Below are 115,343 nucleotides of genomic sequence, written 5' to 3'. Positions count from 1 at the left end.
TTTGATTGTAATGGGAGTCTATTATTTCATGACTGATAAAGTAAGTGAAAATCTACCGCTAGAGTCACCAGTACAACATGGATCGCCGATTGCAGTGCCTGAAAAAGGTCCATCGATCGGTGGGGAAGGTATGCCGAGACCTGAAGAAGGCATGTCAGTACTAGTCGGACAGAAAGTCGATAAGATTGAAGAGCAATTTGGCAAACCTTCTAGGATTGAACCATCGAGTTTTCAGTATGAATGGTGGGTATATACGGAAGAACCACGTTTTATGGCGGGGGTTTTGAATGGGAAAGTGAATCAAATATATACTGCTGATGGCGCATCAGATGTAGCGCCGTTTAAAATTGGACAAAATGTACAGGAGATTCATCGCTTTACACCGATTGAATCAGAGATTGATGTAACGATTCAAGAAAATATTTATACCTTTTCATTAAATAGCGACGATATTAAAAACCGTATCCTGATACCATATGAGAATTTATTTGTGCAATTATATATAGATCAAGTAGATGGCGGAATTGAAGGTGTGCGGTTCATTAACCCGAGTACTTTAGTGAAACACCAACCTTATGATATGACCTATCTTGGAGAAATGATCGAAGCGCCAAAACCAACCTCAACTGTTCAGACTGAAGTAGATCGTGCGATGGAGCGACAGACGTTTGAATTGACTAACCAAGTGCGTGAAGAACATCAATTACCTCTTTTATCATATAGTGATAAGCTGGCCACACTTTCAAGAAAGCATAGCCAGGAAATGATATTCCGTAAATATAGTTCTCATGAGGAAGGACCTGTAAAAGTGTTTGCCGAGCGTTTAAAAGATGTTGGACTAACTCCAGGCAAGGCAGGCGAAAACATTGCATTTAATTATATCGATGCAATTGAAACTGTGCATGGCTGGTTAAATTCTCCAAAACACCGGGATGTCTTACTGAATCCGAACTTCACGCATACCGGCATTGGTGTTTATAATAAATACTACACCCAGTCTTTTATAGCGCAGACTGAATCAGAAAATTCCATACATGACGACTAAGGAAGGATCCATGTACCTTCCTCGTTTGATGCGATGCCTCGTATATGAAGGGGCATCGCTTTTTGCTTTGCATAAACCGCTGCTTTTTCCTGAATAACGGGTCGATTACATTTTAGTAATGGGAGGAATTCATCAAATGAGAGCCGATCGAATCGCTTATAGTTAGATGTAGTATGAGGATCTGCAGACATAACACCGGGTACATCTTTGAAAAACTCTACATGGCGGGCGTGCAATGCAGAAGCTAATGCGATTGCTGTCAAATCACTGCCACCTCTACCAAGAGTCATAAACTTTCCTTGTATATTCATCCCTTGAAATCCAGGGACGATGATACATGAGTGAGTTTGAAGTGTACTGACGATATGTGTACTATTAATTTTATCAATCGTTGCATTGCAGAATTCTCCCGATGTTCGAATGCCTGTATTTTGTCCATAGATAATCGTGTTGTCTATCCCTTCCGTAGATAATTCTGCAGATATTACGGCTGCAGCGATTAATTCACCGCATGAAGCAGCCAAATCTCTCGCTTCGCTGGATTTCGAGAAGGAGTCCGTAAGGGTAAGCAAATCGTCTGTGGAATAGGCGTCGCCTTCTCTACCCATTGCAGAGACTACAACGATAACAGCGCGGTGTTTCGACAAGGCCTGTCGAATATGCTGAATACACTTTGCTCGTTGTTGTTGATTCTGCATGGCAATTCCTCCAAACTTCTGGATAATCATAGAATCCCAACTTTCTTCGTGACATTCTTCTTATGCCTTTCATAGAATACTTTATGCTTCGTTTCATTATATTCTCTGAAGAATAAAATGTTCGGGAAGGGGCGAGAAACCTTGCTATTATCTGAATTACTTAAGGATTGGCCATGCACTATATTACAAGGCTCAATTCGACGAACAATTGATGGAATTACGGAATCTTCTAAGAGGGTCAAGAAAGATTATGTATTTGTAGCAAAGAAAGGGGTTGTGTCTGATGGAATGACATTTATTGAAGAGGCAATATCAAATGGAGCCAAAACACTAGTGATCGATCGAGATAACATAGACTTAACACGCATACCGGTGGAAGTTACGGTAGTTTTAATTCCCGATAGTTCACTATTTATTTCATATGGAAGCGCAAAGTTTTCAGATAATCCAGCTGAGGAATTACTCATCATCGGCGTTACGGGAACAAACGGTAAAACAACAGTTAGTCACTTTATCGGACAGTTATTAAAAGAGCTCGGGCATAAAACAGCCGTTATAGGAACGACAGGTCTTTATATTGACGGGAAGCTGACGGAGACGATTCAAAATTCCATGACAACGATACCAGCTGAACAATTTCATCCTATTTTACGCAGATGCATGGAGCTACAGGTGACCCATATTGTTCTCGAAGCATCTTCGATTGGGTTATCCACTAATCGTTTAGCGCACTGTCCGTTAACTGTAGGTGTTTTTTTAAATATTGGAATGGATCACTACGCTGAACATGGAGGTAGACAGCGATACATCGATGCAAAAAAGCTACTAATTCCATTGGCTGATCAGCTAGTGATCAATGAAGATGACGAAACTTGTCGCGTTATAGGAGAGGGGTTGTCTGAACCACCCATTTATTTCAGCAGACGACATATTAATGGCAAGCAGCAACCAAAGGTACTACTCCCTAATCTAGGTCACCATAATGAAATGAATGCTAGAGCGGCTATAGGGGCTCTAATGGCGCTCGGTTATTCATTACGAGCGATAAAACCTCATTTGCATGCTCTGCGACTTCCGACTGGACGCCTAGAGAAGTACGAAGAGGCAGGGGTTGAAGTATATGTAGATTATGCGCACACGCCCGATGCCTTGCAAGCGGTGTTGGAGGCATTGTCAGAGTCCACAAAACGGCTGATTACTGTATTTGGATGTGGAGGGGAAAGAGACCGTGAAAAACGGCCGCAAATGGGTGCAGTAGCTGCTCACTACAGTTCACACGTAATTTTGACTTCAGATAATCCGAGAACAGAAGAGCCGTCTCAAATTATTGTGGATATTTTGTCGGGCATGGTAGGATTTGCAACACCTGTCGAAGTCTTCATCGATCGTCACCAAGCAATCCGCTACGCTGTCACACAAGCACAACCAGGTGAGATTGTACTCATTGCAGGTAAAGGACATGAACAAATACAGCAAATAGAGAATCAGAAGATGCATTTTTGCGATATGGAAGAAGTGAAAAAATCGTTTAGTTATAGAAATGCCAAAAAGTAAAAATCTTAATGAATAGTCGAGACGCCAGTTTTTTGTTATGATAGTTGTGATAGGAGGTGCGGCAAATGGTGATGATGACAGATGAGTGGATGCGAGTCATCGATATGGCGGAAGAACTTTCCGAGATGCTGCTGTGTTCTGAAGTGGTGAAAACCTATCAAGACGCACGTGACCGTGTATATTCAAACACTGAGCTACGAAAAAAGATCATAGATTTCACTAAAATGAAAGAACAATACGAGGACGTGCAGCGCTTTGGTCGCTATCATCCAGATTATAGAGTAATCATGAAGGAAATTCGTCTTCAAAAGCGTGAACTGGATTTACAAGATGAAGTGGCTGCCTTGCGCCTGGCGGAAAACGACGTGCAGGATTTGTTGGACGAAATAGGTATCCTAATTGGCCAGTCCGTATCAGAGGCTGTGAAAGTACCAGCTGGCGATGGGACTTTCTCTAACAGTTCTTGCGGCGGAGGTTGCGGCTCAGGTGGCAGCTGTTCTTGTTCAGCATAGAGTATTTCATAATTACAAGTACCCCCCCCTGCAGATATAATTCTGCAGGGGGGTACTTTTTAAATAAAGGTAGTGGCAAAGGGGATGATCACCTGAAGCGAAGTACCAGTTGTACGCGTGTTTAGTGGACACTCGATAAACCAACTAGACTCTTTGTATCTTTAGTTTTCATTGAAGAACGTCAATAATTGTTTTGGGTGATTTGTTATAAAACCGTCAACGTCCAATTTAGCATGTTTTGGAAGCTCGTCCGTCTCATCCAACTCATAAAATACAGTTATATTGAGATCGTGTAAGAAGCGAACGAAGCCTTCTGAAGCAAGCGGAAACACACCTAGTTTTTCGGACAGGCAGAATAGATCTGCGTTGGGGCGGTATAGGTGACCGAATTTACTCGTGTAAGCGACGTATGCTTTTTTAATTTCCTCACTACCGGCACCTAAAGCAACAGAATTCTGCGCATATAGATTAAAACGATCAATTTGTTCATCATATTGGCTCGTTACTACAACGCGTTCTATAGAATCCGTCTCTTTTAGTAATCGCCACAATTTGGAAGGGATTAAACTTCCTTCATATGTTGTAGGGCAATCACTCATAGAGATTACAAGTAAGAGTTGCGGGAACTTATGCAACAGTTCACGTAACGACACGACAGATAGATCTCCGTTCAGTGTATCAAGATCATGATCGTATCTAGATTCGATATGGATTTCATCTAATGTATAGTCGGCAATTTCATCGGGAAGCACAAGTTCTTGGGTTGGCACTAAAAGAATTTCTTCATCTTTCGTAAGTCGTACATCGACCGTGAAGCCGTGAACACCTAAATCAGCTATTTCCGTATAAGCGGTAAGTGAATTCACTGCTGTATCTTGGCATCGTTGTGCGTCAGTTAAAACAGCTATTTCCGAAAAACGAAGCGCTTTCTTTTCGGTGCGAGGTTCTTGTTTTGCTATCACTTTTGAAGCCGCCCATGCAGCCACACTTGCAGCGCCTACAGTTAATGCAACATTTGTTTTCCTTCCCAATCTAAAACCTCCTCAATAATTATAGTAAGTCCTCACTTTTTTGTTTAGCCAATGTTTATACTTCAACTGAACAGAAAATACTTGTATCCAGTCGTCTTATAAAAGAATAGACCGATTGAATTCAGATAAATGTCTTCTTAAGTGTAACCTATTCCAGAGAAGGTGTACAAACAAAGATGAAAGATCAGCTTAATTTCACTTATGTCCATGCAAACAATTTCTGTGCAAGGTTGCAGGACTTTTCTCACCTATGGTATTGTATGGAGTAAGAAAGAGGGGGAGAATCATGATTGATCGACAAGGCATAATTGTCTATCTCCATCATTTAAAACAAGCAAAATCACTGCGCAAATTTGGGCATGTTCATTATATTTCAAAGCGAATGAAATACGTTGTGCTTTACTGTGATATGGAAGACGTGGAAACAACGATCACTAAGTTGGAGCGTTTGTCGGCTGTACGGAAAGTATTGCCTTCACAGCGGCCCTTCGTCAGCACGATATATGAAAATGCAAAGCCCGATAAAGCAAAAGAATATGATTATAAAACAGGCTTGTAATTTGCTGCCGCTTATTAATTTAGCGGCGGCAACAAGTGATTTAAGCGTAAGATCCCAGTAATATATTGGTAAAATAGCTCATTCTCAGCAAATTCGGATGAATGTTTTATTTCCACTCTGACAGGCTTTTTATTCAGCGACTCTGCATGCTTAACAAACAAGTCATAACGTTTGGATGGTTTGTCTGCAGAATAGCGAATTCCTTCTCTGCAAATATAGATCGGCATGAAATGATTATTTTCAGTTGCAGGAGAAAAAGAAACTGCCAATGACAATTGTTCTTTAGATTCATGTTTAGATGAAAAAATATAGGCTCTGTAAATTCGATGGGAGTTCGTAGACATTAACTCGAGTAATTCGTAGATGTCGCTATAGCCTTCCCCTAGTTCGATAAAACGTTGTTGGATCATAATCAAGCGCTTCCTTTCAGGCAATTAGTAATGGTTCGTGTCCATCATACCATGCAATGAGGTGTTGTACGTTGAAAGTTATTATAAGGCTTGTATTTCTTTTGGCGGCAGTAAACGGTGGACTCGTTTATTTGCATTACAGCCAATCGGTCAATGCAAATGGAGAAGGCGCGGATTCAGGTACGTTTCGTCAGGAAATTGAAGTCATCAATCGTGCAGATGGATTGTACATTCGTCACCACTTTTATAACTTGTCGGAAGGTAGACACGAGATTATTTGGCCAGAAGAAAGCGTAGAGCGTGGATGCGAAGCAGAGGATTCCTCTTCATGTGCTCGACTAAATGATTCTAATGTGGCATTCGAAGAAGGAGAACGTGATCAACAATCCGTTGTCTATAAATTGCCGAAGAAAACACCCCTTACCGGACGTAAACTATTTAAGAAGCCGTTTGTGGTTCTTCAGGGTGCAAAACCATTGACGACTGTCCTTCATGTGACTGATGAGCAAAGTGTTGGCGGCATGTGGATAACGGGATTAGAACGTGTAGGAAAGGAAAACAAGGAGCGTATTACCTACCGTTTATACCGTGGCGTAGGATTTGTTAATGAACTGTATTGGCAACCAGAGGATGTGCCGCTTGCATACTCTTCAAACAAGCTGACAATTTTCGGTGAAGGTATCGATAAAAAGTATAATGACCGGCTAGTTAAAATGTTGGAAGCCATCGGTGGAAATCATGTGAGCGTAGTGCTAGCTTCAGGTAATCGGCCGCTGTATGCAGAGCGCTTTATTGTGGAGAAAACGGGCAATATATCGCAAGTAATAAAACAAGTAGCCAGGATGAGTGTCCATTCACGTTTCATTTTACAAGCGGACGAACCATCTATGAGCAGTATGATTGCATCTATACTTGGAGATGCTCCAGTAGGAACGGAAGCGGAACAAGCAGCGTTTACTCGTTTGAAAGAATCGATCTCGGCAGAGCAATATCAAACATTTCGCCAAAACATCCAAGAGAAAATAGGTAAAAAACTTTCGTCATCCGATTTGGATCAATCGTTGTCAAAAATACTTGCATTCGACACGCAGTATTTTCATATGACAATGAAGGAACAGCGATATAACTATCCATTTCTGCTACTTGATCCACGGACAGTATTACTTGATGGAGAAGAAGTTCCAGAAGTGAAGGTAATAGTACAGGAAGGTACAAGTTTTTATCCAGCAGAAGAGTTATTGTCGAAGATGGGCTATTCAATACGTTCAAACGAGCAGTCAATTTATTTCGACGGTCCAAATCGCACCTATCGTTTTTCTAAATTAGAGCCTTTCTACGTCATGAATGGTAGCAAATTTGATTATACAGAAAAGCCTTATACCTCAATTAATAAAAAGTTGTATTTTGATGAAAATTGGTTGCGACGAATCTTCTTTGTATTAATAGATAAGTCGGATGAAACCATTTCTATCGAACAAATTGAAAAGATGATAAAGGAGATGGGAAAAGAGTGAGAGTCATTTCCGGTTCGAGAAAAGGTACGTCTTTGAAATCCTTGCCAGGCACGTCTACGCGTCCGACATCAGACAAAGTAAAAGAGTCTGTTTTCAACAAAATCGGTCCTTATTTCGATGGAGGAACTGTGGTCGAGTTATTTGGCGGCAGTGGCTCCATTGCGATTGAGGCGTTATCAAGAGGGATGGAACAGGCGATTGTATTTGAAAAGAATCCTAAAGCGTGCGCTATTATTAAAGCGAATGCAGAAAAGTGCCGCATGGAAGAATGTCTGCAGATTGAAAAGAGAGATGCACGCCAGGCTGCTACAGTTCTTAAGTCTAAAGAAGTTTCTATTGATCTGCTATTTGTAGATCCTCCCTATGCAACGGTCGAATACTATGATGTAATTAAAGACGTAATAGCACAAGGGTTAGTAGCAGAAAATGCAACCATCATTTGTGAACATGATAAACATATAGACTTGCCCGAACATTACGATACATATAGTCAAATCAGTTCTGCTATTTATGGAAGTACTGCTATTACGATTTACAAGAAAAGAGGCTAACAGGATGACACAAATCGCAATCGTGCCGGGAAGTTTCGATCCGGTGACGAATGGACATTTAGACATTATAGGAAGAGCAGCAAAAACATTCCAGGAAGTGCATGTTGCCGTAATGAATAATTCTTCCAAAAAACCATTGTTTACAGTGGAGGAACGTGTTGCACTTATTCATGAAGCTACATCAAAGTATGACAATGTCAAGATTGACACGTCTTCAGGACTGTTGATTGATTACGCACAAGAAATTAACGCATCCGTTATCGTTCGTGGCTTACGCGCTATTTCAGATTTTGAGTATGAAATGCAAATTACATCGATGAACCGGGTACTGGACGAAAGTATTGAAACGTTCTTCGTGATGACAAAGAGTCAATATTCATTCCTCAGCTCAAGTATCGTTAAAGAAGTGGCACGTTATGGCGGAGATGTCTCCACGCTCGTACCACCACATGTCAATGTAGCACTGAAGAGAAAGTTTGAATAGCAAGGATGGTAATGTAAATATGAAAAAGGATGTCCTTGAAGGGCATCCTTTTTTAATACTTGCTCAATAAATCCAAATGAACAATATAGGGACGAGTAACGTGTTCCAGACCCTTGCAATTACATAGGGGAGTATTCGTATGCCAGCGCTCTTGGCGATCGTCATGACTTGCATGTGGATGCTCATACCGTTAATTGATAGAATGGCCGCGATGAGCATTGGATACATCGCATCTCCGGCAAAATGCTCGGTAGCAGACTGGACGCCTGAAGTCATCTCGAAGACAGCAAGCAATAAAGTTTTTGTCACTCCCATATCCACAGTGATGACGGAAGATATGGAATGCGAAAGCACATTACCGAGAGACGAGAAGAAGATGACCGTGGTGGCCACTAACAATATAACGGATGAACTATCCTTGATCGAGCGCAGCAAAGGAGATGTTTTATGATCTTGTTGAGGGATGATGGGTATAGCTGCCTGTTGATATCGGCTACCCAGAAGCGACATGGCCAATACGAAAAATACGATATTAGCTAGATGAATGGCAATTAACAATTTCCAACCACTTGTAGTACTACCGAATAATTCGTTACCAACAAAGCCAATGATGAACATAGGTCCTGGTGCATGACAAGAAGCAACAAGCAAACTACTTTCAGCTGCAGAAATCTCTCCATTCTTTTTCATTTCACTAACGGTCACGGCACCTACCGGAAAGCCTCCAAACGAACCGAGCACATAAGCTTTTATGTATCGACTCCATTGACTAGTGCCTTGCTTGCTAGGCATTTTCAATAACCACTGCGTTAATATAATATATGGTAGCAAATAGGGAAGTAACGCATGAGTGAATAATTGGGCACCCGAAACGGCTCCTTCATGTGCGACATCTGGCTGCAAAATAAATAAAAAAATTAGCGCCCAGATGAAGAGTACGTTACTCATTGTTCGATACGGCAGGATTATAAATAAAAGGCATCTGTCGCACTCCTTCCTAATTTTTGAAATACATGAACATCTACCGTAATATATATGTAGTATTCGTACAGGCTATTAATGGAGGTGAGCTTTTATGAAAATGCGTAAATGGGCGATAGCCGCGGTAATCCTGCTAGTGGTAGTTGTTTTAGCACTTTATCCGTTAGATATGTATATTTCTCGACCAGGCGGAGCATATGATTTGGCACCACTCGTAGAAGTAGTTGGCGGGGATACGGACGACGTAGGAACATTTAGTTTGATGACCATTGCAATTGGCAAGGCAACACCTGTAACGTATGCTTGGTCAAAGTTCTCAGATAAAATGAAGCTAATGCCGGCTACCCAAGTGAGAAGGCATGGTGAAAGTGATGAAGAGTATGGAGTGCGTCAGATAAAACTAATGGCTGATTCTAAAACACATGCCATATCAGTAGCGTTTGATAAGGCAGGGTTGCCAATCAATAGAAAGTTCACGGGCGTCTTTGTGGCGGGTGTATTACCGGCAGGAGCGTCAGCAGGCAAGCTTAAGGTGGGGGATGTCATTCAATCGATTGATCAACAAAAGCTCGCTTCAACAGATGCATTTATACAAGAGATTAGTGGTATGTCAAAAGGTCAGAATGTACATTTACAAGTGGAACGTGGAGAACGGAAGGTGGATGTTCCAGTAGAATTAAAAGAACTTCCGGAGACGGATGGTCGAGTAGGTCTTGGAATAGAGTTTGAAGAGCAGGTCAAATTGGAAACAGAACCAAAGGTAGATATCCGTACAGAAGAAATCGGTGGGCCTTCAGCAGGCTTGATGTTCACGCTGGAATTGATGAACCGCCTGGTGGATGTCGATTTAACAAAAGGCTATAATATTGCAGGAACTGGCGAGATGCTTGAAGATGGCTCAGTGGGACGGATCGGTGGAATTGATTTCAAAATCATAGCAGCTGATCGTGAAGGTATCGAAATCTTCTTCGCGCCGGACGATGAATTACCGGAAGAAGTGAAAAAGAAGAATCCGCAGCTTCTCTCAAATTATGATGAAGCGAAAGCAACTGCGGATAAAATTGGTGCAAAAATGAAAGTTGTCCCGGTGAAAACGATTGATGATGCATTAAGTTACTTGGAAAAGCTAGAAGAAAAGTAAAGTGTCACAACAAAATGGGGGGATTTTTAAAATCTAGACCTGGCTCTCTTTGCATACCACACATATAAATGTCTGTACTTTTAATATCCATCAGTAGTGAAGGGTCCTTGTGTGAACCTGCACGACTTACAACTGGCAAAGTCACTTCTTTTTTCACTGTGCGTAAATAACTTCTTCCATTTTTAGACATGCCAAGTAATCGTAAATAAGACGGACTGGTAATTTGTGCACGGGTTGATTTTCGATAACCGGTCAATACATGTACTAACATTCGTTGTATTCGTGTCCATGTGTAACGTTTGGATTTCACAGCTTTCATGAATTCTTGGAAAGTGGCGTGTTCTTTTGCAGCGCGCCATAAAGAAAATTCAATTCCTTCCGTGATATCTGCAATGGACGCCAATTGTTCAGGTCCTTCACGAAGAATCATGTACCGAAGAAATGGGTAGAGATGATCCCAGCTTTGATGAGGCTGTTGATGAAGTAGCTCAAAAGAAGCTGAAGGCATGAAAGATTGAACGTGCGCGACATCAGTCGCAAACAGTTCTTTACGTATTCCTGTAGCGCTAGCAATAGAATCTTCAGGTAGTTCATCATCATGATAATGTGTGCCTTTCCGCTCAATCGTGATAGGCATCATAGTCGACCGGATTTCTTTTATAGCCTGCATATAATGAAAACCAAGAATGTTATTCGGTTCTGATAAATCAGCGAGTGGTTCATCAGTAGTGCGTGAAATTTCTTCGTAAGCAATCCGCAATGCATTCGGGTAACTTAGACCTTCTTGCATCGAACACTTAATTTTTTCTTCGTAAAGTTTCTTATGTGTGTTCATAGTGTCCAAACTATGCACAAATGGTGCGATGTGTCCTTCTTCGCTGCCGAAGCAAATATACTCGCATTGAAGGGCGTCTAAGATTTGAACAGCTCCTCTCGCGAATTGAGGTGCATGGGCTGTGGAAAAAGCATAAGGTAACTCGATGACGAGGTCTGCGCCACTCGCGAGGGCCATGCGCGTTCGTGTCCATTTATCAACAATCGCAGGTTCACCGCGCTGAAGAAAATGTCCACTCATTACCGCGATGATTACATCTGCGTCTGTGAGTCTTTTAGCTTCATTGAGATGGAATAAATGGCCATTATGGAAAGGATTATATTCGACGACAATACCAGTAGCTATCAATGGAATCCTCCTCTATACTTGCGTATAATGAATTATAACGTTAAACTTATTAGGGTGACAAGAAAATATCTTGACATCCCTTATTTTAAATACTATAATCAACATTGTTGTCTTGAGGTGATAGACATGAAATGGTCCATTCATCAATTACGGAAACATAGGCAAGGCCCGCTACTGTTTGACGAAGCAGTGAATTTGGATTCCGTGAAAAATCGGAATGAAGAAATTAGGGCAATTCAGCCTGTTCGAGTAAGTGGAACATGTACAATTGGTGAGAAAAAGTTAACATGCCAACTTCGGCTAGAAGGTTCAATGACTTTGCCTTGTGCACGTACGTGGGAAGACGTCGATTATCCATTCTCCATTGAAACAGTTGAGCAATTCAGCTGGGACGAGGGGACACTTCAGACGGATGATGAAATTCATCCGGTTGATGGGGAAATAATTGATTTTACTCCTGTATTGGAAGAACTGATTTTGCTTGAAATCCCGATGCAAGTACTCTGCGAAAATGCAGATGAGATGCAGCAGGTGGAAGGCAAAGGTTGGTCCTATACAACCGATGAGGAATTGGAAGCGCAACGACAAGAAGCAGGAGAAAAAGTGGATCCTCGCTTAGCGGGATTGGCTAATTTTTTTGAAACCGATAAAGAGTAAACCCTTATAAGGAGGTGCCCCCCAATGGCAGTACCAAAGAGAAGAACTTCTAAAACGAAGAAAAATATGCGTCGAACTCATTTCAAAATTGAAGCGCCAGGTATGACTACTTGCGACAACTGTGGCGAAATGAAATTGGCACACCACGTTTGCAAATCATGCGGACACTACAAAGGAAAAGACGTTGTAGGCGAATAATTTAGATTCTACACAACGAAATAAAGACTACCTTGAGACCATGGCTCAAGGTAGTCTTTTTTGTTTTGTGCAAAAATGGTATGCTAAATGGAAAAGGGGGAATTTCTTTGTCTTATTCTATAAAGATCGATCAATCCATAGCTTATTTCACAATTAATCGTCCTGCAATGCGAAACGCGGTAAATTATGATGTCATGGAAGGGCTTGAATCCTTTCTAGATCAAATTGAGGATGATCCTGAAATTTCTTTTGCTGTTATTACAGGAGAAGGTGACCTGGCATTTTGTTCAGGCGGAGATCTTAGTGATTTTCACGGCTTTCACACAGCAGAGGATGCGTTTCCAATGCTTAGCAGGGGGGCTAGTATTTTATATCGGATCGCTACACTACCGATGCCTACAATAGCGCTAGTAAATGGAGCAGCAGTTGGTGGGGGCTGTGAATTGGCAACAGCTTGTGATTACCGTTTGGTTGCATCACATGCAAGAGCCGGATTCATTCAAGGTACACTGGCCATAACGGCTGGGTGGGGAGGAGCTACATTATTATTTGAGAAAAATGGTCCACATGACCGTTTGCTGCAGTTTACGAGTAGAGCGAGCATTCATTCACCTGAACAATTACTAGAGCTTGGCTGGGCAACTGAAGTGTATGAGGGGGATACCGAAGTAGCGCTTGATCAGTTTCTAGCTCCAAAGCTAAACGTACATAGAAATGTACATCGTGCGTATAAATCCATCGCCACTAGGAAATGGAAAACAAACGGGCTTGAGCACGCTATGCAAGAAGAAGCTCGCGTCTGTTCCGTTCTTTGGGAAAGTGATGCACATCATGAAGCAGTTCAAAGGTTTTTAACAAAAAGTAAGTAAAGTTCCAGTCCCGACAAGCATACATTGTCGGGACTGTTTAGAATTCACTTGTAAACGGTTTCATGATTAAGATACACTATCTATAAAGAAGTTATTTTCAATAATTGTTAGTACTTAGAAAATGAGGAGTGATGATATGCAAGAAGTAAAAGCAACTATGGCAGGTACAATCTTCCAGATTGAAGTGAAAGAAGGAGACGCAGTGACGAAGGGACAAGTTGTCGTCATTTTGGAATCCATGAAGATGGAGATTCCGCTAGAAGCTGAAGTGGATGGAACGGTGAATAAGATCCACGGTGCTGAAGGCGATTTTGTAGATGAAGACGAAGTGTTAGTTACCATTCAATCGTAACGAAAGGTGGGGGAGTTCCTTGACAAACGAATCGACCAAGACTGCGTATAATGAAAAACTTCAAGAAATCACCGCTCGTGTTATGGCGGGTGGTGCAGAAAAATATCATAAGAAATTAGAACAACAAGCTAAGTTATTCGTTAGAGAGCGGTTACGCCTTTTATTTGATGAAGGTAACTATGCAGAAGATGGAAAATTTGCAAACTGTGAAACGAAAGATCTGCCTGCAGATGGCGTCGTTACAGCTACTGGGAAAATCGATGGTCAAACAGTTTGTGTCATGGCTAACGATTCTACAGTTAAGGCGGGTTCCTGGGGTGCAAGAACAGTAGAGAAGATTATCCGTATTCAAGAAACTGCTGAAAAGCTTCGTGTACCATTACTTTATTTAGTGGATTCCGCTGGAGCGCGTATTACAGATCAGCTAGACATGTTCCCGAATCGTCGTGGGGCCGGTCGTATATTCCATAATCAAGTGCGTTTATCGGGTGTCATCCCACAACTGTGCCTTCTATTTGGGCCCTCTGCAGCAGGCGGTGCCTATATTCCAGCCTTCTGTGACATTGTCATCATGGTGGAAGGCAATGCCTCGATGTACTTAGGTTCACCACGGATGGCTGAAAAAGTCATAGGTGAGAAGGTAACGCTAGAAGAAATGGGTGGCGCCCGCATGCATTGTACTGTAAGTGGTTGTGGTGATGTGCTAGTAGCTACTGAGGAGCAAGCAATTGTAGAAGCTCGCAAATATCTCTCTTACTTCCCTGGAAATTTTGAAGGGCCTGCGAAATTTGCAGAACCTCGTGCGGTGAAGGAAGGACGTTCATTGGAGGAAATTATTCCCGAGAACCAAAATGCGCCATTCGATATGTATGAGGCTATCGATCAATTAGTAGATGACAATAGTTTATTTGAAATTAAGAAGTTATTTGCACCGGAGGTTATTACTGCTCTTGCACGCATTGACGGACGGCCTGTAGGGGTTATAGCGAATCAGCCCAAAGTAAAAGGTGGCGTGCTGTTTGTGGATTCAGCGGACAAGGTAACGAAGTTCATTACATTATGTGATGCTTTCTCCATTCCGTTGCTGTTCCTGGCAGATGTGCCAGGGTTCATGATTGGGACGAAAGTGGAGCGGCAAGGAATTATTCGGCATGGTGCTAAGTTAATTATGGCGATGAGCTCCGCCACCGTACCGAAAATTTCGGTCGTTGTGCGTAAAGCTTACGGGGCTGGTTTGTACGCGATGGCAGGTCCTGCTTTTGAGCCAGATGTCTGTATTGCGTTGCCGACTGCACAAATCGCTGTAATGGGTCCTGAAGCAGCTGTCAATGCGGTATACTCGAATAAAATTGAAGCCATAGCGGATCCAAAAGAGAGAATTGCATTTATTAAAGAGAAGCAGCAAGAATATAAAGAGGAAATCGATATCTATAAGATGGCCTCAGATCTTATCATTGATGAAGTGGTTGCGCCTCATAATCTACGGTCAGTGCTAGCTGAGAGATTCGGATACTATGAAACGAAAAAATTTATGAATTCTTCGAGAAAACATCCTGTCTATCCTGTATAATAAAACATATCAACAGAGACGCCTTCACTGGGTCTCTTTTTTAAGGAGGAAAGCTATGCGATTTGTAGTGGTAGGAGCGGGATCTATAGGATTATTAATTGGGTCCTATTTAGCTCAACATCAGGCAAATGTAACCTTTTGGGTAAGACGAAAGGAACAAGCAGAGCATTTACGTAGTGGTCTGGTGAGAGGGCCAGAAAACTTTACATATGAAGTAGATTCAACCATACATATTGAAGAGTTGCCAACAGAGGCGTTATGGATCATTGCTGTGAAGTATGATGCGTTACCCGTTGTATTGTCTGAAATCAGCGCTCTACCGGTACAACCGGATTTATTGTTCATTCAAAATGGAATTGGACATCTGTCGCTAATTAAGCAGTATCCACTTGGGCATGTGTCGTTTGCGACAGTCGAGCATGGTGCTGCAAGAATAGATGACCGAACAGTTTCACATAACGGTATTGGACCTATTAACATCGTCGAAAATGACCGGATTGCTCCGACCATACAGTGGATGCAAGAAATAGACCCGCAAAATTTTCCGATTACTACGCAACTAAATGCGAAACAGTTATTGTTTCGTAAAGTACTGATCAATTGTGCGATCAACCCACTAACGGCATTATTGGAAATCAGGAATGGACTGTTGTTAGAAAACCCTCACTTCCATGTGTTATTCCGCCAGTTGTGTGAAGAGTTACTCAGTAACTTTGAAGAGTATAGTGATTTATTGAGCTATAGTGATATAGAAGAGGTATGCCGAAAAACAGCCTATAATCAATCTTCTATGCTTGTAGATAGAATAAAAGGACGGAATATGGAAATCGAGACTATTTTGACAGCAGTGTTGAAGGAAATTAATCAAAAAGGTGGCAGAGCTTCTTTTTTACAAATGCTTGAGACTGCACTGCTTGGAATAAACAGGAGTGAATGTGGCGGATGTTGACGAATATACTTGGAGCATTATTATTGTTCCCTTTTATAATTTTAGTAGTATTAATTATTGTTGCGAAGAAAATAGGGTTACCTAAAAAAAAGAGAATTGGATGGGCGGTAGATTGGACTACACCATTTATGGTACTGACCGTTTTGATTTTGATTCGTGCGATTTGGGATGTTTGGCTACCTATTTTGTTGATCGGAGTAGTGTGTTTAATTGCTATCGGATTTGCAGTTATAGAACGGTCTAGGGAAAAAGAGTTTCGGTCTTCTTGGGTGTTACGCAGAACATGGCGAGCGTATTTTCTACTCTTAACAGTAGCATACTTTTTACTGTTCATTATTGGAATTACGGTGCAGATCATCCGCTACTTGAACTAAAGTGTACTCGTAAGCGTATGAATTCAACCTAATTGGATCAGATGATATACTTGCGGTATTATAGTACATAAAGGGGTTTGTGGAATGGACTTGGACACAATGGAGTTACCGAAAAAGAGTAAATTGATGGAATCGTATCGTCATGATCCACAATTTTTCCATAGATATTTTAAATATGAAATGACACCAGTAGGGTATGAAGAAAGAGCGGAAGAATTACAGCAACGATCTTTTCAGAGAGAACAGCTAGCTGCTGCGGTAGAAAGTTATATGAAGCCATTTGGAATATCCGATTTGGCTGCTCAGTATATACAAGAGCTTTCAGAAGATGCGTTAGTAGTTATTGGCGGGCAGCAAGCAGGGATTTTGACAGGTCCTTTATATTCTGTTCACAAAGCTATATCCGTGATTTTATTGGCACAAAAACAACGAGAAATACTAGAGAAACCTGTAGTTCCTGTTTTTTGGGTTGCTGGAGAAGATCATGATATTAACGAAATCAATCATACATACACTGCGAAGGCAGGAAAAGCGATCAAGCGGCAGTTTAAACAACAGACCATTTTAAAAACGATGGCTTCAGACACACGTTATGATCAAAAAGAAATGACCGCGTATATTAAGAAGATTTTTAAAAGCTATGGAGAGACATCTTATACGCAAAAATTGTTGAATGATGTGCTGCAAACTGTAGAGCAACAACAGAATTTCACAGATTTCTTCACTTCACTGATGAATGAACTATTTACTGCGCATGGATTATTATTTATGGATGCAGCTTATAAACCATTGCGACAACTGGAATCGCCTTACTTCTCACAGATGATTGAGAACACTGAAGCAATGGCGAAGAGCATTTACTATACAGAACAACAGCTTCAAGCAGATGGGTATGCAAAGCCAATTGAATCGGATGTGCAAGATGCTAATCTATTTTATGTTCATGACACGGGGAGGGTACTACTCCGAAGAAAAGATGGGAAATTCGTCAATGAACAAGCGGGGATCAGTTTTACAGCACAAGAAATGCATCAACTTGCAAAAAATGAGCCTTGGTTGCTAAGTAACAACGTAGCCACAAGACCTATTATGCAAGATCTCGTATTTCCTGTATTGGCATTTGTCGGCGGACCTGGTGAAATTGCCTATTGGTCTTTATTGAAAGAAGCTTTTCATCTCATGGGTATCAATATGCCGGTAATTGTACCAAGGCTTTCTATTACGTTGGTCAACAGACAAGTCCAGGAAGCGCTAAAGCTGACGGAAATTACAATGACCCAAGTAATGAATCACGAATTACCGGAACTTCTGGAAAAGTGGCTAGAACAACAACGAGATGAGCAATTCGATCGTTTGTTGACGGAAACCCAGAGTCAATTACAAACGCAGTATGAACAGTTGCAGTCGCATCTCGAAACGTCAGATCCAGGACTACTACAACTTCTCGATAAAAATTTACAATTCCATAAGAGTCAATTTGATTATTTACAGAAGAAAAAAGAGCAATCCATTTTACTGAAGCATCACGTACAATACGAGCGCTATCACGTTATTTCGGAACAGCTATTTCCGGAAGGTTCCCTGCAAGAGCGTCTCTACTCGCCATACTTTTACTTGAACCAGTTCGGTGAAGGATTGATTGATGAGTTACTGAAACAACCTTATACGTTTAATGGATTACATCAACTAGTCTATTTATAAGAAACCACTTAAACCCGTCATTCGTTCTATGAATGGCGGGTTTAGTTTGCGTGTAAAAGAATGTGAATTTGTTGTAGTGGGGTTGTCAATTTAGAAAAGTCATATTCCGGGGGATTCGGAGAGAGTAGATCCTCTTAGTGCCGCACTTCTTACGTTTCAGTTCCTGTGTAAAAAATATAGTCACTTCGTGTGGTGAATTGAAGTAATGGCTGATATCTTTTTGTGGATGAACTAAATCTAAACTTGAACTTAAATAAGTTTAAATACAACACTGTGTCCCATACTAATTCTAGTATGTGGTTTGTTGCCCACCCCGCTTTCTCTGCATGCCTTAAGCATCTCTAATTGGAGCTTCCGGCCTATCTCACACACTAAACAAGTCTCAATTGAAACTAAACGTTATTCAATGGTGATAACGAATGAAAATTGCGAAAAAAGTAGTTTTTTCGGGATACGGGCAGGAATGTAAATCAGAAAGAAGTACTATTGACACATTTTAAAAATTATGCGAAGAAAAACAGCATAGTGGGTGGAGGAAAGTGGGGGGATGTGGTACATTATTTCATACAGTGGGGTGAATTATATGTTCATGGGTGAGTATCAGCATTCAATTGATATGAAAGGTCGACTGATCGTTCCTTCGAAATTTCGGGAGCTATTAGCAGAAGGCTTTATTTTAACCCGTGGACTGGATAATTGCTTGTTTGGATATCCACTGGATGAATGGCAAAAGCTTGAAGAAAAATTGAAAGCGTTGCCGGTTACAAAAAAAGATGCTCGTGCATTCACTCGTTTTTTCTTCTCAGGAGCAAGCGAAGCCAGTCTAGATAAGCAGGGGAGAGTAAATATACCTGCAAACTTACTACAATTCGCGAAGATTGAAAAGGACTGTATGATTATCGGTGTATCCAGCCGTATTGAGATCTGGTCTGCAGAACTATGGGAAGCGTATTACGAGGAATCTGAGGAATCATTCAATGACATTGCAGAAAACCTTATTGATTTTGAATTTTGAAAGCAGGCGGAATAACCATGTTTAACCACACAACAGTATTACTTCATGAAGCCGTCGAAGGCTTAAATGTAAAAGAAGATGGCATTTACGTGGATTGCACACTTGGTGGTGCAGGTCACAGTGAAGAAATTATTAAACTTCTTTCATCTGAGGGACAACTAATCTGCTTCGACCAAGATATGACAGCTATTGAAGCAGCGCAAAAAAAACTATCGAACTATACAGCACAAGTACACTTTGTCCATGCAAACTTTAAAGACTTGAAAAATGAATTAGCAAAATTGGGAATCTCTCATGTAGATGGGATTTTATATGACCTTGGAGTTTCATCTCCGCAATTGGATACACCTGAGCGTGGCTTCAGTTACCATCATGACGCTCCACTGGACATGCGTATGGATACATCTGCGCCATTGACGGCTTATGAAGTAGTCAATGAATGGTCATATTCAGATTTGGTCAGAATATTCTTCCGCTATGGTGAAGAAAAGTTCTCTAAGCAAATCGTTCGTAAAATTGAAGAAGCACGCGCTGATGCGCCTATACGTACAACAGGAGAACTAGCTGAGATTATTAAAACAGGAATACCAGCAGCTGCCAGAAGAACTGGAGGCCATCCTGCGAAACGTGTTTTCCAGGCTATACGAATTGCGGTAAATGATGAGCTAGGAGCAGCTGAACAATCTATAACCGATGCCCTTACGTTATTACGTGAGGATGGTCGGATTAGCGTAATTACCTTCCATTCGCTTGAAGACCGCTTATGTAAAACGATTTTTAAGGAGGCTTCTTCCATGCCGGAGTTGCCGCCAAACTTACCTATTATACCTGAGGGCATGGATCCGGATTTCCGTCTTATTACGCGAAAGCCGATCATCCCTACAGATGAAGAGATAGAGCATAATAAACGTGCCAGATCAGCGAAATTACGAATTATAGAGAGAAAATAGAAAAGGGGAATTGAGCCATGGGACTAGAACAACGGAACTTAAATACGCCATATACACCGGAGATCGAACAACATACTGACCAAAATCAGCCGCAGGTTGTCCGCCGTGTAAAAAAGCGTTTTTCTAAGGGTGAAAAGATATTGTTCACTTTATTTGCAGCATTTACAATCGGATCATCTTCCATGCTTTTACAGACACATTCTGATATAAACACTGTAAATAAAGAAGTGCAGTTGATGAATACTGAAATTGAAAATACTGCAAAACAGAATAATGAATTGTCCATTCAAGTGAGTGACAAATCCACTTACGAACGTATTTGGAAAAAAGCACAAGAGAATGGTTTGAACCTTAACGAAGGTAACGTAAAGGTCGTACCTGGACGATGAAGAAGTTTCGCTTTCAATGGGGAGCCTTTCTAATGTTTGTAGTATTCGGAGGGCTCTTTTTCATATTATTCGGCAGAATTCTTTTTATTCAGATGACGGGCCAAGTAGATGGGAAAGAGTTAGCAAAAATCGCCTCGAACCAATATGAAAAACATGCAGTTTTACAAGCAAACCGTGGGGCAATTGTGGATCGAAACGATGAGCCGATTGCATCGGATACATTAAGTTATAATGTAGTTGCTGTCCTTAATGAAGCTGCTAGTAAAAACAGCAAAAGAAAATATCATGTGGTGGATTATAAGGAGACGGCTAAAGTACTGGCCAAGTATTTACCGTTAAAAGAACGTGAAATTTACGATAAAATGAAAAATGCTAGAGAAGGCACATGGCAAATTGAGTTTGGTCATGCGGGCAAAGATCTGAACCGCGAAACGATGATGAAAATGAAGGAAGAACTCGATAGAAAAAAGTTATCGGGTGTTTTGTTTGTAGAAGGTAAAAAAAGATTCTACCCTAACGGTCGCTTCGCTTCTTACTTAGTGGGCTTTGCCCAAAAAGAAGAAATGGAAAACAACCTAACCGTCACCAAAGGGAAAATGGGGCTTGAAAAAACGTATAACAAGCAACTAACAGGTGTAGATGGAAAAGTGAATTATCAATCTGATGGTTGGGGATATTTATTGCCCACTGCAAGCAAACAAATTGAAGAACCACAGGACGGTCAGACGATTAAACTTACATTGGATAAGACGATCAGTAATTTCGTTGAAGAAGCGATGGATCAAGTAGAAAAAGAGTATTCTCCGAAGAAAATGCTTGTTCTTGTGTCGAATCCTAAAACCGGTGAAATCCTAGCAATGAGTCAGCGACCGACGTTTAATCCGATGACACGAGAAGGTTTAACAGAAAACTGGTTGAATGATGCAGTCGAGCAGACTATTGAACCAGGTTCTCCAATGAAGATGTTCACATTGGCAGCGGCGGTGGAAGAAGATAAATGGGAGCCAGATGATTACTTCAGATCTGGATCTTACCGGATCTACGACAGAGTGATACGTGATGTGAACGTGGAAGGTTGGGGAACGATTACTTTTATGGAAGGTTTACAACGTTCCTCTAACGTGGGAATGGCATACTTACTGGAAAGAATCGGTGATCAGAAATTCATTGAGTACGTTCACAAATTTGGCTTTGGTAAAAAGACTGGGATTGATTTGCCGAATGAAGCGTCGGGCGTTGTACTAGATAATTATCCTGCTGAACGATTGACGACTTCTTATGGGCAAGGTTCTACAGTTACACCACTACAAATGATACAGGCTGCTTCTGCTATCGCCAATAACGGTGTCATGATGAAACCATATGTAATCGACCAAATCATAGACCCGAATACGAATGAAGTGCTGGAGAATCACGAACCTGAAGAAAGTGGAACACCAATTTCCGCAGCAACTGCTAAAGAAGTGCGTGAAATTCTTGCAACAACAGTAACTTCAGAAAAAGGTACTGCACAAAAGTATCATCTGGAAAATTACGCAGTAGGTGGTAAAACCGGTACAGCAGAACTTCCCAAAACAGATGGAAAAGGGTATATGTCTGGCTACGGTAACTACCTATATTCGTTCCTTGGAATGGCGCCGATTGATGACCCGCAGCTTCTAATTTATGTAACCGTTCAGCAACCTAAATTAAAAGCAGGAGAACAAGGCTCCGATCCTGTATCAAAAGTCTTTAATCCGATTATGGAAAACAGCTTGAAATATTTGAACATTGCTCCTGACGATGAACAACTGATACCTGTGAAAAAAGTTGGGGATTATGAAGGGGAAGATGCGGAAACAGCAGCTTCATTGGCAGCAGAGGATGGCTTCCAAACCGTATTAATCGGAGAAGGTGGCAAGGTAACTAAACAAATACCAAAAGCTGACACGAAATTAACGGCGGACTCAATGATTTTGTTGGAAACAAGAGGAGATACCACATTCCCAGACATGACAGGTTGGTCTAAAAAGATGGTACTTTCTTTTACGAACCTTTCAAAGCTGGATATTCGAATCAACGGTGAAGGCTATGTTGTTGGACAAAGCGTAACGGAAGGAACGTCAGTAAACAAGAATGATCCAGTTGTCGTTGAACTTCGGACGCCAAGGCAGCAGTATAATAAAAAGAAGAGTAATGAAGATAAAGAAGAAAACGAAGAGGAGCAAATCATGGGTGGCTAATGTATAGCGCGCGATTTCCCAGCATACCTTAATAGAAAAAAGGTAGTGAGTCATTGCGTTCATTTATTGATATGCAGTCCAAAAAACGTTTACGTGCAGCCTTCTTATGCTTTCTTATCTGTCTACTACTCGTAATAGGAAAACTATTTCATGTCCAAATCATCAAGCATGAATGGTTGAAAGAAAAAGCAGAAGAAAATTGGGATATTGAAATTCCTTTTGGTGCTATGCGTGGAAATATTACGGATCGAAGTGGTAAGTTGATTGTCGGTAATAAACTAGCACCTACGCTGTATTTCATGCCGGCTCAAAATCCCGACATTTCCAGCGACATACCTGCAATTGCAAAAATCCTTAAAATGCCACCAGAAACTTTGGAAGAAAAGCTGAAGAAAAAAACATATATGGTGAAATTAGCTCCAGAAGGAAAAAATATTACGAAGGAGCAAGGGGATGAAATTACTAAACTACAAGTAGCCGGCTTGTATGTAGGAGTAGATTTCGTCCGACATTATCCATATGATGATCTGTTAGCGCGTTTGATTGGCTTTACCGGCTATGATGGTGATGGGTTGGCAGGTATTGAGTATGCATATGATGAAATTCTAAACGGAACAGGAGACAAAGTACGACTGTTCACTGATGCTAAAGGAATTGCATTGCCACACGTAGAAGATAGTTTCGAACATGGGAAAGATGGTTCGAACTTGGAGTTGACTATCGATCTGAAAATGCATCAAATTGTGGAACGCGAACTGATCCAAGCAATGGAAAAATATGATGCAACACAGGCACTGGCTATCATCATGAATCCAAAAACAGGAGAATTATTGTCACTGGCCTCTGTACCTGGTTTTGATCCACGAGAATATCAATCAGCCGATTCCACTATCTATAATCGGAATTTGCCTGTATGGATGACGTACGAGCCAGGTTCCACATTCAAAATTCTTACATTGGCAGCTAGTTTGGAAGAAGACGTCATCGATTTGGAGAAGGAAAATTTTTATGATCCTGGTTATAAAGTCGTTGCAAACGCTAGGTTACGGTGCTGGAAGCGAGAAGGTCATAAAGATCAAACATTTTTGGAAGTCGTAGAAAATTCATGTAACCCTGGATTCATTACGATGGGACAGCGACTTGGAAGTGAAAGATTAGATCGTTACATTCGTGAATTCGGCTTCGGTAGCTCAACAGAATCAGGCATTGCTGGTGAATCGAAAGGTATTCTGTTTTCCAAAGAAGCATTTGGACCGGTGGAACAGGCAACTACTTCGTTCGGGCAAGGAATCTCTGTCACCCCAATCCAACAAGTGCAAGCAGTCGCTGCAGCTATTAATGGCGGCAAACTCTATAAGCCATATATCGTGAAATCAATAAAAGACTCTGAAGGTAAGACGTTAAAAGAATTTGAACCAGAATTAAAAAGACAAGTAATCAGTGAAGAAACATCAGCTAAAGTGCGGCATGCGCTTGAATCTGTTGTAGCTAACGGATCGGGTCGTAATGCGTTTGCAGATGGTCTTCGAATAGGTGGTAAAACAGGGACGGCACAGAAAGTAGAGAATGGTCGTTATAAAGATGGCGATTATATCGTCTCCTTCATTGGTTTCGCGCCTGCAGACGATCCCGAACTACTCGTTTATCTAGCTATCGATAGTCCAAAGAACTCCATTCAATTCGGAGGAGTTATCGCTGCACCAATCGTAGGACGTATCATTGAAGAAATTGCTCCGATTGCTAATATTGAAAGAAGAAAAGAGCAGTTAGAGAAAGAATACCGATGGGGAGACGCGATCACATTCCGTTCACCCGATTTACTTGGAATGAATGAAAAAGAATTGCTGTCTCAAAATTACACGTTCAAAGTTAAATGGCATGGAAAAGGTAAGAAAGTGATTCGACAGTTACCCGCTCCCCATACTTTGATGACCGTGGAAGACACGATTCATTTGTACACGGAATAAGCAATGCTTCACTGACAGGCAATTGATAGTAGAAGGAGAACTTAACATGACACTCGGCACCACAGTTACGATAATCGCTGTCGCATTTTTTGTATCAGCGATTATCGGGGTGATCATCATCCCATTACTTAGAAGGTTGAAATTTGGTCAAAGCATACGGGAAGAGGGTCCGAAAGCGCATTTGAAGAAAGCGGGCACGCCCACAATGGGCGGGCTCATCTTCCTTCTTTCCATATCGATTTCAACACTCGCTTTATCTTACATAAACGACACATTAACTACTCATACGATTGTGTTATTGATCGTGCTGACCGGTTTCGGAATCATCGGCTTCCTAGATGACTTTATCATCATAGTGGCGAAGCGCAACTTAGGATTGACATCACTTCAGAAATTAATTGGACAGATCATCATTGCGATTGTTGCCTTTTTCTTACTGAAACTCGGACCATTCGAAACTGCAGTAATGATTCCTTTCACGGAACTTGGAATAGATCTTGGTGTATTTTATGTGGCCTTTTTGGTCTTTTGGCTCGTAGGTTTTTCTAACGCAGTTAACTTGACGGATGGATTGGATGGTCTCGTTGGTGGTACATCGACTATAGCATTCACTGCATTCGGTGTATTGGCGCTAGTGTATGAGCAAAACGATATTGCGTTATTCGCATTCGTAGTAGCAGGTGCGATGCTTGGATTTTTATTATTCAATATCAAACCAGCGAAAGTATTCATGGGAGACACAGGTTCATTGGCATTAGGCGGCGCGCTCGCTATGATTTCAGTATTAATCAAACAAGAATTATTGTTGTTGATCATTGGAATTGTATTTGTAGTAGAAACACTTTCCGTTATTATTCAAGTCATTAGTTTTAAAATGACAGGAAAACGCGTCTTTAAAATGAGTCCCATTCATCATCACTTTGAATTATCAGGCTGGTCTGAATGGAAAGTAGTGATTGTGTTCTGGGGTGTGGCATTGCTTGCTGCCCTCGTTCCAGTCTTCTTGGAGGTCATGTAGATGAAGAATACAGAACAATTCATAGGGAAAAAAGTACTTGTAGTCGGCCTTGCGAAGAGTGGAGTGGCAGCAGCAGGTTTGCTTCATCGTCTAGGTGCGGAAGTGGTAGTCAATGACTCTAAGTCGCTAGAAGGCAATGAAGAGGCAATAGAACTTCAAACTCAAGGAATTGAAGTCATTGGTGGGGGGCATCCAAGTGATTTACTAGAACGAAACTTTGACTTTATTGTGAAAAATCCGGGGATTCCTTATAGCAATTCGTTAATTGCTAGTGCTGTTGAACGAAAAATCCCGATTTGGACCGAAGTAGAATTAGCAGGTATTCTCAGTGAAGCACCGGTCATTGCTATTACGGGTTCGAACGGTAAAACGACAACCACCACATTGCTTTATCATATGCTCAATATGGCAAAGAAAAATCCGTTGATTGCCGGCAATATTGGAACTGTTGCTTGTACAGTGGCGGAAAAAGCTCAGGCGAATGAAGTGATTGTACTTGAAGCCTCTTCATTTCAGTTAGCTGGAACAGAAAGCTTTACTCCGCGTATAGCGATTTTCACGAATTTATATGAAGCGCATTTGGATTATCATGGATCGATGCAAGAATACTTAGATGCGAAGTTGCAAGTGGCTCGCAATCAAACTTCAGAAGAATACTTGATTTTCAATGCAGATCAAAGGTTAATCAAAGAAGCAATAGAATCATTTAAATCTGAAAAAGTTCCATTCTCTGTACTTGGAAAAGCTAGAGAAGGTATTTCAGCGGATGGCGAATGGATTTATTGGCAAGGTGAACCTTTCATAGAAATTAAGCATATCAAATTACCGGGCCGTCACAATTTAGAAAATATCTTATCGGCAACAGCTGCAGCCATATTGTCAGGGTGTGAAAAAACGGCGATAGAAAATGTCTTAAGTTCTTTCACTGGTGTTCGCCACCGCATGCAATTTGTTCGCGAAGCGAATGGCCGTACAATATACAATGATTCAAAAGCAACCAATACATTAGCAACAAAAAGTGCACTTTCCTCATTTAAGATGCCAATCGTCTTGATTGCGGGCGGACTTGACAGAGGTCATTCATTTGAAGAATTACGACCTCACATGAAAAATGTCCGTGCTGTCGTGACGATAGGGGAGACGGCAGAGCGTTTTGCGGAATTTGCGAAGTCTTGTGGTGTCACAGAGGCGACCCGGGCATCTACTATGCATGAGGCTGTTGAAAAGGCATACGCATGTAGCTGTGAAGACGATGTGATTTTATTGTCGCCAAGCTGTGCAAGTTGGGATCAATATGAGAGCTTTGAAAATCGTGGTGACCAATTTGTCGAGGCCGTAATGAAGTTGTAAATTCATTGCAATAGTTGGAAAGAAAACTGAAGAAGTGACTGAATAACTTGAGGAAGGATGCGAACGCTGGAAAGAACCTACCGAATAATCTTTTTGACAACCGCCTTACTATTGTCGCTGATTGGATTAGTATTTGTGCAATCGGCAGGATCTTATTGGGGAGAAGTACATTATCAAGATTCTTCTCCATTTATCGTCAAGCAAGGTATTTACATGGTTATTTCCTTAGCTGTTGCGTATGTACTGGTTAAGAGCCCACTAACATCTCATCCTAAATTCTGGACCTACTGCTATATCGCTTCGACCTTGATGTTGGTAGCCGTATTGATACCAGGTGTTGGAGCGGTACGAAACGGTTCTCAAAGCTGGATCGCTCTCGGCCCCATCAGTTTGCAACCGGCTGAATTCGTGAAGGTTGCATTACTAGGGAAATTAGCAAGCGGTATGAAGAAACATAAAGAGAAGTCCTGGCAATGGCAGCACTTTGCATGGATTTTATTACCCGCAACGTTAATCATGTTGCAACCTGACCTCGGCTCTGCCGTCATCATGATAGTGTCTGCCTTTGTTATTCTTTTCTTAGCAGGCTATCCATTGTCATTCTTTATTTTTCTTTTCGTCTCAGGTCTCGGTGCTTTTATTGCACTCATTCTAGCTGCACCGTATCGGCTAGATCGAATTAAATCCTACGTTGATCCGTGGAACGATCCTCTCGGTACGGGGTTTCAAAGTATACAATCTTTATTCGCAATTGCCCCAGGTGGATTATTTGGTCATGGTTTCGGGAATAGTCGTCAAAAGTTTTTGTACTTGCCTGAACCTCAAAATGATTTTATCTTTTCCATCATTGCAGAAGAAATCGGGTTTATAGGTGCGGCATCTATCGTGCTGCTGTTTATCTTGTTATTCGCTTCTGCATTCGGTATAGCGATACGGCTGAACAACTGGAATTCGTTTTTAATTGTCACCGGTATGGTGTCTATGATCACTTTCCAAACGTTTTTAAATATGGGAGTCGTCTCAGGTTTGCTGCCTGTGACAGGGGTGACGTTACCTTTCATTAGTTATGGAGGATCCTCGCTGTTAACTACGTGGCTTGCTGTCGGAACGATTCTACACTACTCTGCGAATAAAAGGGCAGGTTGAAGGGAGAACAGGATGTGGAAAAAGTAATAGATATTGAAGATCGGATTCCATCCATGCGTAAAAAACGCAGAAGAAGGGCCAATATGAGTTTTCTTCTGCTCGTCGTGATATTCGTCCTTGTTCTTCTTGCCTTGTTGTATTTCCAATCGTCATTAAGCGATGTTTCGAAGATATCCATTAATGAGACTGTACTACAAGAAAGTGAGTACTATAAGGGTCAGAGTGGATTGTATAAGGGGCAATCACTGTGGGGGTTCCGTGCAAAAGATATAGAAAATAATCTTGAAAAAATTCCTGGTGTGAAAGAAGCTAAAGTGAAACGTGATTTTTATAATGATGTTTCCATCAATGTTACGGAATGGGAACCGGTTGCTTATATAGAGAATCAAACTCAATATGACCTATTGTTGGAAAATGGTGATCGCTTAGAAGCAACCGATCCTGATATCCTTTCACATGCACCCATCTTATCTGGTTTTACCGAGCCAGATGTGACGGAACGAATGATCAAACAACTACAAAAGATGGATAATACAGTTTTTGAACTCCTCTCCGAGCTTCGTTATGAAGGAGAAGATAAAATTGACGTATTCATGAGTGATGGATATGAAGTACATGCATTGATTTTAGGTTTTGCTGATAAAATGTCCTACTATCCTGATATTATTGCGCAATTGCCTAAAGAAGAAAAAGGTGTGTTGGATATCGAAATTGGTGTGTACTTTAAAACATATACAGATTTCTACAAAGAACCAGTACCGGTAGATGTGAAGATCCCGCAGCCTGTTGAAGAGTCAAACGTAACAAAAGGCAAACCGGCAGAAGTAGAAATTAATAAGGAGGAAAAGAGTGAGCAAGAAACTGAATAAAACTAGAGAAAAGCGCGGCAAGCAATTAGTGCTGTCCATCGTATTTCTAGTATTGGGCTTCATGCTTGCGTTTTCCTATAGAACAATTGGCAGTAAGGAAAAAGTGCTAGATCCAGAGCAATCCGATTTATTTCAGCAAGAAGAACAGTATCGTGCAGAGCTAATCGATCAGCAAGAAAGAAATAAAGAGTTGACAAATGAATTACTCGAGAAACAAAAAGACGTGCGGTCGTTTGAACAAGTCTTCTCCGATAAAGAAAAAAATCATGCGATTCTTGTAGAAAAAGCACGAGATTTAAGGTTATTGCTTGGAGATATTCCGTCAAAAGGTGCGGGGGTCAAAGTGACACTGGAAGATGCGGAATATGATCCTTCGGTACAGAATCCGAATGATTATATCGTCCATGAAAGTCATGTTTTACGTGTAATCAATGAATTGAAAATCGCAGGTGCGCAAGGAATGACGATCAACGGGCAACGGATTAATTCAAATTCGTATATAAAATGTACAGGCCCTGTTATTATGGTTGATGGTAGAACGTTTCCAGCACCTTTTATTATAGAAGCAGTAGGAGATCCGAAAGTGCTATCTCCGGCATTACATTTAAAAGGCAGTGTTATAGATGGCTTGTTGCGAGATAATATCGTCGTCACACTAGAAGAAATGAAGGAAGTTCAACTGCCTGCGATTCGTGACGAAGTATGATGGATTGTGGGGGGGTAGAGTGAAGCGAAAAACACACTGGAAATTCACGTTGATTCTCGGTATAGTGGGGTTTGTATTGGCTTTACAATATAACTCGATGAATACAGCATCTCCACGAGACACACGGGATTTATGGGCTATTCGTAAAGAATTATCGAGTGAAAAGAAAATTCATTCTGAACTCTTAGAAGAAATCAGGGGGATTGACCAGACACTTGTAGCGTATAATGCATCACCCGAAGCCAATGCTGCAAGTGTGTTGCAAGATACGTTGGATAAATTGTATAAACAAGCGGGGTTCATGCCGACCACTGGTCCAGGATTTGTAATAGAGGTTGCTCCATCCCCAGAAAGTATTGCGTTCGGTTATGAAATAAAGCCAGTCTCATCTGAACTGCTGGCTTGGTTTATTAATGTGGTGAATCAACAACAAGGTAATGAGTTGGAGATTGACGGCAAGCGCTTCACTACGTTGAGTTGGATTCGGGATATTAATGGTAATCTAACAGTCAGTGGGGAAGTGGTTTCCACGCCACCGTTCAATATTAAAGTCGTTTCTCCTTCAAAGGAAGCCAGTGAAAAATTGTATAATCAATTATTAACTACTGCCATCCAAGATGAATTTTATTTGGACGACTTCGTTTTGACAATTAGTGAACCAGAGGAACGTATTACGTTACAAGGCTGGACGGGTGGTTTTGAAAATCGATTTTTAAAAGAACAAACAAAGGAGTAATGACAATATGTGGCTACCCTTACTTGGGCTCCTCCTTGGCGTTTCACTAGGTTTGCTCTCGGATATACAAATCCCGCAAGTATATAATAACTATTTAACTATTGCGATTCTCGCTGCATTTGATACACTATTTGGTGGAATCAGAGCCTATCTTCAGCAAGTGTATGACGACCGAATATTCGTCAGCGGATTTTTCTTCAATATACTATTAGCAGCAGCACTCGCGTTTATCGGTGTACACCTTGGTGTAGATTTATACTTGGCAGCAGTTTTCGCGTTTGGCGTAAGATTATTCCAAAACATCGCGGTCATGAGAAGAATCCTGCTTGCAAAATGGACGAGTAGAAACAAAAATCCCGATACAAATGCGTAATATTAAATGTTTTTAGAAGAGGGTGTTGAAAATATTTAGACAAAGCAGTCATAATACAATAGAATGGAAGTTACTAGTTACATTAAGGAGGTGTCAATAATTGAGTAAATCAAATCATTACGTATCACTTGATATAGGATCATCCACAATTAAAGTCTTAATTGGGGAGATGGATCAAAATGCCCTGCATGTAATTGGTGTAGGAAATGTACAATCTGCTGGAATTCGCAAAGGAACAATTATTGATATTGATGCCACTGTACAGTCAATCCGTAAAGCGATTGAACAGGCTGAAAGAATGACAGGTTTGAAAATTGAAGAAGTAGTTCTTGGCATCCCGGCAAATGGTGTCCAATTCCAAAACGTCAAAGGCGTTGTGGCAGTGAACTCTGAAAATCGTGAAATCACCGATGATGATCTTGAAAGAGTTATGAAATCATCACAAGTAATGAATGTCCCACCCGAAAGAGAATTCGTCAATTTAGTGCCAAAGCAATTTATTGTCGATGATTATGATGAAATCACAGATCCCCGTGGTATGATGGGAGTAAGATTGGAAATGGACGCCACGTTAATTACGACGTCCAAAACTCAACTACATAACATTTTACGCTGTGTAGAAAAAGCTGGTTTACAAATTCGTGAAATTTATTTGCAACCATTAGCGGCAGGTACTTTCGCGTTATCTGAAGATGAAATGTATCATGGAACTGCCTTTATCGATATTGGCGGAGGGTCCACTACGGTATCGGTATTTGCTGAAAATCGTTTGATCAGCACGTCTGTATTACCTGTTGGCGGAGATCATATTACAAAAGACTTATCTATCGTCTTAAAGACACCTACAGAACAAGCAAGAATGATTAAACATCAGTATGGCCATGCCTATTATGATGATGCTTCAGATGAGGAATTATTTGAAGTACCCGTAGTAGGGTCAGATGCAAAAGATCAATACAGTCAGCGTTATATCTCTGATGTTATCGGTTCACGTCTTGAAGAGTTATTCGAATTGATTCTCGAAGATTTGTACGCAACAGGTATCCGTGACTTGCCTGGCGGTATCGTGATCACAGGCGGTACAGCTAAACTAGATGGAATATTACAGTTAGCTCGTGATGTCTTTAAAACAAGAGCTAGATTATACACACCAGAATATATTGGTGTCCGTGAGCCGATGTATTCTACTGCGGTTGGCTTGATTCGCTATGCGTATATGGAAGATGTGTTCTTTGGCTATGAAGAAGAGCCAGTTGGTTCACCTCAATCAACAGAATCCATTTATGAAGTTGCGGAAGCTTCAGCTAGACCAGTTAAACCGAAAAAAGAAAAAGGTCAAGGATTCATGAAACGCGCTAAAAAAGTATTCGACAATTTCTTTGAGTAAAACATTGTGTTGGATGGGGAATTGCAGATAATTTAGAGGAGGAAAATCAATGCTTGAATTTGAGACGAACATAGATGCATTAGCGGTAATTAAAGTTATTGGAGTAGGCGGCGGCGGAAACAATGCGGTCAACCGTATGATTGAACATGGAGTGCAAGGCGTAGAGTTTATCGCGGTAAACACAGATGCTCAAGCATTGAAATTATCATCGGCTGAAATCAAACTACAAATCGGTGAGAAGCTTACTAGAGGACTAGGCGCAGGCGCTAACCCTGAAGTAGGTAAAAAAGCAGCTGAGGAAAGTAAAGAGCAGATCGAAGAAGCTCTACGTGGAGCGGATATGGTCTTCGTTACAGCTGGTATGGGAGGCGGAACTGGTACGGGTGCAGCACCAGTTATTGCTCAAATCGCTAAAGATATTGGGGCATTGACTGTAGGTGTGGTTACACGTCCGTTCACTTTTGAAGGAAGAAAGAGATCTACTTCAGCAGCTGGCGGTATCGCAAGCATGAAAGAAGCAATCGATACGCTAATTGTTATTCCTAATGACAAATTGCTTGAAATTGTAGATAAGAACACTCCGATGCTTGAAGCGTTCAGAGAAGCTGACAATGTATTGCGTCAAGGTGTACAAGGTATCTCTGATTTAATCGCAGTGCCTGGATTGATCAACCTCGACTTTGCTGACGTGAAAACAATCATGTACAACAAAGGTTCTGCGTTGATGGGTATCGGTATGTCTACTGGTGAAAATCGTGCAGCGGAAGCAGCAAAAAAAGCGATTTCCAGTCCATTGCTTGAAACATCCATCGATGGAGCAAAAGGTGTACTAATGAATATTACAGGCGGCTCGAACTTGAGCTTGTTTGAAGTGCAAGAAGCAGCTGACATTGTTGCCACTGCATCAGACGAAAACGTCAACATGATTTTCGGTTCTGTCATCAACGACGACTTGAAAGATGAAATCATCGTTACAGTTATCGCGACAGGATTTAACGAAGAACAATTAGCTCCGTCAAGACAAAGAGGTGCTGGTGTAACGGGTGGCGTTCGTCCACAACGACCTACTCAACAGCAACCACCGACACAAAGCAGATATGAAGAGCAACCACGTTACGAGCAACAATCTGAGCCGAGACAACCACAGGTTAATCAGCATCAGCACGAAGAACAACTGGACATCCCAACGTTCTTACGTAATCGTACGCGTCGTAAATAATAAATAGAACAAGCTTCCCGCATGAGATGAGTTTTTCATACGGGAAGCTTTTTTTGTGTTTTCATAATAGCGATTACTCTACGCACTTAAAAATATGTCGAAGTTTTTTTCTGAAACTATCCAAAGCCCGACAGTATTTTCATTATAGCCGTGATAATCTGTTTGTAAGGAGGCCGGCATATGTATGGAGAACTGATGATAGGAATCAACATGCTCTTTAACTACGCCATCCTATCATTCACTAATAAAGTTGGAAATCATCAAACGAGCAGGAGGAGGTTATGGAGTGCAGCATTTCTCGGAGCCTTCTTTATTACGTTGTTCCCGTATTCTGTGCCAGCGATGATTTTGACTTTCTTAGGAATGACGTATATTGCATTTGGACAAACGTTCGGTAGTTGGAAGAATTCTATCCTCGCTGTACTGATCGCGTCTTTTTTCGCGGGGGGAATGTTGACCTTGGTCTATGCACAGATTAGTATTAGCGTAAATCAGAGCTTTTTATTCGTAGCGATTGGTCTAACCTATCTATCGTTATACATTGTGAAACATAAATGGATTGATACACGCATGATGAATAAGTTAATGAGTTTTACGCTCGATTCAGAATTAAGTTTATGGGGAAAATCGATACCACTTAAAGTATTCATTGATACGGGTAATCATTGTGTAGAACCTTTATCAGGAGATCCTGTACATTTTATTGGCTATCAAGCAGTTAAAGAACAGCTGCCAGTCGACTTCGCTTCAGCATTAGAGTCCTGGAATCCTGACCAATCACCAGACTTGGCTAGTTTCCCTGCTACTTATCAAAGAAGTCTTCGGTTAATACGATTGCAGACTGTTCAGGGAGCTTCATGGGCTGTCGGAATCAAGTATGATAGTTGGTCGCTCGAAGGAGAGTTATTGCCTGTGGGATATATCGTCTTGACGAGAGAACAGCGTCAATACCCTCAAGGTGCAGCAGCTATTTTGCAAATGAGCGCGATGGATGTACTAAAAGAAGAAGGGAGAACGGCTATATGTTGACAGAAGTAAAAAAATGGGTTTCATATATTGCAGGATTCTTCAGACGAAAAGGCGGCATATTTTATATTGGAGGACATGAATCTCTTCCTAAGCCTCTCGATAAGGAGCAGGAAGCCAAAATGATTGCAGCATTAATGAAGGGAGATCCTGCTGCACGTGATACATTGATCGAAAAGAATTTACGTCTTGTCGTCTATATCGCAAGACGCTTCGATAATACGAACACAAATATTGAAGATCTCATTAGTATTGGAACTATTGGATTGATCAAAGCAATTGAAACTTTTAAAGCAGATAAAAATATTAAGCTTGCGACATACGCTTCTCGTTGTATTGAAAATGAAATTTTAATGCACTTGCGTAAAACGAATCGAATTCGTTCAGAGATTTCATTCGATGAACCGTTGAATTCAGATGCCGATGGTAATGAGTTGCTTCTATCGGATATTCTAGGTACAGATGAAGATATTATTACAGACGACGTAGAGAAAAAGTTGGAGCGACAATATATGATCGATGCCATTTCCATTTTGGATGAAAGAGAACGTTATATTATGGAACAACGATTCGGACTGATGGGAACAAATGAAATGACACAAAAAGAAGTAGCGGATCTTCTGGGTATTTCACAATCTTATATATCTAGATTGGAAAAGAAAATAATCTCTGAGCTACGTGATCGACTAAATCAGCCCATTTCATAACTGGACTTATCGGCAGAAATTGGCGATTCGTGAATTCGCATATTCTAAAGAGTTGAGGACAGACTACTCTGTACACTCACCTATAGAATGCGGAGGAAGAGCCAATGGTACGTACAAGAGTAGAAATTTGTGGGATCAATACGTCCGAGCTGCCTTTATTAACTGCAGATGTGATGAAAGAGACATTCATCCGTTTGCAAAGCGGTGACGAATTTGCCAGAGATGAATTGGTATTTGCGAATTTGCGTCTCGTACTTAGCCTTGTTCAACGCTTTAACTATCGTGGAGAGCAGGCTGATGATTTATTCCAAGTTGGTTGTATTGGGCTGTTGAAAGCCATAGACAATTTTGATTTAAAACATAATGTCCGGTTTTCTACCTATGCTGTGCCGATGATCATTGGAGAAATTAAGCGACATCTTCGTGATCATCATGCTGTTCGTGTATCTCGATCGTTACGTGATATCGCGTATAAAGCCATCAGAGCAAAAGAACAATATGTCAACGAACATCAACACGAACCAAAAATATCAGATCTAGAAAAGATAACGGGCATACCGGAAGAAGATATCCTATTCGCCTTAGATGCCATACAGGACCCTATGTCGTTGCATGAGCCAATGAACAGCGATGGCGGTGATCCGATTTATATGATGGATCAGCTACATGACCAAAGAGTATCAGAAGACCGCTGGATGAACTATGTGTCCATTAAAGATAAGATGGGCGAACTGGACGAACGTCAACAGCTCATCGTCTCCAAACGATTTTACCTCGGGCAGACGCAAACCGAAATCGCTAAGGAGCTCGGGATTTCACAGGCGCAAATATCGAGAATTGAGAAGCATGCGATGGAACAGATTCGGCTTGGAATTGAACAGAAGAAATACTAGATATCGACTGAATGTATATAAGACTGTCCTTCACACATTAATTTGTGAAGGACGGTTTTTCTTTTTTTAGCGAACGAGTGAGCAACGAGATTGTATCGTATCTGTGCGCTCCACTCTTGTTTTGTTTCGAATAGTCATGTGGTGAGTTCTAGTCGAACCTAAATCCCAAAACTATCACGCAAGCGCTCACTAACTTGCCTAAGTGATCATAGTTTCTACACAACCGCTCATTAAGCATTTCTCTTTACCGTATTTGAAATTAGAAAAGTGAAAAAGCGTGTTAATTACAATAAAAGCTAAAAGCAATTTCATCCTAATGCAATTCATAAAACTTATCTAATGCTCCTCTCTCTATACATTTCCTGATTGGTAAAGCAATTTCCCACGTTCTCATTAAAACTCACTATGCATAGTATGAAAGAAGGAGGGGGAACTATGCGTTTTTCCAGCTTGCAGAAAAAAGAAGTGATTGAACTGAAAAAAGGGTCGTTCATAGGTTTTGTTCAAGACGCTACAATCGACATCGAAAAAGGTGAAATTGCGCAACTTCATATAGGTGAACTTGAGCGCTCCTTCTTCTCAGACAGCAAGTCAAAAGGTGTCCAAAAAATCCAATACAAAGACGTCATGACGATTGGAAAAGATATTATCTTGATCGAGAATAAACGGCTCAATAAATGACTTATCGTTGATATATAGTGCCCTAATTGATACAATGAAATAAAGATGATGAAAAGTAGTGATAATATGGAACAAGTAGAACAACGACTAGTAACTATACAAAAACAAATACATGATGCATGTAAAAAGGTAAATCGTAGCTCGGATGACATCACGTTAATAGCTGTCACGAAGCAAGTGTCTTCCGCTAGAGCGCAATCCTTACTAGATGTTGGGATTAAGGACTTAGGGGAAAATCGACTTGAAGGATTGCTAGAAAAGCAAGAAACGATTGAAGATCCGGTTAATTGGCACTTCATTGGTAACTTGCAGACACGCAAAGTAAAAGAATTAGTCGACACTATTGACTGCCTTCATTCGCTTGACCGTATGAGCCTTGCGAAAGAAGTGCATAAGCGGGCAAGTAAGCCGCTTGATTGTTTTGTACAAGTCAATGTTTCAGGTGAAGAATCTAAATCCGGTATTACTCCCGATGAAGTAGATGTATTTTTTGATCAATTGGCAGCTTACGAAAACATTCATGTAATAGGACTCATGACGATGGCGCCAAATACAGATGATGAATCTATAGTTCGCAACACATTCCGTTCCTTACGTAAACTACGGGACAAAATCGCAGCGAAAGGATTATCCTATGCACCGTGTACAAAACTGTCCATGGGTATGTCTAATGACTTTACAATCGCAATAGAAGAAGGTGCAACTCATATACGCATCGGCACTGCATTGGCCGGATCAGAAAGCGAGGAAACTGAATGAGCCTCAAAAAACGATTGGAAAAAATGTTTTGGGTACAAGAAGAAGACTTAGTTCAACAACCAAAACCTCAAAGTAAACCAACTAAAGGTGAACAAGCAATGGCCCGTAAAGAGATGAAGAAGCTAGGAGGTAAGAAACGAGCTGTTAATAGTCGTCTTCAAGCCTCTCAGCAACAAGCTTCCTCCACACAAGCTCCAGTGATTAGCTTACAAAGTCTTCAAAAATCGTCAAAAGTCATTCTACTCGAGCCGCGTTCTTATGCAGAAGTAGAGGACATTGCAGAACATTTAAAGAATCGCCGTTCTGTTGTAGTGAACTTACAGCAGATAGAACGAGATCAGGGATTTCGTATTATTGATTTTCTAAGTGGTACAGTTTATGCCCTCGGTGGTGACATTCAACGAATTGGCGCAGATATATTTCTATGTGCACCCGACAACGTGGAAGTAGCCGGTAAAATTACGGAATTTCTATCTGAACAACAAGAACGATAGGCTACACAACTTAGAACTTTCGCCTAATGAAAGTCGAACAATTTGAATGAGGTGTACATGTTATTATGATCGCATTATTAAACAATTCATATTTATTGATCTCTGGAGCCTTACAATTATATTCTATCCTGTTAGTCATTTATATTTTAATGTCATGGGTTCCTTCTACTAGAGAAACAAAATTTGGTCAACTTATAGCAAAAATAGCAGAGCCATATTTAGGATTTTTCCGTAAGTTCATACCGCCATTTGGTATGATTGATTTTTCCCCGATTGTCGCATTGCTGTCATTACAATTAATCAGCAGAGGAATAGGTCAGATTTATTTGATGATTTTCCAAGCATTAGTAAATTAAGTATAACCTTAACTGAAATTGGAAATCCTCACAAGGTGAGGATTTTTTATATAAGGAGAAGGAATAGAATGGATTCGATATTTCAACATTTTCGAAAAGAAGAACAACCATTTATTGAAAAAGTGAATAGTTGGGTGAAAGACGTTGAAGATACATATGCACCCAAGCTAACAGAGTTTATGGATCCACGTCAGCGCTTCATAACAGAATCCATCGTGAGGAATTCAGACCTTACATTGACAGCTGAAGGAGGCTTTCACGATGCAGAACGCCAACGTGTGCTAATCTATCCTGATTACTACACCCCGACTAAAGAGGATTTTCAAATTAGGATTTATAAGGTGAACTACCCACAAAAATTCGTTACAATGAAACATTCACAATTACTTGGGTCTCTACTGTCTGTTGGAATTGAGCGTTCACGATTTGGAGATATTCAACTAACTGAAGAAGCAGTACAATTTGCAGTTGCTCAAGAAGTGTCTGAATATATCCACGTCCATTTTACGCAAGTCGGAAAAGTGAAAGTTTCTGTAGAGCCAGTTCTGAATACGGAAGATTTTATCGATGTGAAAGAAGAGTGGACGGAAGAATTACATATTGTTAGTTCATTGCGTCTGGATGTAGTTATTGCAGCATTAACGAACAGTTCGAGAGCCAAAGCTTCTTCTCTTATTAAGGCGGAGAAAGTAAAAGTAAACTGGGCAATGATTGATCAACAAGCATTTGAAGTAGAAGAATATGATGTTCTATCAATTAGAGGGTATGGTCGCTTTAGAATCATGAGCATCGAAGGGCGCACAAAGAAAGATAAGATTCGAGTAATGATTGGTGCACTTGTCTAAATTGAATCCTTGATAAATTAAGAAAAGTAGTGTTTAATCAAGTAGTAAACACAATCACACTGTAAACTACGTAAGCATACTGAAAGGAGAAAGCGTATTATGGCTTTAACCCCTACGGATATACATAACAAAACGTTTAATACGAAATTTCGTGGCTATGATGAAGATGAAGTAAACGGATTTTTAGAACAACTGATGAAAGACTATGAAAACGTCCTGAAGAAAAATGAAAAGCTTGAAAAAACGGTTTCTGATAATGAAGCAAAGATTACTCACTTTAATTTAATAGAAGAAACGATGCAAAAATCTATTTTAATCGCACAAGAAGCCGCAGAAGATGTTCGTAAAAATGCTGTTCAAGAATCTAAGTTAATTATCTCCGAAGCAGAAAAGAATGCAGACCGTCTTGTGAATGACGCACTCGCACAGGCTAGAAAGATTGCACTAGAAGTTGAAGTGTTGAAGAAACAGTCAAAAGTATTCAAAAGCCGCTTCAAGATGATGGTAGAAGCACAGCTAGACATGATCAATACTGAAGACTGGGACGACCTGTTGAAGTATGAGTTGGATACATCCAGCGTAGAAAATGTAGCTGAGAAGGAATTGGATATTCCAAATGTAGATAGTTTAGATGAAGAACTAGTTAAGAAGCCGTAAGAAGCTTGACAACACTCGAACACATTTTTATAATGAAAAGTAAAATGAAACGAAGAAGCGTTGATGGAAAGAGTACTTTCTAATTTCACCTATAGCGAGCCGGGGGCGGTGTAAGCCCGGTGGTAAATCAGAAACGAAAATCACTCCTGAGCTAGAACCTTTATGTAGATTTTGGTTCTCGGTCTCACACTGCCGTTATTAGTGTCTAAGCGGCAATTGCTCTATGGCAATTGCAAGTAGGGTGGTACCGCGAGAATAAGCCTCGTCCCTTTTTGGGATGGGGTTTTTCTGATTTCTTAAACGAAAGAACGCTTGGAGCTAGATGATTTCATTTCTAAAGAATAAATGAGTTATATATATTTTAAGGAGGAATTATAATGGAATATAAAGATACATTGCTTATGCCAAAAACTGATTTCCCTATGCGCGGTAATCTACCAAATAATGAGCCGAAAATGCAAGAAGAGTGGAATGAGAAGAATATCTATCAGCAAGTCCAGGAACGTACTGCAAATCGCCCGTGGTTCATATTGCATGATGGACCACCCTATGCGAACGGTGATTTACACATGGGGCACGCACTTAACAAAGTATTAAAAGACTTTATCGTTCGTTATAAATCGATGTCTGGATTCCATGCTCCTTATGTACCGGGTTGGGATACACACGGTTTGCCAATTGAGCAAGCACTTGTAAATAAAAAAGTCGATCGCAAGAAAATGAGCACGGCTGAATTCCGTAAAATGTGTGAAGAGTATGCACTACAACAAATTGATAATCAGCGTACGCAATTCAAGCGTCTCGGTGTTCGCGGAGATTGGGACAACCCATATATCACGCTAAAGCCTGAATTCGAATCACGTCAAATTCAAGTGTTCGGCGAGATGGCGAAAAAAGGATATATCTATAAAGGGTTGAAGCCTGTCTACTGGTCTCCTTCGAGTGAAACTGCATTGGCAGAAGCGGAAATCGAGTATCAAGATAAAAAATCACCATCCATATATGTAAGTTTCCCTATCAAAGATGGGAAAGGTGTACTGGATCATGATGTGAAGTTCCTGATCTGGACAACAACACCTTGGACAATTCCAGCAAACTTGGGGATTTCTGTTCATCCTAAATTTACGTACGCAGTAGTAAAAGTACAGGATGAGAAATTTGTAGTAGCGAAAGACTTAGTGGAGTTCTTGGCGAATGAGCTGGAATGGGAAGAGTACTCAATCGAAAAAGAAATTCAAGGTGTAGACCTTGATCGGATCGTTGCGAGCCATCCAATTTATGATCGTGATTCATTAGTTATGCTAGGCGAGCATGTTACAGCAGATGCCGGTACAGGCTGTGTTCATACAGCACCAGGTCACGGTGAAGATGACTTCTATGTGAGTAAGCAATATGGAATCGATGCATTATCTCCAATTGATGACCGTGGTGTCATGACAGAAGAAGCACCGTTTTTCTCAGGCTTGTTCTACGAAGATGCGAATAAAGCGGTAACTGAAAAGCTAGAAGAAGTCGGAGCCCTTCAAAAGTTGTCATTCTTTACTCACTCGTACCCGCATGATTGGCGCACGAAGAAGCCAGTTATCTACCGTGCGACTGCACAATGGTTTGCTTCTATTGAATCATTTAGAAATGATTTACTCGACGCAATCCGTACTACTACATTCACGCCATCTTGGGGTGAAACACGTTTATTCAATATGGTCCGTGACCGTGGCGACTGGTGTATTTCCCGTCAGCGCGTATGGGGCGTTCCGATTCCGGTATTCTATGCTGAAAATGGAGAAGTAATCCTTACCGATGAAACGGTCAGTCATGTAGCCGATTTATTCCGTGAGAATGGATCAAACATCTGGTTCGAACGTTCTGCGAAAGAATTATTGCCAGAGGGCTTCACTCATGAAGGAAGTCCGAATGGTGAATTCACGAAAGAAACGGACATTATGGATGTCTGGTTTGACTCTGGTACAACACATCAAGGTGTACTTGAAGAACGTGATGATCTTCGTTACCCGGCAGACTTGTATCTTGAAGGTTCCGATCAATATCGCGGTTGGTTCAACTCTTCATTGACAACTAGCGTAGCTATCAACGGTATTGCACCTTACAAAGGCATTTTGAGCCATGGTTTCACATTGGACAAAAATGGCCGTAAGATGAGTAAGTCTTTAGGGAATGTCATCGTTCCTTCGAAAGTCATCAATCAACTTGGTGCAGACATCGTGCGTCTATGGGTATCGTCTGTAGATTATACAGCTGATGTTCGTGTATCTGATTCAAACTTTAAGCAAGTCTCAGAAGTCTACCGTAAGATCCGTAATACGATTCGTTTCTTGCATGGTAACGTAGCTGACTTTAATCCAGCTACAGATCGTGTAGCATTTGATGATATGCGTGCAGTTGATCAGTACGTCTATGTGAAGTTGCAGGATTTGATTGAGGAAGTCCTTACAGCTTATGAGCAGTATGCGTTCCCTACCGTCTACCACGCAATCAATAATTTCTGTACAGGTGTATTGAGCTCGCTGTACTTGGATATTGCGAAAGATGTAGTCTATATCGAAGCTGCGAATCATCCAGATCGTCGTGCAATGCAGTCGGTGATGCATGATACATTGATCACACTGGTGAAGCTCATCACGCCAATCTTGCCACACACTGCAGATGAAATGTGGAAAAATATTCAGTACGTTGAAGAAGATAGTGTCCAATTGACGGATATGCCTGAAGCAGATCATAAAGGCGAAGGAGCGGACAAACTTCGTGAGCGCTTCGATAACTTGATGGATATTCGCGATGATATCTTGAAAGCTCTTGAAGAAGCAAGAAACGCGAAAGTAATCGGAAAATCTTTGGAGGCAAAAGTGACTGTTGTGTTGCCAGAAGATCAACGTGGTATTTTGCAAGCAGAGGATATTGATTTTGCACAATTCTTCATTGTCTCGGAATTTGAAGAGAGTACAGATGAAAAGTTATCGAATGCATTGAAATTAGATCATGCAACGGTTTTGGTAGAACCAGCTGAAGGTGAAAAATGCGAACGATGCTGGACAATCTCCAAAACAGTTGGAGAAGACGCAGAACATTCGACACTATGTACACGATGCGCGACTGTTGTGAAAGAAAACTATGCGTAAGCAATTTTGATGTCACAGCCATCATCATTCATTCGTGGATGATGATGGCTTTTTTGCATAGCAGAACTAACAAACGTAATAGAAGACGTGTTTTTATGGTAAACTAAAGAAGAAATTAGCTGGACGGAGGGTAATGAAGTGATATTTTATTATGCAATCGCTGCACTGGTCATTGGCTTGGATCAGTTGACGAAATGGCTAATCGTAAAAAATATGGAGCTAGGTGAACATATTGCTATCCTGGATCCTTATATTGCATTGCTATCTCATCGTAACCGTGGAGCTGCATGGGGAATGCTTGAAGGAAAGATGTGGCTATTTTTTATTGTGACCATTGTAGTCGTAGTAGCTATTATTTACTTCTTCCATACAGAAGGTAAAAAGGATCGACTGCTAGGTGTGAGTCTAATGTTATTGCTAGGCGGTGCGATTGGGAACTTCATCGATCGACTACTAAAAGGAGAAGTAGTCGATTTCATCAGCGTCTTGATACCTGTTATACATTATGATTTTCCAATATTTAATGTGGCGGATGCCGCATTGACAATTGCTGTCATACTGATTTTGCTACACGTAGTGTTTGATGAAAAAAAGAAAAAGAAAAAGGTGTCGTAATGGAAAGATTAGAATATGAAATAACAGAAGAACTTACAGGAAGTCGAATAGACAAAGCATTAGCTACACTTCAACCGGACTGGTCTCGCACACAAATCCAGCAATGGGTAAAAGAGGAACATATTAAAGTAAATAACAGTGTAGTTAAGCAGAACTATAAAGTTAAGACGGATGATCAGGTCACTGTCGAGCAGCCAGCAATGGAAGAATATGATGTAGAAGCTGAAAATCTAAACCTTGAAATTGTTTATGAAGACCAAGACGTGTTGGTTGTCAACAAACCAGTGGGGATGGTTGTTCATCCATCAGCTGGTCATGTAAGTGGAACTTTAGTCAATGGATTAATGTATCAAGTGACGGATTTATCAGGCATCAATGGTATTATGCGACCTGGTATCGTACACCGTATTGATAAAGATACTTCCGGGTTATTGATGGTAGCCAAAAATGATAAAGCACATGTTTCATTAGTTAATCAGCTCGTCGCTAAGTCAGTTAATCGTGTGTATACGGCATTAGTTCACGGACATATTCCACATGATAACGGCACAATAGATGCACCAATTGGGCGTGACAAGCGCGATCGTCAACGGATGGCGGTTGTGGATGAGGGGAAAAATGCTGTTACACACTTTAAGGTCCTTGAACGTTTTGGCGCATATACATTGGTTGAATGCCGACTGGAAACAGGAAGAACTCACCAGATTCGTGTGCATATGAAATACATCGGGTATCCACTTGTAGGAGACCCAAAATACGGTCAGAGAAAAACAATCGATTTTGGCGGTCAAGTACTGCATGCAGGAACTATTGGTTTTGATCACCCGACGACGGATGAATATATGGAGTTCACTGCTCCGTTGCCTGAAAATTTCCAACAGTTACTAAATGAATTACGCTCTTAATAAGCGTTGACAAATGCTTGTAATGAGATGTATACTCTATTAAGAAATTGAATAGCGATACCTTTAACGTCAGTCCTGTGAGGCTGGGAAGGTTGCACGGAATTACATGACAGCTTACTGCGGTAAGCATCGATGTATGCTTTTTTCTGCACGTCTGCCCTCCAGTCTTCTCTGACTGGAGGGCTTTTTTTATAGACAAAAGGTGAAATAGAAAGGGGACCATTGATATGGCCGAAAAAGCAGCAATACTAGATGAACAAGCTATCACGCGGGCAGTCACACGTATTGCCCATGAAATTATCGAAAAGAACCGAGGAATTGATCAATGCATTTTAGTTGGTATCAAGACAAGAGGTGCTATCTTGGCGAAACGCTTAGCAGATAAAATTGAAATAATTGAAGGTAAGCCAATCAAAACAGGTGAATTGGATATCACCTTGTACCGAGATGACCTTCAATTAAAGAATGAACAAGGAGAAGCATATGTACAACAGGTCGATATCGAACACGATGTAGGAAATCAAAAAGTCATCCTAGTAGATGATGTTCTCTATACAGGTAGGACGGTTCGGGCTGCATTAGATGCAATAATGGACTTAGGAAGACCTTCTTCTATACAGCTGGCTGTATTAGTAGATCGAGGTCATCGAGAATTACCGATTCGTCCGGACTTTGTCGGAAAGAACATCCCGACTTCAAATGAAGAACGAGTAGTAGTTAGTATGATTGAAAAAGACGGAACAGATGGAGTCACCATTCACACACGCACATTATAAGCAGCTGGGGGAAATGATAGATGAACGTAAAAGTATTGGATGTACATGAAAAGCCGCAACCTATTCGCTGGCTTGCACTAAGCTTACAGCATATGTTCGCCATGTTTGGCGCAACAATTTTAGTACCACAACTAGTAGGCTTAAGCCCAGCTATCGCGCTCTTAACGAGTGGGATCGCAACGATCGTATTTATTATCGTGACGAAGTTTCAAGTTCCAGCCTATCTAGGCTCTTCATTCGCTTTTATTGTACCGATTCAGATGGCGACACAATCGGGCGGTATCGGTAGCGCAATGATAGGTAGTATGTTCGTAGCGTTGGTCTATGCGATCATATCGTTACTAATTTATAAAACCGGCTATAACTGGATTATGAAGTTATTACCACCTATCGTAGTGGGACCCGTCATTATGGTAATTGGATTGGCAATTGCACCTACAGCTATTAATATGGCGAGCACGATCAATGTGGATGGAGCGGATGTTTACAGTGGTTTACACTTTTCCGCAGCTCTAGTAACACTTGCTTCTGCAGTATTCTGCTTGATGTTCTTTAAAGGAATTATCAGCTTGATGCCGGTACTTATTGGCATCGTAGTTGGGTATATCTACTCTGCTTTCATCGGTATTCTAGATTTCAGCAAAGTAGTAGAAGCCAAGTGGTTTGCAGTACCGGAAATGCTGATCCCGGGTGTTGATTACGAATTCGTCGTAACACCGACACTGCTAATCATTATGGTGCCAATCGCGATAGTCACTATCTCTGAGCACATTGGACACCAGCTTGTACTAGGCAAAGTAGTAGACAGGAATTATATTGAAAGTCCTGGATTACACAGATCGTTGCTTGGTGATGGACTGGGAACACTTATGAGTGGACTAGTCGGAGGACCACCCAAAACTACATACGGAGAAAACATTGGCGTACTTGCTATTACGCGAGTCTACAGTGTGTATGTGATCATGGGGGCTGCAGTATTTGCGATATTCTTCTCCTTCATAGGTAAAATTATGGCGTTGATTGCTACGATTCCTACGGCAGTACTTGGCGGAATATCTATTCTGCTGTTTGGTATCATTGCTTCATCAGGAATGCGCATGCTTATCGACCACAAGATCGACTTTGATAATCAACGAAATCTAGTGATCGCATCCATCATCCTAGTAATCGGAATCGGTGGGGCAACGATCAATATAAGTGAAACATTCCAAATCGGTGGTATGGCTCTGGCTGCAATTGTCGGTGTTCTGTTGAACCTAGTATTGCCAGGTAAAACAGATGATACTTTGATGGATAAGGAAGAATAGAAAACAACGAACATTTCGTGCATGACGTACTTGCATTTCGTGAAGGAGGAATATCTGATGGAACATTTAGTTTCAATGAAAGACCTGACAGTGGAAGAAATCATGCTCATACTCGATCGAGCAGCGATTTTTAAGCGACTGGGCTTCAGAGAACTGCCTGGAACATATACCGTCAGCAACTTGTTTTTTGAACCTAGTACGAGAACGAAAACAAGTTTTGAGATGGCGGAACGTAAAGTAGGCGCGCAAATTATCCCCTTTGAGACGAGTTTCTCGAGTACCTTAAAAGGAGAATCTTTGTATGATACGATTAGGACGTTGGAAGCAATAGGTTTGGATGCCTTAATCATCCGCCATCCAGCTGATGGATTCTATGAGGAATTAGTAAAACGAACAAATGTGGCAATCATTAATGCAGGAGATGGATCGGGTCAGCATCCGACACAATCCTTGCTCGATATCTTCACGATTCAAGAGGAATTCGGTCATTTTGAAGGACTGAAAGTATTGATTGCGGGAGATATCGCCCACAGTCGGGTCGCTCGCTCAAATGCAGAAGCTTTGCGGAAGCTGGGAGCTGAGGTCACGTTCCTTTGCCCACCTGAATGGGCGGGAGAATTCGACAGTGTTGACAACTGGGATGAAGTAATTGAAACGAGTGATGTTGTCATGCTCCTTCGAGTACAGCACGAACGTCATAATACAGAGATGGCTTATACGAAAGCTGCTTATCACAAGCAATACGGTCTAACTAAAGAACGGGCAGCTAAAATGAAAAAAGGTGCAATCATCATGCATCCAGCTCCAGTGAATCGTGATGTAGAAATAGCGGATTGTTTAATAGAAAGTCCGCAATCGCGAATTTTTAAACAAGTAGAAAACGGCGTCTACATTCGGGCAGCTGTTCTAGAACTTATATTGAAGGGGCGGAAGTAATATGAACATGTTAATCCAACAAGTGCAAATGGTAAACGAAGAAGGCAAGATCGTCGAAACGGATATTAAAATTGCAGATGGAAAGATTGCGGAAATTGGTAACCAACTAGCAACAGACGGATATGAAGTAATTGAAGGAAAAGGCTTACTCGTATCACCTGGGTTCATCGATGTACACGTACATTTGCGCGAGCCGGGCGGAGAGCATAAAGAAACAATTGAAACTGGTACTCATTCGGCAGCGAAAGGCGGATATACGACCATTTGTCCAATGCCGAATACGCGTCCAGTACCCGATACAAAAGAAAACCTTGAAAAGATCAATACATTAATTAAAGCCAATGCTAAAATTCGTGTACTCCCTTATGCGTCGATCACGATCAGAGAAGCGGGAAAAGAACGCACTAATCTATCTGAATTAAAAGAACACGGTGCATTCGCGTTCACAGACGACGGTGTAGGTGTACAAGAAGCGGGTATGATGTACGAAGCGATGCAAGATGCAGCGAAGATCGATATGGCTATAGTGGCGCACTGTGAAGACAATACATTAATCTATGGTGGCGCAATGCACGAAGGAAAACGTAATAAAGAACTTGGCTTACCGGGAATTCCTTCCATTGCAGAATCAGTACATATTGCACGTGATATTTTACTAGCGGAAGCCGCGGGCGCGCATTATCACGTATGTCACGTCAGCACGAAAGAATCGGTTCGCGTAATCCGCGACGCAAAAAGAGCTGGTATTCATGTAACAGGAGAAGTCAGCCCTCACCATTTGTTGTTGACAGAAGATGATGTGCCTGGAGACGATGCGGACTGGAAGATGAATCCTCCGCTACGTGCCATCGAAGATCGCGAGGCATTGCGCGAAGGTTTAATGGATGGCACATTGGATTGTATCGCAACTGACCATGCACCGCATACAGCAGATGAAAAAGCAGTTGGTATTGCAAAAGCACCATTTGGTATCACAGGATTTGAAACAGCATTTCCTTTACTATATACAAACTTCGTCAAGCCAGGATACTGGACGCTTAAACAACTTCTTGACTGGATGACAGTAAAGCCTGCAGAAGTCTTCAACTTGCCTTACGGTAAGCTTGAAGTAGGTGCTGAAGCAGATTTAGTATTACTTGATCTGGAAAAGCAACAAACAATCGACCGTACTACATTTGTTTCAAAAGGTAAGAACACACCATTTGACGGAGTAGAATGCGCCGGATGGCCTGTAATGACAATTTTCGGTGGAAACATCGTATGGAAGGATGGTCAATGATGACAAAGAGATACTTAGTATTGGAAGATGGCTCTGTTTTTGAAGGGAAAGCATTTGGAGCAAATAGTGCTTCAATAGGTGAAGCAGTATTTGCAACAGGCATGACAGGATATCAGGAGACAATTTCAAATCCTTCGGGTTGTGGACAAATTGTCGTGATGACCTATCCGCTGATCGGTAATTACGGAATTAACCGAGATGATTATGAGTCCATAGATTTAGCAATCAACGGCTTAGTCGTTAGAGAATTAGCGGAAGAGCCTTCAAATTTCCGTAGTGGCATGTCACTAGGAGACTTGCTTATATTAAAAGGGATTCCAGGAATTCAGGAGATTGATACTCGCAAACTAACACGTCTATTACGTGATAAAGGTTCTTTACGAGGTAAATTAACTGCTGCTGGAGATGACATCGATACCGATGCAACGGTTGCAGAACTTCAACAATATGAATTGCCAACAGATTTAGTAGCGAAAGTATCTACCAAACGCCCATATCCAAGTCCGGGCTTAGGCAAGCGTGTCGTCGTCATCGACTATGGCATTAAACATGGCATTTTGCGTGAATTAAATAAGAAGGACTGCGACGTTATAGTCGTACCTCATGATACATCAGCAAAAGAAATTTTAGCGTTGTTCCCAGACGGTATTTTATTATCAAACGGACCAGGAAATCCTGAAGACGTAGAAGGCGCAGTTGAAACAATAAAGGAATTAATGGGTAAGAAGCCTATCTTCGGTATCGGACTAGGCCATCAATTATTCGCACTCGCATGCGGTGCTAAAACGGCAAAGATGAAGAACAGCCATATTGGTGGAAATTATCCGGTAAAAGACTTGAATACGAATCGTACTGATCTGACATCACAAAGTCATGGATATGAAGTACTTGAAGACTCTTTAGCGGGAACAGGTCTTGAAGTGACACATATAGCATTGAATGACAATTGTATTGAAGGGCTTCGAAGTGAGAAATTGGAAGCATTCACTGTTCAGTTCCACCCGGAAGCATCACCAGGACCACAAGATTCTAGCTATATATTCGAACGTTTCATTCAATTGATGACTGCAAGCAACAGAAAGGAGAATATTAATGCCTAAACGTACTGACATAAAATCCATACTCGTGATCGGTTCAGGTCCTATTGTAATTGGACAAGCAGCAGAATTTGACTATGCAGGTACACAAGCCTGTTTATCCCTTAAAGAAGAAGGTTACCGAGTTATTCTGATCAATTCAAACCCTGCAACTATTATGACGGATACTGAGATGGCAGATAAAGTGTATATCGAGCCCATCACACTTGAATTCGTTAGCCGTATTATTCGTAAAGAACGACCGGATGCACTACTAGCGACATTAGGTGGACAAACTGGTTTGAACATGGCGATTGAATTGCATGAATCAGGGATTCTGGAAGAACTAGGAATTGAGATTTTGGGTACAAAGTTGGACGCAATCCATAAAGCAGAAGACCGTGATTTATTCCGTACACTAATGAATGAAATGGGTGAACCTGTTCCGGACAGTGATATCATCCATAATATTGATGAGGCCTACGCGTTCGTCAATAAGATTGGTTATCCAGTTATCGTCCGACCTGCGTTCACGCTAGGTGGAACAGGAGGGGGAATTTGTCACAATGATGAAGACTTAGAAGAAATTGTAGCAAGTGGTTTGAAATACAGCCCTGTCACACAGTGTCTTCTAGAGAAATCCATCGCAGGTTTCAAAGAAATCGAATACGAAGTAATGCGTGACTCTGCGGATAATGCGATCGTCGTGTGTAATATGGAAAACGTGGATGCTGTAGGTATCCATACCGGTGACTCTATCGTAACGGCACCATGCCAAACATTAACAGACCGTGAAAACCAGATGCTACGTAATGTTTCATTAAACATCATTCGTGAGTTGAAAATCGAAGGTGGCTGTAACGTACAGTTAGCACTAGATCCACATAGCTTTGATTATTACATTATCGAAGTAAATCCGCGTGTCAGTCGATCATCTGCATTAGCTTCCAAAGCAACGGGTTATCCAATCGCAAAACTTGCAGCAAAAATTGCTGTCGGTTTGACGCTAGATGAAATGATGAATCCGGTAACAGGTAATACGTATGCTTGCTTCGAGCCGACACTGGACTATGTAGTAACGAAAATTCCTCGTTGGCCTTTCGATAAGTTCGAATCGGCGAAGCGTAACTTGGGTACACAGATGAAAGCAACAGGTGAAGTAATGGCAATGGGCCGTACATTCGAAGAATCTATCATGAAGGCTGTTCGTTCATTGGAAACAGGACAATTCGATTTGTCACTTCCTGGTGGTAGTGAAATGTCCGACGAGTGGATCGAAAAACGTATTCGCAAAGCAGGCGATGAGCGACTGTTCTTCATCGGAGAAGCACTGCGTCGTGGTGTGACAATCGAAACTCTACATGCATGGAGCGCCATTGATTTATTCTTCTTGCGCAAATTTGAAAATATCGTTCGGTATGAAGAAACATTGAAAGAACATCCATATGATAAAGCAATCGGTTATAAAGCAAAACGTCTTGGATTCCCGGATGCTACGATTGCCCAGCTTTGGAATACAACCGATCGTGAAGTATATGAGTGGAGACAAGAGCAAGGATTGGTTCCGGTGTATAAGAAAGTAGATACGTGTGCAGGTGAATATGAATCGGATACTCCATACTTCTATGGTACGTATGAAGATGAAAATGAATCTGTAAGAACGGATAAGAAGAGTGTGATCGTCCTAGGTTCAGGCCCAATCCGCATAGGACAAGGGGTAGAATTCGATTATGCAACAGTACACTGTGTATGGGCTATACAGCAATCAGGTTATGAAGCGATCATCGTCAATAACAATCCTGAAACTGTTTCGACCGACTTTTCAATATCTGATAAGTTGTACTTCGAACCGTTAACCATTGAAGATGTTATGCATATCGTGGACCTTGAGCAACCAGAAGGAGTTATCGTCCAGTTTGGTGGCCAGACAGCGATCAACTTAGCGGATGAATTGGAAGCACGCGGAGTGAAAATCCTTGGTACATCACTTGATGATATCGACCGTGCGGAAAATCGTGATAAGTTCGAGAGTGCTTTGCATGAAATCGGTGTACCACAGCCACTTGGAAAGACCGCATTATCAGTTCCAGAAGCAGTCGTTATCGCAACAGAAATTGGCTATCCAGTCCTAGTCCGTCCGTCGTATGTATTAGGTGGCCGTGCAATGGAAATCGTCTACTATGAAGAGGAATTACTTCAATACATGGAAAACGCGGTTAAAGCTAGCCCTGAACATCCGGTACTGATCGACCGTTACTTAACAGGAACGGAAATCGAAGTTGATGCAATTTGTGACGGAGAAACAGTATTAATACCTGGCATCATGGAGCATATCGAGCGTGCAGGCGTTCACTCGGGTGACTCGATTGCGGTCTATCCTCCACAAAACCTGTCACAGTCCATGATCGAAACGATTGCTGACTATACGAAACGTTTAGCACTTGGGCTCAAAATCCGTGGGTTAATGAATATTCAGTTCGTTATTTCAGAAGGACAGGTTTATGTAATCGAAGTGAACCCACGTTCAAGCCGTACGGTACCATTCTTGAGCAAAATCACGAATATCCCGATGGCAAATGTCGCAACTCAAGCGATCTTAGGTAAATCTATTTTGGAACAAGGCTATGCTGATGGACTTGCACAAGCACCAGCAGGCGTCTATGTCAAAGTACCAGTCTTCTCTTTCGCGAAGCTTCGTCGTGTAGACATTACACTCGGGCCTGAAATGAAATCAACAGGTGAAGTAATGGGGAAAGATGTAACATTGGAAAAGGCGTTGTACAAAGGCTTAGTAGCCGCTGGAATGGAAGTGAAAGAATACGGTACCGTGTTAATGACAGTTTCCGATAAAGATAAAGAAGAAATTGTAGATATCGCGAAACGTTTCATTGAAACAGGATATCGCATTATGGCAACAGAAGGTACTGCTAAAGCACTTGAAGCGGAAAATATCGAAGTGAAAACAGTAGGGAAAATTGGCACAGAAGGTCCGACGTTGATCGATGTTATCCAAAAAGGCCAAGCGCAACTGGTCATCAACACATTGACTAAAGGGAAACAACCGGCACGTGATGGCTTTAGAATTCGCCGCGAAACAGTAGAGAATGGTGTTCCTTGCTTAACTTCAATTGATACAGCAGCAGCTATGTTATCCGTCATCGAGTCCATGACGTTCCAGACGGATGCAATGCCAAAGCCGCAGGTGGTTCAATGATCCTCCAAGATTTGATGAGCGTCGCATCGCAGCAGGAAATAGCAAAAAATATTTTTGAGATGAAGTTAACAGGCAAATTGGTCGGAGAAATTACTTCTCCGGGCCAGTTTGTCCACATCAGGGTGTCGGATTCATTTGAACCGTTATTGCGACGTCCGATTTCTATAGCTGAAATTAATCCTGAGAAAAGTGAAATGACCATCATCTATCGCGCAGAGGGACGAGGCACTTCGCTTTTGTCCGAAAAACGTGAGGGAGATATGGTGAATGTACTAGGACCACTAGGAAACGGTTTCCCCGTTGAAGAAACTTCGGCTGGTCAAACAGCCGTCTTGATTGGTGGCGGGATCGGTGTGCCTCCACTCTATGAGCTTTCAAAACAGCTAACTGCAAACGGAGTGAACTGTATTCACATACTTGGTTTCGAATCGGATCAAGTTGTTTTCTATGAAGAAGAATTTGCTGCTTTAGGCGAAACATATATCGCTACAGTGGATGGCAGTAACGGTACACAAGGATTTGTTACGAACGTCATGAGTGAAATATCTGATGACTTCGAAACATTTTACAGTTGTGGACCTATGCCAATGCTTGATGCCGTACAAAAAGCGTATGTGCATAAAAAAGGATTCCTATCTTTTGAACAACGTATGGGTTGCGGTATAGGGGCTTGTTTTGCATGCGTTTGTCATACGAATGAAAATGCGACAGATCAAGCATATGTCAAAGTATGTTCAGATGGGCCAGTATTTCCAGCAGGGGTGGTGCAAATATGAATAGATTAGCGATGACGTTGCCAGGACTTGAATTGAAAAATCCGATTATGCCTGCATCGGGCTGTTTCGGTTTTGGTAAAGAGTACGGTAATCTGTACGATCTGTCCCAGCTCGGGGCGATCATGATTAAAGCGACTACAGAAGAAACGCGTTATGGTAACCCGACACCACGAGTGGCGGAAACCTCTTCGGGTATGTTGAATGCGATTGGTCTACAAAACCCTGGGCTACAGGGCGTGCTGAATAATGAATTACCATGGTTAGAGAAGTTCGATGTACCGATCATTGCGAACGTCGCAGGATCTGAAACTGCAGATTACGTGGAAGTGGCGAAACAAATTTCAAAAGCGCCAAATGTTCATGCGCTTGAATTAAATATCTCTTGTCCAAACGTCAAATGTGGGGGAATCTTGTTTGGCACAGATCCTGAAATAGCAAAAGAACTAACAGCGGCTGTCAAAGCGGTTTCTTCTGTACCTGTTTATGTGAAACTGTCACCAAATGTCACGGATATTAAAGCGATGGCATTGGCGGTAGAAGCAGGTGGAGCAGATGGCATTACGATGATTAATACATTGGTCGGCATGCGCCTGGATGAAAGAACAGGTAAGCCGGTTATTGCGAATAAAACGGGGGGCTTGTCTGGCCCAGCGATTAAGCCAGTCGCAATTCGCATGGTATACGAAGTAAGCCAAGTCGTTACTATTCCAATCATTGGAATGGGTGGCGTTACGTGTGTACAAGATGTTGTAGATTTCATGTCTGCCGGTGCAAGTGCAGTAGCAGTTGGCACTGCCAATTTCGTAGATCCGTTTGTATGTCCAACTATTATTGAGCAGTTGCCTGCAAGATTGGATGAGCTGGGAATTGATCACATATCTGAATTAGTTGGAAGGAGTCATCGCGTATGAACCGCTCTCCAATTATTGCGTTAGATTTTAATTCAGCTGAAAAGACATTCGAATTCCTAAAAGCATTCGATCATTCGGTCAATGTAAAAGTAGGAATGGAGCTGTATTATAAAGAAGGACCTGCTATGATTGCCCGATTGAAAGAAGAAGGATATTCCATCTTCTTAGACTTGAAGTTGCATGATATTCCGAATACGGTTAAATCCGCAATGAAAGTATTGGCTTCACTTGAAGTGGATATGGTCAATGTTCATGCGGCTGGCGGCAAAGCGATGATGGAAGCAGCACTTGAAGGACTTGAGGCGGGAACTGCTGTAGGCGTTCAGCGTCCTGCATTAATTGCGGTGACTCAACTGACATCAACGGACGACCGTCAAGTGAAAGAAGAACAATTAATCAGTGTACCGCTTCGTGAATCAGTGGAGCATTACGCGAAATTGGCTTCATCCGCACAGTTGGATGGCGTGGTTTGTTCGGTACAGGAAGCTAAAATCATTGAAGAAGTGTGCGGCAAAGATTTCTTCAAAGTAACACCTGGTATTCGCTTGGCGCAAGGTGATGTCCACGATCAGAAGCGAGTGGCAACTCCGGCGAAAGCAAAGCAGGAAGGTTCTACACATATCGTAGTGGGCCGTGCGATTACAGGCGCGGATAATCCGCTTGAAGCATATCAACATGTAAAGACATTGTGGGAGGGAATTACTTCATGACAAGAGAAAAAGAAGTTGCACACATCCTATTAAGTGTAGGAGCAGTAGCAATCAATCCAGAAGAGCCGTTCATATGGGCTTCAGGAATCGAGTCACCTATCTACTGTGATAACCGCTTAACAATGGCAGATCCGGTAGGGCGTAAAGAAATTGCAGAAGGGCTTGCGGCATTGATCCGCGTTCATTATCCTGAAACTACAGTAATTGCTGGAACTGCGACAGCAGGTATTCCACACGCAGCATGGGTTGCGGATATTCTGAAGTTGCCGATGGTCTATATCCGATCTACTGCTAAGGCACATGGTAAGAGCCGTCAAATCGAAGGGAAAATCGAGCCGAATGCGAAGGCGGTTATTATTGAAGATTTAATTTCGACAGGCGGAAGCAGCTTGAATGCAGCGAATGCGTTGATTGCTGAGGACGTGGAAGTATGCGGAATCGTCTCGATCTTTACATATGAATTGCAAAAGGCTGACGAGAAGTTTGCGGAGGCGAATCTTTCTTATCATAGCTTGACAAACTTTGCGGCACTTGCTGAGGTTGCGAAGGAAGAAGGCGCAGTTAAGGAAGAGTCTATGAATGAATTGATGGAATGGCATACGAAGTTGAAGCTAGGTACGCTGTAAGTAAATAAGTAAATGAGTATGGGGAGGGCAACGTTAATCGACGTTCCAGGCATGGGCCCGCGGTGAGCCAACTAGGTCGCAAGCTCCCTTCAGTTGTCTCACCTGTCGAGCTGATCCATCGAGAGTCGCCTTCCACTTACGATCAACTGGTGTCGTTTTCCACTGTTGAATGCTGAAGTATTGCTTATAGTAGAAAAATAGCTGACCACTTCATTTACAATGAAAGTGGTCAGCTATTTTAAATATGCACTGATTTTATTTCCGTAACTTACGTACTAAATCTTCTTCAGGTGTAACGAACACGGTCTTCTGTTCAAAGTAGATGACGAAGCCTGGTTTTGCGCCTGAAGGCTTTTTGACGTGACGAATTTGTGTGTAATCAACTGGTACGGAAGATGATTCACGGGCTTTGCTGAAGTACGCGGAGAGTCCGGCTGCTTCTTCGATTGTTTGAGCGTCTGGGTCTGTGTCGTGAATGACGACGTGTGAGCCAGGTATGTCTTTTGTGTGAAGCCATAGGTGGTCTCGAGCCGCCAATTTGAATGTCAAGTAGTCATTTTGTTTGTTGTTTTTCCCTACTGAGATCGGAATGCCTGAGGAGGATACAAATTCCTCCGGTTTAGGCTTCTTCAGTTTTACTTTCTTTTTACCTCTACGGGCACGCATGAATCCTAGTTCTACTAATTCTTGACGTATTTCTTCTATGTCGATTGGAGAAGCTTGGTATACTTGCTGTCTGACCATTTCGAAGTAATCGATGTCGTCCTTGGTTTTTTCAAGTTGTTCCGCAATCCGAATAAGTGCTGTCTTTGCTTTTGAGTAACGCGAGAAGTAGCGTTGTGCGTTATCAATTGGTGATTTTCTTGGGTCGAGTGGAATGGTGACGGTTGTGCCTTGTTCGTAATAGTTTTCTACAGTCACTTCTTTGTCGCCTTTATGCAGCATGTAGCTGTTCGCGGTTAATAGTTCACCGTATAATTTCAACGTATCCAAGTCTTGCGCAGTTTCTTGTTCTTTTTGCAATTTCTTTGTTTTGTTTTCCAGTTTGGCAATCTCATTTGACAACCAACGTTCTAGATCGACGGCCTGAGATTTTACACGTTCCCGTTCTGCTCTGGCAAAATAAACTTTGTCGAGTAATTCAGCTAAAGTGGAGAACGATTGTGTTGTTCCTTTTGCATGTGTCAATTCTAAGGCGGAAAACAAAGTTTTTCTATCGTTTTCTACGACAGTCGGTTTCATTGTATCCCGACTGAAACTCTCGAGAAATGTTCGCCACACAGTAAATGATAGGTCGTTGTCCTCTAAACGGTATAATAATTCCGCAGCTGTTACTGGAGAAAAGCCTGCAAATTGTTTTACTACATCTTTCGGTTCTTGCAGTGCACCTACTATTGTATTGAATTCTACTTCGGTTACGTTGAACGGATCCAATTTATCTTGTGGTGGTGCCGGAATATAAGGTTGTCCAGGTAAAACAGTACGGTAACTGTTAACGGAAGGCGGTAAATGTTTCATGCTGTCAATAATCATATCGCGTGAAGCATCTAGTAAAATTAAGTTACTGTGACGCCCCATGATTTCAATGACTAGCTTCCGTTCAATTTGATCACCCAATTCGTTTCGAGCCTGGACGTGGATATTCACAATCCTGTCATTCTCATGCTGTTCAATCGAAGTAATCATCCCGCCTTCAAGTTGTTTGCGTAATACCATACAAAACAAAGGTGGCTCAGGAGGATTCGTTAACACTTCATCTGTCAATTGCAATCGTGAAAATGAGGGATGTAGCGATACTAATAATTTATGATTTTTATTATTAGCGCGGATTTGAAAAATAATTTCCTGTGAATTCGGCTGATGGATCTTCGAAATCCGACCAGTCTTCAGTTGTTGCAGTTCGCTTACTATTGCTTTCGTAAATAAACCATCAAATGCCATACGGATTCCTCTTTCATTTCGTTTTGTTCCATTTTAGCACTCATCGTATGATTATGGTATAATATGAACAGATTGCACACATGGGCCTACGAAGTCTAATCAGACAATTTTGTATTAATTTTGCTTTTAATTTTAAAAATATAGGATATCTAGTTGATTTTCGTTTCAGGTGGGCGACTCCTGCGGGAATAGCATGAGCTTTGAGACCCCGCAGGTAGCGAAGCGGACGAGGAGGCTCAAGCCATGCCCGCGGAAAGCGTCCCACCTGGAACGGAAATCAACGGTGCTATCTGCTTTAATTGTCTGGTGTATAGGTTATAGTTAGGTATGACGTGCTAATGAATACATAACAAAGAGGGATTACATGTACAAACATCGAGGACTCCTAATCGTCCTTTCTGGTCCATCCGGCGTCGGAAAAGGAACCGTACGAAAAGAACTATTTTCAAGTCCGAACACCAACTACGAATACTCTATATCCATGACGACAAGAAACCCGCGTGAAGGGGAAGTCGACGGCGTTGACTACTTCTTCCGTTCGAAACAAGTATTCGAAGAAATGATCGCAGAAGGAAAGCTTCTCGAATACGCAGAGTATGTAGGGAACTACTACGGAACGCCACTCGACTATGTCAACGCAACACTCGATGCTGGGCGTGACGTATTCCTTGAAATTGAAGTAGTCGGTGCAGCACAAGTGCGTGAAAAAGTACCAAACGGTCTGTTTATTTTCCTTGCGCCTCCAAGTTTAAGTGACCTGGAAACTCGTTTGATCGGAAGAGGTACAGAAGCATCTGACATCATTGCAGATCGCGTATTAAAGGCAAGAGAAGAACTCGAAATGATGCATCTGTACGATTATGTAGTAGAGAACGACGAGGTCTCCAAAGCATGTGATCGGATCAATGCGATTGTTACGGCAGAGCATTGCAGAAGAGAACGTGTGGAAATGAGATACTTACAAATGTTGGAGGGAGAATAAACTATGTTATATCCATCAGTTGATTCACTAAAAGGAAAAGTCGATTCTAAATACACACTGGTTACACTGGCAGCTAAGCGTGCACGTGAACTACAAGAAAAACAGAACGAAACTCTTCATTCATACCGATCAGTAAAAAGTGTTGGTAGAGCCCTTGAAGAAGTAGCGGCAGGCGTCTTGATCAACGCAGCAGCAGATGAATCGATTATTTACGAAGACGAAGTTTGATTTGAAATAAAAAACAACTCCCTTGGAATTCAACCGTTCTCAGGGAGTTTGTTATTTTTGGAAAGGAAGAGAGCCCCATGAAGATAGATAATAAAAACATTTTGCTCTGCGTCACAGGTGGTATCGCAGTTTATAAAGCCGTTGCACTTGTCAGCAAATTAAGTCAGGCAGGCGCGAATGTGAAAGTCGTGATGACTGATTCAGCGAAAGAGTTTGTTCAGCCGTTATCCTTTCAAGTGATGTCACGCAATGATGTATACTTTGATACATTTGATGAAAAAGATTCTCGCGTCATTGCGCATATTGACTTAGCAGACTGGGCCGATTTGGTGGTCGTGGCGCCCGCTACAGCTAATGTGATCGGCAAGCTTGCAAACGGAATTGCAGATAATATGGTAACGACTATCTTACTTGCAACACAAGCAGACGTTTGGATTGCGCCTGCAATGAATGTACATATGTATGCCCATCCCGCTGTTATGCGTAATATTGATCAATTACATGTGGATGGCTATCAGTTTATCGAACCGTCAGAAGGTTTTTTAGCTTGCGGTTATGTAGGTAAGGGGCGCTTAGAAGAGCCTGAAAAAATTACTGAATTAATTAGCCATCACTTTACTAAAGTGTCCTATCAACCTTTACGGGGAAAAAAAGTTGTCATTACAGCTGGACCGACTCGCGAACGTATAGATCCCGTCCGCTATGTATCCAATTTTTCTAGTGGCAAAATGGGCTATGCAATGGCGGAAGCTGCACAGAAGCTAGGTGCTCATACCGTTCTAATTTCAGGACCGGTCGAACTATCAGTTCCAACAGGTGTTCATGTGATACATGTAGAAAGTGCCGCTGAAATGTTCGATGCTGTAATTAGCCAGTATGATGATGCATCCATTGTAGTAAAATCAGCAGCTGTTGCGGATTATCGGCCAAAAAACATACATGACCAGAAAATGAAGAAAAAAGATGGCGATGATGTACTTGAATTGGAACGGACGACCGACATCTTAAAAACACTTGGGAAGCGCAAAGAAAATCAATTACTAATTGGCTTTGCAGCTGAAACGACAGATGCGATTGGTTATGGACAGAAGAAATTAGAATCTAAAAATCTGGATTATATCATCGTCAATGATGTCACCGATCCTGGTGGCGGTTTTGGTAGTGATACAAATGTTGTGACATTGCTTTCTAGAGAAGGAGAAGCAATTCCTTTTTCTGCTATGCCAAAAGTGCAACTGGCCGAACAGTTATTTGAAACCATTCTTCAGCAAGAAAGTAGTAAACTGCATGATCGCTGAAGTCATTGTAGATGTAGCAGCTTATCCAATTGACCGGCCATTTGATTATGCGGTTCCTATCGATTGGGAACATGTAATGGAGCCAGGGTTACGGGTCAAAGTTCCTTTTGGTCCACGAAAAGTTGCGGGCTATGTGACGGGGATTAAAGAAGAAAGCGAACTGGATCATAATAAAATCAAACCGATAGCCGAAATTATAGATTTAGAGCCGGTACTATCTGCAGAATTATTAGCATTGTCGAAGTGGATGGCAACGGAAACAATTGCCTATGAAATCGATGCACTGCAAGTCATGTTACCAGCCGCAATGCGTGCCAAATATGAAAAAATCATGACTGTGATCAAACCGGAAGAGCTTGATGACGCGTTCCGCTCATTTTTGGGTAATCGCCAGCAAGTCACATTGAAAGCACTTCAAGATGCGAATTTATTAAATGAAGTAAAGAAATATAATAAACTGGGGATTGTTGAAATTGATACGGCAATCCAACAGAAAACCAAAATGAAAAAAGTGCGAATGATTCATGTGCCAGATGCGAAACAACTGGAAACGGCGTTGGAAGAAGTACATCCAAACGCAAAAAAACAACAAGAACTACTTCGTTGGCTGTTGCTGCATCCGACAGAATCCATAGAAGCGAGTAAAATCCTGGATGAATCCGGCGTGACAGCTACTGTTTTGAAGTCACTTGTAGATAAAGAGATAGTAGAACAATCGCAAGTTGAAGTGTACCGTGAATTAGAATCACCCAAAATGCAAGATAGCGGTAAACCAGAACAACTAACAGACGAACAGCAAGCGGCCCTTTCCGCTATTGAACAGTCGAGTAACAAGAACATCCAGGAAACTTTTTTACTTCATGGGATTACGGGTAGTGGTAAGACGGAAGTTTACTTACAGTCTATCGATCACGTGTTGAAGCAAGGGAAAGAAGCGATTGTGTTAGTACCTGAGATCGCCTTGACACCGCAAATGACGGCCCGATTTAAAGGGCGGTTTGGAGAATTAGTTGCAGTCTTGCATAGCGGTTTATCCGCTGGCGAAAAATATGATGAATGGCGTAGAATCCATCGTGGTGAAGTGAAAGTTGCGATCGGTGCACGTTCAGCAGTTTTTGCTCCCTTCTCGAATTTGGGATTGCTAATTCTAGATGAAGAACATGAGACTACCTATAAACAAGAAGAATCACCGCGATACCATGCACGAGATGTAGCCATTTGGCGCGCTAATTACTATCAATGTCCGGTTATATTAGGAAGTGCGACACCTTCATTGGAGTCTTATGCTCGGGCTTCCAAAGGTGTGTATTCATTATTAACGCTATCAAAACGAGCGAAGAATCAAGCATTGCCGAGTGTTGAAGTAGTGGATATGCGTGAAGAACTTAAAGCAGGAAATCGTTCAATGTTTTCTTTAGCGCTTGCTGAAGGGATTCGTGAACGATTGGTACGAAAAGAACAAATTGTCCTACTGCTTAATAAGCGTGGATTTTCGAGTTTCGTACTCTGTCGTGATTGCGGAACAGTTGTCGAATGTCCAAATTGCGATATTTCATTGACATACCACCGCGCAAGTGAGAGTTTGAAATGCCATTATTGCGGTCATGAAGAGCGAGTACCTTCCGAATGTCCGGAATGTACAAGCGAGCATATTCGATTTTTCGGGACGGGAACACAAAAAGCGCAAGAAGAATTATATAAATTAGTCCCTGAAGCCCGCGTAATTCGAATGGATATTGATACGACGAATACAAAAGGCGCTCATGAACGTTTGCTATATGATTTTGGTGAAGGTAAAGCAGACATTTTACTTGGAACCCAAATGATAGCCAAGGGACTAGATTTTCCACGGATCACTCTAGTAGGCGTATTGGCAGCCGACACATCCCTTCATTTAGCCGACTTCCGCGCTGCCGAGAAAACATTCCAACTATTGACGCAGGTGAGCGGTAGAGCGGGACGTGATCAACTACCAGGTGAAGTGGTCATTCAGACGTATGACCCTGAGCATTACGCGATTGAATTATCTAAAACGCAAAACTATGTTCCTTTTTATGAAATGGAAATGGATAGACGAAGACAACTCGGTTATCCTCCATACTATTATGTGACGGTTGTACAGTTCAGTCATGAAGATGTATTAAAAGCTGCTGACTATGCACATAAAGGTACTGAATTTATCGCGGAGCGTCTATCACAAGGTTCAGTCATTATTGGACCGACAGCCGCTGCTATCAGTCGCCTCAACAATAGATATCGCTATCAAAGTTTGATAAAATACAAACATGAACCCGCACTTATACCGGTTTTGCAGCAACTCTTGAAACACTACAAAACAAGTTGGGCAAAAGACGGTTTGGTCATGTCGATTAACCGTGAACCAACATCGATCTTTTAACCTTCCTTCGAAGAAATGAGGAATTTATTTTGACAATATTAAAAATCGTAACGCACCCATCACCTATTCTCACAACACCATGTGAAGAAGTGACCGTTTTTGACGATGAGTTGGGTATCTTACTAGATAATATGCATGAAACGATGATTGAACATGATGGTGTAGGCATTGCAGCTCCCCAAGTGGGCAAATCTATTCGTGTAGCGATTGTAGACTTCGATGAAGAGCAAGAAATTATCGAAATGATCAATCCCGTCGTCACGGCCACAGGAGGATCCGAAGTAGAAGTTGAAGGTTGCTTAAGCTTCCCAGGATTATTCGGAGAAGTAGAGCGTCCTTTCCATGTGCGGATTGAAGCACAAGAACGTGATGGTAAGCTATATGAATTAGAAGCAGAAGGCTATGAAGCACGAGCAATCCTGCATGAAATCGATCACTTGAACGGAGTATTATTCGATAAGAAGATCCAACGTGTCGTTGATCCATCTGAATTCGAAGATGAAGAGGAGGATGACGAATGACAAAAATCATATTCATGGGAACACCTGAATTTTCTGTAGGTGTTTTGACGATGCTATATAATGAAGGATATGAAATCCTTGCTGTCGTGACTCAACCCGATCGTCCAGTGGGCCGTAAGCGCGTACTGACACCTCCTCCTGTAAAGGAAGAAGCGATGCGCTTAGAACTGCCTGTCATTCAGCCAGAGAAGCTGAAAGGCTCTGCAGAGTTGCAGGAAATTCTCGACCTACAGCCGGATCTGATAGTGACAGCCGCATTCGGTCAATTGCTTCCGAATGAATTGCTAGAAGCTCCGAAACTCGGTTGTATAAATGTCCATGCTTCTTTATTACCTAACTATCGTGGTGGCGCACCAATTCATCAGGCGGTCATGGATGGCAAGAAAGAAACGGGCGTCACGATCATGTACATGGCGGAGAAACTGGATGCGGGTGATATCATTTCACAAGTCACCACTCCAATTGAAGAAACAGACGATACGGGAACGATGTTTACCAAATTATCTATAGCAGGGACTACATTATTAAAAGAAACGTTACCATCCATTATTGCAGGCACGAATGAGCGTACAGTTCAGGATGAGACGCAAGTGACGTTTGCTAGAAACATCTCAAGAGAACAGGAACGAATTGACTGGACAAGTTCAGCCAGTTCGATCTATAACCAAGTTCGGGGGTTACACCCTTGGCCTGTCGCATACACAAAATTTGCTGGTGATCAAGTGAAAATTTGGTGGACACAGGTGACCGAACAAATATCGGATGCAACGCCTGGAGAAATTATTGGTCTGGAAAAGGATCGTATTATTGTGCAGACAGGTGAAGGCGCGCTAGCAATTACCGATTTACAACCAGCTGGGAAAAAACGAATGACAGCTACCGTATTCTTAAATGGAATCGGGTCAAAATGGCAAGTGGGAGACAAATTTGAATGACAAATTATAAAAAGAAAATTTGGCGTGGCAATGTACGTGATGCAGCATTATCCATGTTGATGCAAATTGAAGAAGAACAAGCGTATAGTAATTTATTGCTTCATAAAACGATTGAAATCTATGACCTTCAGCCAAAAGACCGCGCATTATTGACGGAAATAACATACGGTACATTACAACAACAAATGACACTGGATTATTATTTAGCACCATTTGTTAGAGGGAAGCTACAACCATGGGTACGTCAGCTACTTAGACTATCCGTTTATCAAATCATTTACTTATCTAAAATTCCTGAGCATGCCGTTGTCAATGAAGCAGTAAAAATTGCCAATAAGCGTGGACATAAAGGTGTTTCATCCATGGTCAATGGAATTTTACGCTCGATTTTGCGTGAAGGTGTACCTTCTTTAGATGAAATTGAAGATCCTATCACTCGTTTGTCTATAGAGACAAGTCACCCTGAATGGTTAATCCGAAGATGGATAGAGCAATACGGCATGGAAGAAGCTACGGCTGCGGCAGTTGTCAACAATCAACCTCCGATCACAACCGCGCGAATCAATAGAACGAAAACCAATATTGGTGAAGTAATCGGCTTGCTGAAGAAAGAAGGGATTACTGCAATAGCCGGTACTCTTTCTGACAGCAGTATCCAAGTGGAGTCAGGTAACCTCGCTTCTACAGAAGTGTTTAAACAAGGTTTGTTGACCATTCAGGATGAGAGCTCTATGCTTCCAGCTATCGCATTACAAGTGGAACCAGGTATGCGCGTATTGGATATGTGTGCGGCTCCTGGCGGTAAAACCACTCATATCGCAGAACGTATGAAAAATGAAGGAGAAATTCAGGCACATGATCTGCACCCTCATAAATTACGTTTAATTGACCAAAATGCAGAGCGTCTCGGATTGACTTCCATCCATACAAATAGTGGGGATAGCAGAGAGTTATTGAAAACCTATGAACCTCAATCTTTTGACCGAGTGTTAATAGATGCGCCATGTAGTGGATTAGGGGTCATTCGCAGAAAGCCTGAGATTAAATATAAAAAAACTATACAAGATATTGAAAAACTAACAGTCATTCAAAAAGAACTACTCGAAGTTGCCTGTCAGTTGGTGAAAAAAGACGGTATCTTAGTTTATAGTACATGCACGATTGATAAATCGGAGAACGAAGAGATTGTTGAATGGTTCTTGAAAGAGCAGCCAGACTTTGCACTCGTTCCACTTCATATTCTTGAAAGTGACAGTGAGCAACGCCATTTGCAAATTTTACCGCACGACTATCAAAGTGACGGTTTCTTTGTAGCGACGTTACAAAGAATCAACTAACCTGACCAATTGAAATGGAGGGTAGCCTATGGAATATGAAATACGCTCAGATACAGGACGGAAACGTACGGTGAATGAAGATGACGCCGCCGTATTCGTACATCCTGAAAAGCGTACGATACTCGCAGTCATTGCAGACGGAATGGGCGGTCATAAGGGCGGAGATTATGCTAGCGCGACTGCAGTGCGTATGATAGGCGAGCAATTCATGTCCGCGGACAAAGAAGTAGTAACGGAGCAAGATTGGATTGACTTGCTGTATGATGCAGTAGTAGATATTAACCAGTTTTTGTACACAACTGCGCAGAAAGATGACACGTATAAAGGCATGGGTACTACGCTAGACCTCGCGCTGATCTTGGATAATCACTGTGTTGTTTTTCATGTAGGAGACAGCCGGATTTATCAAGTGACAGGCAAAGCGATTCGTCAAATTACGAAAGACCATTCATTTGTGAATGTGTTGCTTGATAGCGGTGAAATTACGGAACAGGAAGCTGAAGTGCATCCACAGCGTAATTGGATTATGAAAGCGGTAGGCTCGGAGAAATCCATTGTACCTGACCGCTACACATTTCCTTTACTGTCACACTCGTATTTATTACTTTGTACAGATGGTTTAAGCAATAAGATCGAAAAGGAAAAAATGCTTGATATTATATTGAATGAAGATTCATTGGCAAACAAAGCGGATGAGTTTATAGACTTGGCGAATCAGCGCGGTGGAGAAGACAATATTACCGTAATACTACTGGCTATTCCTGAAATTGAGGTGTCTCCCGTATGATTGGAAAACGAATCGGTAAACGATACGAAATTATTCGGGTGATCGGTGACGGAGGTATGTCCAGAGTTTACTTGGCGCACGATATCATTCTCGACCGTGATGTAGCAATCAAAGTATTGCATTATGATTTTAGCAATGAAGAGGAATTAAAAAAACGATTTCAGCGGGAGGCACTTTCCGCTACGAGCCTAACACATCCTCATATAGTAAATATTTTTGATGTCGGCCAAGAAGATGAACTTCATTACTTAGTAATGGAATACATAGCTGGCAAAACACTGAAAGACTACATTCATACACATGGCGCATTATCGGCAGAACACGCCGTGTCTATTATGAAGCAACTTGTATCTGCCATATCACATGCTCATCATAACGGTATTGTTCATCGTGACATTAAACCTCAAAATGTATTGATGAACGGCGAGGACGATGTGAAAATAACAGACTTTGGAATTGCGATGGCCTTGAATTCTACGGTACATACGAAGACGAACTCTGTTATAGGGACTGTCCATTATCTGTCTCCTGAGCAAGCTAGAGGCGGTATGGCGACGAAACGATCAGATATATATTCACTCGGTATCGTATTTTATGAATTGCTGACAGGGGAATTACCGTTTTCAGCGGAGACAGCGGTAGCGATTGCGTTAAAGCACTTACAAGAAGAAACACCATCTGTCCGTGATCAGTATCCTGAAATACCTCAGAGCGTAGAAAATGTCATTTTAAAGGCAACAGCTAAAGATTCAACCTATCGCTATGCGACTACAGATGACATGTATGATGATTTACTAACTGTTTTATCTCCTGAGCGTTTAAATGAAAGTAAATTCGCCTTACCATTTGATGATGATAAGACAATGGCTATACCCGCTATTAAAGACGTTCCGAAATCCACTGTTGCGGAAGATACTATGAAAATAGCTCCTGTAAAACCCGAACCAGTAACACCTACGAAAAAGAAAAAGAAGAAATGGCCGTTTGTATTAGTGGGTGGCATTTTACTTCTAGCGTTTCTGACATTTTTATTGGTTATGATGATGAAACCAAAGGAGATCATCGTACCTGAAGTTGTAGGGGAAGAAGAGCTTGTCGCTACAGAGATACTTGAAAAAGAGGGTTTTGTCATAGATGAGCGTTTTGAAGAGACGTCTGATGAATACACAGTAGGACAAGTAATTAAAACAGTACCTCAAGCAGGAAAGAAACGTAAAGAGGGAGACGGCGTAAAATTATTTATCAGCTCCGGGAAAGATCCGATGGTGCTTAGTGATTATACGGGTCGTAACTTTGAAGCGACCAAACGCTTTTTAAATGGCTACGGATTTTTACCCATTGAATCAGTTGAAGTCTTTTCTGACGAGCCAAAAGGAACTATTCTGAGCCAACAACCTGAAGCAGATCAGTCTGTCATTCCTGAAGAAACGGAGTTGATCTTCACTGTCAGTAAAGGCAAAGAGTTGCAATCACTTGATGATCTATCGGGTATGTCCGCTAAACAACTAGAAGACTATGCGAAAAAATCCGGCCTGAAGATCCACATTGTCAGGGAAGAACATTCGGATAAAGTCGATAAAGGATATGTTATTTCTCAGAAGCCTCCCAAGGGAGAAAAATTGGAAAAAGGGGAACGGGTGGACGTCGTGATTTCGAAAGGTCCTGCATCCAAGCCGATTAAGTTGTTAGTGAAGACTGTGACAATTCCATATAACTATCCCGAAGAATCAGTTGATGAAAATGAAGATGATGATGAAGACGAAATAGATTCAGAAATAGATCCGAAGCCTCATCCGGAACTCGTTCCTCAGAAAGTTCAGATTTATGTACAGGATCGCACGCACACAATGAATGATCCTATCGAGGAGTTTGAGATTACTGAAGATACGACACGCAAGGTTACGATCGAACTTCTAGAAGGAGAGCGCGGAGGATACAAAATTATGCGTGATCAAACAGTAATAGAGGAAGATAAGTTCAACTATACAGATTTGGAATAGAGGAGGAGTTCGATGGCTGAAGGCCAAATTCGTAAAGCAATCAGTGGGTTTTATTACGTAGAGCATAATGGGGATTTAATTCAATGTAAAAGCCGTGGTGTTTTTCGATTAAAGAAAATTAGTCCCTTGGTGGGGGACTTCGTTACGTATGTTCCTGACGGAGCCAATGATGCGACGATTACAGATGTTCATCAGAGGAAAAGTGAGTTAGTCAGACCGCCTATAGCCAATGTAGATCAAGTGTTGCTGGTCTTTTCGGTTGTGGAACCAAATATGAGTCTTCGTTTACTAGACCGTTTCTTAACGGTCATTGAATCACATCAGTTAGAACCGATTTTGTATATTTCTAAAGAAGATATTGCGGATCCCAAAATATTAGAAGAGAATGAAAAAAATCTAGCATATTATCAACGTATCGGATATACGGTTCTGCGCAATGTAGAGAATAAACATTCATTGCTTGAAACACTTCGTCCGTATTTTAGCGGTAAAACCACCGTCCTTGCAGGTCAGTCAGGTGTGGGAAAATCCACGTTATTGAATACGATATTACCTGAACTACAACTAAAAACCGGTGTGATCTCGGATGCGCTTGGACGAGGGAAACATACTACACGTCATGTAGAGTTACTGGAAGTGGCGGGCGGTTTGGTAGCAGATACACCTGGGTTTAGTTCTTTGGATTTCGAACATATCGAAAAAGAAGAACTGCGGGATTATTTTGTGGAGATTTCTGAAGCAGGTGCAGGTTGTAAATTTAGAGGATGTCTTCATGTGAAAGAACCTGGTTGTGCTGTTAAAGCGCAGGTGGAAGAAGGAAGAATTTCAGAAGGTCGCTATAAGAATTATTTGCTGTTCTTGCAAGAAATTATGGATAGAAAGCCGAGGTATTGATTATGATAAAAATTGCGCCATCTATTTTAGCAGCAGACTTTGCAAGGCTTGGTGAAGAAGTGAAAGAAGTAGAAAAAGCGGGAGCCGAACTAATTCACATTGATGTAATGGACGGACATTTCGTACCGAATATTACAATGGGGCCTATTGTCGTCGAGGCGTTGCGGCCATTGACGAAGTTACCGCTTGATGTCCATTTGATGATTGAAAATCCGGACGCTTATATTGAGGACTTTGCGTCAGCGGGTGCGGATTATATTACTGTACACGTAGAAGCATGCCCTCACCTACACAGAACATTGCAATTGATCAAATCGACAGGTGCAAAACCAGGTGTTGTGTTAAATCCTCATACACCGGTTGAACATATCATGCATGTCCTAGAAGATATTGATATGGTATTGTTCATGACGGTCAATCCAGGTTTTGGCGGACAGTCGTTTATTCATTCCGTCCTACCAAAAGTGAAACAACTCTCTGATATCATCAAAGAGCGTAATCTATCTATTGAAATCGAAATTGATGGCGGTATTAACGAAGAAACAATCAAACCTTGTGTGGAAGCAGGTGCGACTATTTTTGTTGCAGGTTCTGCAATTTACGGAAAAGAAGACCGCGCAAAAGCTCTTCAAGCTATTAAATCAGCAGGCGAGAGTGTGATGGCGAAATGAAGTATGCCATCGTGTGTGCAGCAGGTCCTATAGAAGAAGTAGTTAACTTAGCTGAATACGATCAAGAAGATACTGTGTATATCGGGGTAGACCGTGGTGCGTTGTATTTATTGGAAAAAGGGATTCAGCCCAATGAAGCAGTTGGCGACTTTGATTCTGTGACGGAAGAGCAGTTTAAACAGATCAACTCGAACGTAGAAATTGTCCATCGTGCGAATGAAGATAAAGATGAGACAGACACAGAACTGGCTGTACAGCGAGCGCTTGCGTATCAACCCGATTATATTATATTAACTGGCGTGACGGGTGGTCGCTTGGATCACTTACAGTCTGCTTTGCATTTATTGTATCGTATGCAAGCAGAAAACCCTAAAGTGAAATTCAAGTTACACAACACTACAAATGATATCCGTGTCATGCTACCTGGCGTGAGACGTGTAAAGAAAGATTCACGCTATCCGTATACTTCCTTTTTCTCGTTTGGCCCCGTCGTGACAGGGTTGACGCTAACAGGATTCAAATATGAAACGGTGAATGAACGATTAGAAATGGGTGTAACTCGTTTTACAAGTAACGAAACAGTGGCGGATGTTTGTACTATCTCTTTCCGTGAAGGCATATGCTTAATGGTAAGGAGTTCAGATTCCTGAAAGGAGTTGGGGGATTTGCGAGTATACACATTCACGCTTCCGAAGTTTGTCAGTAACATCGTGAGAAAGTGCGCAGTAGCTTTTCAAAAGGACAGCCGTACTAAATCGACCGTTGCTGCCAATTCAAAAGCCGCCAAGACAAAAAAACGCAAAAAAGAAAAAACACAAAGCGCCTAAAAAGGTGCTTTGTGTTTTTTTGAATTTTAGATAAGCAAAAAAGCACCGGTGACTCCTCGAACATCTGTCGAAGTTAACCGGCGCTTTCAGCTTTAGATCATATCCAGCTTCAGACGGCAGCCGCTCGGGACACTTCAGGCTAGAAAGTACAGGCAAAAACCGCCTGTATTATCTAGCCCTCCAGTGCCTGTCGCGGCTAAACGCCGTCTTCAGCTTTCGATTATACTCGTTGTACTTTGCCTGATTTTAAAGCTCTTGCAGATACCCAAACGCGTTTAGGTTTGCCGTCGATTAGGATTCTAACTTTTTGAAGGTTAGCGCCCCAAGTGCGCTTGCTAGAGTTCAAAGCGTGAGAACGAGTGTTTCCAGAACGAGCTTTACGTCCAGTAATAACACATTGTTTAGCCATTTTAGTTCCTCCTCGTGAATTATTTAGCGATTCACGTTACAATTCGCATACCATAGTACTTTATCATAAGCGTCGAATCGATGCAACATTTTATTTTGATACTCTCAAGGTTTTTTCCTTTACACTATATTTTAACGGTTTCAATACTTTCATTCCTGATGAATTCCCGTATAATGTACGTATGATGTGTCTAGAGATGGGGGAGGAGAAGAGGAATGTCAATCGAACTGAAAAATGAGCATGGTACAATTGATATTACAAATGACGTAATTGCACAAGTAGTCGGAGAGGCTGCGGTCGAGTGTTATGGAATTGTAGGGATGGCTTCTCAGCATCAAATTCGCGATGGGCTTACAGAAATTCTTCGCAAGGAAAATTATTCTCGTGGCGTAATTGTACGTAACGAGGGCGATGCATTCCATATCGATATCTACGTCATCATGAGCTACGGCACGAAAATCACTGAAGTGGCCTATCAAGTACAATCTAAAGTGCAATATATAGTGAAAACGACGTTGGGGCTATCAGTAAGTTCTATAAATATTTTTGTTCAGGGAGTTCGTGTAACGAACGTGTAAAAGGAGGCCTTTAAGTCAATGACTTCAATCAATGGATTGCAATTTGCGAAGATGGTAGAAATGGGTTCGCATCATCTCCATCAAAATGCGGATTATGTGGATTCTTTAAATGTATTCCCGGTGCCAGATGGTGATACGGGAACGAATATGAATTTATCCATGACATCCGGTGCGAAAGAAACAGAAAGAAATGCTCAGGAACATATCGGCTTGACGGCACAGGCATTTTCAAAAGGGTTGCTTATGGGTGCTCGTGGGAATTCTGGTGTGATACTATCCCAGTTATTCAGAGGATTCAGCAAGCAAATTGAGAATGAAGCAGAAGTCAACGTCAAGCAATTTGCGGATGCACTTAAATACGGTGTGGACACAGCTTACAAAGCCGTTATGAAACCTGTAGAAGGAACGATTTTGACCGTTGCCAAAGATGCAGCTAACGCGGCAGTTGAGCATATAGAAGATTCATCAGATTTAACGGCATTACTAGAAATTATTGTGGAAGAGGCTAAAGCTTCGCTGAAACGAACGCCCGATCTATTGCCGGTGTTAAAAGAAGTAGGAGTAGTAGACAGTGGTGGACAAGGTCTCGTATATGTATATGAAGGATTTTTGGCATGCCTAAAAGGTGAAGACTTACCTGAGAAGGTAGTGATGCACTCAATGGATGACTTAATTATGACAGAGCATCACCGCAGTATACAAGGTTTCATGAACTCAGAAGACATCGAGTTCGGCTACTGTACGGAATTTATGGTCAAATTGGATTCAGGTAAGTTGCACGATCAGCCATTTGATGAAGCTACATTCCGTCAAGATTTAAGTGAACTTGGTGACTCACTACTCGTCATTTCAGATGATGAAGTAGTAAAAGTACATATTCACACTGAAGAACCTGGAGATGCTTTGTCTTATGGACAAAAGTATGGTTCATTAACGAAGATGAAGATTGATAATATGCGTGAGCAACATAGTGATATTATGAATCGGCACGAAACATTAACATCGAAACCGGTTCAGCATAAATATGCGATTGTAACGGTTACGATGGGCGAGGGCATCGCAGAACTCCTGAAAAGTATCGGAGCATCTGCCGTGATTGAGGGCGGACAAACGATGAATCCTTCTACGGAGGATATTGTTAAAGCGATTCAGGAAATCGGTGCAGAAAAAGTATTGATCTTGCCAAATAATAAAAATATTATCATGGCTGCTGAGCAGGCGGCTGAAGTATTGGAGATTGAAGCGGCAGTTGTAGCGACAAAATCCGTTCCAGAAGGCTTAGCAGCCATTTTAGCATTCAACCCTGAAGCAACAGTAGAGAAGAATGCGAAAGCGATGTTACAAGCGGCTTCTGCTATTAAAACTGGTCAGGTCACTTATGCTGTTCGTGATACATCGATTGATGGTGTAACGATCCATAAAGATGACTTCATGGGAATCGCTCAAGGCAAAATCACTAGTTCCGATTCTTCCTTGGAAAGTGTGACAAAGAACCTTATTTCATCCATGATTGATGAAGAAGATGAAATCGTCACGATTATTTATGGTGAAGATGTGACCTCTGAAGAAGCAGAAAAAGTTAGTGAGTATGTTGAAGAGCAATTCGAGCATGTAGATATAGAATTATACGCTGGAAAACAACCGCTCTATCCATATATTATCTCTGTTGAATAAATACATCACGTTGTCCTGCAAGTAGGGGCAACGTTTTTATTTTCCTGTCTTTTCATGGTAAAATGAAAAGAAGAACACTCGTTTTCTAACTAGATATGGAAAGGAGGTAATTTTACATGGAGAACATCTTGAAAAATAGTGTAGGTACAGTAAAAGGAATCGGTAAAGCAACAACTGAACAATTTGAAAAACTGGGAATTTTGACGATTGAAGATTTGTTGTACACTTTCCCGTACCGCCATGAAGATTTTCGTATGAGGGATTTGACTGAAACGCCACATGGTGAGCGCGTCACAGTGGAAGGTCGGGTAGAGTCCGAACCGACCGTGTTTTATTCTGGAAAAAATCGTTCAAGAATGCAAGTCCGTTTATTGGTCGGTCATCATTTAGTGAAAGCGGTATTTTTCAATCAGCATTATTTAAAAGACCGTCTACTTACGGGAATGCAAATCAATATTACCGGTGCATGGGATCGGGGACGTCAAACGATTACGGTGAATCGTCTACATACAGGTGAGCAAACTGATTTTGAGCCGGTTTATAGTTTGAAGGGGATTATGCATCAAAAAACGTTTCGGCGCTATATGCGCGCTGTAATAGACTTAACTGCTCAAGATATAGAAGAGACACTGCCACGTGAGATGCTGGAAGTATACAAGCTGCCTTCTATAGCGCAAGCGCTCGAGATGGTCCATTTCCCAACTAAAGCTGAAGACGTCAAGCATGCGCGTAGACGTTTTGTTTATGAAGAATTATTACTGTTTCAGTTAAAAATACAAGGGATGAAAAAACTGCGTAAAGAGCAAGAAAAAGGACTTGTTATTCAATATGAATTGGATTTGCTGAAAAAGTTCATCAATACGTTGCCGTTTGAATTAACGAATGCGCAAAAACGTGTGGTGAATGAATTATGTGCAGAGTTGAAATCACCACTCCGTATGAACCGTTTACTGCAAGGGGATGTGGGATCAGGCAAGACAGCTGTGGCAGCCATCGCTCTGTATGCAGCGGTGACAGCAGGATTCCAGGGAGCATTGATGGCACCAACAGAAATATTGGCTGAACAACATGCCGAGTTATTAGCCAACTGGTTCGAACCGTTTGGTGTGACTGTCGCATTTCTTGCCGGCTCTACAAAAGCGAAAGCGAAAAGAGAGTTACTGGAACGGTTAGAAGTCGGGGAGATTGACTTGCTCATCGGAACGCACGCGCTCATCCAACCTGAAGTACAATTTCATAAACTGGGCTTTGTCGTGACGGATGAACAACACCGTTTCGGAGTGCAACAACGTCGTGTCTTGCGTGATAAAGGTTTAAACCCGGATGTATTATTCATGACTGCGACCCCTATTCCTAGAACACTAGCCATTACGGTATTTGGTGAAATGGATGTTTCGGTTTTAGACGAATTACCGGCAGGACGGAAAGAAATTGAAACCCATTGGTTAAAAGAAGAATCCTTAATACCTGTGTTACAGAAGATGGAGAAAGAGTTACGTGCAGGAAGGCAGGCGTATGTCATTTGTCCATTGATCGAGGAATCCGATAAATTGGATGTCCAAAACGCAGTGGAAGTACATGCAGAATTGAGTAACTATTTCGCTGGTCGCTATACGGTAGGTTTGATGCACGGTCGATTGCCTTCAGCTGAAAAAGATCAGGTCATGCGGGAATTCAGTGAAGGACAGTCAAATGTCCTTGTTTCCACTACAGTTGTAGAAGTAGGCGTCAATGTGCCGAACGCAACTTTCATGCTGATTTATGATGCAACAAGATTCGGTCTAGCTCAGTTACACCAATTAAGGGGACGTGTAGGACGAGGATCCGATCAGTCATATTGTGTATTGCTCGCTAATCCGTCTACAGAAGAAGGAAAGATGCGGATGCAGTCGATGACAGAAACGAACGATGGATTTATTTTGGCTGAAAAAGATTTGGAGCTACGCGGATCAGGGGATATTTTTGGCAAAAAGCAAAGTGGAATGCCAGAATTCAAAATGGCAGACTTGATTCATGATTTTAAAGCACTCTCTATAGCGCGTGAGGATGCGGAACGCTTGTTGAATTCAGATGCGTTTTGGACAAGTGATGAATATGCCACATTACGCGAACGTCTAGAGCAGTCAGGCGCACTCACTGATAAGCGTATAGATTGATAGATGTGTAACGTAGTATATAAGATAACCTCTTGCAATCTGATTTACCTCTTTATATACTTAGTATTAATACCAAGTGCTAATCTGGAGGGGTGTAGTAATTGAGAGTTCCGAAACAGGAGAGGCAACAATTACTTGTAACGCTGCTTAAAGAAGATCCTTTTCTAACAGATGAAGACATTGCTAGGCATTTTTCTGTGAGTATTCAAACCGTCCGGCTGGATCGTTTAGAATGTCATATTCCGGAATTGCGAGAGCGGTTGAAATCCGTAGCGTCACAACAAATGTTAGGTACAGTGAAGTCTATGCAAGCAGAAGAAATATTTGGAGAAATTATTGATGTGGAATTGGATGATAAAGCAATTTCAATCTTTGATGTACAAGACGTGCATGTGTTCAAACGAAATCGCATAGCCAGAGGTCATCATTTGTTTGCGCAAGCGAACTCATTGGCTGTAGCGGTCCTGGACGATGATTTGGCTTTGACAGTTCGTTCTTCACTGCACTTTCAAAAGCCAGTAAGAGCCGGTGATCGTGTAGTGTCTCGTGCTACTGTGCGCAAGGAAACCTTGAAAAATAAAAGTACGGTCGTCGATGTCCTGTCAACAGTAGAGAGTGATCTTGTTTTTTCGGGGGAGTTTCAGATGTACCGTACAACAAAAAAAGGCGGGTAATTACATATGATTATTGCAGTAGATGCAATGGGTGGAGATAACGCACCCGGAGAGATTGTCAAAGGAGTATTGCAGAGCCTTCATGCATTTGATGACATAACGATACATATATTTGGTGATGAGCAAAAAATGGCACCATTCCTCGAAACACATCCACGCCTCCAAGTAGTACACTGCTCTGAAGTCATTGAACCTGATGATGAGCCCGTGCGTGCGATTCGAAAGAAAAAAGATGCTTCCATGGTCCGTATGGCGCAAGCGGTAAAAGATGGAGAGGCTCAGGCGTGTGTGTCAGCTGGTAATACAGGTGCTCTTATGTCGGCAGGACTCTTTATCGTAGGTCGCTTAGATGGTATTCAAAGACCGGCACTGGCACCAACGTTACCCACGATTGACGGCAGTGGTTTCGTGTTGTTAGATGCAGGAGCGAACTCAGATAGTAAACCGACACAGTTAGCACAATTTGCCGTCATGGGTAGTATCTATGCAGAGAAAGTGCGCGGAATCGACAAGCCACGTGTAGGGCTATTGAATATTGGAACAGAAGCTGGAAAAGGTAATGAGCTGACAAAACACGCCTATGAAGAGTTGCTAGCTGCACCTATCAACTTTGTCGGTAATGTGGAGTCGCGTGATTTGTTGAATGGCGTGGCGGATGTCGTTGTCACGGACGGTTTTACAGGAAACATGGTGTTGAAAACTATTGAAGGTACTGCGATGAATGTGTTTTCCATGATCAAAGATGTGTTCATGTCTTCATTGAAAACCAAGCTTGCCGCTGGCTTAGTGAAAGATGATCTAAAAGGTTTGAAGAAGAAGATGGATTACTCGGAGTATGGCGGAGCGGGTTTATTTGGCTTGAACCATCCGGTCATCAAAGCGCATGGTTCATCAAATGCCAACGCGCTTTTTAATGCAGTTCGCCAAGCAAGAACCATGGTACAATATCAAGTATGCGAAACGATTAAAAAAACAATCGGAGAGGAAGAGGAATCTTGAGTAAACTGGCATTTGTTTTCCCGGGACAAGGCTCACAAGCTGTAGGGATGGGGAAAGTATTCACAGAGAAGAACGAGGCGTGTAAGGAATTCATGCAAAAAGCTGATGAAGCTCTTGGTTTTGAACTGAGCGCATTGATGCTCGAAGGCCCTCAAGATGAATTGACGTTGACTTATAATGCTCAACCGGCTCTACTTACGGTGGGTGCGATGATCGCAGCACGTTTGGAAGAAGAAGGCATTATGCCAGACTATACAGCAGGACATAGTCTAGGTGAGTATACAGCTCTTGTTGAATCCAAAGTTCTTTCATTTGAAGATGCAGTAGTGGCTGTTCATAAAAGAGGTCTGTATATGAATGAAGCCGTACCAGCAGGTAAAGGTGCCATGGCGGCTATACTTGGAATAGATCGCGATGTATTGGAGTCGATTACAGCGAACATTACGGAGTCGGGACATCCTGTACAACCAGCCAACTTAAACTGCCCCGGCCAAATCGTTATTTCGGGTGCAAAGGAAGGCGTCGATAAAGCATGTACAGCCTTGAAGGAAGCGGGTGCGAAACGTGCATTACCATTGAATGTAAGTGGACCCTTCCACTCTGTTCTCATGCAGCCAGCGGCAGGAGAATTACAAAAGACGCTTGAAGGCATCGATATGAAGGATGCAAAAATTCCTATCATTGCAAACGTTACAGCAGATGAAGTAACGAAGCAGGATGAAATAAAAAAATTACTTGTTGAACAATTGTACTCACCTGTACGCTGGGAAGAGTCTATTGAAAGATTACTTGAATTGGGTGTTACTCGTTTCATTGAGTGTGGACCAGGAAAAGTATTGAGCGGATTAATCCGTAAAATAGATCGTACAGCAAAAGTGTATCCAGTATACGATGAAGAAACACTTGAGAAGTTGCTTGAAGAAGCGAAAGGATGGTCATGATGGGAAGATTCGATGGAAAAACGGCAGTAGTTACAGGGGCATCCAGAGGGATTGGGCGCACTGTCGCTTTACGCTTAGCTTCGGAAGGTGCTAAGGTAGTCGTGAATTATAGCGGTAGCCAAGATCGGGCAGAAACGGTCGCAGCGGAAATTCGTTCTGCGGGTGGAGAAGCACTCGTCTTTCAAGCGAATGTCTCTGATGCTGATCAAGTGAAAGCCATGATGGATGAGACGATTAAGCAATTTGGTAGCATTGATATCCTCGTTAATAACGCTGGTATCACGCGAGATAATTTATTGATGCGCATGAAGGAAGACGAGTGGGATGATGTATTATCGATTAACTTAAAAGGTGTATTCCTTTGCACAAAAGCCGTTACGCGCCAAATGATGCGTCAGCGTGCAGGAAGAATCGTTAATATGGCTTCGGTCGTAGGTGTTGTAGGAAATGCTGGGCAAGCAAATTATGTGGCGGCAAAAGCGGGCGTCATTGGTTTGACGAAAACAACCGCAAAAGAATTGGCGGCACGTAATATTTTAGTGAATGCCGTCGCTCCAGGATTCATTACAACCGATATGACAGATGAATTGGGCGATGATATGAAAGAGCAATTATTATCAACGATTCCTTTAGGCAAGCTTGGAAGTGCGGAAGATGTAGCGGGTGCCGTGGCATTCTTACTATCCGATGAAGCGAAATATATTACCGGTCAGACCATTAATGTAGACGGCGGCATGGTGATGTAAATGGACTACTTCTCCTAAAGCGCTGTTTATGGTTGCGTTACGAGGGGACTACCCTCTATAATTCAATAGTAACTAATGAGCCGACTATGGCCTTGAGAGGAGGTGACTATGTTGTCAACAGTACTTGAGCGTGTAACAAAAGTAGTTGTCGACCGTCTAGGCGTCGATGAAAGCGAAGTAAAACCTGAAGCTTCTTTCCGTGAGGATCTTGGAGCTGATTCACTAGATGTAGTAGAACTTGTTATGGAATTTGAAGATGAGTTTGAAACGGAAATTTCTGATGACGATGCAGAGAAAATTGCAACTGTCGGAGATGCAGTAACGTACATTACAGAAAAAGTAGGCGAATGACCTTTTTGGTGAGACACTTTCTTCCTTTCATCTGAAAAGGAGAAAGCGTCTCTTTTCGCTTTACAAGTGTGTACAGACTATTAATAGATGAGAGGCAGAGTAGTTTATGAAAAATAAAAGAACTTCGAAAGAAACCGCATCACACCCTACATTGCCACAAGCTGTACGCGAGAAATTCACCAAGCTCCAGCAAGAATTAGGCGTTCAATTCCAGGATGAGAATTTATTGTATAATGCATTTACCCATTCATCCTATGTCAATGAACATCGTCGAAAGAAATTTTCTGATAATGAACGATTGGAATTCCTTGGAGACGCTGTATTGGAACTTGGGGTATCTAAATTTTTATTCCGTACAGAACCGGCAAAAAGCGAAGGGGAACTGACGAAACTTCGTGCAGCGATTGTTTGTGAGCCATCACTTGTTAAGTTTTCGAATGAATTGAACTTTGGAGATTATATTCTTCTGGGCAAGGGTGAAGAACTAACTGGCGGAAGAATGCGTCCTGCATTACTGGCGGATGTATTTGAAGCGTATATCGGTGCGCTCTACTTGGATCAGGGCATGGAAGTCGTTGAAGAGTTTCTAAAACGAATCGTTTTTCCGAAAATTAGTATCGGAGCTTTTTCGCATGTGACAGATTATAAGAGTCGTCTGCAAGAATTGGTGCAGCAAAAAAATAACGGACCCCTTCAATATGAAGTCATTGAAGAAAAAGGTCCTGCACATGCGAAAAAGTTTGTTACCGTAGTCAATCTCAATGAACAACAACTTGGAAAAGGAATCGGCAAATCCAAGAAAGAAGCGGAACAGGAAGCTGCCCGTCGTGCGATAGAACATTTATTGATGCAGACAACCGAAGGGGAGAACTAATCGTGTTTTTGAAAAGGCTGGAAATCGCAGGCTTTAAATCTTTCGCGGAAAAGATTCATGTTGATTTCGTACCAGGAGTAACGGCCATCGTAGGACCTAACGGAAGCGGAAAAAGTAATATTATCGATGCGATTCGCTGGGTGCTCGGTGAACAATCCGCAAAATCATTGCGCGGTAGTAAAATGGAAGACGTTATTTTTGCAGGCAGTGATTCCCGCAAAGCGGTTAATTTTGCAGAAGTTACACTCATATTGGATAATACACAAAATCTTTTTCCGCTTGACTACACTGAAATCAGTGTAACTAGAAGGGTTTTTCGATCCGGAGACAGTGCGTATCTACTAAACGGTCAGACTTGCAGATTAAAAGACATCACCACGCTATTTATGGATTCAGGATTGGGGAAAGAGGCCTTCTCCATTATTTCGCAAGGTCGGGTTGATGAAATATTGAATAGTCGTGCTGATGAAAGACGCAATGTCTTTGACGAAGCGGCAGGTGTCTTGAAGTATAAAACACATAAACTGCAAGCAGAGCATAAATTATTTGAGACGACCGATAATTTGGATCGTGTACTGGATATATTAAAAGAAATCGATGATCGACTCGTTCCTCTTGAAAAAGAAGCAGGTTTGGCTCGTAAAGCTTCCGATCTACGTTTAGAACTTCGGGAAGCTGATGTTCGTTTACTCCATCATGACGCGTCCGCTTTACAACAGCAGATTTCTGAAAAAGCGGCAGTTGTGAAAAGTGATGAATCAGAATTACGAAAGACTTCCGAGGCCCTCACACAATATGAACAGGAACTGGATCTTGACAAGAAAGTCCTTAAGAAAGCAGAGTTTCAACTGGATGAATTTCAAAACGAATTGATTAAACAGACAGCAGAAGCTGAAAAGTGGGAAGGCAGAAGATTACTGTCCGTTGAAAAGACTCGCAATACGAAGCAGCAAGTAGAGCGTATTAAACACGAGTTGCATACTGCAGAACAAACACAACGAATAGCTAAAGAAAAACTTAGTACCATGCAGATGAAGCAGAAAACTGCCCAGCATGAACTTGAAGAAGTTACGCAAGAGAGTAAGCAAGTCACGGCCATGTTAAACAGTTCATTAAAAGAAACCGAACAGCAAATTGAACAGTTGAAATCCGTCTATATTGAGCGTCTCAATGAAGAGGCGACTGTGCGTAGTGAAATCAAGCATGTAGAGGAGCGACTCCAAGGAGAAAAATCTTCCACAGAAAAGATTACGGTTCAGACTACTTTGCTTTCCGAACGCAAACAACAACTTGCGAAAGAACAACAGGAAAAGATTGAGCAAAAAAATACTGTTCAGCAACAGCTTGACGAGCTGGAGAAGTCAGCTAGAGCTTGTCATCAAAAATTGACAGAAGAAGAGGAACGTCTATCTACCCAACAGCAGTTTCTGCAAAAAGCATTGCGTAAACAATCCGAAATGCAAGGAAGACTTCGTGCTCTAGAAAGTCTTGAAAAGGACTTTTCGGGGTTCTATTCAGGTGTCAAAGAAGTACTTCATGCAAAGCAACAACAACGAATTCAGGGGATCGAAGGAGCTGTAGTGGAACTCATTACTACGGAGCCGGCCTATACAAAAGCGATTGAAACCGCACTCGGTGGTGCCATGCAACATATCATTACCACGACTGAGCGTGATGCAAGAAAGGCCATCGGTTATTTGAAAACGAAAAATTTCGGTCGAGCTACGTTTCTTCCTATGGATATTTTGAAGCCGCGTGAACTTCCTATGAATAGCCGGCAAGTACTCACGCAACAGCAAGGTTTCATCGGTACAGCATTTGAACTCATTCAAACATCTCCGGTATATGAGTCGGTAGCTAAAAACTTATTGGGTCAGACGATTATCGCTAGTGATTTAGAAGCCGCATCAGGTTTAGCGAAATCAATAGGACATCGCTATCGCATAGTGACGCTTGACGGGGATATAATAAATGCAGGCGGTTCATTGACAGGTGGCGGTGCGAAAGGCCAGTCCACGCTGTTTTCACGTAAGGCTGAGCTAGAGACTCTTGCAAATCAATTACAACAAATGGATGAATCTATTCAACAGGCTACTGCACAAACGTCTGAAACACGTAGTCTCGTTGGTGCGAGTTTACATCTTCGTGATCAATTGCGCGTAAAGTTAGAAGAAAACCAACAGAAAAAGTCTCTTATTCAGTCATCTCTACAGGAGACTGAAATGGAAATGCGTTCCGTTGAAATGGAAATATCCACAATTGAAATTGGACGTACAGATACAGCTTCTGCCGAAAAGCAGTTATCGACTAAAAAACAAGAGTTACAAACTCGTCATGAAGCATTGAAAAATGAACTTCAAGAGACGTTGGAAAAGCTGGAAAGTTTAGAAAGACTAGTAGAGAACCGGCGCGAAGAACAACAGTCTCTGCAGAAGAGATTGCATGACTTACAACAAAAAAGCGCTGTATTGAAAGAGCAAAATGCCTACCATTCAAGCAGTATGTTGGAAACGGTCACTCAATTAGATGAGTTGGAGCTGACAATAAGCCAGTTGCAAGAAGAACAGCAATATGTGCAGGAATTTGTAATCGGCAAGGAATTAACACCTGAAGAAATAGAGAAGCAAAGTCAACAAGCGAATGAGGCAAAACAAAAGTTGCAAAAAACGATCGAGACGGAAAAAGCTAAGCGTGTTCAACAAGCTAAACGTGTTCACGATCATGAACAGCGTATAAAAATAATCAGGCAACAAGTAGGCACTATTTCTGAGCGCTTGAACACAATGAGGATTCAGTTATCCAGACTCGAAACACAGTATGAAACGGTTAGAGATCGTTTGGATGAAGAGTACGGCTTGCGTCCGAATGAATTACAGATTGAGGCATTGGATATTCCACTACTTCGCAAAACCGTGGAAGATTGTAAGCAACAACTAGCCACGATAGGACCTGTCAATCCGAATGCGATTCAAGAATTTCAAGAAGTATCAGAGCGTCATGAATTTTTACAATCACAGCGTAATGATTTGATCGAAGCTAAAAATACATTACAAGAAGCTATGGCAGAAATGGATCAGGAAATGAAGAGTCGCTTCGAGACGACATTTGAAGCTATTCGCAGTCATTTTCGTCGTGTGTTTAAGGATATGTTCGGTGGTGGGGAAGCAGATCTCGTTTTAACGGATCCAAACAACTTACTTACTACTGGAATTGATATTATGGCACGACCTCCCGGGAAGAAACTGCAGAATTTACGTCTGTTATCTGGCGGTGAACGTGCATTAACGGTTATTTCCTTGCTGTTCTCTATTTTAGAAGTTCGTCCTGTGCCATTTTGCATTCTCGATGAAGTGGAAGCAGCACTGGATGAAGCGAATGTAGTACGATATAGTAATTATTTGAGGAAAGTTTCGGATCAGACACAATTCATTGTGATCACACATCGAAAAGGCACGATGGAAGGTGCGGACGTCCTATATGGGATTACGATGCAGGAATCAGGTGTCTCGAAATTACTTTCTGTTAAACTATCTGAAGTGCCAGAAGAAATCAGTAGCTAAGGAGTGGAATGAATGTCTTTCTTTAAGAAAATAAAAAATAAAATATCAGGAACAAACGAAGCGGTAGCAGAGAAGTTCAAAGATGGACTGACGAAGACACGCGACTCATTTACATCGAAAGTCAACGATTTGGTATTTAGATTCCGCGTTGTCGATGAAGAATTCTTCGAAGAATTGGAAGAATTATTACTTCAAGCAGACGTCGGATTCGAAACGGTTATGGAATTGATCGATTTACTGAAAGAAGAAGTGCAACGCAAAAACATTAAAGACACTACGGGCATGCAATCGTTGATTTCTGAAAAGCTGGTAGAAATTTACAATTCAGGTGAAGAAGTTTCTAGTGAATTGAATATCGTAGAAGGTAGACTGAACGTAATTTTGATGGTCGGTGTGAACGGTGTGGGGAAAACCACAACGATCGGTAAAATGGCTGCCCGCCTTAAAAAAGAAGGGAAAACGGTTATGCTGGCTGCCGGAGATACATTCCGCGCAGGTGCCATTGAACAACTTGTTGTCTGGGGAGAGCGTACGGATGTAGAGGTCGTTCGTCAGGCGGAAGGTTCGGATCCGGCTGCAGTTATTTTTGATGCTGTGAAAGCAGCTAAAAAGCGTAATGTGGATGTTTTAATCTGTGATACAGCAGGTCGCTTGCAAAATAAAGTGAACTTGATGAATGAGCTAGAAAAAGTACATCGCGTCATTGGCCGTGAAGTTGAAGACGCACCTCATGAAGTATTATTAGCGTTGGATGCGACGACTGGACAGAATGCATTAATTCAAGCGCAGACATTTAACGAAGTAACGAACGTCACAGGGATTGTATTGACGAAACTAGATGGTACAGCGAAAGGCGGTATTGTGCTAGCGATTCGTAATAAGCTCGATATTCCGGTGAAATTTGTAGGTCTCGGTGAAGGCATCGATGATTTACAACCTTTCGATCCGGAGAAATATGTCTATGGATTATTTGCGAACGGATTGGAAATGGAAGAAACTGAAGACGAGGAAAACGAAATTGCAGAAGACAAGTAAAAATACTTGACAGCAATACAAGTGCGCGATATTATATAATAGTGACTGAAGGAGGTCGTGATCTTGCTTGAAAAAACGACAAGAGTGAACTTCCTCTTTGATTTTTATCAATCATTATTAACTGACAAACAACGTTTATATATGCAATTATATTATTTGGATGATCTTTCTCTCGGTGAAATCGCTGAGCAGTATGGCGTATCGAGACAGGCTGTGTATGACAATGTGAAACGGACTGAGGCTATGCTCGAAGATTACGAGAAGAAACTCAATCTGTTTGAAAAGCATGAAGGTCGACTTGAAATTATAGAGCTGTTAGAAGAAATGGCTCCTAGTGAAAATTTTAATCGCTTCATGAAATTGCTACATACCTTAAAGGACTTTGAATAGGGGGGATTGTCTATGGCATTTGAAGGTCTAGCCGAACGCCTGCAAGGAACTATGAATAAAATTACAGGCAAAGGTAAAATTAACGAAGCTGACGTAAAAGAAATGATGCGTGAAGTGCGTTTTGCACTAATCGAGGCAGACGTTAACTTGAAAGTCGTCAAACAATTTGTCAAGACGGTCAGCGAGCGCTCAGTGGGTCAGGACGTAATGAAGAGTTTGACACCTGGTCAGCAAGTAGTGAAAATCGTAAAAGACGAATTAACAAATCTGATGGGTGGAGAACAAAATCCTATTCAGTTCGCACGTAAATCGCCTACGGTCATCATGATGGTAGGTTTGCAAGGTGCTGGTAAAACGACAACCACTGGTAAATTAGCCACGGTTCTACGTAAAAAACATAATAAAAAACCTCTGCTTGTGGCAGCGGATGTATATCGTCCAGCAGCGATCCAACAACTCGAAACATTAGGTAAACAGATTACGGTACCTGTATTTTCTATGGGAACCGATCAATCACCTGTTGAAATTGCCAAACAAGCAATGGAAGAGGCGGAACGTGAGCATAATGACGTTGTAATCATTGATACCGCGGGTCGACTCCATGTGGATGAAGCACTTATGCAGGAATTGAAAGATATTCGTGAGCTGACTAATCCTGATGAAGTATTCCTCGTAGTGGATGCGATGACAGGTCAAGATGCAGTCAATGTTGCGAAGAGTTTTGATGATACGATTGGAATCACCGGCGTCATCTTGACAAAACTTGATGGGGATACACGTGGTGGTGCGGCATTATCTATTCGTACCGTTACTGAGAAACCAATCAAATTTGTCGGTATGGGTGAGAAGATGGATGCGCTTGAACCATTCCATCCAGAACGTATGGCTTCACGGATTCTTGGCATGGGCGATGTCATGTCATTGATTGAAAAAGCGCAGGAAAACGTGGATGAAGATAAAGCGAAAGAGTTAGAGCAGAAATTGCGCACTCAAAGCTTTACACTTGATGATTTTCTTGATCAAATGCAACAAGTAAAGAAGATGGGACCACTCGACGAAATTTTAAAAATGATGCCGGGTGCGAACAAAATCAAAGGACTCGACAATGCCAAAGTGGATGAGAGTCAGATGGGTCGTGTGGAAGCAGTCATTTATTCTATGACGCTTGCTGAACGGGAAAACCCGGAAATTATTAATGCGAGCCGCAAAAAAAGAATTGCTGCGGGTTCTGGAACTTCTACCCAGGAAGTCAACCGTTTGCTGAAGCAGTTTGAGGAAATGAAGAAAATGGTTAAGCAAATGACCAACATGCAACAAAAAGGTAAGAAGAAAGGTAAAATGCCTGGTTTTGATGCGTTTTTCAAATAAAATAGAGGGTGTTAAGAAAAAACCCTTTACAAACAAATAAAAACTTGGTAATATACTATCTTGTGTGAAACTATTCGGAGGTGTAGATAATAATGGCAGTTAAAATTCGTCTAAAACGTATGGGAGCTAAGAGATCTCCTTTTTATCGTATTGTAGTAGCTGATGCACGTGCACCACGTGACGGCCGTCAAATCGATCAGGTTGGTACATACAACCCGCTTACAAAGCCAGCAACAGTTGAAATCAACGAAGAATTGGCTTTGAAATGGCTTCAAGATGGAGCTAAACCATCTGATACAGTTCGTAACTTGTTCTCAGAGCAAGGTATCATGGAAAAATTCCATAACGCTAAATACAGCAAGTAATTTGGAGGGGTGGACATGAAGCAGCTGATTGAAACAATTGTAAAACCGTTAGTCGATTACCCGGACGACGTGAACGTGTTATCTGAAGAACAGTCTCAACGAGTCGTTTATCAGTTATCAGTGAATGCGGAGGATATGGGTAAAGTGATCGGGAAGCAAGGTCGTGTGGCAAAAGCGATCCGTACGATTGTTTACTCAGCAGCAGGCAGCCACCACGGCAAAAAAGTGTATTTGGATATCTTGGATTGATCCAAAAGGAAGGAGCCCCGGTTCCTTCCTTTTTTGCACGTATAAATACTTTTATTCATAAATGGAGGCGAAATAATGGAATGGTTTAATGTAGGCACGATTGTGAATACGCATGGTATAAAAGGTGAAGTTCGTGTGATGTCCAAAACAGATTTCCCGGATGAGCGATATGAAGTGGGAAGTGAGCTCGCGATCTTCATGCCGAAAAGCAAAGCACCTACGTTTGTGAAAGTGATTAGTCATCGTAAGCATAAAAACTTTGATTTACTTATGTTCGAAGGCTACCCAAATATCAATGACGTAGAGAAGTTCCGCGACGGCGTAATCAAGGTGTCGGAGAAAGAATTGACAGAACTCGGGGAAAATGAATTTTATTATCATGAAATCATTGGCTGCCGCGTGATGACAGAAACAGGTGAAGAAATCGGTACGGTTACAGAAATTATAGAAACAGGTGCCAATGATGTGTGGGAGGTAACGCCTGCTGAAGGCAAGCCGCATTATATCCCGTATATTGAAGATGTTGTAAAGGATATCGATATTGACGAACAAATCATCAAAATTGAATTAATGGACGGATTGCTTTCATGATGAAAATCGACGTTCTCTCTTTGTTTCCGGAAATGTTTGAAGGTGTACTTCATTCTTCTATCATGAAAAAAGCACAAGAACAACAAGCTGCATCGTTTAAAGTCATGGATTTTCGTGACTACTCAACAAACAAACATAAAAAAGTAGATGATTACCCATATGGGGGCGGTGCGGGAATGGTATTAAAACCCGAACCTATCTTTGCGGCAGTAGAAGCGGTCACTAAAACAAGTAGTAAGCCTCGCGTGATCTTAATGTGTCCGCAAGGCGAACGATTCACGCAGAAGAAAGCAGAAGAACTTGCGAAAGAGCAACATCTAGTTTTCATCTGTGGTCATTATGAAGGATATGATGAGAGAATACGTGAACATTTGGTTACGGATGAAATTTCACTCGGTGACTTTGTATTGACGGGTGGGGAAGTGGCTTCTATGGCCATCATTGATAGTGTAGTACGGTTACTCCCTGATGTTCTAGGTAACAACCAGTCGGCTGTCCACGACTCGTTTTCAACGGGTATACTGGAACATCCACAATACACTCGCCCAGCAACGTTCAACGGCCTTGAAGTGCCTCCTGTGCTGTTGTCGGGCAATCATGCCGAGATTGAAAAGTGGAGAGAAGAGCAAGCCTTCCTTCGAACGGCACAACGACGTCCCGAATTATTACAAGAGGCACCATTAACAGATCATCAAAAAGAACTTTATCAGCAATGGGTACAAAAAAGAGACTAAATTTGCTTGATTCGTTAACTAGCTTGTGCTATGATTTATAAAGCGCTTTTTAAGAGCGCCTATTTTACTGTTGTTCCGCTGCAAAGCAAAACGTGCAAGAGCATCAGAAAAGAAGGAGAGAAAAACATGCAAAAACTAATTGCAGATATTACAAAAGATCAGTTACGCACTGAACACCCTTCATTCCGTCCTGGCGATACACTTCGCTTGCACGTGAAGATCATTGAGGGAACTCGTGAGCGTATCCAGTTATTCGAAGGTATTGTTATCAAACGTCGCGGTGGCGGGATCAGCGAAACTTTCACTGTACGTAAAATTTCAAACGGTGTTGGCGTAGAGCGTACATTCCCATTACACACACCTAAGCTAGCTCAAATTGAAGTAACTCGTCGCGGTAAAGTTCGTCGTGCGAAGTTGTACTACCTACGTAAACTACGTGGTAAAGCAGCACGTATTAAAGAACTCCGCTAATAAGATAAACAGAAACGAAGGGGGCCTTGTACTTGGCCTCCTTTCTTTTTGCTCAGAAAGACAATTGGCTGTACAATAATATCAGACAGGGCAGGAGGCTAGATTGATGGAAGAGAAAAAAACGAGAAGTGAAGGATTAGAATGGATTAAAGCATTGTTAATAGCGTTTGGATTAGCCGCCATTATTCGTATCTTTTTATTCACACCAATCGTCGTTGACGGTATTTCCATGATGCCAACGTTGGAACATGGAGACCGCATGATCGTAAATAAAATCGGTTATACGATTGGTGAACCACATCGTTTTGATATTGTAGTATTCCATGCACCTGAGCAGAAAGATTATATTAAACGTGTAATTGGTCTGCCGGGAGATACAGTGGAGTATAGAGATGATGTACTTTATGTAAATGATGAACCATATGAAGAGCCGTACCTCGATCAATACAAATCAGAAGTGCAGGATGGTACGCTGACGGAAGATTTTACACTGCAGGATGTGCCGCAAATCGAGGCGGAAACAGTGCCTGAAGATCACATATTTGTAATGGGTGATAACCGTCGAAAAAGTAAAGATTCTAGACATATTGGTGCAGTATCAATCGATGAAGTCATCGGCAGTACCAGTGTGGTATTCTGGCCGATTAAAGACTTCGGTCTTGTGAAATAACGAAAGGAGACGATTCGAATGGCTATTCAATGGTTTCCGGGCCATATGGCGAAAGCGAGACGAGAAGTCTCAGAAAAACTAAAGTTAGTGGATATAGTATTCGAGTTAATTGATGCTAGACTGCCGCTTTCATCACGTAATCCTATGATAGACGAAGTTACACAGCAGAAACCGAGATTGCTTATTTTGAATAAGATGGACTTAGCGGATGAAGTGCAAACTAAACGTTGGATTGCCTACTTTGAACAGCAAGGTTTACGTACTGTTGCGATCAACTCATTTGAAGGTAAAGGTATCCAAACAGTCACCAAAGCTGCTAAAGAAATCTTGCAGCCAAAATTTGACCGCATGAAGCAGCGAGGAATACGTCCTGGAGCAATCCGCGCAATGATTGTCGGCATTCCTAACGTCGGAAAATCTACGTTGATTAACCGATTAGCGAAGAAAAACATTGCGAAAACAGGAAACAAGCCCGGTGTAACCAAAGCGCAACAATGGATTAAATTTGGGAAAGAACTGGAGCTTTTGGATACACCAGGCGTACTGTGGCCGAAGTTTGAAGACCAGCGAGTAGGTTATAAGTTGGCGTTAACAGGTGCAATCAAGGACTCCATATTGAATATGGAGGAGCTCGCAGTATATGGACTTCAGTTCTTAGAGACGCATTATCCTGAAAGATTGGTACAGCGTTATGAAATGACAACAGTGGGTGATAATATTCAATCATTGTTCGATAAAATCGGCGAACGTCGAAAAGTATATACTGTAGGCGGAGAAATTGATTATGATAAAGTAGCAGAAATGATCGTACAAGATATCCGCGACCAGCAAGTAGGCAAATTAACATTCGATTTCCCAGAAGAATTCGAATGACTAGACGCAACGGCTTGGAACTCTGTTTCCGAACCGTTGCTTTTTTGTCGAAAAAATCATGTAGGAACCGATATAATACATAGACAATCATATTTCAGATGGACAGGTGAAGAAATTGACAACGATCCAGCAAATAAAAGATCAATTACTAGAGTTACAAGAACCAAATGAGTGGCTTACGGAACTTGAAGCTGACACTAGAAAAGGTGTCCAACAAGCGATTATTCAATGGCGTGCTCGATATGGTAAAAAACAAGCACTTATTCATGAATTTCAAAAGAAAATAGCTTTTGATAATTCATATAGATCCTCACGGGTTTTATTGGTGGCGGGAATTGACGAAGCGGGAAGAGGGCCTTTGGCGGGGCCGGTAGTTACAGCTGCGGTTATACTACCTGAGGATTGCTCTGCCCTTATCGGACTGGACGATTCGAAAAAAGTATCTAAAGAGAAAAGGCAAGCATTTGCTCGACTGATTAAAGAACAGGCTATGGCGTACGCAATACATGTGCAGCCTGCTAAAGTAATAGATGAATTGAATATATACCAAGCAACAAAGCAATCGATGGAGATGGCTATAAGTGAACTGAAGATAGCGCCACATGCAGTTTTAGCAGATGCAATGAATCTACACACGGCGTGCCCGTGTTACTCCATCGTAAAAGGTGATGAAAAAAGCTTATCTATCGCAGCTGCCTCTATACTAGCTAAAACAACTCGTGATGCGCTAATGAATGAATTGCATGAGGAATTTCCTTGGTATGCATTTAATGAGAATGCGGGATATGGAACAGCGAAACATTTACAAGGACTTGAAACGCATGGATTTTGTGAACATCATCGCAAATCATTCGAGCCGATCAAAACGATGTGGAGGGATCGACAATGAATTTAAATTCATTATCCGCTTCATCTGCAAGAGCTGCTGCTACGGAAACTCAACCGCTTTCACTTAAAGAAGGACAGATGATACACGGCAAGATCACGCATCTATTTCCTGGTCAAATGGCGCAAGTACAAATTGGGAATCAGCAGTTGTATGCAAAATTGGAAGTGCCTATGCAGGCAGGAGATAATTATTACTTCAAGGTCAACGGTACTGAACCTGAATTACAGTTACAAGTTATTTCCGGTCCAGTGCGTGGAGGAGAAGGCCAGTCAGCTCAACTGACCCAGTTAATGGAGTCATTAAATTTACCTAAAACAAAAGAAATGAAAGATGTACTCGCGACAATTATCAAGCAAAGAATTCCTATGACATTAGACAATATGCTTGAAGCTGTCAATCTACTGAAAACGTTGCCCGAGGGAATGAAAGCGGAGGCGCTAGCAACGCTTGGAAAAATTGCTGAAGCAAGGCTACCTTTCACGCCCGCTATATTTCAATCGCTTCTACAAGCTCAGACGGGCACGATTGCGCAACAATTCACAACGTTACTAGCCGCCATCCAAAGTGAGCCTAACCTGCCTCCAGCGATGCGTGAACAGCTTATGGTGACGATGCAAGCTCTGTCTTCCCCTTTAAGCCAAGTGGTAGGGAAGGAACTGTTTAATCAAAGTGTATCCCAATTACTTAATCCGCAAGCTAGTCAAGCAGATCGGTTAGTAGCGCTGCAGTTATTGAAAAATGCCGATATACTGCCAGCTCGAACATCATTGGCCAACTTGCCTCAAGTATTGGCTGAGCAGATCACAAAAGTGGATACGCTACCTGCAAATGTTACTAGCAATATGACACATCAAACAGACGCGAGTAAGGCTATACAGTCTTTAGTAAGTCAATTGAGTCAGACGCCTGTAGCAAATCAACAAACAATAAAAGCTGTTGTGCAAAATATCACGCAGCAATTACCCAATACAACACTTCCGGAACCTGTAAAAAACGCGTTGCAAACTGTGATTAATCAGATAACCCAACAACCGATGACAGATCGTGCTAAAGCTACTGTCGTTGAGCAATTTAGTAAAGTATTTACGCAAGTTACTGCAACACAAGCAACTGCGCTGTCAGCACTCCCTAACACAGCTCTAGTTGACCAACTTAACCAGATATGGGTACAACAAGCGAACAGGCAGGAAACAGCTGATCTGTCATTGCGACAACAAACTGTTATGAAGGAAGTACAACAGTCAGTATCTTCGCTATTAGTACCACATGATAAAGCAAATGAGGCAATTCGTGTATTAATGCAAACAGCTGAAAAGTCAGAGAATAGTCAAGTGAAACAACTAATTCAGACGGCTGAAGCTCAAGTATCACAGACGATAAATGGAGCTGTCATGAAAGAAGCCATAAAACATGTATTCAGTACATTAGGTGTGAATTACGAAGCCATGCTCTTAGGAAAAGAGCCTGATATAGCCAATTTGGCGAGCGCATTAAAACCTCAATTGCTAGCCATGCTACAAGATCCATCGCTCTCACCGACACTGCGTGATGCGGCGGAGACAATGGTGCTTCGCATGAATGGAACCCTACTCCAATCAGGAGAGACAGGCACGCAACAACAGTTGATCATGCAACTGCCAATTGAAATGTTTGGTAAGAAAATCGATGCTACGTTGCAATGGAATAGCCGCATGAAAGAAGATGGAAAAATCGATCCGGCTTTTGCACGGATATTATTTTATTTAGAATTGGAATCACTTTCGACAACATTAGTTGATATGCATGTGCAAAATAAAGTGGTAAATTTGACGATTTTTAATGATGAACCTTCCTTGAAAACAACCGGACCAATCTTTCAAGATGTATTAAAAGAAGGCCTCGAAGGAGTAGGTTACAAACTATCAGGTGTTATGTTTAAAGCAATCACAGAAAAGCAGCAAAACAGCAAAAAAACAGCTGGCACCTTCCAATCGGATGAGGGAGGAGTAGATTATAGAATATGAAAAAAGAACAACGTTTCACAAGAAAAGAAGCCGTTGCACTGTCCTATGACCCTGAAGTATCAGATGCCCCGAAAGTAATAGCCAAAGGGAAAGGGAAAATCGCTGAAAATATTCTTGAGCGAGCGCAAGAACATGCTATTCCTGTGCAGGAAGATCCAAGTCTGCTGGAATTACTTGGTCAATTAAATGTCAACGATACGATACCTGAAGAACTATACCAAGCCGTATCGGAAGTGTTCGCTTATATATATCGTTTAGATCGTGAAAAAAGTAGTATGAAATAAGAGTGCTTTTAAATTGTTGGAAATTAAAGAATTTTGTTTTACAATAGCGATTCATGGACAATGTGTGACGGTTTGATTACAATAAAGCAGTAGTTGAACTTCAAGCAATTGTAAATCGAATGGAGGCAGTACGTATGAACATCCATGAATATCAAGGGAAGCAGCTATTGAGAGATTATGGAGTGGCTGTTTCGAAAGGCCGTGTCGCATTTTCACCGAAAGAAGCAATGACAATCGCGAAGGAAATCGGTACAGAGCCTATTGTGGTAAAAGCGCAAATACATGCGGGTGGACGCGGTAAAGCAGGCGGAGTCAAGATTGTGAAAACGCTTGATGAAGTACGTTCAGTAGCAGCTGATTTAATCGGTACGCAACTTGTAACACACCAGACCGGTCCTAAAGGACAAGAAGTGAAACGTCTTCTTGTTGAAGAAGGGATCGATATCGAAAAAGAATTCTATATTGGCCTTGTCGTTGACCGGGCAACAGATCGTGTAACATTGATGGGTTCAGCTGAAGGTGGCGTGGAAATCGAAGAAGTGGCAGAACATAGCCCTGAAAAGATTTTCTATGAAGTAATAGATCCGGTAGTTGGTTTGGTTCCTTTCCAAGCACGTCGTATGGCGTTCAATATGGAAATTCCAAGCAATCTTATCAATAAAGCGGTAAGCTTTTTCTTAGGTTTATATAAAGTATTCAGTGAAAAAGATGCATCAATCGTTGAAATTAATCCGCTTGTCGTAACAAAAGATGATCGTGTACTTGCATTGGACGCGAAATTCAACTTTGACGACAACGCTACATTCCGTCATAAAGACATTATGGAATTACGTGACTATGATGAAGAGGATCCGAAAGAAATTGAAGCATCCAAGCATGACTTGAGCTATATTTCTCTAGACGGAAATATCGGTTGCATGGTAAATGGAGCCGGTTTAGCGATGGCGACAATGGACACAATTCATTTCTATGGCGGAGAACCCGCTAACTTCTTGGATGTTGGGGGCGGCGCAAAGAAAGAAAAAGTAGCAGCTGCTTTCAAGATTATTTTATCTGATCCAAAAGTAAAAGGTATTTTTGTTAATATCTTTGGTGGAATCATGAAATGTGACGTAATTGCTGAAGGTGTAATTGAAGCTGCTAAAGAAGTAGGGCTTCAAGTACCACTTGTCGTACGTCTTGAAGGAACGAATGTAGAACGCGGGAAAGCCTTGCTGAAAGAGTCCGGCATCAATATTGTAGCAGCGGATTCCATGGCAGAAGGCGCGGAAAAAATCGTCGAGTTGATAGGATAAGAAAGGCAGGTACAAATCATGAGTATTTATGTAAATAAAGATACAAAAGTCATTGTACAAGGAATTACAGGTTCCACTGCCCTGTTCCATACACAGCAAATGTTGGAATATGGTACAAAAATTGTCGCTGGCGTAACGCCTGGTAAAGGCGGTCAGACAGTGGAAGGTGTGCCGGTATTTGACACTGTGGAAGAAGCAGTTAAGGAAACAGGCGCAACTGTTTCCATTATCTATGTTCCTGCACCATTTGCAGCGGATGCAATTATGGAAGGCGTAGATGCTGAACTGGAAATGACGATCTGTATTACAGAGCATATCCCTGTTCTAGATATGATTAAAGTGAAGCGTTATATGGAAGGCAAAAATACTCGTTTGATCGGTCCAAACTGTCCAGGTGTCATCACTGCAGATGAGACGAAGATCGGTATTATGCCAGGCTATATTCATACAAAAGGGCATGTGGGCGTAGTTTCTCGTTCAGGTACACTAACATATGAAGCGGTTCATCAGTTGACACAAGAAGGAATTGGTCAAACTACGGCTGTCGGAATTGGTGGAGACCCGGTAAACGGCACGAACTTTATCGATGTCTTGAAAGCATTCAATGAAGATCCAGAGACATATGCAGTAGTCATGATCGGTGAGATTGGTGGTACTGCAGAAGAAGAAGCAGCCACTTGGATTAAAGAAAATATGACGAAGCCTGTAGTTGGCTTTATCGGAGGTCAAACTGCACCCGAAGGTAAGCGTATGGGACACGCAGGCGCTATAATTTCCGGAGGTAAAGGTACAGCTGCTGATAAAATCGAAGCTCTACAAGCAGCGGACGTTCAAGTTGCAGAGACACCTTCTGTCATAGGTGAAACATTAATCAAAGTCCTGAAAGAAAAAGGACTATACGAGAAATGTAAAACGAAGTAAACTGAAAGGAGTAGCTTAATTGCTGCTCCTTTTTTCGTGCTCATGCTTGTAGTGTCGAACAGAGGAGAATTCGATGCTATATACTAATCAGCAACTACATTTACTGAACATACATTATATCCATCCAGTACCCTTTAATCGCTTTATGAATCTATTACAAGAGAACCCTTCATTAGAAGATTTGCACTCTTACTCCGCTCTTCAATGGTCACATATTTTTAATTTACCTGCAGAAAAAATGGAACAGTTTCCAATGAAATATCAAGAAATATCATGTCTTCCTATAGTGGAAATGCTGATAAAAAACGATTGTATCCCTATTACTTATTTTCATTCAAATTACCCGGAAGAATTAAAACAATTATGTGATCCGCCTGCTGTTCTTTATACTAAAGGCAATAATCTTTTATTAAAAAAACGTCTGCGGGTTGGAATAATCGGTTCCCGTAAAGCTACGAACTATTCCAAAAAGGCGTTGGAATTTATTGTGCCACCACTCGTCGATCATCATATCCCAATTGTCTCAGGCTTAGCAGATGGAGCAGACACGATGGCACATCAAGCTACTATCCAATATGGCGGGGAGACAATTGGCGTTTTAGGTCATGGGTTTTCTCATATGTATCCGAAAAAGAATCAAAAAATTGCTGAAGAAATTGCGAAAAATCATTTACTTGTGACAGAGTATCCACCATACTTTGCACCTGCCAAATGGACATTCCCTATGCGCAATCGAATTATCAGTGGCTTGTCCGATGCGCTAGTCATTACAGAGTCTGTCGAAAGAAGTGGAACGATGAGTACGGTAGAGCATGCTCTTGACCATGGAAAAGAAATTTTTGCAGTACCTGGCGCCATAGATTCTGCTCTATCAGCAGGTCCAAATAAGCTGTTGGATGAAGGGGCTAAGCCGTTATGGAGTGGTTATCAGATTATTGATTCTTTACTATAAATCGGCATATCCTCTTTTTGGAAGATGTTTAAAAGGTTGCTTTATCTTGAAAACTGTTATACATTTTGCAACAGATATTCTTTTGCTGAATAAATATAAAGAAATCTCTCTGAGGAGGGAACGATATGGCAGATTACTTAGTAATAGTGGAATCGCCTGCTAAAGCGAAAACGATTGAACGTTACTTAGGAAAGAAGTATAAAGTTAGTGCATCACTTGGTCATTTACGTGATTTACCCCGGAGTCAAATGGGTGTAGATACCGAAAATAATTATGAACCGAAGTATATTACGATCCGAGGAAAAGGACCAATTCTTCAAGATTTAAAAAAAGAAGCAAAAAAAGCAAAGAAAATTTTTCTTGCAGCTGACCCGGATCGCGAAGGGGAAGCAATAGCCTGGCATTTATCACATCAATTAGGTGTAGATATCGAAACTGATTGCCGCGTGGTCTTCAATGAAATTACAAAAGAAGCAATAAAGGAATCCTTTAAACACCCTCGTCCTATTAACATGGATTTAGTGGACGCACAGCAAGCGAGAAGGATCTTGGATAGATTAGTAGGCTATAACATTAGCCCGATTCTGTGGAAGAAAGTAAAGAAAGGTCTATCCGCCGGGCGTGTGCAATCCGTTGCTTTGCGTTTGATCATTGACCGGGAAAATGAAATCAATGCATTTGAACCAGAAGAGTACTGGTCCATTACTTCACAATTCACTAAAGATGACAAAACTTTTGAAGCGCAATTTTATGGTGATGCTTCAGAAAAAGTGAAACTGACGAATCAAGAGCAAGTGGAAAAAATCGTCAATTCAATAAAGCCAGACGAGTTTGAAGTATCAAAAGTAGTGAAAAAAGAACGTAAACGTAATCCGGCGTTGCCGTTCACAACATCATCCCTTCAGCAAGAGGCGGCACGTAAGCTGAATTTCCGTGCGAGGAAAACGATGATGCTTGCACAACAATTATATGAAGGAATTGCGATCGGAAAAGAAGGCACAGTTGGTTTGATTACTTATATGCGTACCGACTCGACGAGAATCTCTGATACCGCAAAAGAAGAAGTGAGATCTTTCATTCACACGATGTACGGTGAAGAATTCATTTCAACTAGTACGAAGAAGACGAAAGCTAAAGCAAAGACACAGGATGCACACGAAGCAGTGAGGCCAACATCTGCTATGCGACCACCAGATGCGATGAAAGCGTTCTTAACAAGAGACCAACATCGTCTATATAAATTGATTTGGGAACGTCTCGTTGCAAGTCAAATGGCACCAGCTGTTTTGGATACGGTGACTGCTGATTTCTTAAATGGAGATATCCGTTTTAGAGCATCAGGATCTCAAGTGAAATTCCCAGGGTTTATGAAAGTTTATATCGAAGGCAATGATGATCAACAAGAAGAAAAAGAGAATATTCTGCCACCCCTTGAAGAGGGCGAGCGTATTAAATACGCAGAGGTGGATCCGAAACAGCATTTCACACAGCCGCCACCAAGATATTCGGAGGCACGTTTAGTGAAGACGCTCGAGGAGTTGGGAATAGGAAGACCTTCTACGTATGCACCAACACTTGATACCATTCAAAAGCGTGGCTATGTCACACTGGATGCCAAACGGTTTATTCCAACAGAACTTGGAGGCATCGTCCATCAAGCGGTGAATCAATACTTCCCTGATATCATTGATATCGAATTTACGAGACAGATGGAACAGCGTCTCGACCATGTAGAAGAAGGCACGATTGAATGGCGTACAGTAATCGATGATTTCTATCGCGATTTCGAAAAGCACGTAGAAGTAGCCGATGCCGAAATGGAAAAGATTGAAATCAAAGATGAACCAGCAGGTGAAGATTGTGAGAAATGTGAATCTCCGATGGTCTATAAAATGGGGCGCTACGGAAAATTTATGGCTTGCTCCAACTTCCCTGACTGTCGTAATACGAAGGCCATTATCAAACCAATCGGTGTGAAATGTCCAAAGTGTAAAGAAGGCGAAGTTGTCGAGCGTAAGAGTAAGACGAAGAGAATCTTCTTCGGTTGTGATCAATATCCTGAATGTGACTATGTTTCATGGGATAAACCGATCACAAGACCATGTCCGAAATGTCAGCACACAATGGTTGAAAAACGCCTGAAAAAAGGTGTTCAAATCCAATGTACTGAATGTGATTATAAAGAAGAACCACAAGGCTAGTACGTGAATGTAATTAAACATAATGAGAAAGAGGTAGTTGTAATGACGCAAATTGTAAATGTGATCGGAGCAGGGTTAGCCGGAAGTGAGGCTGCTTGGCAATTAGCTAATAGGGGTGTTCAAGTAAAACTATTTGAAATGCGTCCTGTGAAGCAAACCCCCGCCCATCATACAGATAAATTTGCGGAGTTAGTATGTAGCAACTCGTTACGTGCCAATAATCTGACGAATGCAGTTGGCGTGATCAAAGAAGAGATGCGTCAATTAAATTCATTGATTATCCAAGCCGCTGACGATTGCGCGGTACCTGCTGGCGGTGCGCTTGCAGTAGATCGTCATGAATTCGCAGGCAACGTCACTGAAAAAGTCCGGAATCATCCGAATATAGAAGTGATCAATGAAGAAGTAGTGAAAGTGCCGGAAGGAATTACGGTAATTGCCTCTGGTCCACTCACATCTCCAATATTAGCCGAAGAAATACGGCAGCTGACTGGTGAAGATTATTTATACTTCTATGATGCGGCAGCTCCCATCGTAGAAGCTGATTCCATCGATATGGATAAAGTTTATTTGAAGTCACGCTATGATAAAGGTGATGCTGCATATTTGAATTGCCCCATGAACAACGAGGAATTCGAACGATTTTATGAAGCCTTAACCTCAGCTGAAGTTGCTCCTTTAAAGGATTTTGAAAAAGAACTTTACTTTGAAGGATGTATGCCGATTGAGGAAATGGCGAAGCGCGGTGTGAAAACGATGTTATTCGGTCCGTTAAAACCGGTTGGACTTGAAGATCCTAAGACAGGAAAAGAGCCAAAAGCGGTTATTCAGTTACGACAGGATAACGCAGCGGGCACTTTATATAACCTGGTAGGATTTCAGACACATCTAAAATGGGGAGCACAAAAAGAAGTATTGAAACTGATACCAGGATTGGAAAATGTGGATATCGTGCGCTATGGTGTGATGCATCGTAATACATTTATCAACTCACCTAGAGTATTGAACTGCACATATCAACTTAAATCACAGCCGACCATTCTGTTTGCGGGTCAAGTAACAGGTGTAGAAGGCTATGTTGAATCAGCAGGGTCAGGATTGATTGCGGGGATTAATGCAGCACAATTGGCAAAAGGCGAGAAGCCGGTCCGTTTTCCGAGAGAAACAGCTCTTGGTAGCATGGCGCGTTATATCACAGAGGCCGATCCAAATAACTTCCAGCCGATTAACATCAATTTCGGATTATTCCCTGAGCTGAATAGGCGATATAGAACAAAAGCGGAACGAGCAAACAAACATGCGACACGCGCATTGGATGCTTTACAAGAATTTAAATCAACGACAAACATATGACAGAAATCGGACTGAAGATCGAACTCCATTTAATCGGAGTTCGATCTTCAGTTTTGTAGTTGTAGTAGCAATATGCAACTTCCTAATAGATATAACGTCTTATATTTTGGAAGAAGTAATGGTGGATATGATGAAGAATTCCTTAGCTGTTAAAGTAATTTGACTGTTATGTGACGGAAATAGTTCATAAATCTAAAAATAATCAATAACCAGTTTTTCAAAGTTGCCCAAAATTCCTTGCTAATGTATAGTGTTTTATGGACAACATTCGGCTTTGATAGTTTATTTCGAACTGTATGTAATCAATAATCTTGCGAATCTTTAAGTGCACGTTGTACGATGATAAATTCGTATCGAGGTGATAAAATGATTCCTGAAATAAAAAAAATGGCAGAAGAATATGTATCTTATATTCGACTAGAGAAAAACTACTCATCCTACACGGTCGCGGAGTATGAAAAAGATCTTCGGGATTTTTTATTATTTCTACAACAAGAGGGAATCGAGAAATTGGAAGACGTCGACTACCCCGTAGCTAGATTGTATATTACACGATTATATGATCGTTCTTATGCGAGAACTAGTATTTCCAGGAAAATATCAGCCATCCGCTCATTTTATACATTCATGAATGCTCGATACGGGATTGAAGATCAAGCATTTCGATTATTGTATCATCCGAAGCAAGAAGAACGCCTTCCTGCTTTTTTCTATCAGCAAGAGCTGGAAAAGCTTTTTGAAGTCACGATAGGGGAAGACTTCCGCTCTTTGCGAGATCGTGCTTTACTTGAGTTGCTTTATGCGACAGGGATCCGTGTCGGTGAATTAGTAGAAATCGAAGTGCAAGATGTGGATCATTATTTAGGAATTGTGAAAGTAATGGGTAAAGGACGAAAAGAACGATTTGTGCCATTCGGGAGTTTTGCAGAGGGAGCGTTGCAAAACTATATAGACAGTAGTCGTCCACAATTGATGAAGCAAAAGAAGCATACAAAATTATTCGTCAATCTGCGTGGAGACCCTTTGACGGATCGCGGTGTGCGCTATGTATTAGATGATTTAATGGAGAAAGCGTCTCTGCATACAAATATTACACCACATATGATCCGACATACGTTTGCGACACATTTGCTTGGGGCCGGAGCAGATCTTCGGTCCGTACAAGAACTGCTGGGACATAGCCATCTATCGTCAACTCAGGTCTATACCCATATCACAAATGAACACTTACGCCAAACTTATTTACAAACGCACCCTCGTGCTTAGGAGGAACTATAATGAAATTTCATGCAACAACGATATTTGCTATTCATCATAATGGGCAATGCGCAATGTCAGGTGATGGGCAAGTGACGATGGGCGAGTCGGTCGTCATGAAGCACACAGCGAAGAAAGTCCGTAGATTATTTAACGGCAAAGTCTTAGCTGGTTTTGCAGGTTCTGTAGCGGATGCTTTTACGCTATTTGACTTGTTTGAAGCTAAACTCAATGAATACGATGGAAATCTTCAGCGAGCGTCAGTTGAGCTTGCTAAAGAATGGCGTGGAGATCGTATCCTGCGTAAATTAGAAGCGTTGTTACTTGTTATGGACGAAAATACGCTATTACTTGTCTCGGGTACTGGTGAAGTAATAGAGCCGGATGACGGGGTATTGGCAATTGGTTCCGGAGGTAATTATGCACTAGCGGCCGGGCGTGCACTGAAGAAGCACAGCAGTGAATTGACAGCGAAAGAAATTGCTGAAATCTCACTTGAGACAGCTGCTGATATTTGTGTGTTCACCAATCATAATATTATCGTGGAGGTGCTTTAAGTGATGAAGCAAGAGATGACTCCTAAAGCGCTCACAGCGTATTTAAATCGTTATATTATTGGGCAAGAAAAAGCGAAAAAGGCAGTTGCTGTTGCTATGCGTAATCGTTATCGCCGTATGCAGTTGACTGCTGAAGAACAAGAAGAAGTTATTCCGAAAAACATTTTGATGATTGGACCTACAGGTGTCGGAAAAACAGAAATTGCACGAAGAATTGCCAAGTTGATTCATGCACCTTTCGTAAAAGTAGAAGCGACAAAGTTTACGGAAGTCGGATATGTAGGACGAGATGTTGAATCAATGATTCGTGATTTAACCGAAGTCGGAGTGCGTATGGTGAAAGAGGATATGCGTGAAGCGGTTAAAAAGCAGTCTCAAAAGTTAGCGGAAGAACGTTTAGTAAAATTACTAGTACCTGAAGCGAAAAAAAATACAGAAGGTCAAAATCCCTTTGAAATGTTTTTCGGTCAAAAGACACAGCCAGAACCCGAACAAACAGAAGATCAAGCCGATATTAGACGAAAGCGTTCAGACATCGCTGAACAACTTGCAAATGGTCAAATTGAAGAAAAGATGGTGACAGTAGACGTGCAAGCGCAACAACCATCTTTATTCGATGCGTTGCAAGGGTCTGGTATGGATCAAATGTCGGGTATGCAAGACGCTTTATCTTCACTTATGCCGAAGAAGAAAGTTCAGCGTCGCATGAAAGTCAAGGATGCGAGAATTGTACTGGAAGCGGAAGAAGCGGATAAGTTAATTGATCAAGATGAAGTGGCACGTAAAGGAATTGAGTTAACGGAACAAGCGGGAATTATTTTTCTTGATGAAATGGATAAAATCGCAAGTAGCAATCAAAAGTCTTCAGGTGAAGTGTCTCGTGAAGGTGTACAACGTGATATTCTGCCAATCGTCGAAGGTTCTACGGTTACAACAAAGTATGGTGCTGTTAAGACTGATTATATTTTGTTCATTGCCGCAGGAGCATTCCATCTGTCGAAACCGTCTGATATTATTCCGGAGTTACAAGGTAGATTCCCAATTCGTGTAGAATTAGACAAATTGACAAAAGATGATTTTGAGCGCATACTGCGAGAACCGGATTTTTCTTTATTAAAACAATATGAACGACTTCTTGCGACAGAAGAAGTTGAAATTGAATTTACGGATGAAGCAATCAGTAAGCTGGCTGAAATTGCATTTGAAGTTAATAATGAAACAGAAAATATTGGTGCAAGAAGATTGCATACGATTTTAGAAAAGTTGCTAGAAGAATTATCATTCGAAGCGGCAGAAATCGGACCTGCATCTATTAAGATTACACCAGCATATGTGGATGAAAAGCTGGCTGGAATTGTAAAAAACAAAGATTTGTCACAATTTATTCTATAAGGAAGTCGTAACAGTTTATTTAATGATTGAAAACCTTTAGAATATTCATTAAAGTCTGAATAAAACCTTGAGGAGGAACAATAAAGATGAGTTTATTAGTAAAAACTAGAAAAATTAATGCAATGTTACAAGAAGGTGCAGGCGGTCCTGTTAACTTTAAAGAGATGGCAGAAGAGCTAAGTGAAGTAATTGATTGTAACGCGTTTATCGTAAGTAGAAGAGGTAAGTTACTTGGTTTAGAAATCCATCATCAAATTGACAATGAACGCATGAAGAAAATGTTCGAAGATCGTAAATTCCCTGAAGAGTATACGAACCGGTTGTTCCAGATTAGTGAAACGTCTCCAAATATCGATATCGAGAGTGAGCATACTGTATTCCCTATCGAAAACAAAGAATTATTCCAAGAAGGTTTAACTACAATCGTTCCAATCATCGGCGGTGGCGAACGCTTAGGTACTCTAATTCTTGCACGACTAAAAGAAGGATTTACAGAAGATGATCTAATCCTTGCTGAATATGGTGCGACAGTAGTAGGTATGGAAATTTTACGTGAAAAATCAGAGGAAATTGAACATGAAGCGCGCAGTAAAGCGGTTGTGCAAATGGCGATTAACTCATTATCTTACAGTGAGCATGAAGCAATCGAGCATATCTTCAAAGAGTTAGACGGAAATGAAGGTTTGCTTGTAGCTTCTAAAATCGCTGATCGTGTTGGAATTACACGTTCAGTAATCGTCAATGCACTTCGTAAACTAGAAAGTGCTGGTGTCATTGAATCACGTTCTTTAGGAATGAAAGGTACGTATATTAAAGTATTGAACGATAAATTCCTAGCAGAGCTTGAGAAACACAATTCATAAAACAAAATACTATTTCAAATACAAAACTGTTTAGAAACTGAAGGAACTACCGTTATTACGGGGTTTCTTCAGTTTTTTTTATTGAAATGATATTTTTTTGGTCGTGCGGAAATTATCTTATGTTATATACATGAAAAATAGGGAATACTAATTATATTAGGAATAATGTGAAGTAGATGGATATAAGTGAGAGAATATCCATGCAATCGATATAGTAATTCAATTACACTACATATTAATTTCTGATTAAATAACTCATATTAAAATAAAAGAAGTCGTTATTCATTACATAATAAATAAATTTATATGATACTAAGTAATTAGTGTTAATGTATAGACTAATCTGAATTACTGGAGATGGTTATTTTATACTATACTTTCATTTAGAAAACATTGGACAAAAATCATTAGTCTCAGCTACAATAGAGTAGTAGAATACTAAAAAACGACCTATTTAGACAAAAATAGTATTAAAGAGTAGTATGACCTAAGAAATTTTTAAGAAAAACCACGAAAAATGGGTTAAATGAGGGGAAGGTGGGGAAACGATGGAGATTTATAGTGGTACCATCAACCTGCTTGAAAAAGGATTGAATTATTCATATGCGAAAGGTAAAGCAATTTCGCAAAATATAGCGAATGTAGACACACCTAACTATAAAACTAAGAATGTCAATTTTAAAGAAGTGTTTTCTAATGAGAAAAGTAAGGGTCTAGAAGCGTACAAGACTGACTCGAGGCATTTAGACTTTATGCATTCCACGGCAAGTAAAACATTTGATATATCTAATTTGCGTTATCGACAAGATCGCAATGGTGTTGATATGGACAAACAACAGGCAGATTTAGCGGCCAATCAAATATATAACTCCGCTTTAATAGAGCGATTAAATGGGAAATTCAATTCATTACAAAGTGTTATTAAAGGGGGGCGTTGATCATGAGTATATTTCATAGTCTGAACTCGTCGACTTCTGCATTAACTGCTCAACGCTTGCGTATGGATGTCATATCTTCCAATATGGCGAATGTCGATTCAACCCGAGCCAAGCAAGTAGATGGTGAGTGGCAGCCGTATAGAAGGAAAACAGTCACATTACAACCGAAGGAAGGAGACTTCTCTTCATTTTTGCAAGCAGCGAAGGGAGTTCACTCACATGGGAATGCAGGAAATGGAGTGGCCGTAACACGTGTGAAAGAAGATCGGGAGACTCCATTCAAATTGGTATTTGATCCCTCTCATCCAGATGCGAATGAAGAAGGGTATGTGGAAATGCCAAATATCGACCCTTTGCGCGAAATGATTGATTTAATGTCTGCAACGAGATCATATGAAGCGAATGTAACAGCGTTGAATGCAAATAAATCTATGCTAATGAAAGCATTGGAGATCGGAAAATAATATACTAGTATTCTATTAGGAGTGAACTAAATGGCGATACAATCAATTACAGGTGCTATGCCTGCTTTGTCAATCCAGCAACCTGAAGTTAAAGCACAAAAAACACCTTTCGAAGCTCAACAGAATTTCTCGGCAATGTTAAACAACGCGATTCATCAAGTAAACCAAACACAAAAGGTCTCAGATTCTATGACGACAAAACTTGTTAAAGGTGAAGATGTCGATTTACATAATGTGATGATCTCGGCACAAAAAGCGAGTATTGCATTCAATGCAACAATGGAAGTGCGCAATAAAGTGGTAGAAGCATACCAAGAAATCATTAGAATGCCTGTCTAACAGATAGAAAGCACTAGGCGGAAAGTGATCAAGCTTAGTGAGGCTGACCGGGGGATTAGAATGAAAGAAAGATTGACAAAGCTCAGAGCGGATCTCAAAGCTTTCTGGGAGAGTCGAACAAAAAACCAAAAAATTATATATATAGCGACAGCGGCCAGCGTGATTGCAATGGCGGTTTTTTTAACAGTGACTATGTCGCGCACTACATACGTAACGCTTTATTCAGAAGTGTCACCATCTGAAATTGGACGGATAAAAGAAGTCCTGGATGGACAGGGGGTACCTTATCTAGTGGAGCCGGGGGGTACTGCAATATCAGTGCCAGAAAAACAATTGGATAATCTACGTGTATCGCTAGCGGCTGAAGGTTTCCCGGATTCCGGTCTGATCGATTATTCATTCTTCTCAGATAATGCAGGGTTTGGTACTACGGATAATGAATTTAATATGATTAAGATTGCTGCGATGCAAACAGAATTAGCTAATCTAATAAAGGGTATAGAAGGTATTAAGGACGCAAAAGTGATGCTTACATTACCGACAGAGGGTATTTTTGTAAATGACACGACGTCAGAAGCTAGTGCAGCGATCATGTTGAAGACGAATCCCGGACAAAGCTTTTCAGAACAACAAATCACATCACTTTATAATCTAGTCTCAAAAAGCTTGCCTAATCTAACTAATGAAAATATCGTCATCCAGAACCAATATTTTGAGTACTTTGATCTAAAAGATTCAGGAAATTCTTATGGAGCAAGTGTGACTGATCAAATGGGTGTGAAAAAAACCATTGAACGCGACTTGCAACGACAAGTTCAAATGATGCTCGGTACGTTGATGGGACAAGATAAAGTAGTTGTATCCGTTACGACAGATATCGACTTTAAGAAAGAACAACGTGAAGAGAATCTGGTTACACCTGTAGATCCGGAGAACATGGAAGGTATTGCATTAAGCGTGCAACGGATAACCGAATCATTCTCAGGTACTAACCCGGCAGTGGGCGGTACACCTGAAGGAGAGGATCCGACTGATAATCGTACTACCTATGTTGAAGGTGAAGGCGGAGACGGAGATTACGAACGGCTCGAAGAAACGATTAATAATGAAGTAAATAGAATTAGAAAAGATATAGTAGAGAGCCCATACAAAATTAGTAATATCGGTATTCAAGTGATGATTGAACCTCCTACTGCGGATGATCCAACTTCATTGGCACCTGAAGTACGACAGGATGTTGAACGTATTTTAGAGACCATTGTACGTACTTCATTAGATACAGAAGTAGCTGGAGAATTAACAGAAGAAATACTAGCTGAGAAAATCGCGGTTTCCGTTCAGCCATTAAAAGGGAAAAATGTGGTCTTTGAAGATGCTAAGACAATTATCCCTTGGTGGGTATATTTGATTGGCGGTGTATTGCTACTCGCAATTATTGTTCTAGTTGTACTGTTCTTGCGCAAGAGACGTAATGATGCAGAAATGGAAGAAGAGTTAGCTGAGGAACATGCTCAGACGCAATTAGATTCAGTACAGGTCGATGACATTAACTTGGAACAAGAGACAGAAGCGACAGCACGCAGAAAACAGCTAGAAAAGATGGCTAAAGATAAACCAGAAGAATTTGCGAAATTATTGCGAACATGGATCACCAAGGAGTAACGGAGGGGTTTAGTTGGTTAAGAAAGAAAAAGACATGTCAGGAAAACAAAAAGCTGCTCTTTTGCTTATCTCTTTGGGTCCTGAAGTTTCAGCTTCAATCTATAAGCATTTGAATGAAGAAGAGATTGAGCAACTAACGTTGGAGATTTCGGGTGTGAAAAAAGTAGAGTCCTCTGTAAAAGAAGAGATTATTGAAGAATTTCATAATATCGCTCTCGCTCAGGACTATATTTCTCAAGGTGGTATTGGCTATGCCAAAACAGTACTTGAAAAAGCACTTGGAAAAGACCATGCCCAAGCCATTATTAACCGTCTGACATCTTCACTTCAAGTGCGACCGTTCGATTTTGCAAGACGCGCAGAACCATCACAAATACTAAACTTTATCCAAAATGAACACCCACAGACGATTGCCTTAATTTTGTCATATTTGGAAGCTGAGCAGGCAGGATTAATCCTGTCACAGCTTCCGCAAGAAATGCAAGCGGATATCGCAAAACGAATAGCCACAATGGAATCGACCTCGCCTGAAGTAATCAGTGAGATAGAAGCCGTACTTGAACGGAAATTATCGTCTACTGTAACCCAAGACTTTACTGAAACTGGCGGAGTAGACGCAGTCGTCGAAGTGTTGAATGGTGTAGATCGTTCGACTGAGAAAACAATTCTAGATGCACTTGAAATTCAAGATCCTGAGCTTGCCGAAGAGATTCGTAAAAGAATGTTTGTTTTCGAAGATATTATCACATTGGATAACCGCTCAATTCAACGTGTCATCCGTGATTGTGAAAATGAAGATTTGATTTTAGCGATGAAAGTATCTAGTGAAGAAGTGAAAGATATCTTATTCAAGAACATGTCACAACGAATGGCAGAGTCATTCAGGGAAGAAATGGACGTAATGGGACCTGTACGACTTCGTGACGTGGAAGAAGCACAATCCCGCATTGTAGGAATCATCCGCAGACTTGAAGATGCAGGCGAAATCATCATAGCGCGTGGTGGAGGAGATGACATCATTGTCTAATTTGTTTCGGTCTGAGCGAACTGTAATGAATCAACGTCCCACAAAAGCAATTTCGATACGTAATTTACAATCATTGGAACCTGAAGAAGAAGCGGAAGAGCCGGTTAGTACAGGCATGATGTTCATGGAACGCAATCGCTTGTTACAGGAGATGGAGCAACGTAAAAACATTGTAGATGCCGAAATAAAACAGCGATTGGAACAAGCAGCAGCGGATATCGAATCAATGCATGCAGCTTGGGCAAGGGAAAAAGAAGAGTTACAGCAACGAGCATATGACGAGGGATTTCAAGTTGGATTCGATGATGGACGTAATAAAGCCATGGCGGAAATGCGTGAAATGATAGAGGCTGCGAACGAAACTACTACATTATCTTACGAGAACGCTACGCAATATTTAATCAATCAAGAACGAGTAATTTTGGATATCGGGATGAGCTCGGCGGAACGGATTATCAATAAAGTGATAGAAGAAGACGATGAGACATATTTATCGATCGTGCGGAAAGGAATTAAGGAAGCGCAAGAAAGCAAAGAGATAAAACTGTTCGTCTCAATTGAACAGTTTAAAATGGTAACGACACATCGCTCTGAGCTTGCTTCGATCTTTCCACCCGAAACTCCATTCCTTATTTTCGTCAATGAAGATTTCAGTGCAACAGATTGCTTTATCGAAACGAACCATGGCCGAATCGTAGTGAGTGTAGACGAGCAACTGAACGAACTGAAAGAACAATTGGTGAAAATCATGGAAGATGGTGTGTGAATTTGAAAAAAGCTGAAGATCTAATTCCGATTATCCCAAATATCAACACACTGAAAAAGTATGGTCGAGTAATACGGGTTGTTGGATTGCTTATAGAATCAGAAGGTCCTGAGTCATCGATTGGAGATGTATGTTTCATCCATTTGAACATTCCGGAAGGAGGACGTTCCCTCATTCAAGCAGAAGTCGTAGGGTTTAGAGAAGAAATTGTTATGCTAATGCCTTACACGGATATTCGCAATATTTCAAGTGGCTGTCTAGTCGAAACGCTGGGCAAGCCTCTTGAAGTGAAAGTCGGTATGAATCTACTAGGACAAGTCCTGGATTCTTTAGGAAGACCTATTGACTCAAGTCCATTGCCTAAAGGTTTGGCAACTGTTCGTACAGAAAACAGTCCACCAAACGTTTTGACACGTCCTACTATTAATGACAAGTTAGCTGTAGGAGTAAAAGCAATCGATGGGATGTTAACGGTAGGCAGCGGTCAACGTGTAGGGATTTTTGCAGGTTCCGGTGTCGGCAAAAGTACGTTGCTCGGGATGATCGCCCGTAATACGGAAGCGGATATCAACGTGATTGCACTTATAGGAGAACGTGGTCGTGAAGTTCGTGAGTTTATCGACAGAGACCTGGGGCCAGAAGGTTTAAAGAAAACAATTGTAGTCGCCGCCACTTCAGATCAGCCAGCACTTATGCGAATTAAAGGTGCTATGACAGCGACAGCGATTGCTGAGTACTTCCGGGATAAAGGGCTGAACGTCATGTTGATGATGGACTCAGTCACACGTGTAGCTATGGCGCAGCGTGAAATTGGTCTAGCGGTCGGGGAACCGCCTGCAACACGGGGATACACACCTTCTGTTTTCGCTATTTTACCTAAGCTTTTGGAACGTAGTGGTACTAATGAAAAAGGTGCTATCACCGCATTTTACACCGTGCTGGTTGATGGTGACGATATGAATGAGCCGATAGCGGATGCTGTTCGAGGAATTCTCGACGGTCATATAGTCTTGGACCGTACGCTTGCCAATAAGGGTCAGTACCCCGCGATTAACATTTTGAAAAGTGTTAGTCGTCTGATGAATCATATAGCAGATCCTGAACATTTGAAAGCAGCCGCAAAATTACGCGAACTGTATTATGCCTACGATAAATCTGAGGATTTGATTAATATTGGTGCATATAAAAAAGGGACGTCACGTGAAATTGACGAAGCAATTGAATATGAACCGATCATTACCGATTTTCTAAAACAAAAATTCAACGAAAATATCCAATTGGAAGATACGGTAAGTGAAATGATCGCGTTAGCTTCTGGAGGAGGAGAGCGCAGATGACTACTTTCTATTATCGTTTTGACAAAGTGCTGAATTTACGTGAACAAGAACGTGATGAAACGGAAATGGCGTATAAAGAAGCGATTGAAGAATTTGAAAAAATTGCAACGCAACTGTATGACCAGATGAAAAAGAAGGAAAATGTCTTGGAAGAACAGCAACAACGAATGACTACAGGTTTTTCCATTGATGATTTGCACAGCTACTCCCGATTCATTAACACACTTGACCTATCGATTGATCATATTCAGCAAGAAGTGATGAAGTCTCGTTCGAAAATGAATTGGTATGAATCTCAATTGCTGGAGAAAAATATCGAAGTGAAGAAGTTTGAAAAAATGAAAGAAATCGGGAAACAACAACATAATGTCGAAATGGAACACGTAGAGACAAATCGCATTGACGAACTATCGACAATGAAGTTTCGTTCAAGAGAAGATGGGTGGTAAAGTGGCTAAATTAAATAAGAAAAGTGAGGTTGGAGAATCAATAGACAGGCAAAGTAAAAAATCTATTGGCTTTTTCCAAATATTGCTCGCATGGATTATCATCCCTCTTATGTTCACGACGGCTGTCGTTCTAATTATAGCCAAAGTAGCCGATGTAAACGTCTTTGATCAGGCGAAAGAGTGGACATCAAAAGTTCCATTTCTTGAACAAAAAACACCTGATGAAAAGATCGAGGGTGATCTAATACTGGAAGAACGAGTCATCTCTCTTCAAGCGGAGATTCAAGAAAAAGAAGCACAATTATTTGAAGTTCAAGATGAGCTCACACAAGTAAAAGATTCGAATGAAACACTTGTGATAGAGAAAGAAAAGCTGAATGAAGAAATCGAGAAATTAAAACTTGCGCAAAGTGAATCGAAGCGTGATTTTAAAGAGATTATCACGACGTATGAGCAAATGTCGGCCAAATCTTCAGCTCCTGTCATTACAAAAATGGGAGACGCGGAAGCTGTTCAAATATTATCTAGTCTAAAGCCCGCTACTTTAGCAGCTATACTAGAGAAAATGTCCCCTGAAGATGCTGCTAAATATACTTCTATGCTTACAAAGTAGTATAATAGTAATTGAAGGAGGTGAAAATGTGAAATTAGGACTACCAATGAATGTAGGTTCGCCAAGCATACTTATGAAAACATCCACTTCAACAGCAACTATTGAAGGAGAACAATTTGGAAAAGTGTTCCAGAATCACCTGTCTGCTAGTGCTGTTCCTGCTAAGTCGCAAATAAAAGGTGTGGATCAAGAGTTAACTAAACTACTTGATGAAGTTCTTAACACGGATTCTTTGGAAGAGTTAGAGCAGACTGTTAAATCTCCAACTATTGCCCAGTTATTAAAAGAAACAGGGATGCTACAAAATACTCCAGTTAGGTTAACTGATCTATCAATCTTAGAGAAGTTACCTAGTCTGCAACAATTAGCACATATTATGAGTGAAAAACCTGATAAACTAATAGAAACAATTACAAACGTCCTAGAAGATGCAGGTATGTCCAAAGAACAACTGGATCAGATGGCCGCAACAGGAGATATTTGGTTCGTGCTCGATGCTTTACAGAAATTACCTGCTGAAAAATTTCAAGCCGTTATAGAAAACATACCACCTAAAGACTCAGTCGAATTGATGGTATTACTTAAAGCAATTGAATTAGCAGCACCTGAAATGGATTTATATACAAAACAAGTAGATCTCGTGAAAATGATTCATCCGATTCTTTCACAATTTTCAAGTCAACTGGAACAAATGACCGTACAACCTCTAAAAATTCCACCGGCTATGCAACATATCATTCGGTTCATGACAGAACAATCTACCGCAGACACAATGCAACAAGATCAACAGTCGAAGCCTAGTGAAACAGTAGCTCCGATTTCAATCGCTTCACAGACTGGTACAACGCCGGTATTCCAAATGAACGCTTCAGAGAAAGTTCCGGAAAGTCGAAGTGAAGCTTTGATGCGTGAATTCCAAGCTGTGCTAAATCGGGCAAATTTTGGTCAGACGAATGGAATGAACCGTATTTCAATCAAGCTGTACCCGGAACATCTCGGGCAAGTCCGGATTGAATTGCTGGAAGTGAATGGTGTAATGACTGCGAGAATCTTAGCATCCACTGCGATGGCACGTGAAATGCTCGACAGCCAAATGCATCAGTTGCGACACGCCTTCAATCAACAGAACTTACAAGTAGAGCGAATCGATTTATCACAAACGTTACAAGATCCGTCAAAGAGTGATCGAGAACAGGCATTCAATAAGCAAAATCAGCAACAAAAAGATCAAGCTGCAAAACAAAACGAAAATCAAGATGAACAGGAACAAACATTCCGAGAATTCATGATTGAACTGGAGGTGTAAACATTGCCAGAAGGAACAAATGCTGCAACAACGAAAAATGCGATCACTGACTCGATGTATTTAGTCAATAAGCAACGCGATCAGCGAAAAACGGGACCCGATACAATGGGAAAAGACGCCTTCATGAAAATCTTAATTGCCCAGATGGCGAACCAAGATCCAACGAACCCAATGAAAGATACAGAGTTTGTCGCGCAAATGGCGCAGTTTTCATCATTGGAACAAACTATGAACTTAGCAAAGGCATTTGAGAAGTTCGCAGATTCACAAAATCAGAGTCAGTTAATTCAGTACAATAGCTTCGTAGGAAAAGAAATACGTTGGCATGAAGTATCGGATAAAAAAGGTGAAAACGACCAGCCGATTATCAACGAAGGAACTGGCATCATACAGTCGATTAAGTATATCGACGGTTCAGTAATCTTCACGATGGCGGATGGTAAGGAATTATCACCTGGAAACATTTCTGAAGTAATGGGTAATGGAGCTAATTCAAACTCTGGAGCAGTCGGTCAACCAAGCAGTCTAGTACAAGCCAGTATGCTGATTGGGAAGACAGTGGGCTATATGGAAGGCGAAGAAGAACGTACGGGGAAAGTCGTATCTGTTACGAATAAAGAAGGCAGTCTACATTTTGTATTACAAGACGGTACGAAAATTAAAGGTAATCAATTTACAACTATCAGTGAATAATTGAATGGAGCGATGTCATGAACAAGATCAATGCCCATCGCATTCCATCACCGCCACTCATACGCCAAGGACAGATCCAAGCGCAATCTAAGCAGTCATTTCTTGAACACTTACAGCAAGCGACACAACCAGAGAAATTAAAGATTAGTAAGCATGCGAACGATCGATTGCAAGAACGTGGCATTCAAATGACCGACGCAGAATGGGCGCGTATCTCAGAAAAAGTAGACGAGGCGAAGAGGAAAGGAATCCGTGACTCACTCGTGTTGACGGATCAAGCTGCACTCATTGTAAGTGCAAAGAACTCAACCGTTATCACCGCGATGAACCGCATGGAAGCGAAAGATCAACTATTTACGAATATAGACGGCACGATACTACTCAGCTAAAACACGGCAGGACCTTAACAGGATGCCAACTGCACCGCCGACTGAATGACGTGGTGCACTCTAAAACCGAGAGGGGAAACTATTTATGATTCGCTCAATGTACTCAGGAATTTCTGGACTAAAGAACTTCCAAACGAAATTAGATGTAATTGGTAACAATATTGCTAACGTGAATACGTATGGCTTTAAAAAGGGGCGTACGGTTTTTAAAGATTTGTATTCTCAAACTGTTGCGGGGGCAACTGGACCTGGAGATACTAGAGGTGGGGTGAATCCTAAGCAAGTGGGATTAGGAGCGCAGTTAGCAACTATTGATACAATGCATAGTCCTGGATCTACACAATTTACAGGTAACACGCTAGATTTAGCTATTGAAGGAGACGGTTTTTTTATAGTTGAGGATGGAAATGATGAAAAATTATATACTCGTGCAGGAAATTTTTATCTTGATAAAGATGGAAATATCGTGGATGGAGATGGAAGATATCTTTCTAAAGAGG

The 115,343-nt window shown here is 41.5% G+C and carries 117 protein-coding genes and 1 other annotated feature (1 of these 118 only partly in view); of the genes, 110 read left to right on the top strand and 7 right to left on the bottom strand.

All coding sequences use genetic code 11. The features are described from left to right. Positions 1-28 precede the first annotated feature (28 nt). Positions 29-1,045: a CAP domain-containing protein gene (locus CSV80_RS02595; protein ID WP_158231849.1), complete on the top strand. Its 1,017-nt coding sequence runs from the start codon at positions 29-31 to the stop codon at positions 1,043-1,045. Here the strand turns inward: CSV80_RS02595 and CSV80_RS02590 are convergent. Continuing rightward, positions 1,042-1,773 carry an amino acid kinase family protein gene (locus CSV80_RS02590; RefSeq protein WP_099669464.1) on the bottom strand — a complete coding sequence of 244 codons (732 nt, stop codon included), beginning with the start codon at positions 1,771-1,773 and terminating at the stop codon, positions 1,042-1,044. The two genes, CSV80_RS02595 and CSV80_RS02590, sit on opposite strands and share 4 nt — an antisense overlap. Before the next feature lie 87 nt (positions 1,774-1,860). On the opposite strand from CSV80_RS02590, the gene CSV80_RS02585 reads away from it, so the two are divergent. After that, positions 1,861-3,297, top strand: coding sequence for a Mur ligase family protein (locus CSV80_RS02585; RefSeq protein ID WP_099669463.1), 1,437 nt, complete (start codon positions 1,861-1,863; stop codon positions 3,295-3,297). 68 nt (positions 3,298-3,365) lie between these two features. Further along, on the top strand, positions 3,366-3,809 hold the full coding sequence (locus CSV80_RS02580) for a YlbF/YmcA family competence regulator (RefSeq protein ID WP_029052397.1): 444 nt from the start codon (positions 3,366-3,368) through the stop codon (positions 3,807-3,809). A gap of 161 nt (positions 3,810-3,970) precedes the next feature. Here CSV80_RS02580 and CSV80_RS02575 read toward each other — a convergent pair whose 3' ends face one another. Then, positions 3,971-4,840 carry a PI-PLC domain-containing protein gene (locus CSV80_RS02575; RefSeq protein WP_099669462.1) on the bottom strand — a complete coding sequence of 290 codons (870 nt, stop codon included), beginning with the start codon at positions 4,838-4,840 and terminating at the stop codon, positions 3,971-3,973. A 286-nt stretch (positions 4,841-5,126) separates the two neighbouring features. On the opposite strand from CSV80_RS02575, the gene CSV80_RS02570 reads away from it, so the two are divergent. Next, entirely contained in the window at positions 5,127-5,399 is a 273-nt protein-coding gene (locus CSV80_RS02570; protein WP_029052395.1) for a YlbG family protein, read from the top strand. Positions 5,400-5,413: 14 nt separating this feature from the next. Here the strand turns inward: CSV80_RS02570 and CSV80_RS02565 are convergent, their stop codons facing one another. Then, a complete protein-coding gene (locus CSV80_RS02565; protein WP_099669461.1) occupies positions 5,414-5,809 on the bottom strand; it encodes a DUF7147 family protein in 396 nt (131 codons plus the stop codon). Between the two features lie 71 nt (positions 5,810-5,880). Between CSV80_RS02565 and CSV80_RS02560 the strand changes: the two genes are divergently transcribed. From CSV80_RS02560 to coaD, 3 genes are read left to right on the top strand one after another with little or no spacing between them, the layout of a single operon-like run. Further along, positions 5,881-7,323, top strand: a complete 1,443-nt coding sequence (locus CSV80_RS02560; RefSeq protein WP_099669460.1) for a hypothetical protein — start codon at positions 5,881-5,883, stop codon at positions 7,321-7,323. Continuing rightward, positions 7,320-7,874, top strand: a complete 555-nt coding sequence (gene rsmD / locus CSV80_RS02555; protein WP_099669459.1) for a 16S rRNA (guanine(966)-N(2))-methyltransferase RsmD — start codon at positions 7,320-7,322, stop codon at positions 7,872-7,874. Before CSV80_RS02560 ends, rsmD begins: the two co-directional genes overlap by 4 nt. A 4-nt stretch (positions 7,875-7,878) precedes the next feature. After that, complete coding sequence (gene coaD / locus CSV80_RS02550; protein ID WP_029052391.1) at positions 7,879-8,358, top strand: pantetheine-phosphate adenylyltransferase; 480 nt, start codon at positions 7,879-7,881, stop codon at positions 8,356-8,358. 63 nt (positions 8,359-8,421) lie between these two features. Here the strand turns inward: coaD and CSV80_RS02545 are convergent, their stop codons facing one another. Next, positions 8,422-9,306 (bottom strand): hypothetical protein, encoded by an 885-nt coding sequence (locus tag CSV80_RS02545; RefSeq protein ID WP_099669458.1) that lies wholly within the window; start codon positions 9,304-9,306, stop codon positions 8,422-8,424. Between the two features lie 127 nt (positions 9,307-9,433). On the opposite strand from CSV80_RS02545, the gene CSV80_RS02540 reads away from it, so the two are divergent. Beyond that, a complete protein-coding gene (locus CSV80_RS02540) occupies positions 9,434-10,480 on the top strand; it encodes a SepM family pheromone-processing serine protease (RefSeq protein WP_099669457.1) in 1,047 nt (348 codons plus the stop codon). Positions 10,481-10,484: 4 nt separating this feature from the next. Here CSV80_RS02540 and CSV80_RS02535 read toward each other — a convergent pair whose 3' ends face one another. Then, positions 10,485-11,663, bottom strand: a complete 1,179-nt coding sequence (locus CSV80_RS02535) for a nucleotidyltransferase (RefSeq protein ID WP_099669456.1) — start codon at positions 11,661-11,663, stop codon at positions 10,485-10,487. A gap of 126 nt (positions 11,664-11,789) precedes the next feature. On the opposite strand from CSV80_RS02535, the gene CSV80_RS02530 reads away from it, so the two are divergent. From CSV80_RS02530 to pyrE, 44 genes are all read left to right on the top strand, one after another. Next, positions 11,790-12,320 (top strand): YceD family protein, encoded by a 531-nt coding sequence (locus tag CSV80_RS02530; RefSeq protein WP_029052387.1) that lies wholly within the window; start codon positions 11,790-11,792, stop codon positions 12,318-12,320. 24 nt (positions 12,321-12,344) lie between these two features. Continuing rightward, positions 12,345-12,518 carry a 50S ribosomal protein L32 gene (rpmF, locus tag CSV80_RS02525; RefSeq protein WP_029052386.1) on the top strand — a complete coding sequence of 58 codons (174 nt, stop codon included), beginning with the start codon at positions 12,345-12,347 and terminating at the stop codon, positions 12,516-12,518. Between the two features lie 107 nt (positions 12,519-12,625). After that, positions 12,626-13,387, top strand: coding sequence for an enoyl-CoA hydratase/isomerase family protein (locus CSV80_RS02520; protein WP_029052385.1), 762 nt, complete (start codon positions 12,626-12,628; stop codon positions 13,385-13,387). A 136-nt stretch (positions 13,388-13,523) separates the two neighbouring features. Then, complete coding sequence (locus tag CSV80_RS02515; protein WP_099669455.1) at positions 13,524-13,739, top strand: acetyl-CoA carboxylase biotin carboxyl carrier protein subunit; 216 nt, start codon at positions 13,524-13,526, stop codon at positions 13,737-13,739. Between the two features lie 82 nt (positions 13,740-13,821). Further along, complete coding sequence (locus CSV80_RS02510) at positions 13,822-15,309, top strand: acyl-CoA carboxylase subunit beta (RefSeq protein ID WP_099669499.1); 1,488 nt, start codon at positions 13,822-13,824, stop codon at positions 15,307-15,309. A gap of 55 nt (positions 15,310-15,364) precedes the next feature. Continuing rightward, a complete protein-coding gene (locus CSV80_RS02505) occupies positions 15,365-16,258 on the top strand; it encodes a ketopantoate reductase family protein (protein WP_099669454.1) in 894 nt (297 codons plus the stop codon). Next, complete coding sequence (locus tag CSV80_RS02500; RefSeq protein ID WP_029052382.1) at positions 16,252-16,632, top strand: DUF3397 family protein; 381 nt, start codon at positions 16,252-16,254, stop codon at positions 16,630-16,632. The genes CSV80_RS02505 and CSV80_RS02500 overlap by 7 nt, the downstream gene beginning before the upstream one ends. Before the next feature lie 84 nt (positions 16,633-16,716). Next, the gene (gene bshC / locus CSV80_RS02495) at positions 16,717-18,333 is read left to right on the top strand and encodes a bacillithiol biosynthesis cysteine-adding enzyme BshC (RefSeq protein WP_099669453.1); all 1,617 of its coding nucleotides are present in this window, start codon (positions 16,717-16,719) and stop codon (positions 18,331-18,333) included. 583 nt (positions 18,334-18,916) lie between these two features. Next, positions 18,917-19,348 (top strand): division/cell wall cluster transcriptional repressor MraZ, encoded by a 432-nt coding sequence (gene mraZ, locus CSV80_RS02490; protein WP_029052380.1) that lies wholly within the window; start codon positions 18,917-18,919, stop codon positions 19,346-19,348. A gap of 17 nt (positions 19,349-19,365) precedes the next feature. After that, positions 19,366-20,298, top strand: coding sequence for a 16S rRNA (cytosine(1402)-N(4))-methyltransferase RsmH (gene rsmH, locus CSV80_RS02485; protein ID WP_099669452.1), 933 nt, complete (start codon positions 19,366-19,368; stop codon positions 20,296-20,298). Positions 20,299-20,315: 17 nt separating this feature from the next. Beyond that, on the top strand, positions 20,316-20,687 hold the full coding sequence (gene ftsL / locus CSV80_RS02480; RefSeq protein ID WP_099669451.1) for a cell division protein FtsL: 372 nt from the start codon (positions 20,316-20,318) through the stop codon (positions 20,685-20,687). Between the two features lie 32 nt (positions 20,688-20,719). Next, entirely contained in the window at positions 20,720-22,909 is a 2,190-nt protein-coding gene (locus CSV80_RS02475) for a penicillin-binding protein (protein ID WP_233201493.1), read from the top strand. Between the two features lie 71 nt (positions 22,910-22,980). Then, on the top strand, positions 22,981-24,876 hold the full coding sequence (locus CSV80_RS02470; protein WP_099669498.1) for a penicillin-binding transpeptidase domain-containing protein: 1,896 nt from the start codon (positions 22,981-22,983) through the stop codon (positions 24,874-24,876). Between the two features lie 46 nt (positions 24,877-24,922). Beyond that, positions 24,923-25,894, top strand: a complete 972-nt coding sequence (gene mraY / locus CSV80_RS02465; RefSeq protein WP_099669449.1) for a phospho-N-acetylmuramoyl-pentapeptide-transferase — start codon at positions 24,923-24,925, stop codon at positions 25,892-25,894. Beyond that, on the top strand, positions 25,895-27,244 hold the full coding sequence (murD, locus tag CSV80_RS02460; protein ID WP_099669448.1) for a UDP-N-acetylmuramoyl-L-alanine--D-glutamate ligase: 1,350 nt from the start codon (positions 25,895-25,897) through the stop codon (positions 27,242-27,244). A 93-nt stretch (positions 27,245-27,337) separates the two neighbouring features. Continuing rightward, the gene (gene ftsW, locus CSV80_RS02455) at positions 27,338-28,390 is read left to right on the top strand and encodes a putative lipid II flippase FtsW (protein WP_313247669.1); all 1,053 of its coding nucleotides are present in this window, start codon (positions 27,338-27,340) and stop codon (positions 28,388-28,390) included. Between the two features lie 14 nt (positions 28,391-28,404). Further along, positions 28,405-29,259, top strand: coding sequence for a cell division protein FtsQ/DivIB (locus CSV80_RS02450; protein ID WP_099669447.1), 855 nt, complete (start codon positions 28,405-28,407; stop codon positions 29,257-29,259). After that, complete coding sequence (locus tag CSV80_RS02445) at positions 29,240-29,965, top strand: DUF881 domain-containing protein (RefSeq protein WP_051210410.1); 726 nt, start codon at positions 29,240-29,242, stop codon at positions 29,963-29,965. The genes CSV80_RS02450 and CSV80_RS02445 overlap by 20 nt, the downstream gene beginning before the upstream one ends. After that, positions 29,952-30,701: a DUF881 domain-containing protein gene (locus CSV80_RS02440; protein ID WP_158231972.1), complete on the top strand. Its 750-nt coding sequence runs from the start codon at positions 29,952-29,954 to the stop codon at positions 30,699-30,701. The genes CSV80_RS02445 and CSV80_RS02440 overlap by 14 nt, the downstream gene beginning before the upstream one ends. Positions 30,702-30,708: 7 nt before the next feature. Then, positions 30,709-31,074, top strand: coding sequence for a small basic family protein (locus CSV80_RS02435; RefSeq protein ID WP_099669445.1), 366 nt, complete (start codon positions 30,709-30,711; stop codon positions 31,072-31,074). Positions 31,075-31,174: 100 nt separating this feature from the next. Further along, positions 31,175-32,461, top strand: a complete 1,287-nt coding sequence (ftsA, locus tag CSV80_RS02430; protein ID WP_029052370.1) for a cell division protein FtsA — start codon at positions 31,175-31,177, stop codon at positions 32,459-32,461. A gap of 49 nt (positions 32,462-32,510) precedes the next feature. Further along, entirely contained in the window at positions 32,511-33,680 is a 1,170-nt protein-coding gene (gene ftsZ / locus CSV80_RS02425) for a cell division protein FtsZ (RefSeq protein ID WP_099669444.1), read from the top strand. A 180-nt stretch (positions 33,681-33,860) separates the two neighbouring features. Next, complete coding sequence (locus CSV80_RS02420) at positions 33,861-34,709, top strand: sigma-E processing peptidase SpoIIGA (protein ID WP_099669443.1); 849 nt, start codon at positions 33,861-33,863, stop codon at positions 34,707-34,709. After that, positions 34,703-35,413, top strand: a complete 711-nt coding sequence (gene sigE, locus CSV80_RS02415; RefSeq protein WP_081657792.1) for an RNA polymerase sporulation sigma factor SigE — start codon at positions 34,703-34,705, stop codon at positions 35,411-35,413. Before CSV80_RS02420 ends, sigE begins: the two co-directional genes overlap by 7 nt. 104 nt (positions 35,414-35,517) lie before the next feature. Beyond that, entirely contained in the window at positions 35,518-36,306 is a 789-nt protein-coding gene (gene sigG, locus CSV80_RS02410; RefSeq protein WP_029052366.1) for an RNA polymerase sporulation sigma factor SigG, read from the top strand. Positions 36,307-36,741: 435 nt separating this feature from the next. Further along, on the top strand, positions 36,742-36,987 hold the full coding sequence (locus tag CSV80_RS02405; protein ID WP_158231725.1) for a PRC-barrel domain-containing protein: 246 nt from the start codon (positions 36,742-36,744) through the stop codon (positions 36,985-36,987). Positions 36,988-37,053: 66 nt separating this feature from the next. Further along, positions 37,054-37,746, top strand: a complete 693-nt coding sequence (locus CSV80_RS02400; RefSeq protein ID WP_199083911.1) for a YggS family pyridoxal phosphate-dependent enzyme — start codon at positions 37,054-37,056, stop codon at positions 37,744-37,746. Next, positions 37,743-38,240 (top strand): cell division protein SepF, encoded by a 498-nt coding sequence (locus tag CSV80_RS02395; protein ID WP_029052363.1) that lies wholly within the window; start codon positions 37,743-37,745, stop codon positions 38,238-38,240. The genes CSV80_RS02400 and CSV80_RS02395 overlap by 4 nt, the downstream gene beginning before the upstream one ends. 65 nt (positions 38,241-38,305) lie before the next feature. Continuing rightward, positions 38,306-38,596, top strand: coding sequence for a YggT family protein (locus CSV80_RS02390; protein ID WP_029052362.1), 291 nt, complete (start codon positions 38,306-38,308; stop codon positions 38,594-38,596). A gap of 68 nt (positions 38,597-38,664) precedes the next feature. Next, positions 38,665-39,441 (top strand): YlmH family RNA-binding protein, encoded by a 777-nt coding sequence (locus CSV80_RS02385; RefSeq protein WP_099669440.1) that lies wholly within the window; start codon positions 38,665-38,667, stop codon positions 39,439-39,441. Between the two features lie 99 nt (positions 39,442-39,540). Next, positions 39,541-40,098, top strand: a complete 558-nt coding sequence (locus tag CSV80_RS02380) for a DivIVA domain-containing protein (RefSeq protein WP_051210409.1) — start codon at positions 39,541-39,543, stop codon at positions 40,096-40,098. A gap of 51 nt (positions 40,099-40,149) precedes the next feature. Next, positions 40,150-40,371 (top strand) — a binding site (T-box leader). A gap of 104 nt (positions 40,372-40,475) precedes the next feature. Next, on the top strand, positions 40,476-43,235 hold the full coding sequence (ileS, locus tag CSV80_RS02375; protein WP_099669439.1) for an isoleucine--tRNA ligase: 2,760 nt from the start codon (positions 40,476-40,478) through the stop codon (positions 43,233-43,235). A 138-nt stretch (positions 43,236-43,373) separates the two neighbouring features. Continuing rightward, positions 43,374-43,850: a signal peptidase II gene (gene lspA, locus CSV80_RS02370; RefSeq protein ID WP_099669438.1), complete on the top strand. Its 477-nt coding sequence runs from the start codon at positions 43,374-43,376 to the stop codon at positions 43,848-43,850. Further along, positions 43,850-44,755 (top strand): RluA family pseudouridine synthase, encoded by a 906-nt coding sequence (locus CSV80_RS02365; protein WP_029052358.1) that lies wholly within the window; start codon positions 43,850-43,852, stop codon positions 44,753-44,755. Before lspA ends, CSV80_RS02365 begins: the two co-directional genes overlap by 1 nt. A 227-nt stretch (positions 44,756-44,982) precedes the next feature. Beyond that, positions 44,983-45,531, top strand: coding sequence for a bifunctional pyr operon transcriptional regulator/uracil phosphoribosyltransferase PyrR (pyrR, locus tag CSV80_RS02360; protein ID WP_099669437.1), 549 nt, complete (start codon positions 44,983-44,985; stop codon positions 45,529-45,531). A 20-nt stretch (positions 45,532-45,551) separates the two neighbouring features. Continuing rightward, the gene (locus CSV80_RS02355; RefSeq protein WP_099669436.1) at positions 45,552-46,838 is read left to right on the top strand and encodes a uracil-xanthine permease family protein; all 1,287 of its coding nucleotides are present in this window, start codon (positions 45,552-45,554) and stop codon (positions 46,836-46,838) included. A gap of 57 nt (positions 46,839-46,895) precedes the next feature. After that, positions 46,896-47,774 (top strand): aspartate carbamoyltransferase catalytic subunit, encoded by an 879-nt coding sequence (locus CSV80_RS02350; RefSeq protein ID WP_099669435.1) that lies wholly within the window; start codon positions 46,896-46,898, stop codon positions 47,772-47,774. Position 47,775: 1 nt separating this feature from the next. Continuing rightward, the gene (locus CSV80_RS02345; protein WP_099669434.1) at positions 47,776-49,053 is read left to right on the top strand and encodes a dihydroorotase; all 1,278 of its coding nucleotides are present in this window, start codon (positions 47,776-47,778) and stop codon (positions 49,051-49,053) included. Then, positions 49,053-50,153: a carbamoyl phosphate synthase small subunit gene (locus tag CSV80_RS02340; protein ID WP_099669433.1), complete on the top strand. Its 1,101-nt coding sequence runs from the start codon at positions 49,053-49,055 to the stop codon at positions 50,151-50,153. Before CSV80_RS02345 ends, CSV80_RS02340 begins: the two co-directional genes overlap by 1 nt. Continuing rightward, a complete protein-coding gene (carB, locus tag CSV80_RS02335; protein WP_099669432.1) occupies positions 50,146-53,343 on the top strand; it encodes a carbamoyl-phosphate synthase large subunit in 3,198 nt (1,065 codons plus the stop codon). The genes CSV80_RS02340 and carB overlap by 8 nt, the downstream gene beginning before the upstream one ends. After that, a complete protein-coding gene (locus CSV80_RS02330; protein ID WP_099669431.1) occupies positions 53,340-54,119 on the top strand; it encodes a dihydroorotate dehydrogenase electron transfer subunit in 780 nt (259 codons plus the stop codon). Before carB ends, CSV80_RS02330 begins: the two co-directional genes overlap by 4 nt. Next, positions 54,116-55,030: a dihydroorotate dehydrogenase gene (locus tag CSV80_RS02325; RefSeq protein WP_099669430.1), complete on the top strand. Its 915-nt coding sequence runs from the start codon at positions 54,116-54,118 to the stop codon at positions 55,028-55,030. Before CSV80_RS02330 ends, CSV80_RS02325 begins: the two co-directional genes overlap by 4 nt. Next, positions 55,027-55,740 (top strand): orotidine-5'-phosphate decarboxylase, encoded by a 714-nt coding sequence (pyrF, locus tag CSV80_RS02320; protein ID WP_099669429.1) that lies wholly within the window; start codon positions 55,027-55,029, stop codon positions 55,738-55,740. The genes CSV80_RS02325 and pyrF overlap by 4 nt, the downstream gene beginning before the upstream one ends. Further along, entirely contained in the window at positions 55,737-56,366 is a 630-nt protein-coding gene (gene pyrE / locus CSV80_RS02315; RefSeq protein ID WP_099669428.1) for an orotate phosphoribosyltransferase, read from the top strand. Before pyrF ends, pyrE begins: the two co-directional genes overlap by 4 nt. A 255-nt stretch (positions 56,367-56,621) precedes the next feature. On the opposite strand, the gene CSV80_RS02310 is transcribed toward pyrE, so the two are convergent. Beyond that, positions 56,622-58,307 (bottom strand): Rqc2 family fibronectin-binding protein, encoded by a 1,686-nt coding sequence (locus CSV80_RS02310; protein ID WP_099669427.1) that lies wholly within the window; start codon positions 58,305-58,307, stop codon positions 56,622-56,624. Between the two features lie 364 nt (positions 58,308-58,671). On the opposite strand from CSV80_RS02310, the gene gmk reads away from it, so the two are divergent. The 13 genes from gmk (at position 58,672) to spoVM (ending at position 71,185) form a co-directional block, all read left to right on the top strand. Then, positions 58,672-59,289 carry a guanylate kinase gene (gmk, locus tag CSV80_RS02305; RefSeq protein ID WP_099669426.1) on the top strand — a complete coding sequence of 206 codons (618 nt, stop codon included), beginning with the start codon at positions 58,672-58,674 and terminating at the stop codon, positions 59,287-59,289. Positions 59,290-59,292: 3 nt separating this feature from the next. After that, complete coding sequence (gene rpoZ, locus CSV80_RS02300) at positions 59,293-59,517, top strand: DNA-directed RNA polymerase subunit omega (protein ID WP_029052345.1); 225 nt, start codon at positions 59,293-59,295, stop codon at positions 59,515-59,517. Between the two features lie 77 nt (positions 59,518-59,594). Then, a complete protein-coding gene (gene coaBC / locus CSV80_RS02295; RefSeq protein ID WP_099669425.1) occupies positions 59,595-60,815 on the top strand; it encodes a bifunctional phosphopantothenoylcysteine decarboxylase/phosphopantothenate--cysteine ligase CoaBC in 1,221 nt (406 codons plus the stop codon). Further along, positions 60,805-63,213, top strand: coding sequence for a primosomal protein N' (gene priA, locus CSV80_RS02290; protein WP_099669424.1), 2,409 nt, complete (start codon positions 60,805-60,807; stop codon positions 63,211-63,213). The genes coaBC and priA overlap by 11 nt, the downstream gene beginning before the upstream one ends. Positions 63,214-63,242: 29 nt before the next feature. Beyond that, positions 63,243-63,734, top strand: a complete 492-nt coding sequence (gene def, locus CSV80_RS02285; protein ID WP_029052342.1) for a peptide deformylase — start codon at positions 63,243-63,245, stop codon at positions 63,732-63,734. Further along, positions 63,731-64,669: a methionyl-tRNA formyltransferase gene (gene fmt / locus CSV80_RS02280; RefSeq protein ID WP_099669423.1), complete on the top strand. Its 939-nt coding sequence runs from the start codon at positions 63,731-63,733 to the stop codon at positions 64,667-64,669. The genes def and fmt overlap by 4 nt, the downstream gene beginning before the upstream one ends. After that, positions 64,666-66,006, top strand: a complete 1,341-nt coding sequence (gene rsmB, locus CSV80_RS02275) for a 16S rRNA (cytosine(967)-C(5))-methyltransferase RsmB (RefSeq protein WP_099669422.1) — start codon at positions 64,666-64,668, stop codon at positions 66,004-66,006. The genes fmt and rsmB overlap by 4 nt, the downstream gene beginning before the upstream one ends. A gap of 28 nt (positions 66,007-66,034) precedes the next feature. Continuing rightward, positions 66,035-66,793, top strand: coding sequence for a Stp1/IreP family PP2C-type Ser/Thr phosphatase (locus CSV80_RS02270; RefSeq protein WP_099669421.1), 759 nt, complete (start codon positions 66,035-66,037; stop codon positions 66,791-66,793). Continuing rightward, positions 66,790-68,793 carry a Stk1 family PASTA domain-containing Ser/Thr kinase gene (pknB, locus tag CSV80_RS02265; RefSeq protein ID WP_099669420.1) on the top strand — a complete coding sequence of 668 codons (2,004 nt, stop codon included), beginning with the start codon at positions 66,790-66,792 and terminating at the stop codon, positions 68,791-68,793. The genes CSV80_RS02270 and pknB overlap by 4 nt, the downstream gene beginning before the upstream one ends. Before the next feature lie 12 nt (positions 68,794-68,805). Then, the gene (gene rsgA, locus CSV80_RS02260; RefSeq protein ID WP_099669419.1) at positions 68,806-69,687 is read left to right on the top strand and encodes a ribosome small subunit-dependent GTPase A; all 882 of its coding nucleotides are present in this window, start codon (positions 68,806-68,808) and stop codon (positions 69,685-69,687) included. A gap of 2 nt (positions 69,688-69,689) precedes the next feature. Continuing rightward, complete coding sequence (gene rpe, locus CSV80_RS02255) at positions 69,690-70,358, top strand: ribulose-phosphate 3-epimerase (RefSeq protein ID WP_099669497.1); 669 nt, start codon at positions 69,690-69,692, stop codon at positions 70,356-70,358. Beyond that, positions 70,355-71,008 carry a thiamine diphosphokinase gene (locus tag CSV80_RS02250; protein WP_099669418.1) on the top strand — a complete coding sequence of 218 codons (654 nt, stop codon included), beginning with the start codon at positions 70,355-70,357 and terminating at the stop codon, positions 71,006-71,008. Before rpe ends, CSV80_RS02250 begins: the two co-directional genes overlap by 4 nt. A 6-nt stretch (positions 71,009-71,014) precedes the next feature. Continuing rightward, a complete protein-coding gene (gene spoVM, locus CSV80_RS18140) occupies positions 71,015-71,185 on the top strand; it encodes a stage V sporulation protein SpoVM (RefSeq protein ID WP_369802798.1) in 171 nt (56 codons plus the stop codon). A 220-nt stretch (positions 71,186-71,405) separates the two neighbouring features. On the opposite strand, the gene rpmB is transcribed toward spoVM, so the two are convergent. Then, entirely contained in the window at positions 71,406-71,594 is a 189-nt protein-coding gene (rpmB, locus tag CSV80_RS02240; RefSeq protein ID WP_029052334.1) for a 50S ribosomal protein L28, read from the bottom strand. Positions 71,595-71,809: 215 nt separating this feature from the next. Between rpmB and CSV80_RS02235 the strand changes: the two genes are divergently transcribed. The 45 genes from CSV80_RS02235 to flgG form a co-directional block, all read left to right on the top strand. Continuing rightward, positions 71,810-72,172: an Asp23/Gls24 family envelope stress response protein gene (locus CSV80_RS02235; protein WP_029052333.1), complete on the top strand. Its 363-nt coding sequence runs from the start codon at positions 71,810-71,812 to the stop codon at positions 72,170-72,172. Positions 72,173-72,190: 18 nt separating this feature from the next. Further along, positions 72,191-73,846 (top strand): DAK2 domain-containing protein, encoded by a 1,656-nt coding sequence (locus CSV80_RS02230; RefSeq protein WP_099669416.1) that lies wholly within the window; start codon positions 72,191-72,193, stop codon positions 73,844-73,846. Between the two features lie 116 nt (positions 73,847-73,962). Then, positions 73,963-76,002 carry an ATP-dependent DNA helicase RecG gene (gene recG / locus CSV80_RS02225; protein WP_099669415.1) on the top strand — a complete coding sequence of 680 codons (2,040 nt, stop codon included), beginning with the start codon at positions 73,963-73,965 and terminating at the stop codon, positions 76,000-76,002. Positions 76,003-76,103: 101 nt separating this feature from the next. Further along, positions 76,104-76,676 carry a transcription factor FapR gene (gene fapR, locus CSV80_RS02220; RefSeq protein ID WP_099669414.1) on the top strand — a complete coding sequence of 191 codons (573 nt, stop codon included), beginning with the start codon at positions 76,104-76,106 and terminating at the stop codon, positions 76,674-76,676. Between the two features lie 6 nt (positions 76,677-76,682). Next, positions 76,683-77,675: a phosphate acyltransferase PlsX gene (gene plsX, locus CSV80_RS02215; protein WP_099669413.1), complete on the top strand. Its 993-nt coding sequence runs from the start codon at positions 76,683-76,685 to the stop codon at positions 77,673-77,675. Continuing rightward, complete coding sequence (gene fabD / locus CSV80_RS02210; protein WP_099669412.1) at positions 77,672-78,616, top strand: ACP S-malonyltransferase; 945 nt, start codon at positions 77,672-77,674, stop codon at positions 78,614-78,616. The genes plsX and fabD overlap by 4 nt, the downstream gene beginning before the upstream one ends. Continuing rightward, positions 78,616-79,362, top strand: a complete 747-nt coding sequence (fabG, locus tag CSV80_RS02205; protein ID WP_099669411.1) for a 3-oxoacyl-[acyl-carrier-protein] reductase — start codon at positions 78,616-78,618, stop codon at positions 79,360-79,362. Before fabD ends, fabG begins: the two co-directional genes overlap by 1 nt. Before the next feature lie 111 nt (positions 79,363-79,473). Next, a complete protein-coding gene (locus CSV80_RS02200; RefSeq protein ID WP_029052326.1) occupies positions 79,474-79,713 on the top strand; it encodes an acyl carrier protein in 240 nt (79 codons plus the stop codon). Between the two features lie 106 nt (positions 79,714-79,819). Next, complete coding sequence (gene rnc / locus CSV80_RS02195) at positions 79,820-80,587, top strand: ribonuclease III (RefSeq protein ID WP_029052325.1); 768 nt, start codon at positions 79,820-79,822, stop codon at positions 80,585-80,587. Between the two features lie 2 nt (positions 80,588-80,589). Then, on the top strand, positions 80,590-84,147 hold the full coding sequence (gene smc / locus CSV80_RS02190) for a chromosome segregation protein SMC (RefSeq protein ID WP_158231847.1): 3,558 nt from the start codon (positions 80,590-80,592) through the stop codon (positions 84,145-84,147). Positions 84,148-84,159: 12 nt separating this feature from the next. Further along, positions 84,160-85,182, top strand: coding sequence for a signal recognition particle-docking protein FtsY (gene ftsY / locus CSV80_RS02185; RefSeq protein WP_099669409.1), 1,023 nt, complete (start codon positions 84,160-84,162; stop codon positions 85,180-85,182). 63 nt (positions 85,183-85,245) lie between these two features. Next, entirely contained in the window at positions 85,246-85,572 is a 327-nt protein-coding gene (locus CSV80_RS02180) for a putative DNA-binding protein (RefSeq protein ID WP_037561306.1), read from the top strand. Between the two features lie 12 nt (positions 85,573-85,584). Beyond that, positions 85,585-86,940 (top strand): signal recognition particle protein, encoded by a 1,356-nt coding sequence (ffh, locus tag CSV80_RS02175; RefSeq protein WP_029052321.1) that lies wholly within the window; start codon positions 85,585-85,587, stop codon positions 86,938-86,940. A 92-nt stretch (positions 86,941-87,032) separates the two neighbouring features. Further along, a complete protein-coding gene (gene rpsP, locus CSV80_RS02170) occupies positions 87,033-87,305 on the top strand; it encodes a 30S ribosomal protein S16 (protein WP_029052320.1) in 273 nt (90 codons plus the stop codon). Positions 87,306-87,320: 15 nt separating this feature from the next. Next, complete coding sequence (locus tag CSV80_RS02165; protein WP_029052319.1) at positions 87,321-87,554, top strand: KH domain-containing protein; 234 nt, start codon at positions 87,321-87,323, stop codon at positions 87,552-87,554. A 75-nt stretch (positions 87,555-87,629) separates the two neighbouring features. Next, complete coding sequence (gene rimM / locus CSV80_RS02160) at positions 87,630-88,145, top strand: ribosome maturation factor RimM (RefSeq protein WP_099669408.1); 516 nt, start codon at positions 87,630-87,632, stop codon at positions 88,143-88,145. Further along, complete coding sequence (trmD, locus tag CSV80_RS02155) at positions 88,142-88,879, top strand: tRNA (guanosine(37)-N1)-methyltransferase TrmD (protein ID WP_233201492.1); 738 nt, start codon at positions 88,142-88,144, stop codon at positions 88,877-88,879. The genes rimM and trmD overlap by 4 nt, the downstream gene beginning before the upstream one ends. Positions 88,880-89,005: 126 nt before the next feature. Further along, positions 89,006-89,350, top strand: a complete 345-nt coding sequence (gene rplS / locus CSV80_RS02150) for a 50S ribosomal protein L19 (RefSeq protein ID WP_085133217.1) — start codon at positions 89,006-89,008, stop codon at positions 89,348-89,350. A 103-nt stretch (positions 89,351-89,453) separates the two neighbouring features. Beyond that, entirely contained in the window at positions 89,454-90,020 is a 567-nt protein-coding gene (lepB, locus tag CSV80_RS02145; protein ID WP_029052315.1) for a signal peptidase I, read from the top strand. An 18-nt stretch (positions 90,021-90,038) separates the two neighbouring features. Then, complete coding sequence (gene ylqF, locus CSV80_RS02140) at positions 90,039-90,893, top strand: ribosome biogenesis GTPase YlqF (RefSeq protein WP_099669407.1); 855 nt, start codon at positions 90,039-90,041, stop codon at positions 90,891-90,893. A gap of 115 nt (positions 90,894-91,008) precedes the next feature. Continuing rightward, positions 91,009-91,782, top strand: a complete 774-nt coding sequence (locus tag CSV80_RS02135; RefSeq protein ID WP_099669406.1) for a ribonuclease HII — start codon at positions 91,009-91,011, stop codon at positions 91,780-91,782. Next, positions 91,779-93,785, top strand: a complete 2,007-nt coding sequence (locus CSV80_RS02130) for a hypothetical protein (RefSeq protein ID WP_099669405.1) — start codon at positions 91,779-91,781, stop codon at positions 93,783-93,785. The genes CSV80_RS02135 and CSV80_RS02130 overlap by 4 nt, the downstream gene beginning before the upstream one ends. Further along, entirely contained in the window at positions 93,782-94,069 is a 288-nt protein-coding gene (locus tag CSV80_RS02125) for an EscU/YscU/HrcU family type III secretion system export apparatus switch protein (protein ID WP_099669404.1), read from the top strand. The genes CSV80_RS02130 and CSV80_RS02125 overlap by 4 nt, the downstream gene beginning before the upstream one ends. A 134-nt stretch (positions 94,070-94,203) precedes the next feature. After that, positions 94,204-95,364, top strand: a complete 1,161-nt coding sequence (gene sucC, locus CSV80_RS02120) for an ADP-forming succinate--CoA ligase subunit beta (RefSeq protein WP_029052310.1) — start codon at positions 94,204-94,206, stop codon at positions 95,362-95,364. Positions 95,365-95,382: 18 nt separating this feature from the next. After that, a complete protein-coding gene (gene sucD / locus CSV80_RS02115; RefSeq protein WP_029052309.1) occupies positions 95,383-96,285 on the top strand; it encodes a succinate--CoA ligase subunit alpha in 903 nt (300 codons plus the stop codon). 73 nt (positions 96,286-96,358) lie between these two features. Then, on the top strand, positions 96,359-97,237 hold the full coding sequence (dprA, locus tag CSV80_RS02110) for a DNA-processing protein DprA (protein WP_099669403.1): 879 nt from the start codon (positions 96,359-96,361) through the stop codon (positions 97,235-97,237). A gap of 125 nt (positions 97,238-97,362) precedes the next feature. After that, positions 97,363-99,438 (top strand): type I DNA topoisomerase, encoded by a 2,076-nt coding sequence (gene topA, locus CSV80_RS02105; protein WP_099669402.1) that lies wholly within the window; start codon positions 97,363-97,365, stop codon positions 99,436-99,438. Between the two features lie 42 nt (positions 99,439-99,480). Then, positions 99,481-100,791 carry an FADH(2)-oxidizing methylenetetrahydrofolate--tRNA-(uracil(54)-C(5))-methyltransferase TrmFO gene (gene trmFO / locus CSV80_RS02100; protein ID WP_099669401.1) on the top strand — a complete coding sequence of 437 codons (1,311 nt, stop codon included), beginning with the start codon at positions 99,481-99,483 and terminating at the stop codon, positions 100,789-100,791. 366 nt (positions 100,792-101,157) lie between these two features. After that, positions 101,158-102,057, top strand: a complete 900-nt coding sequence (xerC, locus tag CSV80_RS02095; protein ID WP_099669400.1) for a tyrosine recombinase XerC — start codon at positions 101,158-101,160, stop codon at positions 102,055-102,057. Between the two features lie 8 nt (positions 102,058-102,065). Next, the gene (gene hslV, locus CSV80_RS02090) at positions 102,066-102,605 is read left to right on the top strand and encodes an ATP-dependent protease subunit HslV (protein ID WP_029052304.1); all 540 of its coding nucleotides are present in this window, start codon (positions 102,066-102,068) and stop codon (positions 102,603-102,605) included. 3 nt (positions 102,606-102,608) lie between these two features. After that, entirely contained in the window at positions 102,609-103,997 is a 1,389-nt protein-coding gene (hslU, locus tag CSV80_RS02085; protein ID WP_099669495.1) for an ATP-dependent protease ATPase subunit HslU, read from the top strand. Between the two features lie 86 nt (positions 103,998-104,083). Further along, positions 104,084-104,860 carry a GTP-sensing pleiotropic transcriptional regulator CodY gene (gene codY, locus CSV80_RS02080; protein ID WP_099669399.1) on the top strand — a complete coding sequence of 259 codons (777 nt, stop codon included), beginning with the start codon at positions 104,084-104,086 and terminating at the stop codon, positions 104,858-104,860. A gap of 548 nt (positions 104,861-105,408) precedes the next feature. Beyond that, positions 105,409-105,798: a flagellar basal body rod protein FlgB gene (flgB, locus tag CSV80_RS02075; protein WP_099669398.1), complete on the top strand. Its 390-nt coding sequence runs from the start codon at positions 105,409-105,411 to the stop codon at positions 105,796-105,798. Between the two features lie 2 nt (positions 105,799-105,800). Further along, on the top strand, positions 105,801-106,262 hold the full coding sequence (flgC, locus tag CSV80_RS02070) for a flagellar basal body rod protein FlgC (RefSeq protein ID WP_099669397.1): 462 nt from the start codon (positions 105,801-105,803) through the stop codon (positions 106,260-106,262). Between the two features lie 30 nt (positions 106,263-106,292). Further along, positions 106,293-106,601, top strand: coding sequence for a flagellar hook-basal body complex protein FliE (gene fliE, locus CSV80_RS02065; RefSeq protein WP_099669396.1), 309 nt, complete (start codon positions 106,293-106,295; stop codon positions 106,599-106,601). 60 nt (positions 106,602-106,661) lie between these two features. Further along, complete coding sequence (gene fliF / locus CSV80_RS02060; RefSeq protein WP_099669395.1) at positions 106,662-108,263, top strand: flagellar basal-body MS-ring/collar protein FliF; 1,602 nt, start codon at positions 106,662-106,664, stop codon at positions 108,261-108,263. Between the two features lie 13 nt (positions 108,264-108,276). Then, on the top strand, positions 108,277-109,290 hold the full coding sequence (gene fliG / locus CSV80_RS02055) for a flagellar motor switch protein FliG (protein WP_099669394.1): 1,014 nt from the start codon (positions 108,277-108,279) through the stop codon (positions 109,288-109,290). After that, the gene (gene fliH, locus CSV80_RS02050) at positions 109,283-110,056 is read left to right on the top strand and encodes a flagellar assembly protein FliH (protein WP_158231727.1); all 774 of its coding nucleotides are present in this window, start codon (positions 109,283-109,285) and stop codon (positions 110,054-110,056) included. The genes fliG and fliH overlap by 8 nt, the downstream gene beginning before the upstream one ends. Beyond that, positions 110,053-111,393 (top strand): flagellar protein export ATPase FliI, encoded by a 1,341-nt coding sequence (gene fliI, locus CSV80_RS02045; protein ID WP_099669392.1) that lies wholly within the window; start codon positions 110,053-110,055, stop codon positions 111,391-111,393. Before fliH ends, fliI begins: the two co-directional genes overlap by 4 nt. Further along, a complete protein-coding gene (gene fliJ / locus CSV80_RS02040; RefSeq protein WP_099669391.1) occupies positions 111,390-111,842 on the top strand; it encodes a flagellar export protein FliJ in 453 nt (150 codons plus the stop codon). The genes fliI and fliJ overlap by 4 nt, the downstream gene beginning before the upstream one ends. Before the next feature lies 1 nt (position 111,843). Continuing rightward, on the top strand, positions 111,844-112,455 hold the full coding sequence (locus CSV80_RS02035) for a MotE family protein (RefSeq protein ID WP_158231846.1): 612 nt from the start codon (positions 111,844-111,846) through the stop codon (positions 112,453-112,455). Between the two features lie 28 nt (positions 112,456-112,483). Then, positions 112,484-113,761, top strand: coding sequence for a flagellar hook-length control protein FliK (locus tag CSV80_RS02030; RefSeq protein WP_158231845.1), 1,278 nt, complete (start codon positions 112,484-112,486; stop codon positions 113,759-113,761). Positions 113,762-113,764: 3 nt separating this feature from the next. Further along, positions 113,765-114,454 carry a flagellar hook assembly protein FlgD gene (gene flgD / locus CSV80_RS02025; RefSeq protein WP_233201491.1) on the top strand — a complete coding sequence of 230 codons (690 nt, stop codon included), beginning with the start codon at positions 113,765-113,767 and terminating at the stop codon, positions 114,452-114,454. A gap of 17 nt (positions 114,455-114,471) precedes the next feature. After that, a complete protein-coding gene (locus CSV80_RS02020; protein WP_029053203.1) occupies positions 114,472-114,843 on the top strand; it encodes a TIGR02530 family flagellar biosynthesis protein in 372 nt (123 codons plus the stop codon). Between the two features lie 85 nt (positions 114,844-114,928). After that, positions 114,929-115,343, top strand: the 5' portion of a protein-coding gene (flgG, locus tag CSV80_RS02015) for a flagellar basal body rod protein FlgG (RefSeq protein WP_029053202.1). Its footprint extends 383 nt past the window's final position; the window shows 415 of its 798 coding nt (coding positions 1-415); it begins with the start codon at positions 114,929-114,931; its stop codon lies off the right edge, out of view.

Source organism: Sporosarcina sp. P12(2017) (assembly GCF_002743035.1).
Classification (GTDB): domain Bacteria; phylum Bacillota; class Bacilli; order Bacillales_A; family Planococcaceae; genus Sporosarcina; species Sporosarcina ureae.
This window is presented reverse-complemented; position numbering and strand designations above follow the sequence as displayed.

Coding starts and splice junctions, on each gene's coding strand:
- CSV80_RS02595 (WP_158231849.1), top strand. CDS start 29: ATGACTGATAAAGTAAGTGAAAATCTACCGCTAGAGTCACCAGTACAA.
- CSV80_RS02590 (WP_099669464.1), bottom strand. CDS start 1,773: ATGATTATCCAGAAGTTTGGAGGAATTGCCATGCAGAATCAACAACAA.
- CSV80_RS02585 (WP_099669463.1), top strand. CDS start 1,861: ATGTTCGGGAAGGGGCGAGAAACCTTGCTATTATCTGAATTACTTAAG.
- CSV80_RS02570 (WP_029052395.1), top strand. CDS start 5,127: ATGATTGATCGACAAGGCATAATTGTCTATCTCCATCATTTAAAACAA.
- CSV80_RS02565 (WP_099669461.1), bottom strand. CDS start 5,809: ATGATCCAACAACGTTTTATCGAACTAGGGGAAGGCTATAGCGACATC.
- coaD (WP_029052391.1), top strand. CDS start 7,879: ATGACACAAATCGCAATCGTGCCGGGAAGTTTCGATCCGGTGACGAAT.
- CSV80_RS02545 (WP_099669458.1), bottom strand. CDS start 9,306: ATGAGTAACGTACTCTTCATCTGGGCGCTAATTTTTTTATTTATTTTG.
- CSV80_RS02540 (WP_099669457.1), top strand. CDS start 9,434: ATGAAAATGCGTAAATGGGCGATAGCCGCGGTAATCCTGCTAGTGGTA.
- CSV80_RS02530 (WP_029052387.1), top strand. CDS start 11,790: ATGAAATGGTCCATTCATCAATTACGGAAACATAGGCAAGGCCCGCTA.
- rpmF (WP_029052386.1), top strand. CDS start 12,345: ATGGCAGTACCAAAGAGAAGAACTTCTAAAACGAAGAAAAATATGCGT.
- CSV80_RS02515 (WP_099669455.1), top strand. CDS start 13,524: ATGCAAGAAGTAAAAGCAACTATGGCAGGTACAATCTTCCAGATTGAA.
- CSV80_RS02510 (WP_099669499.1), top strand. CDS start 13,822: ATGGCGGGTGGTGCAGAAAAATATCATAAGAAATTAGAACAACAAGCT.
- CSV80_RS02505 (WP_099669454.1), top strand. CDS start 15,365: ATGCGATTTGTAGTGGTAGGAGCGGGATCTATAGGATTATTAATTGGG.
- CSV80_RS02500 (WP_029052382.1), top strand. CDS start 16,252: ATGTTGACGAATATACTTGGAGCATTATTATTGTTCCCTTTTATAATT.
- bshC (WP_099669453.1), top strand. CDS start 16,717: ATGGACTTGGACACAATGGAGTTACCGAAAAAGAGTAAATTGATGGAA.
- mraZ (WP_029052380.1), top strand. CDS start 18,917: ATGTTCATGGGTGAGTATCAGCATTCAATTGATATGAAAGGTCGACTG.
- rsmH (WP_099669452.1), top strand. CDS start 19,366: ATGTTTAACCACACAACAGTATTACTTCATGAAGCCGTCGAAGGCTTA.
- ftsL (WP_099669451.1), top strand. CDS start 20,316: ATGGGACTAGAACAACGGAACTTAAATACGCCATATACACCGGAGATC.
- CSV80_RS02475 (WP_233201493.1), top strand. CDS start 20,720: ATGTTTGTAGTATTCGGAGGGCTCTTTTTCATATTATTCGGCAGAATT.
- CSV80_RS02470 (WP_099669498.1), top strand. CDS start 22,981: ATGCAGTCCAAAAAACGTTTACGTGCAGCCTTCTTATGCTTTCTTATC.
- mraY (WP_099669449.1), top strand. CDS start 24,923: ATGACACTCGGCACCACAGTTACGATAATCGCTGTCGCATTTTTTGTA.
- murD (WP_099669448.1), top strand. CDS start 25,895: ATGAAGAATACAGAACAATTCATAGGGAAAAAAGTACTTGTAGTCGGC.
- CSV80_RS02435 (WP_099669445.1), top strand. CDS start 30,709: ATGTGGCTACCCTTACTTGGGCTCCTCCTTGGCGTTTCACTAGGTTTG.
- ftsZ (WP_099669444.1), top strand. CDS start 32,511: ATGCTTGAATTTGAGACGAACATAGATGCATTAGCGGTAATTAAAGTT.
- CSV80_RS02420 (WP_099669443.1), top strand. CDS start 33,861: ATGTATGGAGAACTGATGATAGGAATCAACATGCTCTTTAACTACGCC.
- sigE (WP_081657792.1), top strand. CDS start 34,703: ATGTTGACAGAAGTAAAAAAATGGGTTTCATATATTGCAGGATTCTTC.
- sigG (WP_029052366.1), top strand. CDS start 35,518: ATGGTACGTACAAGAGTAGAAATTTGTGGGATCAATACGTCCGAGCTG.
- CSV80_RS02405 (WP_158231725.1), top strand. CDS start 36,742: ATGCGTTTTTCCAGCTTGCAGAAAAAAGAAGTGATTGAACTGAAAAAA.
- CSV80_RS02400 (WP_199083911.1), top strand. CDS start 37,054: ATGGAACAAGTAGAACAACGACTAGTAACTATACAAAAACAAATACAT.
- CSV80_RS02395 (WP_029052363.1), top strand. CDS start 37,743: ATGAGCCTCAAAAAACGATTGGAAAAAATGTTTTGGGTACAAGAAGAA.
- CSV80_RS02390 (WP_029052362.1), top strand. CDS start 38,306: ATGATCGCATTATTAAACAATTCATATTTATTGATCTCTGGAGCCTTA.
- CSV80_RS02385 (WP_099669440.1), top strand. CDS start 38,665: ATGGATTCGATATTTCAACATTTTCGAAAAGAAGAACAACCATTTATT.
- CSV80_RS02380 (WP_051210409.1), top strand. CDS start 39,541: ATGGCTTTAACCCCTACGGATATACATAACAAAACGTTTAATACGAAA.
- ileS (WP_099669439.1), top strand. CDS start 40,476: ATGGAATATAAAGATACATTGCTTATGCCAAAAACTGATTTCCCTATG.
- CSV80_RS02365 (WP_029052358.1), top strand. CDS start 43,850: ATGGAAAGATTAGAATATGAAATAACAGAAGAACTTACAGGAAGTCGA.
- pyrR (WP_099669437.1), top strand. CDS start 44,983: ATGGCCGAAAAAGCAGCAATACTAGATGAACAAGCTATCACGCGGGCA.
- CSV80_RS02355 (WP_099669436.1), top strand. CDS start 45,552: ATGAACGTAAAAGTATTGGATGTACATGAAAAGCCGCAACCTATTCGC.
- CSV80_RS02350 (WP_099669435.1), top strand. CDS start 46,896: ATGGAACATTTAGTTTCAATGAAAGACCTGACAGTGGAAGAAATCATG.
- CSV80_RS02345 (WP_099669434.1), top strand. CDS start 47,776: ATGAACATGTTAATCCAACAAGTGCAAATGGTAAACGAAGAAGGCAAG.
- CSV80_RS02340 (WP_099669433.1), top strand. CDS start 49,053: ATGACAAAGAGATACTTAGTATTGGAAGATGGCTCTGTTTTTGAAGGG.
- carB (WP_099669432.1), top strand. CDS start 50,146: ATGCCTAAACGTACTGACATAAAATCCATACTCGTGATCGGTTCAGGT.
- CSV80_RS02330 (WP_099669431.1), top strand. CDS start 53,340: ATGATCCTCCAAGATTTGATGAGCGTCGCATCGCAGCAGGAAATAGCA.
- CSV80_RS02325 (WP_099669430.1), top strand. CDS start 54,116: ATGAATAGATTAGCGATGACGTTGCCAGGACTTGAATTGAAAAATCCG.
- pyrF (WP_099669429.1), top strand. CDS start 55,027: ATGAACCGCTCTCCAATTATTGCGTTAGATTTTAATTCAGCTGAAAAG.
- pyrE (WP_099669428.1), top strand. CDS start 55,737: ATGACAAGAGAAAAAGAAGTTGCACACATCCTATTAAGTGTAGGAGCA.
- CSV80_RS02310 (WP_099669427.1), bottom strand. CDS start 58,307: ATGGCATTTGATGGTTTATTTACGAAAGCAATAGTAAGCGAACTGCAA.
- gmk (WP_099669426.1), top strand. CDS start 58,672: ATGTACAAACATCGAGGACTCCTAATCGTCCTTTCTGGTCCATCCGGC.
- rpoZ (WP_029052345.1), top strand. CDS start 59,293: ATGTTATATCCATCAGTTGATTCACTAAAAGGAAAAGTCGATTCTAAA.
- coaBC (WP_099669425.1), top strand. CDS start 59,595: ATGAAGATAGATAATAAAAACATTTTGCTCTGCGTCACAGGTGGTATC.
- priA (WP_099669424.1), top strand. CDS start 60,805: ATGATCGCTGAAGTCATTGTAGATGTAGCAGCTTATCCAATTGACCGG.
- fmt (WP_099669423.1), top strand. CDS start 63,731: ATGACAAAAATCATATTCATGGGAACACCTGAATTTTCTGTAGGTGTT.
- rsmB (WP_099669422.1), top strand. CDS start 64,666: ATGACAAATTATAAAAAGAAAATTTGGCGTGGCAATGTACGTGATGCA.
- CSV80_RS02270 (WP_099669421.1), top strand. CDS start 66,035: ATGGAATATGAAATACGCTCAGATACAGGACGGAAACGTACGGTGAAT.
- pknB (WP_099669420.1), top strand. CDS start 66,790: ATGATTGGAAAACGAATCGGTAAACGATACGAAATTATTCGGGTGATC.
- rsgA (WP_099669419.1), top strand. CDS start 68,806: ATGGCTGAAGGCCAAATTCGTAAAGCAATCAGTGGGTTTTATTACGTA.
- rpe (WP_099669497.1), top strand. CDS start 69,690: ATGATAAAAATTGCGCCATCTATTTTAGCAGCAGACTTTGCAAGGCTT.
- CSV80_RS02250 (WP_099669418.1), top strand. CDS start 70,355: ATGAAGTATGCCATCGTGTGTGCAGCAGGTCCTATAGAAGAAGTAGTT.
- rpmB (WP_029052334.1), bottom strand. CDS start 71,594: ATGGCTAAACAATGTGTTATTACTGGACGTAAAGCTCGTTCTGGAAAC.
- CSV80_RS02235 (WP_029052333.1), top strand. CDS start 71,810: ATGTCAATCGAACTGAAAAATGAGCATGGTACAATTGATATTACAAAT.
- CSV80_RS02230 (WP_099669416.1), top strand. CDS start 72,191: ATGACTTCAATCAATGGATTGCAATTTGCGAAGATGGTAGAAATGGGT.
- recG (WP_099669415.1), top strand. CDS start 73,963: ATGGAGAACATCTTGAAAAATAGTGTAGGTACAGTAAAAGGAATCGGT.
- plsX (WP_099669413.1), top strand. CDS start 76,683: ATGATTATTGCAGTAGATGCAATGGGTGGAGATAACGCACCCGGAGAG.
- fabG (WP_099669411.1), top strand. CDS start 78,616: ATGGGAAGATTCGATGGAAAAACGGCAGTAGTTACAGGGGCATCCAGA.
- rnc (WP_029052325.1), top strand. CDS start 79,820: ATGAAAAATAAAAGAACTTCGAAAGAAACCGCATCACACCCTACATTG.
- ftsY (WP_099669409.1), top strand. CDS start 84,160: ATGTCTTTCTTTAAGAAAATAAAAAATAAAATATCAGGAACAAACGAA.
- ffh (WP_029052321.1), top strand. CDS start 85,585: ATGGCATTTGAAGGTCTAGCCGAACGCCTGCAAGGAACTATGAATAAA.
- rpsP (WP_029052320.1), top strand. CDS start 87,033: ATGGCAGTTAAAATTCGTCTAAAACGTATGGGAGCTAAGAGATCTCCT.
- CSV80_RS02165 (WP_029052319.1), top strand. CDS start 87,321: ATGAAGCAGCTGATTGAAACAATTGTAAAACCGTTAGTCGATTACCCG.
- rimM (WP_099669408.1), top strand. CDS start 87,630: ATGGAATGGTTTAATGTAGGCACGATTGTGAATACGCATGGTATAAAA.
- trmD (WP_233201492.1), top strand. CDS start 88,142: ATGATGAAAATCGACGTTCTCTCTTTGTTTCCGGAAATGTTTGAAGGT.
- rplS (WP_085133217.1), top strand. CDS start 89,006: ATGCAAAAACTAATTGCAGATATTACAAAAGATCAGTTACGCACTGAA.
- ylqF (WP_099669407.1), top strand. CDS start 90,039: ATGGCTATTCAATGGTTTCCGGGCCATATGGCGAAAGCGAGACGAGAA.
- CSV80_RS02130 (WP_099669405.1), top strand. CDS start 91,779: ATGAATTTAAATTCATTATCCGCTTCATCTGCAAGAGCTGCTGCTACG.
- CSV80_RS02125 (WP_099669404.1), top strand. CDS start 93,782: ATGAAAAAAGAACAACGTTTCACAAGAAAAGAAGCCGTTGCACTGTCC.
- sucC (WP_029052310.1), top strand. CDS start 94,204: ATGAACATCCATGAATATCAAGGGAAGCAGCTATTGAGAGATTATGGA.
- sucD (WP_029052309.1), top strand. CDS start 95,383: ATGAGTATTTATGTAAATAAAGATACAAAAGTCATTGTACAAGGAATT.
- dprA (WP_099669403.1), top strand. CDS start 96,359: ATGCTATATACTAATCAGCAACTACATTTACTGAACATACATTATATC.
- topA (WP_099669402.1), top strand. CDS start 97,363: ATGGCAGATTACTTAGTAATAGTGGAATCGCCTGCTAAAGCGAAAACG.
- trmFO (WP_099669401.1), top strand. CDS start 99,481: ATGACGCAAATTGTAAATGTGATCGGAGCAGGGTTAGCCGGAAGTGAG.
- xerC (WP_099669400.1), top strand. CDS start 101,158: ATGATTCCTGAAATAAAAAAAATGGCAGAAGAATATGTATCTTATATT.
- hslU (WP_099669495.1), top strand. CDS start 102,609: ATGAAGCAAGAGATGACTCCTAAAGCGCTCACAGCGTATTTAAATCGT.
- codY (WP_099669399.1), top strand. CDS start 104,084: ATGAGTTTATTAGTAAAAACTAGAAAAATTAATGCAATGTTACAAGAA.
- flgB (WP_099669398.1), top strand. CDS start 105,409: ATGGAGATTTATAGTGGTACCATCAACCTGCTTGAAAAAGGATTGAAT.
- flgC (WP_099669397.1), top strand. CDS start 105,801: ATGAGTATATTTCATAGTCTGAACTCGTCGACTTCTGCATTAACTGCT.
- fliE (WP_099669396.1), top strand. CDS start 106,293: ATGGCGATACAATCAATTACAGGTGCTATGCCTGCTTTGTCAATCCAG.
- fliF (WP_099669395.1), top strand. CDS start 106,662: ATGAAAGAAAGATTGACAAAGCTCAGAGCGGATCTCAAAGCTTTCTGG.
- fliJ (WP_099669391.1), top strand. CDS start 111,390: ATGACTACTTTCTATTATCGTTTTGACAAAGTGCTGAATTTACGTGAA.
- CSV80_RS02020 (WP_029053203.1), top strand. CDS start 114,472: ATGAACAAGATCAATGCCCATCGCATTCCATCACCGCCACTCATACGC.